The organism is Streptomyces sp. NPDC043176 (assembly GCF_056436715.1).
Genome location: NZ_JBWKCA010000022.1, coordinates 1 through 115343, shown reverse-complemented (window position 1 = coordinate 115343; position 115343 = coordinate 1). Strand labels below are relative to the sequence as shown.

Here is a 115343-nt window from a genome sequence, read left to right as displayed (position 1 = left end):
TGTCCGCTCCGGACTACGCGGGCGTGGTGGACCTGCTCGCCCGCGTCCGGGACACGGTCGAGCTGGTCATCGACGCAGACTGAGAACGAGCGTCACGAGCGGCACCACCCTCTCGTGACACCCGGCCGCCCCGCCGACCGGCCGACACGGGATCGCCTCGTCCACCAAGGGTGGGCGAGGCGATCGGTCGTTCGAGCCGCGTGGGGCCGCGTCCCGTCGTTCACGCGGAACCGACGGTGGGTCTGCGACCGTGGTCGGGTGTCGAAGAGGGGGCGTGGCGGATGACCGGCCGGTCGGCGGGTGTGGTGGTACGGGGATGGCTCGGCGTGCTGGCGGGCCTCGCGGCGACGGGGCTCGCGCTGCTGGGGGTGGCGTTCGCGGGGGAGACGGGGCCGAGAGCGGTCGACTCGCGGGTCCGGGCGGCGCTGGGCGCGAGGGGGGAGCCGTGGTGGGACGTCGCGCACGCCGTGGACTTCCTGGGGGAGCCGGTCGGGGCGACGGTCCTCGTGGCGGCGGCGGTCGTGGGATGTCTGCTGCTGCGGCTGCCCCGGTCGGCGGTGTTCGTCGTGCTGGCCGTGGGGGCGAGCGTGGCGGCGGCGCGGGGTCTGAAGGTCGTGGTGGGGCGGACGATCCACGGGGCGGAGAACCTGTCGTTCCCCAGCGGGCACACCGCGTTCATGACCGCGTTCGCGCTGGTGGTGGCGCTGGTGGTGAGCGGCCGGCTCGGCCTGGGGAGGACGGCCGGCACGTCACTGGTGGTCATCGCGGGGCTGGTCGGCGGCGCGGTCATGGGGTGGGCGCAGGTCACCCTGAGCGCGCACTATCCGACCGATGTGGTGGGCGGCTGGTGCACCGCGATGGCGGTGGTGCCCGCGGTCGGACGGGTGCTCGACAGGGCGTCCGGCGCCCGCAGGTGACGGTACGTCAGGCCCGGCGGCGGAAGACCGGTTTCACCGGGCGGCCGGTGAGCCAGGGGGTGGGGCCGCCGGCGTCGAGGGCCTTGCGGTAGACGGCGCAGGCCTGGGCGACGACGTCGACGGTGTGGTCGATGTCGGCGTCGGTGAGGGCGCTGCTGACGACGAAGGAGGGGGCGAGGACGCCGCCCGCGAGGAGGTGGCGGAGGAAGAGGGTGCGGTACTCCTGCGAGGGCTGCCCGTGCTCGTCGAGGGTGGCGAAGACCAGGTTGCTGGCCCGGCCGCGGACGACGAGGTGGTCGGCGACGCCCAGGGAGGCGGCGGCCTCGCGGACGCCGGCGGCGAGACGGTCGCCGAGGACGTGGAGGCGGGCGGTGACGCCCTCCTCGGTGTAGACGGTCTGGACGGCCATCGCGGCGGCGAGGGAGTGGGTCTCCGCGCCGTGGGTGGTGGAGAGCAGGAAGACCCGGTCGGCGGAGTGGCGCAGGCCGCCGAGTTCCATGAGCTCGCGGCGGCCGGCGAGGGCGGAGACGGCGAAGCCGTTGCCGAGGGCCTTGCCGAAGGTCGAGAGGTCGGGGACGACGCCGTACAGGCCCTGGGCGCCCGCCTCGGACCAGCGGAAGCCGGTGATCATCTCGTCGAAGACCAGGACGCAGCCGTGCCGGTCGGCGAGCGCGCGCAGGCCGGCGAGGTAGCCGGGCGGGGGCTCGGTGTGGGTGGCCGGTTCGAGGATGAGACAGGCGACCTCGTCCGCGTACCGGGTGAGGAGTTCCTCGGTGGCGGCGAGGTCTCCGTACGGGAAGGTCAGTGTGAGGCCGTCGGTCTCCTCGGGGATGCCGGCGGACATCGGGGTGGTGCCGATGAACCAGTCGTCGGTGGAGAAGAAGGGGTGGTCGGCGCAGAGGGCCACGCGGGAGCGGCCGGTGGCGGCGCGGGCGAGGCGGACGGCGGCGGTGGTGGCGTCGGAGCCGTTCTTCGCGAACTTCACCATGTCGGCGGTCGGCACGGTGGCGAGGAAGCGCTCGGCGGCCTCGACCTCGAGGACGGACGGCCGGACGAAGTTGCTGCCCCGGTCAAGTTCCCGGCGCACCGCCTCGATCACCCGGGGGTGGGCGTGGCCGAGGCTGACCGAGCGCAGGCCGGAGCCGTACTCGACGTAGCGGTTGCCGTCGAGGTCCCAGACGTGGGCGCCCCGGCCGTGGCTGATGACCGGTGCCAGGTGCTCGGGGTACTGGTCGTCGCCCTTGGCGTAGGTGTGGGCGCCGCCGGGGATCAGGGCGTGGAGGCGCTCGTTGGCCTCGCGGGACCGGGGGAGGAGAGCGGCGGGGTCGGTGCCCGCGGTTTCTTCGGTGCCCGCGGTGTCTTCGGTGGGTGCGGTGGTCACGCCTGCCTCAGCTCGCCTTCTGCTTCAGGGCTTCGGCGAGGCTCGGGGCCTGCCGGTCGCGCGGGGACATGGAGGTGACCGGCAGCGGCCAGGGGATGGCGAGTTCGGGGTCGTCGAAGGCGATGGTCACGTCCTCGGACGGGTCGTGGGGCCGGTCGATGCGGTACGACACGTCGGTGGTCGCGGTGAGGGCCTGGAAGCCGTGGGCGCACCCCGCCGGGATGTAGAGGGCGGCCTGCGTCTCGTCGGACAGCTCGAAGTGCGCCTGGTTGCGGTACGTGGGCGAGTCGGCGCGCAGGTCCACGACGACGTCGAAGATCCGGCCGTACGAGCAGCGCACCAGTTTCGCCTCGCCGGCGCCGGAGCGCAGGTGGAGGCCGCGCAGGACGCCGCCGAGGGAGCGGGAGACGCTGTCCTGGACGAAGGCGTCGGGGTCGAGGCCCACCGAGCGGAAGACGTCGGCGTCGAAGGTGCGGGAGAAGAAGCCGCGTTCGTCGGCGTACGGCGTCGGCTCGAAGAGGTACGCGCCGGCGATGGCCGGGACTTCGGTCGCTTTCATGGGGCCTTCCGTGAGGTGGGTACGCGGGTGGGGCGGGCCGCCGGGAACAGCGCGGCCGTCAGAGTGCCGAGGTGGTGGTCGAGCTCCCGGACGGCGTCCCGGTTCCGCTCGGCGAGGGTCCGCCGCAGCCCGGCCGCGTCCTGTTCGAGAGAGCGGAACTGGGCGAGCAGCCGGTCGGCGTCGACCTCGCGCGCCGGGTGGCAGTACGCGCCGAGGCCCATCCGGGCCATGAGCGTGTCGCTCTTCGCCGCGTAGCTGAGGGCGAGGGTCGGTGTGCCGACCTTCAGGGCGCAGATCAGGTTGTGGTACCGGGTGGCGACGACGGTGTCGGCGGCCGCCATCTCCTTCATGAGGTCGGCCAGGGAGGCCGTTTCGGCGGCGGTGACCAGCGGCGAGTCCACCGCGTCGAGGATCGCCGCGACCACGGTCGCGTCGGCCTCGTCGCCGGTGAGCAGCCGGACGGGCCTGCCGTCCTCGGCGAGGGCGCGGACGAAGCGGGTGGTGCCGTCGAGGTAGCGGCGGTGGATCTCCTCGGCGCGGGCCCGGTCGTCGTCGCCGCCGTGGAAGTCCATCACGCCGACGCAGACCGGTCCCGGCGTGCCGGAGGCCGTGCCGGAGTGCGGGCCCGCCGGTGGTGTCGGCAGGGCGAACGCGAGGTCCGGGTGGACCTCGTCGCGCGAGGTGTCCACGCCCATCGCCCGCATCGCGGCGCGGGACGGCTCGTCGCGATACGAGCGGTGGGCGGCGAGCCGGGCCGACCAGCGCACCAGGGCGCGGGTCGGACGGCTGCCGATCGCGGCGGCGCCGACGCCGACCAGCGCGACCCGGGTGCCGGTCAGCCGGCCGCTCGCGCAGAGCAGGAACAGGGAGTACGGGAACCCCCAGGGCCGCAGGGGCAGCGTGGCCTCCAGGACGCCCATGCCCGGGACGATCACGACGTCGTGCCGGCGCACCCAGGAGGCGGTGCGGAAGACGTCGACGAGCTTGCCCAGGCCCTTCGCCGCGATCGCGCTCGCCCTCGACGCGGTCCGGTACTCCCCCCGGTTCCAGTGCAGCCGCGTCGCGGGGATCCCGTACCGCGCCGTCACGACCTCGGGTCCGCCGCACAGGGCGTCGACGACCGCCTCCGGGTGGCGGGAGCGGAGGTGGCCGAGGACGGCTTCGAGGGAGCCGTCGTTGCCGAGGTTGCCGGAGCCGAGCAGCCCGAACACCCCGACGCGCACCGGGGTCAGGCCGGCGGACGTCATGCCTGCTTCCGCCCCTCGCGGCCGGCCACGAGGGCGTCGACGGAGACGGTGAGCTTGTCCGGATCGACCGGGGCGCGGTCCTCGACCCGCTCGCCGGCGCCGGGGCGGGCCCGGCTGGCGGCCCATTCGACCAGGTGGCGGTAGCACTCCCGCCGGTCGGCGGCGGACAGCGGCGCCCGCCGGATCGCCGCGACGAAGCCCCAGACGTACTCGGCGAGCAGCCGGGGGGTCGGGTGCAGCGCCCCCGCCCGGCGCGGGTCCAGGTTGACGCACCGGGAGCGCTTGGAGGGGTTGGCGCGCTCGGCGCGGGTGGGGTGGTCGCGGCGGAAGTACAGCAGCTCCGGCACCTGGTGGAAGGGGCCGTTCAGGCCGATCTCGGCGACGAACGTGCGGTCCGCGTGGTGGTAGCTGTCGTGCGGCCTCACCCGGCGCAGCACGTCGGCGCGCATCACCCCGTAGAAGTCGTCGCCGCCGGGCTCGAACAGCATGCTTCGGAAGCGTTCGGGCGCGTGCGGGGAGGCGGTGGCGAGCCCGTACTCGTACGGGACCTTCACCTGGCCGTCGCCGTCGATGACCGCCTGGTCGGCGTGGGCCAGGATCACGTCCGGCCGCTCGTCCAGCGCCTCCACGCAGCGCCGCAGCAGGTCCCGGGCGTACAGGTCGTCGTGCGAGGCCCACTTGAACAGCTCGCCGCGGCACCGGGTGAACACGTAGTTGTGGTTCGGCGCGGCGCCGATGTTGCGGGGCAGCCGGATGTACCGGATGCGGGAGTCCCGCGCGGCGTACTCCCGGGAGATGTCCTGGGTCCCGTCGGTGGACGCGTTGTCCGAGATGACCAGCTCGAAGTCCTCGTAGGTCTGGCCGAGCAGGGCGTCCAGCGATTCGGCGAGGTACTCCTCGCCGTTGTACACGGGCAGGCCGATGCTCAACCGGGGATGGGCGGTCATGACGTCCTCGCTTCGGGAGTGGAGTTCAGGTGGTGCTCGCGCAGGGCGGAGCGCAGCTGCAGCCACCACAGGGCCGAGCCGCAGAGGGTCGCCGCGGCGACGCCCCAGGCCGAGCCGACGGTGCCGCCGGCGACCGCCCCGCCAAGACCGCCGCCCACGTAGCAGGCGGAGGCGGACAGTTGGGCGCGCAGGCTGCGCCGGGCCGCGCCGAGCGCGCGCAGCCCGGCCGCCGCGCCGGTGCCGAGACCGGCGCCCGCGACGCCCAGGGTGACCGGCACGATGAGGGCCGAGGCGGCGCCCCAGACGCCGCCGAGTACGAACGCACCGGCCCGGTCGGGCACCAGCAGCAGCGCCCCGCCCCACAGCAGGGCGGCGGCGGCCTGACCGCCGCCCAGCAGCAGGCAGAAGGCGCGCAGCCGGTGCGGGGCCCGCTTCAGGACCCGCGCCGCCTCGGCGACGGTGACCAGCGACAGCCCCATCAGGACGGCGAGGAACGGGCCGAGGAGCAGCTCGGCGCCGCGGACCGTGCCCACCGCGCCGACCCCGACGATCGCGCCGAGCCCGTACGCGCGCAGCTGCCCCGCGCCGCTGTTGCCGACGTTCTCGACCAGGTACCGGTAGCCGAGGTCCCGGTGCTCGCGCAGCCAGGTGCGCGTTCCGGCCGGCCGGGGCCGGATGCCGGACTGGAGGCAGCCGTACGCGGCGGCCACCGTGGCCGATCCGCCCCAGGCGAGCAGGAAGGCGGCCACGCTGCCCACGCGGGCCGCCACCACGAGGGCCGGGACGAGCGCGACGCCCCAGACGACGTCGTTGACGAAGGCCTTGCGCCCGGCGCCGGCGGCGAAGAAGGCGAACCGCCAGGCGTCCTGGAGCAGCAGTCCGGGCAGGACGACGCCGAGGCAGGCGAGCGCGGCCCCGACATCGCCGCCGAGACCGAGCCCGGCCAGCAGGGACACCACGCCGAGGGCGCCGCCGACGGCGAGCGCGGTGCCCGACGAACGGACCACCGCCTCCCGCCAGGACGCCTCCCGCACACCGCTGAAGCGGACCACCAGCGGGTCGGTGGCCAGCCCGCGGGCGACGTTCAGGACCACCCCGTACGTCACCCACGCCAGGCTGAACACGCCGAACGCGGTGACCCCCAGCGAGCGCGCCACGTAGATGCCCACCGCGAAGTTGGTCATGCTGGAGGCCGCCTGGTCGGCCAGCCCCCAGGACAACCTGCCGACGAGGGCCCGCCGGGCGGAGCGGGCCGGCGCCGTCGTCTTCTTCCCTTCGGTGGTCATCGGCTTCATGCCTTGATCAGCCCGGCGTCGCGCAGGGCGTCGGCCGCGGTGGCGACGGTGTCGAAGGGCAGCCCGGACCGCTCGGCGACGTCGAGCAGACCGTGCTCGCCGTCGGAGAGGCTGAGCACCCAGAGCATGGCCATCTGGGCCTGCTTGGTGTCGCTGCGGCCGCCGAGCGCGTCGTACAACCCCCTCCGTCCCAGCTGGGGTTCGCCGTAGGGGCTGAGGTTGACGTACGTCCGGTTGCGGTCGAGGACGGAGAAGGCCTCGGCGCAGAGGGCCAGGGTGTCCTCCAGCGCCCCGGGGGTGACGAGGTCCGGGTTGTCCGCCGAGGTGTGGTACTCGGGGTACCCGGCGTACGGGGTCCGGCTGAGGGAGCCCACGCCCAGATCGAATCCGGGCGAGCAGAACTGCCGCTCGTCGTAGCCGTACGGGGTGAACTCGTCGATGCGGTGCGGGCGTTCGGTGGCGGCGAGGACGTGCCGCATCACGCGGTCGATCTCCGCGTCGCCGCGCCTGCTCCGCTTGTACGTCAGCTGCCCGGGGTCGCCCGCGCAGGCCAGCACGAGACCGTGCTTGACCCGCTCGATCCGCTCCGCGTTCCTGGCCAACCAGGTGATCGCCCCGATGGTGCCCGGCGCGAACAGGAACCGGTAGGTGTAGTAGGGCGTCCGCTCCGCCAGCGCCCGGGCCAGGAACACCGCGACCGCGACGCCGGCCATGTTGTCGTTGGCCAGCGACGGGTGGCAGACGTGGCAGGAGACGATCACCTCGTCGGGGACCTGCCCGGGGACCACGTGCTCGGCGTAGGTGAGGTGGCCGTCGGCGAGCGTGGAGTCGATCCGTACCTCGTACTCGCCGTCCGGGAGCGCGTCCAGGGTGTCCTGGGCCAGGCAGAACCCCCACTCCGGCTTGTAGTAGCTGGTGCGGTACGGCACCCAGGACGGCTGGTCGGGCAGGGTGTGGAGGTGTCCGCGCAGCTCGTCCAGCGACATGGTCGCCGACACGGGGACGCTGTAGCCCAGCACGTGCAGGCTGGACGCGGCGAAGTCGACGACCCGCCTGCCGCCGGCGTCGGCGACGTACGCGTCGCGGATGTTCCACTCCTGCGGCACCGTCCAGTCGAGCACCTGCGTCCCGGTCGGCACCTCGTGCACGGTCAGCGGGATGTACTCGTCGACGATGCCCAGGGTGGCCCGCACGCCGTCGCCGGTGATGCTCCGGCACAGCGGGTACAGCCGCTCCACCAGGGCGTGCATCTCCTCGCCGGCGGTCATCGGCGCCACCGCAGGGTGTCGTCGACGGCGCCGGTGCCGGACGCCGCGCGCAGCACGGCCAAGCGGGTGAAGCGCCGCTCGAAGTCCTCGCCGGTGAGCCCGTACTTCCGGTAGGCGTCGGCGAGTTCGAGCGCTCCCCGCTTCACCGACCACTCGCAGTCGAAGCCGGGGATCGCGGCGCGGAACCGGGAGAAGTCCACCCGGTACGACCGCGGGTCGGCGCCGTTCTCGCCGGTGATCCGCACCCGCGAGCCGTCCACGGCCTCGGCGACCTGCCCGGCGATCTCGGCGACCGTGACGTTGTTGGCCTCGCTGCCGATGTTGAACGCCCGGTCGTGGACCGAATCCCGCGGCGCGACCAGCGCGGCCGCGAAGGCCCGCGCGATGTCGGCGGCGTGCACCAGCGGGCGCCAGGGCGTGCCGTCGGAGAGGACGAGGACCTCGCCGGACAGCAGGGCGTGGCCCACCAGGTTGTTCAGCACGATGTCGGCGCGCAGCCGGGGCGAGTAGCCGAAGGCGGTGGCGTTGCGCATGTAGACGGGACTGAAGTCGTCGTCGGACAGTTCGTGCAGGTCGTCCTCCACCCGCACCTTCGACTCCGCGTACGGGGTCACCGGGCGCAGCGGGGCGTCCTCGGCCACCAGGTCGTCGCCGCCGGCGGCGCCGTACACCGAGCACGTCGACGCGTACAGGAAGCGCCGCACCCCGGCCTCGCGGGCCAGCCGGGCGAGCCGCACCGAGGCGTGGTGGTTGATGTCGTAGGTGAGGTCCGGCGCCAGGGACCCCAGCGGGTCGTTGGACAGCGCGGCCAGGTGGATCACGGCGTCCACCCCGGCCACGTGCTCGGCCGTGACGTCCCGCAGGTCCACCCGGTGCCCCCGCGGGTCCGCGGGCACCGGGCCGAGGACGCAGTCGGCGAACAGGCCGGCGTCGAGGCCGACGACCTCGTGTCCGGCGGCCGTGAGGACGGGAGCCATCACGGTGCCCAGGTAGCCCTGGTGTCCGGTGAGCAGTACGCGCAAGGTTCATTCCCCCAGGTCGAGAGTGAGTTTGGTGACGGCGAAGGCCTCGGCGTAGCGCGCGTGGCATTCGATGCCGCGGATCCGGGCGAGGCCGAGGAAGGCCTCCCGGTCGTACCAGGGACGGTGCCGCTGCGAGGGGTAGTGCTCCTGCAGCAGCCGCACCTTCTGTTCGGCGGTCTCCGGCGACAGCGGCTGGTACGCCGTCGGGCGGCCGAGGTCGCCGTCCCACTTGACGATCTCGTAGCCGAGCACCAGGTGGTCGCGGAACGCGGTGGTCATCAGCTTCGCCAGGCCGCGGTGGTCCTGGTGGGCGTCCTCGGTGCGCGGGGCGAGCACGAGATCGGGCTCGGTCCGCCCGCGCAGCTCCTCGACGGCGGACTTGGCCTCCTCCCAGTGCGCCGGCAGCCGGCCGTCCGGCAGCTTGTGCACGGTCAGCCGCAGGTCGGCACCCGGACAGAAGGCGGCGAGCGCGGCCCGCTCCTCGTCCTCGCGCTCGCCGCCACCGCCGGAGAGGACGAGTGCGTCGACCCGCAGGCCCGGCCGGGCACCGCACAGCGTGAGCAGCGTGCCGCCCGCGCCGATGGCGATGTCGTCGCAGTGGGCGCCCACCGCGACGATCCGTTCCAGGGGCCGCCCGGCCCCGAGCCGGATCACGCGCGCGCCCCGGCGTTCGCCCCGGCGCCGTCCCGCTCCCACACGGCCCACGGACGGTCGCCCACGGCGTAGGCGGCGTCGAGCGCGGCCCGCTCCTTGACGGTGTCGGTCGGCTTCCAGAAGCCGCGGTGCCGGTGTGCCACGAGCCGGCCTTCCTTGGCCAGGCCGGCGCAGCCGTCGGCGACCAGGTCGCCGTTCTCCGGTATGTGGTCGAAGACCTCCTGGCGGAGCACGAAGTAGCCGCCGTTCTCCCACAGCGGCAGGTCGCTCACCGCGGTGATGCCCCCCACCAGGCCGTCCTCGCCCAGGTCCACGCAGTGGAACGAGGACTGCGGCGGCACGACCATCATCGACGCACCGGCGTCGCGCCGGGAGAACCGCTCGATCATCTCGTCCAGCGGGGCGTCGGTGAGCACGTCGGCGTAGTTGGCGAGGAACATCTCGTCGCCGTCCAGGTGGTGCCGCACCCGGCGCAACCGCTCCCCGATCGGCGACTCCATGCCGGTCTGCGCGAACGTGATGGTCCAGTCCGAGATGTCGGTGGACAGCAGCTCGGTCCTCCCGCCGCGGAGCACGAAGTCGTTGGACGCCGTCTCCTCGTAGTTGAGGAAGAAGTTCTTGATGTGGTCGGCCCCGTAGCCGAGGCACAGGACGAACTCCGTGTGCCCGAAGTGCGCGTAGTAGCGCATGACGTGCCAGATCAGCGGCCGCGGCCCGACCATCGCCATCGGCTTGGGCACGTCGTCGGAGGCTCCGCTGCGCATCCGCATCCCGTAACCGCCGCAGAACAGGACGACCTTCATGACGTCACCTCGACAATGCTCAGTTCCGGGATGGGGAAGACGAGCCGACCGCCCCACTCGTGCACGAAGGACAGCTGCTCGGTCAGCTCGGCCCGCAGGTTCCAGGGGAGGACGAGGACGTAGTCCGGCCTGTCTGCGGCGATCCGCTCGGGAGACAGGATCGGGATGCGCGTGCCGGGGGTGAACCTGCCGTGCTTGTAGGGGTTGCGGTCGACCGTGTACGCGAGGAGGTCGGGCCGGATCCCGCAGTGGTTGAGCAGGGTGTTGCCCTTGCCCGGGGCGCCGTAGCCGACGACCGTCTCGCCGCGCTCGGCCGCGTCGATGAGGAACCGCAGCAGGTCCCGGCGCACCTTGGCGACCCGCGCGGAGAACTCGGCGTACCCGGCCAGCTCCTGCAGCCCGGCGGCCTTCTCCCGGTCCAGGACCTCGGCCACCCGCTCCGACGGCTCGCCGGCCACCTCGGCCGGCCGGGCCCACAGCCGGATGGAGCCGCCGTGGGTGGGCAGCAACTCGACGTCCACCAGGGCGAGTCCGCCACTGGCCAGCGCCCGGATCGCGGACGCGACCGTGTAGTACTGGAAGTGCTCGTGGTAGATCGTGTCGTACTGGTTCTCCTCGATGAGGGTCAGCAGGTGCTGCACCTCGATGGAGACCCAGCCGTCGTCGGCGACCAGGGCGCGCAGCCCCTGGGTGAACCCGACCACGTCCGGGATGTGCGCGTACACGTTGTTCGCCACGACCAGGTCCGCCGGGCCGTGTTCGGCGCGGACGGCCGAGCCGGTGTCCGGGCTGAGGAACTCCGTGAGCGTGGGCACCCCGGCGTCCCGCGCGGCGGCGCCGACGTTCACCGACGGCTCGATGCCGAGGCAGCGGATCCCCCGCTCCACCACGTGCTTCAGCAGGTACCCGTCGTTGCTGGCGACCTCGACCACGAACGCGTCGGCGCCGAGACCCACGCGTTCCGCGGCGCCGGCGACGAACGCGCGCGCGTGCTCCACCCACGAGGTCGAGAACGACGAGAAGTACGCGTACTCCTGGAACGTCTCCTCCGGCGTGATCAGCGGAGGGATCTGCGCGAGCCAGCAGTCGGTGCAGACCCGCAGGTGCAGCGGGTACGCGGGCTCCGCCAGGTCCAGCTGGTCGGCGGCGAGAAAGCTCTCGCACGGTGGCGTCGCCCCCAGATCGACGACGCTCGCGAGCGCCGCCGAGCCGCAGAGTCGGCAACGTGTCATTTACTGCCCCCCATCGATTCCGACCGCACCGCGATCGCGGTGCGGTACTCCTCCACCAGGCGCTCCAGCCCGACGGCCGGGCTGAAGTGCCCCTCGTACCGCCGCCGGGCCGCTCGCCCCATCTCCTGGTTGCGGACCGGATCCGCCGCGACCCGGCGCAGGCAGGCCGCCAGCGAGGCGGCCTCGCCCGGCCGGTGCAGCAGCCCGGTCACCCCTTCCTCGACGAGCTCGACGAAGGCGCCGTGACCGGCGGCGACGGCCGGCACCCCGGCCGCCATCGCCTCCGCGACCACCAGGCCGAACGTCTCCAGGGACATCGAGGGAGCCACCACGGCGACCGACCGGGCGACGGCCCGCCGGCACTGCTCCGGGTCGTACAGGCCGACGTACCGCACGTCGTCCCGGCCCGCCGCCCAGGAGGTCACCTCGGGCGCCAGCGGCCCCGCGCCGGCGAGCACGAGCGGTACGCCCACGCCGCCGTCCGCCGCGAGCTCGTCCCACGCGGCCATGAGGAGCCGCACGCCCTTGGTGTCCGCGAGCCGGCCGAGGAAGAGGACGTGCTCACCCGCGCCCGTACGGACGGTGTCCGGGTCGGGCACGAAGTTGTGCTTCACCGCCAGCCGTTCGCCCGGCATGCCGGACCGCACCAGGACGTCGCGCTGGGCGGCGGAGATGCAGAAGAACCGATCCACACCGGACCACCACCGCCGCCGGTTCACCGACAGGCCGGCTGCCACCGGAACCGTGGCGAGCCGCGAGTTCCGGTAGCAGCCGTGCCGGACGGCGGGCAGCGGCAGGGCCGACCCGACGCACTCCGTGCACGGCCGGCCGTCCCGGTGCAGGGTGCCGGGCGGGCAGACCTGCGTGTAGTTGTGCAGGGTGGCGACGACGGGCACGCCGACGTCGGCGCAGGCGGCGAGCACCGCGGGGGAGAGCAGCGGGAAGACGTTGTGGACGTGCACCACGTCCGGCCGGTCGGCGCGGAGCCTGGCGGCGAGCTCCGTACGCACCGCCGGGTTCCACGGCACGAGGAGCGGCACCGCCACCTTGCCGAGCAGGGACCGGCCGGCGATGTCGTCGCTGCGCCGCTCGAACAGCTCGACCCGGTGGCCGGCCGCGCGCAGCAGCCCCACCTCCTCGTCCACCACCCTGTTCTCCCCGCTCGGCTGCGCCGAGGAGTAGCGGTTGTGCACCACAAGGACATGCATCGCTCAGGTCACCTCCTGGCCCATCGGGGGACACGTCGTGGGGAAACTTCGACCGCCGGCAGGGGCGCGGCCGGGGCCGCGGCGGGCGGCACCAGCAGCGAGGCGGCCAGGGTCAGATGCAGCAGGTACGCCGAGGCGTCGCCGAGGCCGACCTCGGTGTACGAGGAGAGCCCGCAGTAGCTGATGAGGAAGATCGCGCAGGCCCTCGACAGGGACGGCGGCCGCAGCAGCGCCACGGCGCCCAGCACGATGACGATCGCCGCCACGAGGGCGACGCCGACCAGCCCCTGCTCGTGGTAGACCGCCAGCCAGCTGTTGTCGATCGGCAGCCCGCCGAACGACTTGTCGCCCAGACCCGTGCCGAACACCGTCTCGCCGGTCGTCCGGGGCTCCGCGAGCAGGGCGTCCCACACCTTGGCCCGGCCGGTGAGGTTGGCGAAGTTCTCCTGGCTCTGCCCGCGCAGGAACCAGGCCTGCAGCGCGGAGCTGAACACCACCGCGGCCACCGTGGCGCACAGCACCGCCCAGGCGAAGAAGCGGCGGGCGGCGGCGCTGGTCAGCACGAGCGAGCCGATGGCCAGCACCAGACCGATGAGCAGGCCGAGCGTCGCCGTCCGGGTGTGGGTCAGAGCGAGCAGGGCGAGCGCCGGCACGATGATCACCGCCGCGCCCGCCCCGGTGGTCCGCCGGCCCAGGAGCAGCAGCACGGTGAGCCCGATGACGACCGCGCAGTACTGGCCGATCTGCGGCGGGGTGAGCGGCCACAGCGCGCCCACGAGCCGCCCGCCGTAGTACTCCGGCATCGCCGTGCCCGGCGCGGCGGCCAGGCCGGCCGCCACCAGGACGAGGACCGCGAAGTACAGCCGGATGTGATGGCGCACGAAGGTCAGGCCGCCGTCCCACCAGCGGCTGAGCAGCCACAGCGTGGCGACGAAGACGGCCAGCCGGGCGCAGCGGAACAGCGCGCCGAACCCGGACTCCAGGTGCACGCTGGCGATCACGCTCACCGCCACCAGCAGGGTGAGCAGGAACACGAACGCGCTGGCCCGGATGCGCAGCCGGAGGTTGACCAGGAGCGCCAGCGCGAACGCGGCGACCAGCGCGCCCATGGTGACCATCTGGATGAGGGAGCGGGGGATGGTGAAGACGGTCTTCGCCCCGGCGGAGCCGAGCGTGTTGAGGACGAGCAGCCCCCAGACCGTCCCGACGATCCTCGACGTGTGGTCGGCGGCCATCTCAACCACCCTCCCGCGCGCGGAAGGTGCTGCCCGCGTCCTGCCGGTACGGCGCGGCCTGCCACCGCCGGACGTCGAGTACCCGGCCCGGGTCGTGGGCGACGAACGTCCACGAGCCGACGTAGACGTTGTCGTGCCAGCGGTTGTCCTGCCCGTGCGTGACGGCCTCGGCCACCCGCCCGCCCAGGTACGGCGACCAGTCCGGCGAGGTGCCCTCGTTGGCCAGCACCGCCATCCGGTCACACCACGCCGTGCAGTCGACGACGGACTTGTCGAGGACGAAGCTGTTGTCGTGGATGTCCACCCGCCGCGTCCGCCACCGGCAGTCGGCGAGGAGCGGCGCGGCGGCGATCGCCGGCCGCGCGCAGCGGGCGGTGTCCTTCACCAGCGGCGTGCAATAGCCCGTGGAGGTGTTGGCCGGGCTGTTGCAGAACCGGTCGGCGTTCTCCCACAGGGTGATCCCGGACCAGTTGTCCTCCAGCAGGTTCCCGTGGATCTCGATCCTGTCCGTGCGGGCCCGGAGCCGCGGTTCGCCGCCGGACTCGGAGACGTACACCGTCGCGTACGGGAAGTCGTCGCCCTCGTCGGCGTACCGGCGGCCCTCGACCCAGTTGTTGCGCCGGATCGTGTTGCCCCGGACGACCGCGTTGTAACTGGTCTCGTAGATCAGCGCGGCTCCGTCGTTGGCCTCCAGGACGTTGCCCTCGATGCGGAAGTCGTTGTTGTTGTTGTCGGCCCAGAGCCCGGCCCCGCGGTTGTCGTGCACCCAGTTGCCGCGGATGTCGGCGCCGTCGACGGCCCAGAACTTGACGCCGCCGGTGCAGCCGCAGCCCGGCCGCCGCCGCTCCCAGTCGTCGGTGTTGTTGCCGGTGATCTCGTTGCCCTCGACCACCAGGCCCCGGATGGAGTCGCCGGTCTTGTAGGCGTTCATCCCGTACTGCCCGTTGCGGCGCAGGCAGCTGGCGCGGACCCGCTGGCGGGCCCCGGCCATCAGCCCGGCGCCGGAGTTGTCCTGGATCGTGGCGTGCTCGATCACCCACCCGTCGGCCATGTCGTGGTTCACCACGCCCTCGTCGTGCGGCGCGACGAAACCCCGCACGGTCAGGTGACGGATGGCGACGCCGACGGCGGTGCCGCCGAACGCGTACTGGTTGGTCCTCCGGCCGTCGAGCACGGCGCCGGGCGCGCCGAGGTAGCGGTTCCCCTCCTTCGGCACGACCTGGGCGTACTCGTCCGGTTCGAGCAGGTGCCTGCCCGGCCGCAGCCAGAACGTGGTGCCCGGGGGGCTGCTCTCGGTCTTCGCGGCCAGGTCGCCGACCACCGAGGGATCGACCGTCACCGCGCCCGCCGGCGCCTTCGCCGGCCCGGCCGCGGGCGCGTCGCACACCCGGGCCACGGACGTGGCCGGCGCGGCGGCCGGCTTCGGCCGCGCGGCCGGCGCGCCGTCGCAGCCGGCCGCCGCCAGCAGGGCCAGCGCCAGCGGTGCCGCCGGCAGCACCCGCCGCCACCTGATCCCCAAGCGTCCCCCCACTAGCCGTGGAACCTGAGCACGGTCGTGAACCCCTCGGCGCCGTCGCTGAAACCGGTGCCGACGAGGGTGGTGGCGGGCTCCTTGCGCCCGAAACCGGCCGAGTACCAGCCGAGCGGCGGGTCGCTCTCGCCGCGATGGGCCCGCCAGGACAGCCGCCCGGGCAGGTCGAGCGCCGCGGAGCGCTCCTCGCCGTCGCGGGTCCAGGTCAGCACCGCACGATCCCCCACCAGATCGGCGGCGATCGCCGGACCGAGGTGGAACGCCAGCTGCACCTCCCGGCGCGGGCCGCTCACCTCGTCGACCACCCTCAGCTCCCGGCTCCCGGCCGTCAGCTCCACCCGTCGGCGGTGCACCGAGGGCCGGTACCCGTCGTGCTCGGCGGACCAGCGGGCCGTCCCCCCGTCGGAGGAGCCGGACGCGTCCGCGACCAGGACGCGGGTGCGGGCGTGCCGGGTCCACAGGAACGGGCCCCCGGAGACGGACTGGTCGGTGCCGTCCAGGCGCAGCGTGTTGTGGCCGAGCGTCGACCGGAAGTACTGCCGCCACTCGGGCTGCCCGTGGTAGCAGAACGTCCCCGGGTCGGCGAGCACGTCGACCCCGTCGTGCCGGACCTCCACCGACAGCGCGTCCGCGTGCGCGTGCGCGGCGATGGACAGGAAGCCGTGCGGACCGGCGTCGCAGCGGCACCAGATCCCGTCCGGGCCGCGCAGGATGGTCATGCCCGCGTCGGCGAAGTGCGCCGGCCGGCTCGCCGGACGGGCCACGGAACGACCGGCCCCGTCCTTCGCGTACGGCCGGACGAACGCGGCGAGCAGCCCGGTGCGCACGTCGGTGCCGGTCACCGCGGGCCACCAGGAGAGCCGGCCGAACACGGCGTCCCCGGTGGCGAGCAGCGAACCCCAGCGGTCGGTGCCCGCGCCGTCCACGACCAGACCGTGCCCGTCGTCCGAGTCCCCCTGGCGCGGCGGCCGCAGCCGGTCGTCCACGACGGCCGCGAGCGCGTCCGTCATCCGCAGCAGCACCAGCCGGACCGACGCGGGGACCGGCACGCCCGCCGCGTCCGCCTCGGCCAGCGCGGCCAGGCCGAGTTCGAGGACGAGCCCGTGGTACTCACTGGCCAGTTCGCGGTTGAGGCCGGAACCGAACGTGTTGCTCCGCAGATGCCGCTCCAGGGAGCTCAGCGCGTCGTCCCGCCAGCGCGCCGAGCCGGGGAACCAGCCGAACGCGCAGGCCGCGGCGAACTGTCCGGCCGCCTCGGCGATGACGTGGTTGTTCGCCGACGACCCCCGGCTCGGGAACGCGGCCAGCCAGCGCTGGTGGTGCCAGATCTGACGGAGCGCCACCGGATTGTCCTCGAACAGCCCGGCCGCGCCCGGCCAGCCGTCGAGCAGCCGGCGGACCCAGACCCAGGACAGGAGCCGGATCCCCAGCTCGATGCCGCTCGTCCAGTGCACCCCGCGCAGCGGGGCGTTGGCCGCCCACCACGACCGCAGGTGCGCGTCCACGCGCTCGGCGTACCGCTCGTCCCCGGTGACCGCGTAGGCGGCGGCGAGCACGGTCAGGTACTGGTGCCGGGACAGCTCCCAGATCTGCTTGACGTCCCCGACCGCCTCCTCGTCGCGGTAGGGCACGTCGAAGGCGTAGCCCCACGGAGCCCGCCGCCCGGTCTTCGGGTCGTACCACCAGTCCGGGTCGGCCAGGTCGTCGCGGGCCACGCCGAAGAACTCGGCGTGGCCCGCCATCAGCCGGTCCGCCTCGGCGACGAGCCGCTTCGCCGCGTCCGGGGGCAACCCGGCGATCGTCCCCGCGGGCAGTACGGCGGTGAACCGGGCGCCGGTCACGCGCGGGCAGTCCGGCCGCGCCGACCGCCACCGCCGCCTGCGCACCGCGTCGCCCACCCGGCCGCCGACCTCCCGCGGCCCCATCCGGGACAGCCGCCGCAGGTACCAGCCCGGACTCCCCGACTTCACCGTCATCGCGCCCCCGCCAGCGTCACCGGCAGGCCGCTCGCCAGGCCCGTGCGCACCGCCAGCGTGGCGGCCGTGGTGGCGACGAGGGACTCCAGCGGCACCGGCATCGGGCCGCCGGTCCGCACGGCCTTGACGAACGCGGCCAGCTCGGCGTTCTGGCCCTTGTCCCGGGCCTTCGGCAGCCGGGAACTGACCCACCGCTCGGGGCCGTACACCGAGGCGCGGACGAAGTCGTCGAGCTTCAGCACCTTGCCGTCCGCGACGAGGTCCAGCGTCTCCTTCGGGAAGGCGGACGCGCCGGTGGTGACGTAGCTGATGGTGGCGGTGGACCCGTCCGGGTACCGCAGCACGACCTGCAGGTCCTCGTTGCCGGGGGTGGTGAGCGCGTACACCGAGACCGGGTCGGCGCCGAGCAGCCAGCTCGCCGTGTCGATGAAGTGCCCGCCCTCGCCGGCGAACCGGGAGCCCTCGCTGTCCTGGCGGAGGTACCAGCTGCCGTGGTCGAGGCGGCCCGCGTTGACCAGGTAGCGCAGGCTCGCCGGACCGGTCCGGGCGCCGAACCGCCGCCTGGCCTCCTGCAGGAGCGGGGAGAACCGGCGGTTGAAGCCCACCTGCAACCGGTCGTTGCCGGACTTCTCCACCGCCGCGAGCACACCCGCCAGCTCGTCCTCGGTGAGTGCCAGCGGCTTCTCCACGAACACCGCCTTGCCGGCGAGGAGCGCCCGCCGGGTCAGCTCGGCGTGGGAGCTGTGCCGGGTGACCACGAACACCGCGTCGACGGACGGGTCGTCCAGGACGGCGTCGAGATCGGTGGTCGCCTGCGCGAAACCGAACTTGCGCCGCGCGTTCGCCGCGGACAGCGCCGTCGTGGTGACGACCGTGGACAGCTCGACGCCCTCGCGCCGCGCCAGGTGCGGCAGCAGCATCGACGTCGCGTAGTTGCCCGCGCCGACGAACGCCAGCCGCACGGGCGTCCCGGCGGCCCGGACCGGACGCCGCCCGGCCTCCACCGAGGGCACGGCCACCACCGGCGCCGCCACCTCGGCCTTCGCCCCGTCCGTCTCACCGGGGTACCGGAACAGCACGGCCACGGCCTTCAACGAGCCGTCCTTCAGCGACTGGTACGTCTCGACGGCGTCCTCGAAGTCGGCGACGTGGGACACCAGCGGCTCCACGTCGACGCTGCCGCGGGCCAGGAGGTCGAGGAAGCACGCCAGGTTGCGGCGCTCGGTCCAGCGGACGTAACCGATGGGGTAGTCCCGCCCCGCGAGTTCGTACTCCGGGTCGTAGCGCCCGGGACCGTACGAGCGGGAGAACCGGACGTCGAGCTCCTTCTCGTAGTACGCGTTCCACGGCAGGTCCAGGCGGCACTTGCCGATGTCGACGACCCGGCCGCGGTCCCGGCTCAGCTTGGCGGCCAGCTCGACCGGCTGGTTGCTCGCGCCGCCCGCCGCCAGGTACACCTGGTCCACGCCGTGCCCGCCGGTGAGTTCGGCGACCGAGGCCTCCACGGCCGCGGAGGAGGGATCGCCGCACACGTCCGCGCCCAGCCGCTCCGCGAGCTCGCAGCGCCCCGGATCGGGGTCGACGCCGACGACACGGACGCCCGAGGCGACCAGGAGCTGCACCACCAGCTGCCCGATCAGCCCGAGGCCGATCACCAGCGCCACCTCGCCGAGCTGCGGCTCGCCCTGGCGGACGCCCTGCAACGCGATCGAGCCGACCGTGCCGAAGGCCGCGTGCCGCGGCGCGACACCGTCCGGCACCGGGGTGTAGAGGTTCTTCGGCACCCAGTTCAGCTCGGCGTGCAACGCGTGCTCGTTGCCGGCGCAGGCCACGACGTCGCCGACCTTCACGTCGTCGATCCCCGCGCCGACCTGCTCGACGACCCCGCAGAGCGAGTAGCCGAGCGGCGTGTACGAGTCCAGCTTGCCCATCACCTTGCGGTACGTCGCGGGCGCCCCGTTGGTCGCGACGCTCTGCACGACCTTGGCCACCTGGTCCGGCCGGGAACGGGCCTTGCCCAGCATCGACATGCCGGCCTCGGACACCTTCATGAGCTCGGTGCCGGTGGAGATCAGCGAGTAGGCGGTCCGCACCAGCACACCGCCCGGCTTGCACCCCGGCACCGGCACGTCGAGCACCGTCAGCTCGCCGCTCTTGTAGTTCTGCACGACCTGTTTCACCGATGTCCTCTTGTCTCTACGCCGTCGAGGGGGAGTCCTGGCCGGACCCGGCGGTCGCGCCGCGGTACCAGTACTCGAGGGTCAGCACATGCCACAGATGCTTGGAGTAGTCCCGGTGTCCGGCGGCGTCCTCGGCGACCATGCGCGCCAGCGCGTCGCGGCGCAGCAGCCCGGAGCCGACCAGCACGCCGTCGTGCACCACCTCCCGCACCAGCGGCGCCAGGTCCCGGCTCATCCAGGCCCGCAGCGGGGCGCTGAACAGGCCCTTGGGCCGGTACACGATCTCCCGGGGCAGGACCGAGGCGGCCGCCTCCTTGAGGACGGCCTTGCCCTGCCGGCCGACGATCTTGCGGTCGCCGGGCACGACGAACGCCGCCTTCACCACCTCGACGTCCACGTACGGCACCCGCACCTCGGTCGACGCGGCCATGCTCGCCCGGTCCGTGTACGCGAGGTTCAGGCCCGGCAGGAACATCCGGGCGTCACCCAGGCACATGCGGTTGACGAAGTCGTCGAGCTCGTTGTCCCGGTAGACGTCCGCGTGCTCGGTCAGCACGTCGTCGACCGTGCCGGCCAGGTCCGGATCGACCAGGGCCAGCAGCTCCTCCCGGTCGTACATGGTGTAGCTGCGCCGGAACGCGGTCTCCTCCGGCAGGTCCGCGAAGGAGAGGAACCGCTTCGCGAACCGCACCGACCGGTACCCGCGGCGGGCCGAGGCGACCGGCAGCCGGTCCACGGCCCGGGACAGCCCCCGCCGCACCGGCCGCGGCACGCGCTGGTAGCGCAGCGCCAGCAGGTTCGCCAGGTGCTTGCGGTAGCCGGCGAACAGCTCGTCGGCGCCCATCCCCGAGAGCATCACCTTGACCCCGGCCTCCCGGGCCGCCGAGCAGATCAGGAACGTGTTGATCGCGGCGGGGTCGCCGATCGGCTCGTCCAGGTGGTACGTCATCCGCGGCAGCAGGTCGAGCACGTCCGGGGCGATCTCGATCTCGTGCAGGTCCACGCCGAACCGCTCGGCCACCTGCCGGGCGTAGCGCAGGTCGTCCGGCATCGCCTCGAAGCGGGCGTCCTCGGCCCGGAACCCGATCGTGTAGGCCGAGATCCCCGGCCGGTCGCGGGCCGCCAGCGCGGTCAGATAGCTGGAGTCCAGACCGCCCGAGAGGAACGTCGCCACGGGCACGTCGGCGAGCAGGTGACGCCGGGTCGACTCCGCGACGACGGCGGCCAGGTCCGGCAGCTCACCGCTCCGGGCCCGCTCCTGCCCCTCGGCGGCCACGTCCTTCAGGTTCCAGAACCGGCCGCGGTCCACCCGGCCGTCGGGCCGGCAGCGGAGCCAGCTCCCCGGCGGCAGCTTCTCCGCCTCGCGGAACGCGCACCGCGAGTCCGGCACCCAGTAGTAGAGGAGCGAGGCCACCAGCGCCGCGTGGTCCACCTCCAGCTTCCCGCCGGTCACGGCGGCGAGCGCCTTGAGCTCGGAGGCGAACACCAGCCCCCCGCCCCGCCGGAGCAGGAACAGCGGCTTGATGCCCAGCTGGTCACGCGCGAGCACCAGCTCGCCGGTCCGCTCGTCGAAGATCCCGAACGCGAACATGCCGCGCAGCCGGGGCAGGCAGTCCGTGCCCCAGCGCCGCCAGGCCTCGAGTACCACCTCGGTGTCGGAGGTGCCGCGGAACCGCACCCCGGCGGCCGCCAGTTCGGCGCGCAGCTCCGGCGCGTTGTACAGCTCGCCGTTGTACGTCAGGACGAGGCCGCCCGAGACCATCGGCTGGGCGCCCGTCTCGGACAGGTCGACGATGGACAGCCGCCGGTGCCCCAGCTGCACCTCGCCGTCACCGACGGGATGGCCGTACCGGCCCGCCGCGTCCGGACCGCGGTGGGCGAGGGTGTCGGTGAGCCGGTCGGCCACGACCTTCCCGTCCGGCCATCGGTACGTGCCTGCGATGCCACACATGTCTTACCGACCCTCCTGGTCGCTGTCCGATCCCCGTGCCGCCCACATCGGCAGCCGTTCCGCCCGCCGCCGCTCCGTCCCGTTCCGCCGGGGCGGCCTCCCGTCCCGGTCGCCCGGCGCGGCCGGTGCCCCGTCCCACAGCGTGCCGTCGGTCCGGTCACCCGGATCGGGGTCGACCAGCACCACACCGAGCACCGGGATGTGCTGGTCCGCGAGCTGCCGCGCCACCGTGTGCAGCCACGCGGCACTGCCGTGTCCGGCACGCACGACGAGCACGGTCCGCGTGCCGAGGTACCGGAGGTCCGTCCACGCCGCACCGGGCGCCACCGAGCCGACGCCGAGCAGGCGCTCCTGACGCGACACGGTCGCGGCCCGCTCGCCGCCGACAACGGCCGGGTCTCCCGGCGCCGGGCGGCGGTCCGCGAGCCGCCGGCCCGGCAGACCGTCGACGACGGTCAGCGGCCCGTCCGCCGCCAGCACCCGGGCGAGGTCCAGAGCGAGCTCGCCCGCACCGCGCTCGCAGCCCAGTTCGAGCAGCGACACCGGTTCCGCCGAGGCGCGTACGGTACGGGCCAGCGACGCGGCGAGCCGCATCCGTGCCGCCCGGGCACGTCGGCGACGCCACGGCCCGGCCGACCGGTGCGGCAGCTCCGCGACGACCGAGGCGCCGAGGTTCGCCGCGATGTCCCGGCGCAGCACGGGACGGTCCGCCACCACCGTGCCGACCGCGGCCACCGCCAGCCCGAGGACCAGCCCGAGGACCAGCCCGAGCCCCGCCTGGGTGGCGGCGGTCCTGGCCAGGGAGGGCCGCACCGGGCGCGGGGCGTCCACGATCTGCGTACCGGCGATGAGCCGGGGCGTCCCGATCCGTGCCTCCGCGGCCCGCTGGTCGAAGTCCGCGATGCGCGAGGTCAGTTCGGCCCGGCGGGCGAACAGCGACTCCAGGTCCGCCGACACCTTCGGCCCGTCCTGCGCCGACGCGCCCCCGATCGTCGTGTTGACCTGGGCGAGTTCCTCCCGCATCCGGTCGCGCTGGTCGAGCAGGGCCTTGGCCTCGGCGTCCGCGGCCTCCCGTATCCGCCGCACGTGGTCCGCGACGAACGCGTCGGCCAGCGCCCCGGCGCGCGCCACCGCCTCCGCGTCGCTCTCACCCGACACGTCGATCTGCAGCAGGTTGTTCGTCAGGCCGGTCCCCGCGTAGTCCTTCATGAAGTCCTCCGGCTTCACCGGGGACTTGAGGGCCCGCAGGGCCTGGTCGGCGATCCGCGTCGTCTGCAGCAGCGCCACATCGGTGCGGATCAGCGTCCCGGGGTCGTTCGGCTGGTCCTCCTGATGCGCGACCAGCACCTTGGTCACCGCCGTGGGCGGCGGCGGCAGCAGGACCGCGAGCGCCGCGCCGGCGAGCAGCCCGAGGAGCGCCAGGGAACCCCAGAGGCGCCGCCGCCTGCGCACCGCGACCACCAGCGCCTGCAGGTCGAGGAGCGGAGCGGCGGCGGACGGCTCCGGTGTCGTACGTGTCGTCACTCCGTGCCTCCCGCTCCGCCGCCCGCAGCGGCGAACTCCGCCGCCGCGGCGGGCCGGTGGGGCTCCGCCGACCGCGCGGCGCGCTCCGAGACCGTGCCGGCGAGGACGACGCCGACGACCTCGTGCCCGGCGTCCGCGCACGCCTCGGCGATGCCGGAGAGCTCCGCCGAGGTCCAGCTGCCCGCGCTGAGCACGACCAGCGCACCGGACTCGTCGCCGTGGTCCGGCACCAGCGGCTGGGACATCGACACCTCCACCACCCGCAGCGCGGCAGCGCCGCCGGCCGGATCGCCCTTGGTCTCGGAGACGAGCTGCCCGGCGGCCCGGAGCGCGATCCGGTCGCCGTCCGGGACGACCACCAGCAGCCGCCGGCCGGCCGGCAGCCGGTCCCGGAGGCGGGCGTACAGCCGCCGGTAGCGGATCCGCCGGCTGGCCTCGTCGCCGGCCGTACGCGGCGCCGGCATGTCCCACCGGGTGTCGACGCCGAGCAGCCTGCGCAGCCACGACCGCGGGCCACGGCCCTCCGCCCGGTGCGCGTGCCGCTCACCGGGCACGTCGACGGTGCCGAGGAGCACCGAGCCCAGTGCCGCGGCGATCTCGGCCTCGCCCCGCAGCCGGCGGCTCATCCGCGCCGCGGTGAGGTGGCCGACGACCGTCAGCAGGAACGACAGCACCGCCCCGCCGGCGACGAGCTGCGTCCTCGTCGGCGGCGCCTCGCCGGCCGGCCGGGCCGCCGGGCCCATGACCACCATGTTGGCCTTGTGGGACCTGCCGGACGCCGGGTCGACCTGGTCCAGCTTGTCGATGGCCTCCCGCAGCGCGGTGCGCAGCTTCTCCAGCTCGGTGCGGGTCTGCACGCTCTCCACGGTCCGCCCCGGATCGGCCGCGTCGGCCAGCTCGGTGATGCGGCGGTTGGTCTGCACGACCGACTGCCGCAGCGTCTCGAGCCGCGCCGCCGCCTCGGGGTCGGTGTCGTCGCCCACGATCCGGGTGGCGAAGCCGACGAACTGCACGGCCACCTGGTCGGCGAGCCGCTGCGCGCGCTCCGGGGTCTCGGCGGTGCCGGAGATCTTGATGATGTTCCCGTCGGCGACCTTGGCACTCACCCGTTCCCGCAGCTCGCGGCCGTCGACACCGGCCCAGCCGAGGGTGGTGGCGGCACGGTCGACCACCACCGAACTGGTCGCGATCTCCGCCTGCGTCAGCAGCTCGCGCTCCTCCCACGCGCCCGGCAGCAGCACCGATGCCGACGTCGTGTAGCGCGGGGGAAGCAGCTGCGAGGTGCCGTAGCCGACGAGCGCGCCCACCAGGACGAGGAGGGTGAGGAGCCGTCGGCGCCGACGGATGATCCGCCCGATCGTGACCAGGCGTATGGTGTCATCGCTCAACGACGAGGCCTCGTCCCTGCCTCGTCCGGGTCGGCCGCCGCGGCGCGGTCACGGCAGGCGGCGGCGTAGGCGGCGAGCAGTGACCGCTGGGAGTTCCGCCAGGAGAGCGGCCCGCTGATCCGCTCCCGGCCGATCTCGCCCATCCGGGCCCGCTGCTCCGGATCGTCGAGGAGCAGTGCGATGAGCTTGGCGAACTCGGCCTCGTCGTTGGCGGGCGCGTACACGGCGGCGTCGCCGGCGGAGACCCGCGCCTCCCGGAGGTCGAACGACACGATGGGCCGGCCCATCACCATGTACTCGAGGACCTTGTTCATCGTCGACACGTCGTTGAGCGGGTTGTGCGGGTCGGGGGAGAGGCACACGTCCGCCGTGGACAGGTAGCGCACCAGATCGGCGTCCGGAACGCGCCCGGTGAACTGCACCTGGTCCGAGAGGCCGAGCCGCCGGGACAGCTCCACCATCGCGTCGAAGGTGTCGCCGCCGCCGACGAACACCGCGTGCCAGTCGCTCCGTCCGACCTCGTCGCGCAGCTTCGCCAGCGCCCGCAGCGCGTAGTCGACGCCGTCCTGCGGGCCCATGACACCGAGGTAGCACAGCAGATGGGGCTTGCCGCGCTTCAACTCCGGCTCGGGAGGCACCGGGTGGAACCGCTCGATGTCGGGCGCGCTGCGCACCACGAACACGTCCTCGGGCCGTCGGCCGCCCCGGCGCACCGCGACGTCCCGGTAGCTCTCGTTCGTGGCGAGCACGACGTCCGCGGCCCGGTAGGTCCGCCGCTCCAGCGCGCACACGGCGCGGTAGAGCAGGTCCTCGCCGCGGTCGAACCGGGAGAGGTACAGCTCGGGCACCAGGTCGTGCTGGTCGAAGACGAACCGCGCCCCCTGCCGCTTCATCCGGAGCGCCGGCAGGAACAGCAGGTCCGGCGGGTTGCAGGCGTGCACCACGTCGACCGGGCCGACCTTCCGGGCCAGCCGGAGGGTGTGCCACAACGCCGAGCCGTACTCCCGCAGATAGCCGGCCGGACCTCCGGTGGCCGCGCGCAACGGGTAGCGGTGGATCCGCACCCCGTCGATCTCGACCTCCGACTCCGTGTCCCGCTTGCTGCCCTTCGGACAGATGACGTGGACCTCCCAGCCCGCGTCGCGCAGCGTCGTGCATTCCTGCCACACCCGCCGGTCGAACGGCACCGACAGGTTCTCCACCAGGATCAGCGCGCGCCGGCCGGGCCGGTCACCACTGGTCTCTTCACCAAGCAAGGCCCACGTACCCAGGTTCGGCCCGGCGCGCGTCCGCGTCGGGGAGATGGATGAGATCGATGATCACCGGGCCGTCCCCGTGGGGCAGCGCCGACAGCACGGCCGGATCCCTGGTCCCCACCAGGCACACCTCGGCGTGCTCGAGCACGTCGTCGACGGAGTCGGCGAGCAGCTGCGCGAGGTGCGGCAGCCGCGTCTCGATGTACTCGCGGTTCGCGCCGATCAGCCGGGACAGGCTCACGTTGGCGTCGTGGATCCGCAGGTCGTACCCCTTGCCGAACAGCCTCTCCGCCAGCTCGACGAGCGGACTCTCGCGGAGGTCGTCGGTGCCGGGTTTGAAGGACAGCCCGAACAGGCCCACCCGGCGCTTGCCGGTGCGCTCGACCAGCTCCACCGCGCGCTGGAGGTGGTCGGCGTTGGAGGCCAGCACGTGGGCGAGGATCGGCACCGAGACGTCGGCCCGCTGTGCCGCGTGCACCAGGCTGCGCAGGTCCTTGGGCAGGCAGGAGCCGCCGAAGGCGAAGCCGGGCCGCAGATAGGCGGGGCTGATGTTCAGCTTGCGGTCGGCCAGGAAGACGTCCATCACCTGGTGCGAGTCCACGCCGAGCGCCTGGCAGACGGCGCCCAGCTCGTTCGCGAAGCCGATCTTGAGACCGTGGAACGCGTTGTCCGCGTACTTGATCGCCTCGGCCGTCGGGACCGGTACCCGGAACACCTCGCCGGGCAGGCCCTCGTACAACGAGGCCACCACGTCGCCGCTGCCCGCGTCGAGCTCGCCGATGACCGTCTTGGGCGGGTCGAAGAAGTCCCGCACGCTCGTGCCCTCGCGCAGGAACTCCGGGTTGACCGCCACCCCGACGTCCACCCCGGCCGTGCCGCCGACGAACTTCTCCAGGATCGGCACCAGCAGGTTCAGGCAGGTGCCCGGGAGCATGGTGCTGCGGAACACGACGGTGTGCCGCCCGCCGCGCTCGGCCAGTGCGGAGCCGATCTCCTCGGTCACCCGCTCCAGGTACGTGGTGCACAGGCTGCCGTTGGGCTCCGACGGCGTGCCCACGCAGATCAGCGACACCTCGCTGTCCATGATCGCCTCACGGACGTCGTCGGTGGCGCGTAAGGCCCCGCTCCGCACGACCTCGGCGACGAGCTCGCCGATCCCCTCCTCGACCACCGGGGCCTTGCCGTCGTTGACCAGGTCGACCTTCACCCGGTTGACGTCCACCCCGATGACCTCGTGGCCCATGCTGGCCAGGCACGCGGCCGACACGCAGCCCACGTAGCCGAGCCCGAAAACGCTGACCTTCATGCCCCGTTCCTCCCCCCGGGCAGGCCCTCACGGCCTGCCGTCCACGAGCCGGCCCCACCACGAACTCCGCGCATCAGTAGGCCCCCTGCCCGTACAGCACGGCGCGGAGCGTCTTCCACAGGATCACCGTGTCCAACGCGAGCGACCAGTCCTCCACGTACCGCAGGTCGAGCCGGACGGCCTCCTCCCACGGCAGGTCGCTGCGTCCGCTGATCTGCCACAGGCCGGTGAGGCCGGGCTTGACGAGCAGCCGCCGCCGGATGTCCGGGCCGTAGGCGGCGCACTCCTCCGGTAACGGAGGCCGGGGGCCCACGAGCGACATCGATCCGGTCAGGACGTTGAAGAGCTGCGGGAGCTCGTCGATCGAGTACCGGCGCAGCACCGCACCCACCCGGGTCACCCGCGGGTCCCGGCGGAGCTTGAACAGCAGGCCCGCGCCCTCGTTGCGGTCGGCCAGCTCGGCCCGCGCGCGGTCGGCCCCGGCGACCATGGTGCGGAACTTGAGGATGGTGAACTCGCGGCCGTCCTTGCCGACCCGGCGCTGGCGGTAGACCGCCCCGCCCCGGCTCTCGGCCATCACGAGCAGCGCGACGACGACCATCAGCGGCGCGAACAGCAGCAGCAGGACCGCCGCGCCCAGCCGGTCGACGACCCCCTTGACCGCCCGGCGGCCTCCGGTGAAGGCCGGCATGCTGACCCGCAGCAGCGGGATCCCGAGCACCGCGTCGACGTGCAGCCGCGGGCCGGCCACCTCCATCAGCACCGGGGCCACGACCATCTCGGCGTCGCTGCCCTCCAGGTTCCAGGCCAGCCGCTGCAGCCGGTGGGGCGACCAGTGCGGGTCCGGCGTGATCGCGACGACGCGGTAGCCGTCGCGGCGGATGTGGTTGGCGACGTCCGTCAGACGGCCGACGACCGGCACTCCGTCCAGCTGGTCGCCGTCGGGCCCGAGGCCTTCCTCCGTGCACACCGCGTCCACCCGCCACCCGAGGTGCGGGAACTTCCGCGTCCGGCTGATCAGGTCGCGCACGGTGGCCGGGCTCCCGGCGGCGAGCACCGGCCGCAGGCAGCGTCCCTCTTTGCGCTGCTTGTGCAGCCAGAGGCGCAGCAGGTAGCGCGTCGTCATGGTGACGATCGCGATCGCCGGGATGGCGACGAAGATCCAGAGTTTGATGTTGCGCGAGGTCAGGGCTATGCCGCCGAGGGCCAGCACCACGGTGGCCATGAAGAGGGAGCGTCCCAGCCTGCGGAACTCCTCGGCGCCCTGGCCGAGTACGGCCGGTGCCCACGCCCGGCTCACCGCCAGCATCGCCAGCACCAGCAGCTGGGTGCCGAACGCGAGTATGCCCCACTTCTCGTGCCAGTTGGCCGCGTCCCGCGCCCCGAAGAACTCGCCGATCGCCGCCACGACGAACGCGGTGGCCACGGTGTCGCTGACGATGACCGTACGGCGGTAGCGCTGCTCCCAGTCGCTCGCGCCCCGGCTGATCTCCCCGTCCGCCAGACGCCCGCGCGCCGACGGAAGCGGGCTGACTACTCCCCCTTGCCGCACAGAACCCCCCAGGTCCCCAGTGGTTCGACGTGTTCGCCCCACACGGCTCCCCGCCCGGAAGGCCCCCGCCTCCCGCGTACGGAAAAACCGTCTATCGCAGACTCGATGGAACAATTCGCCCGAACGACGGCAGAGTTGCCCGCCCTGCCGGACTCTCGAAAGTGCACGGGCCCGTCGAATTCCCCGGGCGCTCCCCACGCCCGAGGCCCCCTCGCGGGCTCAGGAATCGATCACCCCTACGTCTGGCGCAGGGGGTGCGACTGCCGGTTCTCCGTAGTGCCGGACGTAAAGATCATTTTGGTCGCCTCGTGTCCGATCAGCTGAAGCATGGTCAATCTAGAGCATGGAAAGGAGGTTGGAGAGGGGGTGTGTGTAATTTGTGCGTAAGGTTTGAGACTTGATCCCCAGGCCTGTCGTGGCCTGGTTGAAGTGCCAAGTAACTGGTATGGAAACAGGGCTTGTTGGCGATCACTGAAGATCGCGTTCCGCATTCCTCGCGCAGTCGATGACAGCGCTTGCAGGCCGCCGTTGCGGGCCCGAGGGGCACTCCGGCGTCGCGATGCGCGGATCGCCGCCCCCCGCGCGCGTCCCTTTCGGCGGCCGCGCGGGCCCGACCGGAAACCGACGCCATCGGCACGCGGTCGAGGGTCGCACGACCGGCCGATGTGACCAGCGTCACGTCGCCCGCCCGTGATGTCCGCGGGGGCGGATCCGCTGGATCATCCGGCGAATCCCGCCGCTCCGACGGGGAAGGGTGGTCAGCGATGGACCGCGAGTGCGTGGCGTTGTGCGCGGCCGACATGGGCCGGCACGCGTCCGAGTTCGTCGACGGGGTGGCCGCGCGGGGAAGGCTGCCGCTCGACTACTCGGCGGGGAGCCTGCGGCTGGTGGACCGCCTGATCGACGGCCTGCGCAGGGGCGGGGCGGGCCGCGAGCAGGTCGCCGGGCCGCTGACGGGACTCGGGGCGTACGTCGGAGAGGTCCTGGTGCGGGAGGTCGGGGCGGTCTGGGTGGACCTGCCGCCGGGCCACATGCTGCGGTCCGTCTTCGCCCACCCCGTCGGGGTGAGGACCCCGGACGGCCGGGTGTGGAACCCCCTCGGCCGTACCGTGAACCGCTTCGAGATAGGCCCCGGCGAGTCGCTCCAGACGTACTTCCTCACCCTGCACGGGTGGCGGTCGCCCCGCAGTCGCCGCGGCCCGGTCCGCAGACCCGGGAAAGCTCCTGGGCAGCGCTGACGGTTCGACAGGGTGTTCGCACAGGTCTGTTGATCGTCTGACAGGATGTACGCCCTACGGCTCCACGGCGAGGCCCGGAGTCCGCATGCGTACGGTTCGTGAAGAGGGTCGGGTGGGCGAGGGAACGGAGAGCGCGCCCACCGCGGCACACGGCGGGGATCGCGACGCGGAGCCCGGTGCGACCCGCGGCGCGGCTCGCGACGCGGAGCTCGGCGCGGCCGTCGAACGGGCCCGGCTCGGCGACGAGGACGCCTTCGCGCGGGCCTACCGGATCGTCCACCCCGGGCTCCTCGGGTACCTGCGGGGCATCGTCGGCGAGGACGCCGAGGACGTCGCCTCCGAGGCCTGGCTGGAGATAGCCCGGGACCTCGGCAGGTTCCGCGGCGACGGCGCGGGCTTCCGCGGCTGGACCGCGACCATCGCCCGCCACCGGGCCCTCGACCACCTCCGGCGCGTACGGTCGCGGCCCCGCCCCACCGGGATCGAGCAGGACGTCCTCGACCTCCCCGCCCCGGACGACGCGGCGGGCGAGGCCCTCGACGCCCTGTCGACGCGGCACGCGCTGGCCCTCGTCGCCGGACTGCCCCGCGACCAGGCCGAGGCCGTACTCCTGCGGGTCGTCGTCGGCCTCGACGGACCGACCGCCGCCCGGGTCCTCGGAAAACGTCCCGGTGCGGTACGGTCCGCCGCACACAGGGGATTGAGGCGTCTGGCGAAACAACTCAAAGGGAGAGGGAGGTGACGGATGTCCGACGACCAGGCGTACGACGCGCTGCAGCGGTCCCTGCGGGCCGCGCCCAGCGGCCCCGCCACCCCCACCGGTGACCCCGCCCGCCCCGCCCCCTCCGCCCCTGCCTCTGGCGGACGCGGCGCGCGGAGCGGCGCCCCGGCGACCGGCGGCGCCGCGAACCCGACCGGAGGCGACGTGCCGGGCGGCACCTCGGCCCCGAGCGGCACCTCGGCCCCGAGCGGCGCTCCGGCCCCCAGCGGCTCCGCGGCGCCGACGGGAGACGACGTGCCGGGCGGCGCCTCGGCGACGAGTGACACCCCGGCCCCGAGCGGCTCCGTGGCGCCGACGGGAGACGGCGTGTCGAGCTGCGCCCCGGCGACCGGCGGCGCCGCGAACCAGATCGGAGACGGCGTGTCGAGCCGCGCCCCGAAGCCCGGCGGCGCCGGGGCCCCGACCGGGGACGACGTGCCGGGCCGCGCCCCGGCCCCCAGTGGTGTCCCGCCCGCGAGCGGTGTCCCGGCCCCCAGCGAGGACCCGATGGCGCGGGCCGCGGCGGCCGAGGCGGACGCCCTGGCCGCGTTCCGGGCCGCCCGCGACGCGGGCCTGCATGCCTCCCGGGAGACGCGCCGCCGCGACGACTGGACCCCGGCCGCTGGCCGGCGGCGTTCGAGGCGGCCCCTCAAGACGGCCGTGGCCGCGCTGTTCGCCAGCGCCACGCTGGGGGGCGTGGCGGTCGCCGGCGGCGGCCTCGGCGACCTGCCCGGCAGCCACGCCCCGAGTTCCGAACCGCGTCCCGCCGGCGTCCTGCCCGTCCCGACGCGTGTTCCCGGCAAAACCGGATCGACGCCGCCCCGGCCGCCGGAGACCAGCACCCCCATCTACCCGGAGGGTCACCACGGGCCGCTCGCCGACGGCTACCGCGAGGCCCTCTGCCACGCCTTCGAGAAGGACGGCAAGCAGGGTCCGGGCCAGGGCCAGGGGCAGGGGCAGGGGCAGGGTCCAGGGAAGGGCAAGGGCAAGGGCGGCGGCGAGACCCCGCCGTCGGCCGCCTGGCAGCGGCTGGTGGACGCGGCCGGCGGCGAGGACCGTGTGACCGCCTACTGCGGCCACGATCAGCGGCTCGGCCAGAGCCCTTCCGCCGGCACCCGGCCGAAGGACGTCACCGGTCGGGGCGGTTCGCCGGCCGACCCGGGCAACTCCCCGAACGGGCGGGCGGCGACCGGTCCCGGGGGCCCCGCGGCCCGTACGGCGCCGCCCGCCCCGCGCAACGGGTGAGCCGCGTTGGCCCCGCGCAACGGGTGAGCCGCGTTGGCCACGCGCCACGGGCGAGCCGCGTCGGCCACGCGCAACGGGTGAGTCCGCGCCGGCCGCGCGCGCCGCTTCGGTGGGGGACCCCGCAACGGCCCCCGTTCACACCCCCATGAGCAGCAGTGAGGCCCACAGGGCGACGGTCGAGGCGAGCAGGGCGGCGGGGACGGTCAGGAGGCCGAGGCGGGTGAACTCGCCGAGGGACACGGGGTGTCCGTGATCGTGGGCGACGCGGCGCCAGAGGAGGGTGGCGAGGGAACCGGCATAGGTGAGGTTGGGGCCGATGTTCACGCCGAGCAGCACCGCGAGCACCGGGCCAGGACCGGAGGCCGCCGCCAGGGGGACCAGGGCCAGGGTGGCGGGCAGGTTGTTGATCAGGTTGGCGAGGAACGCGGCGAGCACGGCCGTGCCGAGCAGGGCGGGCAGCGAGGTGCCGTCGGGCAGGACGTGGGCGAGAGCCGAGCCGAGGCCGTTGTCGACGACCGCCCGGACGACGACGCCGAGCCCCAGGACGAACGCGAGGAACGGCAGCGACGCCGAGCGGACGAGCGCGCGAGCGGTCGTACGGCGGTGGGCCAGGGCGTGTACGGCCAGGACGGCGGCTCCCGCGGCCGCCGCCCACGCGGGGTCCAGGCCGGTGGCCGACGCCGCGCCGAATCCGGCGAGCGTCCCTGCCACGGTGCACAGCGCGAAGAGGGGGAACGGGGCGGGCGCCGAAGGGCCGGCCGGAGCGGTGGGCGCGGCGAGGTCGCGGGCGAAGAAGCGCCGGAAGACGACGTACTCGACCGCGATGGCCGCGAGCCAGGGGAGCAGCATCAGCAGCGCGAACCGGGTGAAGCCGACACCGGCGGCCGTGAAGGCGAGCAGGTTGGTCAGGTTCGAGACCGGCAGCAGCAGCGAGGCCGTGTTGGACAGGTGCGCGCTCGCGTACACATGAGGCCCGGGGCGGGCTCCCATCCGGGCGGTGGTCGCGAAGACCACCGGGGTCAGCAGGACGACGGTCGCGTCCAGGCTCAGCACGGCGGTGATCAGCGAGGCGAGTGCGAAGACGGCCCCGAGCAGCCGCCGGGGACGGCTGCGTGCCCGGCGCGCCATCCATGCGCCGCATGCGCGGAAGAGCCCTTCGTCGTCGCAGAGCCTGGCGAGGACGAGCACCGCCGCCAGGAAGCCGATCACCGGTCCGAGGCGCTCCGCCTCCTCGCGTACCGCCGCGGGCGTGACCGCGCCCACGGCAAGGACGGCCCCGGCGGCGGGCACCGCGAACGCCGCCTCGGGCAGGCGGAAGGGGCGGACGACGGCGCAGACCAGCACCACGACCAGGGCGAGTACGGACACGGACGCGACGAGCATGCGTTCGATGATCCAGGTCGGTCGCGGCGCCGGAACTTCGGGGGTGCCCGCGCGGCCGGGGCTGACCCCGTGTCAGAAGGGAGTGCTCCCGGACCCCTTGTGGCCTCCGCGTTCATCAATAAAATGTCACACACCATACAAGGGAGTCCATTCATGGCCCACGAGCAAGCCTCCGTGACCCGCGCCCACCCCTGGCACGGGATCATGGTCGCCACCGCCCTCCCCCTGCGCGGCGACGGCTCCGTCGACTACGACGCCTACGCCGAGCACGTGGCCTGGCTGATCGCCAACGGCTGTGACGGGGTCGTCCCGAACGGCTCGCTGGGCGAGTACCAGACCCTCACCGACGAGGAGCGCGCCCAGGTCGTGCGGACGGCCGTCGCGGCGGCGGGTGACGGGGCGCGGGTCATGCCGGGTGTCGCCGCCTACGGCAGTGCGGAGTCGCGGCGCTGGGCCGAGCAGGCCGCCGAGGCCGGCGCCGGATCGGTCCTCCTGCTGCCGCCCAACGCCTACCGCGCCGACGAGCCGGCGGTACGCGCGCACTACGCCGAGGTCGCCGGGGCCGGGATCCCGATCGTCGCGTACAACAACCCGATCGACACCAAGGTCGACCTCACGCCCGCGCTCCTGGCGGACCTGTACGCCGACGGCAGCATCGTCGCCGTCAAGGAGTTCAGCGGCGACGTCCGCCGGGCCTACGAGATCGCCGAACTCGCCCCCGAGCTCGACCTGCTGATCGGTGCGGACGACGTCCTTCTGGAACTGGCCCTGGCCGGCGCCGTCGGCTGGATCGCCGGCTACCCCAACGCCCTCCCGCGCAGCTGCGCCGAGCTGTACCGCGCCGCCGTCGCCGGCGACCTCGCCACCGCCGCGCCGCTGTACAAGTCCCTGCACTCCCTGCTGCGCTGGGACTCCAAGACGGAGTTCGTCCAGGCCATCAAGCTCTCCATGGACCTCGTCGGCCGCCACGGCGGCCCGACCCGCCCGCCCCGCCACCCCCTCACGCCGGAGCAGGAGGCGATCGTCCGCGCGGCCACCGAGAAGGCGATCGCGGAGGGGCACGCGTAGGGGCCGACGCGGGGCGGACGCATCGCCCGCACGCCGGGGCCGGACGCCCCCGCACCGGCCGCACCGGGCGCCCCCCCCGCACCGATCGCCGACCGCACCGATCGCCGACCGCACCGATCGCCGACCGCACCGACCGCCGGCCACCGGCCCGTACGTCCGCACCCGCCCGTCTCCGTTCGGCAGTCCGTCCGGCAGTCCGTCCGGCCGCCCATCCAGCGGCCTGTCGACCAGCCCGACCATCAGCCCGTCCATCACCCGTCCACCCACCGTTCGCCCGAAGGGGACGACCCCATGCGTACGCGTCATGTCTTCCACGCCGTCGACTCACACACCGAGGGCATGCCCACGCGTGTGATCACCGGTGGTGTCGGGGTCATCCCCGGGGCCACCATGGCCGAGCGCCGGCTGCACTTCATCGAGCACCTGGACCACCTGCGGACCCTGCTGATGTACGAGCCCCGCGGCCACGCGGCGATGAGCGGCGCGATACTCCAGCCGCCCACCCGCCCCGACGCCGACTACGGCGTGCTGTACATCGAGGTCTCCGGACTGCTGCCGATGTGCGGCCACGGCACCATCGGCGTCGCGACCGTCCTGGTCGAGACGGGCATGGTCCCGGTGACCGAACCCGTCACCACCGTCCGCCTGGACACCCCCGCCGGCCTCGTCAGCGTCGACGTCCACGTCGAGGACGGCGCCGCCACGGCGGTCACCTTCACCAACGTGCCCGCCTTCAGCGTCGGCCTCGACCTCAAGGCCGACGTCCCCGGCCACGGGACCGTCACCTACGACCTGGCCTACGGCGGCAACTTCTACGCCTTCGTCGACCTCGACGCCCTCGGCCTGCCCTTCGACCGCGCCCGGAAGGACGACCTCCTCGCCGCCGGCCTGGCCATCATGGACGCGATCAACGCCTCACCCGACCGGCCCGTCCACCCCACCCGCCCCGAGATCGCCGGACTCAAACACGTCTACCTCGCCGCCCCCGGCTCCGACGCCACCCGCTCCCGCCACGCGATGGCCATCCACCCCGGCTGGTTCGACCGCTCGCCCTGCGGCACCGGCACCAGCGCCCGCATGGCCCAACTCCATGCCCGCGGCCTCCTCGCCCCCCACACCGACTTCGTCAACGAGTCCTTCATCGGCACCGAGTTCACCGGCCGCATCACCGGCCACACCGACGTCGGCGGCCTGCCCGCCGTCATCCCCACCGTCACCGGCCGCGCCTGGATCACCGGCACCGCCCAGTACCACCTCGACCCGCGCGACCCCTTCCCGGCGGGGTTCCTGCTCTGACCCCGGCCGGGGAAACGTGACATTGTACGATGCTCCTCCGTGACTTCTCGGAGGACGCACGATGGGTGACCTGAAACAGTACGGTCTCGTCAGGGCGCAGGAACGACTGCGCGACCAGGTCGGGCACGCCCTCCGCGCCGCCCTGATCGCCGGCGAACTGCGCCCCGGCCAGGTCTATTCGGCCCCCGGGCTCGCGGCCGACCTCGGCGTCTCCGCGACCCCGGTCCGCGAGGCGATGCTCGACCTGGCCCGGGAGGGCCTCGTCGAGCCCGTGCGCAACAAGGGGTTCCGGATCACCGAGGTCAGCGAGCGGGACCTCGACCAGTACACCGAACTGCGCACCCTCATCGAGGTCCCCACGGTCGGCCGCATCGCGGAGACGGCCGAGCGGGAGCAGCTGGAAGCGCTCCGTCCGATCGCCGAGGAGATCGTCTCCTGCGCCCGGCGGCACGACCTGATCGGCTATCTGGAGGCGGACCGCCGCTTCCACCTCGCGCTGCTCGCCCTCTCCGGCAACGAGCGCCTCGTCGAGACCGTCGGCGACCTGCGCAAGCGCTCCCGCCTGTACGGCCTGACCGGCCTGGACGAGGCGGGCAAGCTGGTCTCCTCCGCCGAGGAGCACCTCGAACTCCTGGACCTGATGCTCGCCGGTGACGTACCCGCCGTCGAGGCCTGCATGCGCCGTCACCTCGGCCACGTGCGCTCGCTCTGGGCCGACGCCCGCGACGAACCGGTCGGCAGGAAGGCCGCCGGCTAGGGCCTGTCTGACGATTCCCGCCGGGTCCGGACCGCCCGGCGCGACCGGCCTCGGCCGCTCGGGGCGGACGGCGCTGCTTTCCGGGCAGCCCCCAGGCCGCCCCGGCGCGGGGGCGTGGTCGTCAACTCGGCTTGAAATCAGGCCAGTCGAGGCTCTGGACAGCTTCGGGCAGAACTATATGCTATGGCCATGTATCCTGCCGCCCCGACGCCCGCGAACGCCGCCGGCGCCGTCTCCGTGCCCCCTCCCGCGACCGCAGGCCGGCTCGCCTCCGTCGGGTCCTCGCCGGTACGGGAGATCCTCGCGCTCACCGCGCGGCCGGAGGTGATCTCCTTCGCCGGTGGCCTGCCCGCCCCCGAACTGTTCGACGTCGCGGGGATCAGGGCCGCGTACGACAGGGTCCTCGCGGAGAACCCGCGGCAGGCGCTCCAGTACTCGACGACCGAGGGCGACCCCGAGCTGCGGACGGCCGTCGCCGCCCGGCTCACCGCGCGGGGACTGGCCACCGACGCCGACGACCTGCTCGTCACCACCGGCTCGCAGCAGGCCCTCACGCTCCTCACCGCCGCCCTCGTCGAGCCGGGCGCCGTCGTGCTCGTCGAGGACCCCTGCTACCTCGCGGCCCTGCAGACCTTCGGCTTCGCCGGCGCCCGGGTCGTCCCCGTGCCCACCGACGACCAGGGCATCGTGCCGGCCGCCCTGGACGAGATCGCGGCCCGCGAGAAGCCCACCCTCCTCTACGTCATCCCGACCTTCCAGAACCCGACGGGCCGCACCCTGCCCGCCGAGCGCCGCGCCGCCGTGGCCGAGGCCGCCGCGCGGCACGGGTTCTGGATCGTCGAGGACGACCCGTACGGCGAACTGCGGTACGACGGCGAGCGCGTCCCGTGGATCGTCTCCGACCCCGCGGCCGCCGACCGCACCGTCCTCCTCGGCTCCTTCTCCAAGGTCATGGCCCCCGGCCTCCGGCTCGGCTACCTCCGCGCCCCCGCCGGGCTCCGCCGCACCTGCGTGATCGCCAAGCAGGCCGCCGACCTGCACACCTCGACCGTCGACCAGGCCGCCGCCGCCCGCTATCTGCGCGACAGCGACCTCGACGCGCACGTCGCCGTGATGCGGGACGCCTACCGTGAGCGCCGCGACGCCATGCTCGAAGGCCTCCCGGCCGCGCTGCCCGAGGGCGCCCGATGGAACCGCCCCGAGGGCGGCATGTTCGTCTGGGTGACCCTGCCCGAGGGATACGACGCCACCGCCCTCCTGAAGACCGCGATCGGCCACGAGGTGGCGTACGTGCCGGGTGCGCCGTTCTTCTGCGGCGAGCCGGATCCGGGCTCGATGCGCCTGTCGTTCACGACCCACTCGGCGGACGAGATCAGGGACGGCCTGCGCCGGCTGGCCAAGAGCTTCGTCTGAGGGGCGATCCCGGCGGTTGACGCCCCGGGTTGACGATCCGGAACGTCGGCGAGGGGGCGTCCGCCGGGGATCGGCGCGCGGCTTCGCGGGGAGTCCTCGGACTCCCCGCGGGGAGTCCGAGGGGGCCGCCTCCACAGGACTCGTCGGTGGCGTTCCGCGCTCCTCGCGGCGTGGGCCGACCGGGTGACTTCCGGTCGGCGCAGGCCACGGCCCGGTCACGACCTCGTGTCGTTGTTGGGCCGAACGGGTGAGGGGCGGGAGGATGTGTCCATGAGTAGGTACGAGAGGTACGACGTCACCGACGAGCAGTGGGAGGGCCTGGCGCAGGTCGTGCCCCTGCGCGGACGTGACGAATGGCCGTCCAGGGTCGATCACCGCACGATCCCCGAGCAGTACGAGTCCGCCGAACAGCGCCGCATGGTGGTGCTCCGGGTGCAGGTGTTCGCCGACGCCCGCGAGGTCGCCGAGTACCTCATCGCCCAGATCCCGGTGCTCCTCGATCTGACGAGCGCCGACACCGAGGTCGCCAAGCGGATCCTCGACTTCAGCAGCGGTGTCGTCTTCGGCCTCGGCAGCGGGATGCACCGCGTCGACCGCAACGTCTTCCTCCTCGCCCCGGCGGGCACGGAGGTCGAGGGCGCGGAGGGCGAGGACGACGAGGAGGTCGTGGGCGGCCGGACCGCCGGCGTCCCCCGATCGTAGGAAGGTCATCTCGCCGTAACGGTTCGTCAGGGAACGGTCTGCGTACGGTCCGGGCATGGACCTCACCGGCGGCTCCACGCTCGCCCGCACGCCAGACGCACGCCCCACCGACCTCGCCCCCGCGGGTGACGAGCCCTCGCCGGCACGCACGCCCGGCCCCCGTACGCCGGGGCCCCGTACCTCCGGGGCCGGCGCGTCCGGGGCCGGGCGGATCGCCGCCCGGCCGGCGGTCACCGAGCTGCGCCTCTCGGCGTTCGCCGGCCACCGCGGAGCCGCGCACGCGCTCGGGCCGGTCACCCTCTTCACCGGCCCCAGCGGCAGCGGGAAGTCGACCGCGCTGCGGGCGTACGAGGCACTGGCCAGGCTCGGTGCGGGCGACCCGCTCGACGAGGTGTTCGCCGACGCCGCCGACTGCGTCCCCGAGCGGGCCCGGCCCGACGCCCAGGGCCGGCGCGGCTTCCGGATCGGCTGCACGGTCGACGGGCCGGCCGGCCCCGTCCACCTGGACCTCGCCGTCCAGGCCGAGCCCCGGCTGCGGATCGTCGGCGAACGGCTCACCGGCCGGGGCCGCACCCTGCTGGCCACCGCCCTGCGCGACCCGGGCCGCAGCACCGTCCAGGCCGCGTGGCACACGGCCGGCGCCACACCCGTCACCCGCGCCCCGCTCCCCGACGACCTGCTCGGTACGGCCCTGCTGCCGCTGCGCGTGGCGGGCAAGACCCCCGGGCAGTTGGAGGTCCTGGCTGCCGCCGAGCAGGTGGTCATCGGGCTGATGTCGGCCTTCGCCTGCGATCCGCGGCCCGAGCGGATGCGGGCGCCCGTGCCCCCGGGCGAGGGGCGCCTCCGCCGCGGCTGCGGCAACCTCGCCGAGGTCCTGCACCGCACGCACACCGACTGCCCGCGCCGGCACCTCCGCCTCGCGGCCGTCGCGGGAGCGGGCTGCGCGGGCCCCGTCACCGGTCTCGGCGTGCAGGAACTTCCCGAGGGCACGGTACGGGCGTTCCTCGAACGAGGCGACCGGCCCGCGACCCCGCTCGGCCGGCTCGGCGACGGCGAACTGCGCTATCTGGCGCTCGCGCTCACCCTGCTCACCGGCCCGGGCGTGCTGGCCATGGACCGGCTCGCCGAGGTCCCCGACGCCATGCAGGGCCTCACGCTGCTCGCCGACGGCCTGGACCGCGGACTCGACGACCGTCAACTGGGCGAACTGCTCCGGCTCGCGGTGGGCATCGCCGCCGACGGACACATCCGGGTCGCCGGAACGGTCGGGGAACGAGCGGCGGGGGAGGCCCGACGGGCATCGGGGGTGACGGTGGTAGACCTGACCGGGTGACGAACAACCATGACGTGGCGGGACTTCAGCGCAGGCTGGCCGAGTTCTCGGCCGCCCGCGACTGGCAGCCGTACCACACGCCCAAGAACCTGGTGGCGGCGCTCAGCGTCGAAGCGGCCGAACTCCTGGAGATCTTCCAGTGGCTGACGCCGGAGCAGGCGGAGCGGGTGATGGACGATCCCGAATCGGCACACCGCGTCGCCGACGAGGTGGCCGATGTGCTCGCCTATCTCCTCCAGTTCTGCGAGGTGCTCGGAGTCGATCCCCTGGAGGCGCTCGCGGCCAAGATCGATCGGAACGAAGTCCGCTTTCCCGTCCGACGGCGGGGTGATGCCGGCGAAGATCGTCACTCTTCGGAGTGATCGGCTTTTCCTCGTCGAGCCTCCTGTCCACAGATTTCCGAATTCCCCTGGTGACAAGGCTCAGGCGGCCTCACTCTGGGTAGTGGAATGAGTGGGCAGTAAGTCGTACGAACGGGGGCGGCGTTGATGGACGCGGAGCGACTCGTCACGCTCGGCCGGCGCGCGCTGGCGGAGAGCGGGACGGCACAGCACATCGTGGCGGAGGCCTGGCAGGCCCAGGCGCTCGCCCAGGCGATAGGGAGTCACCTCGCCCTCTGCGGGCCGATGGAACTGCGGGGCGACGCACGGGGGCTGAGCGAGATCGGGGAGTACCCGATGTGGGGCGCCGGCGGGCCGCGGGCGGCCCAGCTGACCGAAGTGGCGGACCCGCGCGGGGCGTTGACCGCGCTGGGGGCCTTACTCGGGGAAGTGGGGATCGCGCTGGTCGGGGTCGCCTGCGCCACCGACGAGGAGGGGCTCTACTGGCAGTGCATCGAGGCCATCGACGCCGCCGACGAGTCGAGCGACCGGGTGCGCGGGATGCTCCGGCGCCTCGCCGTACGGGACGGGGAGCGGGCCCGCCCGCCCGACCCCGCCCGAGGTCGCGCGGGCCCCGGACGGGGCCCGACGTGAACGGCGTCCGGCGAGCGGCCGGGGGCGGCGCGGAAGCGGCGCGGTGGCTAGCGGAACGACGGGCCGTCACCGGGCCGGTCGGTGCCGCCCTGGTCCTGGGATCCGTGGCGGCCGGCCTGGTGGGTCCGGTCGTCGTGGCCGTGCTGGTCGCTCAGGAGGTGTTGGTCGCTCAGGATGTGCTGGTCGGTCCGGGCGGACCGGTCGGTCAGGGCGTGCTGGTCGGTCCGGGCGGACTGGCCCGAGCGGTGGGGCCGGTCGTCGTGGCCGTGCTGATCGGGCTCGTGGCGGTCGGCGGAGGACTGGAGGTCGGCGTCCAGCTGGGAGAGGTCGGCGGAGAGGGCCGCCATGAGCTCCTCCATCTGCTGGAGCAGGCCCTTGGGGGCGCCGGGGGCCTTCTGCTCGGGTACGGACTGCGGTTCCGGCTGCTCGGGAACGGCCCGCTCCGGCGCGGCTTCCTGGGACATGGCGGCCTCCTCGACCCGGACCCCACCGCCGAGGACGGGGCCACGAGAGAGAGCGACGCACCGGCAGCGGCCGCCGGCACGAGGGCCGGGCGGTCCGGCTCCGCCCGAGCCAACGACGGGCGCCCGGCCCCGGTCACTGGCCAGGGCGGACGCGGCCCGCCCGGGGACCGGATATTCACCCGGCCGTGCCGGAGCGGACGACGGGCTGACGGACAGGTTGACACGCACCCGAAGGTGCAGGATGGAGGTATGGATCTCCGCATCTTCACCGAACCCCAGCAGGGCGCCGACTACGACACCCTCCTCCGCGTGGCCCGGGCCACCGAGGACCTCGGCTTCGACGCCTTCTTCCGCTCCGACCACTACCTCAGCATGGGGTCCGGCGACGGTCTGCCGGGGCCGACGGACGCCTGGATCACCCTGGCGGGCCTGGCCCGGGAGACGCGGCGGATCAGGCTCGGCACGCTGATGACGGCCGGCACGTTCCGGCTTCCCGGGGTCCTCGCCATCCAGGTCGCCCAGGTCGACCGGATGTCGGGCGGCCGGATCGAACTCGGCCTCGGGGCGGGCTGGTTCGAGGAGGAGCACACGGCGTACGGCATTCCGTTCCCGAAGGAGAAGTTCGGCCGCCTCGAGGAGCAGCTGGCGATCGTCACCGGCCTGTGGGCGACCGAGGTCGGCAAGACCTTCAGCCACGAAGGAGAGTTCTACCGGCTCACCGACTCTCCCGCCCTGCCCAAGCCCGTCCAGGACAGGATCCCGGTGCTGATCGGCGGGCACGGCGCGAGCCGCACACCACGGCTGGCCGCGCGGTACGCGGACGAGTTCAACATCCCGTTCGCCTCCCTGGCGGAGACCGAGCTGCAGTTCGGCCGGGTCCGGGCCGCCGCGGAGGCGGCCGGGCGGGCGGCGGACGACCTGGTGTACTCCAACGCGCTGGTCGTCTGCGTCGGCAAGGACGACGCCGAGGTGGCCCGTCGCGCCGCCGCGATCGGCCGTGACGTGGACGAGCTCAAGGCGAACGGTCTGGCGGGCTCGCCCGCCGAGGTCGTCGACAAGCTCGGCCGCTACGCGGCGGTCGGCTCCTCGCGGGTCTACCTCCAGGTCCTGGACCTGGACGACCTGGACCACCTGGAGCTGATCTCCGCGCAGGTCCAGGCGCAGCTGGGCTGAGGGGCGGGCGATCCGATGAAGCCGCTCCGCACGCTCGCCGAGGCCCTCCGAGCGGGGACGGCCGTCCTCGACGGCGGCCTGTCCAACCAGCTGGAGGCGCAGGGCTGCGACCTCTCGGACGCGCTCTGGTCCGCTCGGCTCCTCGCCGACGGCCCCGAGCAGATCGAGGCCGCTCACGCGGCGTACGTACGGGCCGGGGCCCGGGTGCTCATCACGTCGAGCTACCAGGCCACCTTCGAGGGCTTCGCCCGGCGGGGCGTGGGCCGCGAGGCGGCGGCGGCCCTGATGGCCCGGAGCGTGGAGCTCGCGCGGGCCGCGGCGGAGCGGGTCGGGGAGGAGGTCTGGGTCGCCGCGTCCGTCGGGCCCTACGGCGCGATGCTCGCGGACGGGAGCGAGTACCGGGGGCGGTACGGGCTGTCCGTGCGGGAGCTGGCGGCCTTCCACCGGCCGAGGATCGAGGCCCTCGCGGCGGCGGGCCCCGACGTGCTGGCGCTCGAGACCGTCCCGGACGTGGACGAGGCGGAGGCCCTGCTGAGGGCGGCCGAGGGGTGCGGGCTGCCGGTGTGGCTCTCGTACACGGTCGACGGCGGCCGCACCCGGGCCGGGCAGGAGCTGGCGGAGGCCTTCGCGGTCGCCGCCGGCAACGACCAGGTCGTGGCCGTCGGGGTGAACTGCTGCGACCCGGCCGGGGCGGGTGACGCCGTGGCGCTCGCCGCGGACGTGACCGGAGGGCCGGCCGTGGTCTACCCCAACAGCGGCGAGCGCTGGGACGCCCGGGCGCGCGGCTGGCGGGGCGACCTCGCCTTCGACCCGGCCGCCTCCGCCGCCTGGGCCGCGGCCGGCGCCCGCCTCATCGGCGGCTGCTGCCGGGTGGGCCCGTCCACGATCGAGGCCCTCGCGGCGACGCTGTCGGGGGAAGCCGGGGACGCGGGCAGTTCCTGAAGCACTGGGGTGCCGGGGCGCCGGGGCGCCGGGGCGCCGGGGCGCCGGGGTGTCGGGAGAGTCGGGGATGGCCAGGGGTTGCGGGCTGGCCAGGGGTTGCGGGCTGGCCAGGGGTTGCGGGCTGGCCAGGGGTTGTGGGCTGGCCGGGGGCTGCGTTGTGGCCGGGGGTGCCGGGGGTGGCGGGAGGTCCGGGGCGGCAGGGGTCGGGGAGGGGGCGGGGGGAGGGGGCGGGTGGAGAGGGAGCCGCGGGGAGCCGTGGGGCGGGCACGGAAAATGCCTGGTCGGCGGGGGGACGGGCGAACCATACTCGGAAGTGTGTTCCTGACGATCAGTACGACCGGCAACCAGGAGCGACCCGCGACCGATCTCGGCTTTCTGCTGCACAAGCATCCCGAGCGGGCGCAGGCGTTCTCGACCTCGCACGGCACCGCGCACGTCCTCTACCCCGAGGCGAGCGCCGAGCGGTGCACGGCTGCACTTCTCCTGGAGGTGGACCCCGTGGCGCTGGTGCGCCGCGGCAAGGGCAAGGGCCGGGGCGGCGCCCCGGACTCCGTGCTCGCGCAGTACGTGAACGACCGGCCCTACGCGGCGTCCTCGCTGCTCGCCGTCGCGCTCGCCAAGGTGTTCAAGTCGGCGCTGCACGGCGTCTGCCAGGCGATGCCCGAGCGGGCGGCCGCGCCGCTGCCGCTGCGCATCGAGGTTCCCGCGCTCCCCGCGCGGGGCGGCGCCGGTCTGGTGCGGGCGCTGTTCGAGCCGCTGGGCTGGGAGACGGTCGAGGCCGAACCGGTCGTCCTGGACGCGGAGTTCCCCGAGTGGGGCGACTCCCGGTACGTGCGCCTGGCCCTGGAGGGCGAGCTGCGGCTCGCGGATGCCCTCAACCACCTGTACGTGCTGTTGCCCGTGCTGGACGACGCGAAGCACTACTGGGTCGCGCCGGACGAGGTCGACAAGCTGCTGCGCGCCGGTGACGGCTGGCTGGCCGGGCACCCCGAGCGCCGGCTGATCACCGCCCGGTACCTCTCGCGACGTTGGGGCCTGGCCCGTGAGGCGACGGAGCGGCTCGAGCTGGTGCGGCTGGCCGAGGCCGAGGGGATGGACGTCGAGGAGGTCGACAACGCCGTCGACGAGACGACCGACACGGAGGAGCGGCCGGTGCCGCTCGCCGAGCGGCGCCGCGAGGCGATCCTCGCCGCGCTGGACGCCGCCGGAGCGACCCGTGTGCTCGACCTGGGCTGCGGGCAGGGGCAGTTGGTACAGGCCCTGCTGAAGGACGTCCGCTACACCGAGATCGTCGGCGTCGACGTGTCCGTCCGGGCCCTGACCGTCGCCGCGCGCCGACTGCGGCTGGACCGGATGGGGGAGCGGCAGGCCGCCCGCGTGAAGCTGGTGCAGGGCTCGCTCGCGTACACCGACAAGCGGCTGACCGGCTACGACGCCGCCGTGCTCAGCGAGGTGATCGAGCACCTGGACCTGCCGAGGCTGCCGGCCCTGGAGTACGCGGTGTTCGGTTCGGCGCGGCCGCGCACGGTCCTGGTGACCACGCCGAACGTCGAGTACAACGTGCGCTGGGAGTCGCTCCCGGCCGGGCACGTCCGGCACGGTGACCACCGCTTCGAATGGACCCGCGAGGAGTTCCGGAGCTGGGCGGCCGAGGTGGCCCGGCAGTACGGGTACGGCGTCGGGTTCACCCCCGTCGGCCCCGACGACCCCGAGGTCGGACCGCCCACCCAGATGGCCGTCTTCACCCGCGACGACGCCGCCCCGCCGGTTGCCACCGTGCCGGTCGTCACCCGGACCGAGGCGACCTCACCGGTCGTCACCCGGACCGAGGCCGCCGCGCCGGTCGCCACCCGCACCGGGGCCGTCCCGGCGGCGCACGCCCCGGCCGGCTCCGCCCTCACCGACGAGACCTTGAAGGAGGTCACGGCATGACCCGCACGCTGCCCGTCACGGACCTTTCCCTCGTCGTGCTCGTCGGCGCCACGGGGTCCGGCAAGTCCACGTTCGCGCGACGGCACTTCAAGCCGACCGAGGTCGTCTCGTCCGACTTCTGCCGGGGCCTCGTCGCCGACGACGAGAACGACCAGTCCGCGAGCAAGGACGCCTTCGACGTCCTCCACTACATCGTGGGCAAGCGCCTGGAGGCGGGGCGGCTGACCGTCGTCGACGCCACCAACGTGCAGCAGGAGGCCCGGCGCCAGCTGGTGCGGCTGGCCAGGTCGCACGACGTGCTGCCGATCGCGATCGTCCTCGATCTGCCCGAGGACGTGTGCCGCGACCGGAACGCCGGGCGCCCCGACCGGGCGGACATGCCCGCGCACGTCATCCAGCGCCACCGGCGTGAGCTGCGCCGCTCGCTGCGGGGTCTGGAGCGCGAGGGCTTCCGCAAGGTCCACGTCCTGCGTTCGGTGGAGGAGGTGGAGGAGGCCGGTGTCGTCCTGGAGCGCCGCTTCAACGACCTGCGCCACCTCACCGGCCCCTTCGACGTCATCGGCGACATCCACGGCTGCCGCTCCGAGCTGGAGACCCTGCTCGGCAAGCTGGGGTACGTCGACGGCCACCACCCCGAAGGGCGTACGGCCGTCTTCGTCGGCGACCTCGTCGACCGGGGGCCCGACTCGCCCGGCGTCCTGCGCCGCGTGATGGGCATGGTCGCCTCGGGCGACGCGCTGTGCGTGCCCGGAAACCACGAGAACAAGCTGGGCCGCTGGCTGAAGGGGCGGAAGGTCCAGGAGACGCACGGACTGGCCGAGACCATCGAGCAGCTGGCGGGCGAGACCGACGAGTTCCGGGCCCAGGTCGCGGAGTTCATCGACGGACTGGTCAGCCACTACGTGCTCGACGGCGGCGACCTGGTCGTCTGTCACGCGGGTCTGCCGGAGAAGTACCACGGCCGTACGTCGGGCCGGGTCCGTTCCCACGCGCTGTACGGGGACACCACCGGGGAGACCGACGAGTTCGGGCTGCCCGTGCGCTACCCGTGGGCGGAGGACTACCGGGGCCGCGCCGCGGTCGTGTACGGGCACACGCCCGTGCCGAACACCTCCTGGGTCAACAACACGATCTGCCTCGACACCGGGGCCGTCTTCGGCGGGAAGATGACCGCGCTGCGCTGGCCGGAGCGCGAGCTCGTCGACGTACCGGCCGAGCGCGTCTGGTACGAGCCGGCCCGGCCGCTCGCCACCGACGCGCCCGGCGGCCACCAGGGGCGCCCCCTGGACCTGGCCGACGTGCACGGCCGGCGGATCGTGGAGACCCGGCACCTCGGCAACGTGGCCGTACGGGAGGAGAACGCGGCGGCGGCCCTGGAGGTCATGAGCCGTTTCGCGGTCGACCCGCGGCTGCTCGCCTACCTGCCGCCGACGATGGCGCCGACCGCCACCTCGCGCACCGACGGGTACCTGGAGCACCCGGCCGAGGCCTTCGCCCAGTACCGGGCGGACGGCGTCGAGCGGGTCGTGTGCGAGGAGAAGCACATGGGCTCCCGGGCCGTGGCCCTGGTCTGCCGCGACGAGGAGGCGGCCCGGGAGCGCTTCGGCGTCACCGGGGTGACCGGCGCGCTGCACACCCGTACCGGACGGCCCTTCTTCGACGACGCCGCCGTCACCGAGGAGGTGCTCGGCCGGCTGCGGACCGCGATCGGCGCCGCCGGGCTGTGGGACGAGCTCGACACGGACTGGCTGCTGCTCGACGGCGAGCTGATGCCGTGGTCGCTCAAGTCGGCCGGGCTGCTGCGCGCGCAGTACGCGGCGGTCGGCGCGGCGTCCGGCGCCGCCCTCCCGGGGGCGATCGGCGCCCTGGAGCGGGCGGTGGGACGCGGGGTCGACGGGATCGACGGGCTGCTCGCCCGGCAGCGGGAGCGGGCCGTGGACGCGGCGGCGTTCACGGAGGCGTACCGCAGGTACTGCTGGCCGACCGAGGGCCTGGACGGGGTGCGCTTCGCGCCCTTCCAGCTCCTGGCGGGGCGCGGCCGTTCGCTGGCCGCCGTCCCGCACGACGAGCAGCTCGCCTGGATCGACCGGCTCGTGGAGCACGATCCGACGGGGCTTCTCCAGGTCACCCGCAGGCTCGTCGTCGACACCGGCGACGAGGTCTCGGTCCGGGCCGGCACCGACTGGTGGCTGGAGCTGACGGCCGCCGGCGGCGAGGGCATGGTCGTGAAGCCGCTCGCGGCGCTCGTCCGCGACCCCAAGGGCCGGCTCGGCCAGCCGGGCGTCAAGGTGCGCGGCCGGGAGTACCTGCGGATCATCTACGGCCCCGAGTACACCCGGCCGGAGAACCTGGAGCGGCTGCGCCAGCGCTTCCTCGGTCACAAGCGGTCGCTGGCGCTGCGCGAGTACGCCCTCGGCCTGGAGGCGCTCGACCGGCTCGCGGGCGGTGAGCCGCTCTGGCGGGTCCACGAGGCCGTCTTCGCGGTCCTCGCGCTCGAATCGGAGCCGGTCGACCCGAGGCTCTGACGCGGCCGCCGCGACGGGCGGGCCGAGGAGAAGGTTCCGGGGCGGCTTCGCGAAGCCTTCACGAGGGTTCAGCGAAGCCGCCGCTCGGCCGCCGACGGGGGGCGCAGGGGTGCCGGGGACGGCGCTCCCCTGCGCCCCTCGTGCTCGTTGACGCGTTTCTTCCGCACCCTTTAGCGTTCTTCACCCCATCATGTGACAGGGCGTCAACTCTGTTACCGAGATGGCCACATGGGGTGGGAACAAGTGCACGAAAGAAGCCGGTCGACCACCGGCGAGTGGTCTTCCCCGGAAGGTCACGCGGACGGTACGGGGGTGAGTGGGTCATGAGTCTCTTCGGCCAGGACCGCTCCTTCCTCCACGCTCCGCCCGCGGCCGACCGGCGGACCCTGCTCGCCGCAGGCGCCCGGCGCGTCCACGGCCCCGGGGAGGTGGTGATCCGCGAACGCGACACCAGCGCCCACGTCCTCGCGCTGCTCTCCGGCGACCGGTTCCGGCGCTTCCCCGCCGCCCGGCCGCACACCACCTCGCCGATCATGTGCCGGCTCGCCACCCGGCTCCGCAGCGCCGACGTCGAACGCCGGTCGCTCGCCTCCGGGACCGTCCTCCAGCACCTCGCGGCCCGGCTCGTCGAACCGCCCGAGCGCGCGGGCCGGCGCGCCGACGCCGGCACGGTGCTCGAACTCCCGCTGCCCCGGCACGACCTGGCCGCGACCACCGGAGCCATCCGGAAGGCGGTGGCCAAGGCCCTGCGCCTGCTGCGGGAGCAGGACGTCGTCCGCACCGCGAACCGCACCGCCGTCGTCATCGACACGCGGGTCCCGGTGCTGCTCGCCGAGGGGCGTGCGCGCCCCGGTGCGGAACGGGCGGACGAATCTCCGCCGGATGGGTGAACGGCCACATCGCCGGCCGCGGAAGGCGACCAGTCCGGACACGGGCCACCGACGAGGAACCGAACGGCACCGAGCGGAACCGAGCGGGAGCCGAACGGCACCGAGCGGAACCGAGCGGGAACCGAGCGGCAGCCCAGCACCACGGCATCAAAGCGACACCAGGCCTCACACAGGGAGTCCGAGTGAGCAGTGCGGGAGCGAACGGAGTTGCGGGCGGGATCCACCGGTTCGTCGTCTTCGGCGCCATCTGCGGTTCCGGGGCGATGGGCACGGCGGAGAAGGAACTGCACCGGGCCGCGATGTACGCCGCCTTCGACGAGGCGTACAGCTCCGTCGGAGTCGAGCCGGGCACCTTCCACCAGGAGGACCGGGGCGACGGCATCCTCGCGGCCCTGCGCCCCGACGTGCCGCCGACCCTCATGGTCGGCCGGTGGATCGACACCCTCTACGAGAGCCTGCGCGAGCACAACACGGGCCGGAGTGGGCGGCTGCGGCTGCGGATCGGCATGAACGCGGGACTCGTGGTCCAGGACCGGCACGGGCCGGCCGGCCGGGCGGTCGACCTCGCCGCCCGGCTCTGCGACAGCGCCCCGGCCAAGCGGCTCATGGCCGAGGCGCCCGAGGTCGACCTGCTCGTGGTGACCTCCGACTGGCTGTACGAGAACGTGGTCGCCCTCGGCGGTCGTTACGTGGAACCGGGCCACTACCGGCAGGTCCCCGTCCGGTCCGAGGAGAGCGAAGAGACCGCCTGGTTCCACGTGCCGCGCAGGACCGCGCCGCCGCTCGCCGACGAGGGGGAGACGGTGCCCGAGGGGGAGACGGTGCCCGAGGGAGAGCTGAGGCTCAAGGGGGAGCGGGCACCGGCCGGGGGTGCACGGACCGGCGTTGGGCCGTCGCGGGGGGACGGCCCAACGCCCCGTACCGGGAGCGGGAGCCGTACGCACCACGTCGGGGGAGACCTGCTCGACGTCCACGGCAACACCGTCCACGGCAATATCGTTCACGGCGATCTCACGGGCGTCCGCAAGACCGCGCGGGCGGGTGAGCCGGAGTGAGCGATCAGGACGGCCGCGGCCCCGACCGCCGCGGAGTCGACCGCCAGGGACCCGACGGGCGGGCACGGCAGCGGTACGAGGAGCAGGGCGGGCGCGCCGGGGGCGGGCGGGGACGGGAGGGGGACGCCGACTCCCCGGGACGGCCGCGGGGCCCGCTGCTGCGGGAGTACGCGCCCCCGTACCGTCGCCGCAGCGGCCGGATCGCCGCGGTGCTTCTCTACCGCAACGGCGGCCACCGCGTGGTCTGGCCGGACCGCAAGGAGGACGTCGACAAGCCCCTCATCGGCTCCCCGTACACCGTCTTCGAGGTGCAGCTGGGGCGCAACGTGACGGAGTCCAGGTTCCGACTGCCCGCCGCCGGCGACGGGGTGTTCTTCGAGGCGGTCGCCCGGATCCAGTGGACGGTGACCGACCCTCACCTCGTCGTCCAGGAGCAGGTCGAGGACGTCGCCGAGCTGCTCCACGCCGAGCTGCTCGACGGGCTCCGCCGGCTCTCCCGGAGGTTCCGGATCACCGACGCCCAGCGTGCCGACGAGGCCGTGCGCGAGGCACTGGGCACCGGCCGCCTCAGCCTCGGCAGGGACATCGGTCTGCGGACCCGGATCCACGTCTTCATCGACCTGGAGGAGTCCGTCAAGGCCGAGGTCCGCCGCCGCGACCGGATCGACATCACCATGGAGGCCGACGCGCGCGAGGCAGAGGCGGAGCGCCGCAAGGACGCGGCCGAGCGCGCGATGATCGCCGACCGCGCCCGGGAGATCGAGGCCCTCTTCCGGCGCGGCGACCTCACCCGGATCGCCCACCACATGGCGGCCCACCCCGAGAAGCAGTGGGAGATACGCAACCAGCTCCAGCAGGAACGGCGCCAAGGGCAGGAGGACTGCCTCGCGGTCCTCACCCGGCTCCTGGACACCGGGGTCCTCGAACGCCACGACATCGGCGAGCAGATGCACCAGGTGCTGATGTACCTGCGCTCCGGACCGGCACCATCGGCATCACCGACCGCGTCCCCGCCCCCTCCGGCAGCGTGGGTCCGCGCTCCCCGCGCCGTCGAGGAGCACCGTCCCGAACCCGGCCGCCCGGACCGGGACGACGACCCGCCGACCACGGCGGGTGACCGCGAGCGGGGCGACGACCCGCCCCGCGCCCGGGTCTACGACCCGACCCGCGTCGAGTCGGGCTCGGACCGCGAACTCGACCGGGGCGACCGGGACTGGGACCGCGGCCACGACCGGTACGAGCGCTATGACCGCTACGACCGCGACGACCCCTACGACCGCGAGCGCCCCGACCGCGACCGCCCCGACCGCGGCCGCGGCTCCTCCCGGGCCGCCCGTCCCGCCCGGCCCAGCGCCGACTTCGACGACTGGGACGACGGGTGACGACCCCGGACGGCACCCCGGCCCGTACGCCCGACGGCTCCCGCGGCGCCTCGGGGCAGGCCCGGCGCCGGGGAGCCGACCCGGCCCCACGTGACCGTCCCGGACCGGCCGGCGGCGGCCCGGCCTGATCCGAAAGGCAGGCCGTGGCCGCCCGGCTCCGTCAGGATGGGCCCATGGGATTCCATGTCGACTCCGAGACCGGGCGGCTGCGCCGCGTCATCCTGCATCGGCCCGATCTGGAGCTGAAGCGGCTCACCCCGTCCAACAAGGACGCCCTTCTCTTCGACGACGTGCTCTGGGTGCGGCGCGCCCGGCAGGAGCACGACGGCTTCGCCGACGTGCTGCGCGACCGGGGGGTGGTGGTGCACCTCTTCGGGGACCTGCTGAGCGAGGCCCTGGACGTGCCGGCCGCCCGCGCCCTGGTCCTGGACCGGGTCTTCGACGAGAAGGCGTACGGGCCGCTGGCCGCGGATCACCTGAGGTCGGCGTTCGACTCGCTGGACGCCGTCGCGCTCTGCGAGGCGCTCGTCGGCGGGATGACGAAGCGGGAGTTCCTGGCGGCGCACCGGGAGCCGACTTCGGTCCGTTTCCACGCGCTCGACCTGGACGACTTCGTGCTCGGTCCGCTGCCGAACCACCTCTTCACCCGGGACACCTCGGCCTGGATCTACGACGGCGTCTCCATCAACGCGATGCGGTGGCCGGCCCGGCAGCGCGAGACGGTGCACTTCGAGGCGATCTACAAGCACCATCCGCTGTTCACGGGCCCGGAGGCGGGGTCCTTCCACCACTGGTCGGAGGGGCAGGCCGACTACCCGTCGACGATCGAGGGCGGCGACGTCCTGGTCATCGGCAACGGCGCCGTCCTCATCGGGATGAGCGAGCGCACCACGCCGCAGGCGGTGGAGATGCTGGCCAGGGGCATGTTCGCGGCCGGTTCGGCGCGCACGATCGTCGCGCTCGACATGCCGAAGCGGCGGGCGTTCATGCACCTGGACACGGTGATGACGATGGTCGACCAGGACACGTTCACCCAGTACGCGGGGCTCGGCATGCTCCGCTCGTACACGATCGAACCGGGCGACGCGGGCCATCCCCTGCGGGTGACGGACCATCCGCCGGAGCGGATGCACAGCGCCATCGCGGCGGCCCTCGGCCTCCAGGAGATCCGGGTCCTCACGGCGACCCAGGACGTGCACGCGGCCGAGCGCGAGCAGTGGGACGACGGGTGCAACGTGCTGGCGGTGGAGCCCGGCGTGGTCGTGGCGTACGAGCGCAACGTCACGACCAACACGCATCTGCGCAAGCAGGGCATCGAGGTGATCGAGATCCCCGGCAGCGAGCTGGGCCGGGGGAGGGGCGGCCCGCGCTGTATGAGCTGCCCGGTGGAGCGGGAGGCCGCCTGAGGGGCGCACGGGAGAGGTGACCGGAGGGGGCTGTATAGAAATGCTGATGCTCGTATAGACTTCCAGGGTCCCGACGGTCGTCCCCTCGTCGTCCCCCGACCCGTACCCCAGGAGCGCGTCCCATGGCCACAGACCTCATCGGCCGCCACTTCCTCAAGGAGCTGGACTTCACCGCCGAGGAGTTCCGCGCCCTGATCGCGCTCTCCGCCGAGCTCAAGGCCGCCAAGAAGGCGGGCACCGAGGTCCAGCGGCTGCGCGGCAGGAACATCGCGCTGATCTTCGAGAAGACCTCGACCCGCACCCGCTGCGCCTTCGAGGTCGCCGCCGCGGACCAGGGCGCCTCCACGACCTACCTGGACCCGTCGGGTTCGCAGATCGGCCACAAGGAGTCGGTCCGGGACACCGCCCGGGTCCTCGGCCGGATGTTCGACGGCATCGAGTACCGGGGCGACAGCCAGGCGGCGGTCGAGGAGCTCGCGGCCTACGCGGGAGTCCCCGTCTTCAACGGGCTCACCGACGACTGGCACCCCACCCAGATGCTCGCCGACGTGCTCACCATGACCGAGCACACGGCCAAGCCGCTCGACGGGATCACCTTCGCCTACCTCGGCGACGCCCGCTTCAACATGGGCAACTCCTACCTGGTCACCGGCGCCCTGCTCGGCATGGACGTGCGGATCGTCGCCCCCCGGGCGTACTGGCCGGCCGAGGAGGTCGTCGCCGCCGCCCGCAAGCTCGCCGAGACCAGCGGCGCCGTGATCACGCTCACCGAGGACGTGGCGGAGGGCGTCGGGGGTGCCGACTTCGTCGCCACCGACGTCTGGGTCTCCATGGGCGAGCCCAAGGAGGTCTGGGACGAGCGGATCGCCGCCCTCTCCCCGTACGCCGTGACCATGGACGTGCTGCGCGCCACCGGGAACCCGGACGTCAGGTTCCTGCACTGCCTGCCGGCCTTCCACGACCTGGGCACGGCCGTCGGCCGGGACATCCACGCCCGGCACGGCCTGACCGAGCTCGAGGTCTCCGACGAGGTCTTCGAGTCGGCCCACTCGGTCGTCTTCGACGAGGCCGAGAACCGGATGCACACGATCAAGGCGGTCCTCGTCGCGACGCTGGCCGGTCCGGCGGGGGAGTAGCTTCTCGCCCGGCCGAGCCCGGCCGAGCTCGACCGGGCCCGACCGGGCTCGGCCGGGGAGGGGCGCCGCGCGCGGCCCGTCACGGCTTCCGGCGCCGGCCCTGGGCCGGGATCCCCGGGAGCGTGAACCAGACCGCCTTGCCGTGCGCGGTCGGCCGGTGGCCGCAGTCGCTGCTGAGCGCGCGGATCAGGAGGAGGCCGCGGCCGTGCTCCTGCCAGGGGTCGACCTCCATGACGGGGTCGGGGCAGGTGAGGCGGCCGGGCCGGGCGGGTTCGGAGTCGTGGACCTCGATCTGGCACCCGCCGGGCGCCGAGAGCAGCTCCACGACCAGCTCGATGGGGCCCTGCCCGGCGGTGTGCTCGACCGCGTTGGCGACGAGCTCGGCCGTGAGCAGCTCGGCCGTGTCGCCGCAGGGGCGGTCGGCTGCCTCCGGGCCGATGTCGTCGAGCGCGGTGCGGATCAGGGTGCGGGCCAGCGGCACAGCGGCGGTGGTGTGCGGCAGCCGGACGCGCCAGGAGGTGACGGACCGGGCCGGGGCGGGGGCGGTGGCGCCGGAACCAGCGGCTCCGGGGTCGGGGATCTCCGGTCCGGTGGCGCAGGCGTCGATGCCTTCGGATCCGGCGGCTTCGTGTCCGGCGGCTCCGGGGTCGGGGGTCTCCGGTCCGGCGGCTCCGGATCCGGGGGTCTCCGGTCCGGTGGCGCCGGGGCCGGTGGCTTCGGGCATGGGCAGGCTCCCTTCACCGAGTGGGCGGTGGGCGAGTGGGGTGGAGGCATCCCGAGACGTCCTGGTTTCAACCTTAGAAGGTGCAAGATCCGCCCCCCAGGGCACCCCTTCCTCCCCGCCGGGGACTTCGGTCACGACCGTCCAGGGACCTTGTGAGGGCTTCACTCACAGCTCCTTTATCGCGTACTCGTGACGATAGTCACAGTACGGTGATACCCTCCGAACGGAGGAAGGAGGCCGTTCCGTATGAGCCCCTTTACCGGCTCCGCGCCCCGGACGCCCCACTGGAAGCACCTGCGCCTCGACATCGACCGGGGCGTCGCCACCGTGACCCTCGCCCGCCCGGCCAAACTCAACGCCCTCACCTTCGGGGCCTACGCCGACCTGCGCGACCTGCTCGCCGAGCTCTCCCGCGAGCGGACCGTCCGCGCCCTCGTCCTCGCCGGCGAGGGCAGGGGCTTCTGCTCGGGCGGCGACGTCGACGAGATCATCGGCGCCACCCTCTCGCTCGACACCGCCGCGCTCCTCGACTTCAACCGGATGACCGGCCAGGTCGTGCGGGCACTGCGCGAATGCCCCTTCCCGGTCGTCGCCGCCCTGCACGGCGTCGCCGCCGGCGCCGGCGCCGTCCTCGCCCTCGCCGCCGACTTCCGGATCGCCGACCCCACCACCCGCTTCGCCTTCCTCTTCACCCGGGTCGGCCTCTCCGGCGGGGACATGGGCGCGGCCTACCTGCTGCCCCGGGTCGTCGGCCTCGGCCACGCCACCCGGCTCCTCATGCTCGGCGAACCCGTCCACGCCGCCGAGGCCGAGCGCATCGGCCTGCTCAGCGAACTGACCGAGGAAGGCGCCGCCGACGCCCGCGCCGCCGACCTCGCCCGCCGCCTCGCCGACGGCCCCGCACTCGCCCTCGCCCAGACCAAGGCCCTGCTCACCGCCGAGCTCGACATGCCCCTCGCCGCCTCCGTCGAACTCGACGCGTCCACCCAGGCCCTCCTCATGCACGGCGAGGACTACGCCGAGTTCCACGCCGCCTTCACCGCCAAGCGCCCCCCGAAATGGCAGGGCCGGTAGCCATGGCCGCCACCCCGGACCCGCCCCGCCCGAGCGTCCCGGCATCCGCTCCGCCGCCCTCCCGCATCGCCGTCGTCGGAGGCGGCCCCGGCGGGCTCTACGCCGCCGCCCTCCTCAAGCGGCTCGACCCGGACCGCGAGGTCACCGTCTGGGAGCGGAACGAGCCCTCGGACACCTTCGGCTTCGGCGTGGTCCTCTCCGACGAGACGCTCGGGGGCATCAGGGACGCCGACCCGGCCGTGTACGAGGCGCTGCGCCGGGAGCTGGTCCGCTGGGACGACATCGACGTCGTGCACCGGGGCCACCGCACCACCTCCACCGGCCACGGCTTCGCCGCGCTCGGCCGGCGGCGGCTCCTGGAACTGCTCCACGTCCGCTGCGCCGAACTCGGCGTACGCCTCCGCTTCCGCACCGAGGCACCGCCCGCCGACGAGCTCGCCGCCACCCACGACCTGGTCGTCGCCGCCGACGGCGTGCACAGCCGCACCCGCGAGGCCCACGCCGCGCACTTCAGGCCCCGTATCACCCCGCACCGCTGCCGGTACATCTGGCTCGCCGCCGACTTCCCCTTCGACGCCTTCCGGTTCGAGATCGCCGAGACCGAGCACGGCGTGATGCAGATGCACGCCTACCCCTATGCGACCGACTCCTCCACCGTCATCGTCGAGATGCGCGAGGAGGTGTGGCGCGCCGCCGGGTTCCACGAGCTCGACGAGGCCGAGTCCACCGCCCGCTGCGCCAAGATCTTCGCCGAGGCGCTCGGCGGCCGGGAACTGCGCGCCCACAACTCCGCCTGGACCGCCTTCCGCACCGTCGTCAACGAGCGCTGGTCGTACGGCAACACCGTCCTCATCGGCGACGCCGCCCACACCGCGCACTTCTCCATCGGATCCGGCACCAAGCTGGCCGTCGAGGACGCCCTCGCCCTCGCCACCGCCATCGGCGAACACCCCGGCCTGGCCGAGGCGCTGACCGCGTACGAGAGCGGTCGCCGCCCCGTCGTCGAGTCCACCCAGCGCGCGGCGGCCGCCAGCCTCCGCTGGTTCGAGGAGCTCGCCGACCACGTCGACCGGCCGCCCCGCCGCTTCGCCTTCGACCTGCTCACCCGCAGCCGCCGCGTCACCCACGCCAACCTGCGGCTGCGCGACCCGGCCTTCACCGACACGGTCGAACGCGACTTCGGCTGCCCGCCCGGCACCCCGCCCATGTTCACGCCCTTCCGCCTGCGCGGGCTGACGCTGCGCAACCGGATCGTCGTCTCGCCCATGGACCTGTACGTCGCCGAGGACGGCGTACCCGGCGACTTCCACCTCGTCCACCTGGGCGCCAGGGCCCTCGGAGGCGCCGGACTCGTCATGACCGAGATGGTGTGCGTGAGCCCCGAGGGCCGCATCACCCCGGGCTGCTCCGGGCTCTGGGCCGACGAGCAGGCCGACGCCTGGAGCCGGATCACCGCCTTCGCGCACGCCCAGGCGCCCGGCACGGCGATCGGCGTCCAGCTCGGCCACTCCGGCCGCAAGGGCTCCACGCGCCGCATGTGGGAGGGCATCGACCAGCCCCTGCCCGAGGGCAACTGGCCGCTCGTCGCCGCCTCCCCCCTCCCGTACCGGGCCGGCGTCAACCAGACCCCCCGCGCCCTCGACCGCGCCGGACTCGCCGCCGTACGCGAGGAGTTCGCGGCCGCCGCCCGCCGGGCCGCCCGCTGCGACTTCGACCTCCTCGAACTCCACTGCGCCCACGGCTACCTGCTCTCCGGCTTCCTCTCCCCGCTCACCAACCACCGCACCGACGCCTACGGCGGAAGCCTCGACGCCCGGCTGCGCTTCCCGCTGGAGGTCTTCGACGCCGTACGGGAGGTGTGGCCCGACGACCGCCCGATGACCGTCCGCGTCTCGGCCACCGACTGGGCCGAGGGCGGGACGACCGCCGAGGACGCCGTCGCGATCGCCCGCGCCTTCGCCGCCCACGGCGCCGACGCCATCGACGTCTCCACCGGCCAGGTCGTCCCCGACGAGACGCCCGCCTACGGCCGCTCCTACCAGACCCCCTACGCCGACCGCATACGCGCCGCCACCGGCGTGCCCGTCGTCGCCGTCGGCGCCATCTCCTCCTGGGACGACGTCAACTCCCTCCTCCTGGCGGGCCGCGCCGACCTCTGCGCCCTCGCCCGCCCCCACCTCTACGACCCGCACTGGACCCTCCACGCCGCCGCCGAGCAGGGCTACGAAGGTCCGGCCGCGCCCTGGCCCGCCCCCTACCGCGCCGGCAGCCGCCGACCCCCCACGGGCCGCCGCGACTGAAACCCGCCCGGCGCCCCTGGACGCCCGCGTATGCCGGTGCGACGCGGGAGCATGGCGTGGGCACCACCGCTCCCCTTGAATGAGGACATGACAGAAAACAGGGGTGGGAAGGGTGCCGGGGCGGTCCTCGGCACGGCGACGGCGGCGACCGGACTCCTCGCGGGGGTGTGGTTCGCGTACGTCTGCTCGGTGATGCCGGCGCTGGCGCGGAGCGACGACCGCGTCTACGTCCAGGTGATGCGCGACATCAACGACGTCATCCAGAACCCGGCCTTCTTCACCGTGTTCCTCGGCGCCCCGCTCCTGGCGGCGGTGGCCGCCTGGCAGCACCGCGCCGGCCGCGCCCGCGCCTGGACGCTCGCCGCCCTCGTCCTCGCCGTCGCGGTCTTCCTCGTCACCTCCGCCGCGAACGTCCCCCTCAACGACGCCCTCGCCTCGGCCCAGGACCCGACGGCCGCCCGCGCCGCCTTCGCGGGCCCCTGGGTCGCCTGGAACGCCGTCCGAGCCGTCCTGACGACAGCGGGGTTCGCCTGTCTCCTCCGCGCGCTGGCCGTACGGAGCCGAGACCGGAACCCGAGCGGTGCAGGGGCGGGCACGCTCCGGCAGATGCACACCTAGGGAGCGACCACCGGCCGCACGAAGTCCGCGCCCCGGTCGCGCAGCAGCTCGTGCAGGGCGGCGAAGACCTCGGCCGAGCGGCGGCCGGGCCAGTCGTCCGGCAGCAGCTCGGCGGGGAGGACGGGGTCGGCGTACGGCAGGCGGCGCCAGGAGTCCAGGGCGAGCAGGTAGTCCCGGTAGGCGTCCTCGGCGCCGCCGGGCTCCGTCCGCCAGGCCCGCAGCACCGGCTCGTGGGCGGCGAGGAACTCCTCGTGGAGGCCGGCGATGGCCGGCAGGTCCCACCAGCGGGCCACCGCGTCGGCCGTCGCCGCGTAGCCCAGGTGGTCGCCCCGGAAGAGGTCCACGTACGGGGAGAGCTCCAGCCGCTCCAGGGCGTTGCGGGTCTCGTCGTACAGCCGCGCGGGCGCGACCCACACCCCCGGCGCCGCCGTGCCGAAGCCCAGCCGGGCGAGCCGGGAGCGCAGCAGGTGGCGCTTGTGCCGCTCGGCCTCCGGCACCGAGAAGACCGCCAGGACCCAGCCCTCGGACAGCTTCGGTTCGGTGCGGGCGTAGATCCGGCGGTCACCGTCGTCCAGGAGCCGCCGGGCGTCGTCCGACAGGGCGTATCCCGCCGCGCCGTCCGCCGTCCGGCCCGGCAGCAGCAGCCCGCGCCGCTTCAGCCGTGACACCGAGGAACGCACCGAGGGCGCGTCCACCCCGACCACGGCCAGCAGCCGGATGAGCCCGGCCACCGGCATCGGCGAACCGTCGGGCCCCCGGCCGTAGGCGCCGTAGAGGGAGACGATCAGGGAACGGGGAGTGTGCTGCTCGGCCACGTGATCACTTTAGGGGTTGTCCCGCCGATGGGACCCGCCTCGCGGCGTCCGGCACCGGAGGGGATCTTCCGACGGTCCCGCGCGGTCCGCCCAGGTCCGGCCCACGTGGGGCCCGGGGCCTCCCCGGTTCCGGCCGGGATCCCGCCCGGGTCTGCCCGGGTCGGCCCGGATCCCGCTCGGGTCCGGCCCGGCGCTGTCGGGGCCGCCCTCACTCCTTCTCCTCCTCCCGGAGCCGGAAGCGCTGGAGCTTGCCCGTCGCCGTGCGGGGCAGCGCGTCCAGGAAGACGATCTCCCGGGGCGTCTTGTACGGGGCGAGGCGGGCGCGGACGAAGGCCCGCAGGGCGGCGGCGGTGCCCGCGTCGCGCGGCACCCCGTCCCGTACCACCGTGTACGCCACGACGACCTGGCCGCGCAGCTCGTCGGGACGGCCCACCACCGCCGTCTCCACCACGTCCGGGTGGTCGAGGAGGGCCTCCTCGACCTGGGGCCCGGCGATGTTGTACCCGGCCGAGATGATCATGTCGTCGGCGCGCGAGACGTAGCGGAAGTAGCCGTCGGGCTCACGGACGTACGTGTCCCCCGTCAGGTTCCAGCCGTCCCGCACGTACTCGGCCTGACGCGGGTCGGCCAGGTAGCGGCAGCCCACCGGGCCGCGCACCGCGAGCAGCCCCTCGGTGCCGTCCGGGACGCCCCGGCCGTCCCGGTCCACGACCCTGGCCTGCCAGCCGGGCACCGGGCGGCCGGTGGTGCCCGGGCGGATGTCGCCGTCGGCGGCGGCGATGAAGATGTGCAGCAGCTCGGTCGCGCCGATGCCGTTGATCAGGCGCAGGCCCGTCCGCGCGTACCAGGCCTTCCACGTCGCCTCCGGCAGGTTCTCGCCGGCGGAGACGCAGCGACGCAGCGAGCTCACGTCCGGGGCGGTGCCGTCGGTCAGCTCGCCGAGCATCACGCGGTACGCCGTCGGGGCCGTGAAGAGCACCGAGACGCGGTTCCGCTCGATCGCCGCGAGCAGCTGCTTGGGGCCGGCCTGGGGGAGCAGGACCGCGCTCGCCCCGGCGCGCAGCGGGAAGACGACGAGCCCGCCGAGGCCGAAGGTGAAGGCGAGTGGCGGGGAGCCCCCGAAGACGTCGTCGGGCAGCGGGCGCAGGACGCGCGCGGAGAAGGTGTCGGCGACGGCGAGGACGTCCCGGTGGAAGTGCACGCAGCCCTTGGGGCGCCCGGTCGTGCCGGAGGTGAAGGCGATGAGGGCGACGTCGTCGGCGGCCGTCGCCACCGCCTCGTACGGGCCGGGGCGGCGGTCCGCGAGCGCCAGCAGGTCGTCCGGGTCGTCCCCGCCGAACGGGGTGACGCGGAGGCCGGGGATCCCGGCCCGGAGGAGTTCGTCGAGGGCGTGGACGTCGCACAGGGCGTGGGTGCAGCGGGCCGCGTCCGCCATCACGGCCAGTTCGGGGGCCCGCTGCTGGGCCAGGACGGTGACGGCGACGGCGCCCGCCTTCATCACGGCGAGCCAGCAGGCCGCCAGCCAGGGGGTGGTGGGGCCGCGCAGCAGGACCCGGTTGCCGGGCCTGACCTTCAGGTCGGAGGTGAGGACGTGGGCGATCCGGTCGACCCGGTCCCTGAGCTCTCCGTAGCTCCAGACCCCGCCCTCGCCGTCGTGGAAGGCCGGCCGGTCCGCGCCGAATCGTTCCACCGTGCGGTCGAGGAGTTCCCTCCCGCAGTTGAGCCGGTCGGGGTACGCGAGCTCCGGGAGGTCGAAGAGGAGACGCGGCCACCGGTCCGGCGGCGGCAGCCGATCTCGGGTGAAGGTGTCGAGGTGGGCCGAGGGTGTCAGCTCCATGAGTCCGTCCCCCTGTCGTGGTGGGGTCGCTCAACGCCACACGAGCGTATCGTGTTGGTGACGGCAGTCAACGGTCCGCGACAAGGAAGCCGGACGGCATGCGCCCGCCCCCGCCGGACGGTGCGGGAACGGAAGCGCCGCACGGCACAGGGACGAAGGCGCCCGAGGGCGTCAGGGAGGGCCCACATGCCCGCATTCTCGCTCGAACCGGAACAGACCACCTGGTGTGCGGAGCTCCGTACCCTCGCCGCCGAACGCCTGAAGCCCCTCGCGGAGAGGGGCGAACCCGGCCGGGTCAACCGCCCCCTCGTCGCCGCCCTCGGCGACCTCGGCCTCCTCGCCCGCCTCTTCGACGCGGGCGCCCTCGAACTGTGCCTCCTGCGCGAATCCCTCGCCCGCACCTGCACCGAGGCCGAGACCGCCCTCGCCCTCCAGGGCCTCGGCAGCCACCCCGTCGCCGCCTTCGGCACCCCCGCCCAGCGCGACCGCTGGCTCCCCGAGGTCACCGCGGGCCGGGCCGTCGCCGCCTTCGCCCTGTCGGAACCCGGCGCCGGTTCCGACGCCGCCGCCCTCGCCCTCGACGCCGTCCCCGACGGACGCGGCGGCTGGCACCTGCACGGCGAGAAACGGTGGATCTCCAACGCCCCCGAGGCCGACTTCGCCACCGTCTTCGCCCGTACCACCCCCGGCGCCGGCGCCCGTGGCGTCACCGCCTTCCTCGTCCCCGCCGACCGCCCGGGACTCGGCGGCGAACCCCTCGACATGCTCGCCCCGCACGCCCTCGGAACCCTCACCTTCGACGGCGTCCCCGTCGGCCCCGAGGACCTCCTCGGCGCACCCGACCAGGGCTTCCGGGTCGCCATGAACACCCTCAACCTCTTCCGGCCCAGCGTCGGCGCCTTCGCCGTCGGCATGGCCCAGGCCGCCCTCGACGCCGCCCTCGCCCACACCGCCGCCCGCCCCGCCTTCGGCGGTGTCCTCGCCGACCTCCAGGCCGTCTCGCACCGCATCGCCGACATGGCCACCCGCACCGAGGCCGCCCGCCTCCTCGTGTACGCCGCGGCCGCCGCGTACGACGCCGGCGACCCCGACGTGCCCCGCCGCTCCGCCATGGCCAAACTCCTCGCCACCGAGACCGCCCAGTACGTCGTCGACTCCGCCGTCCAGCTGCACGGCGCCGCCGCCCTCCAGCGCGGCCACCTCCTCGAACACCTCTACCGCGAGGTCCGGGCCCCCCGGATCTACGAGGGCGCCACCGAGGTCCAGCGCACCATCATCGCCAAGGAGCTGTACGCGACCCACGCCACCGCCCGCCCCACGGCACCGCACGCAGCCGGCCCCCACGCCACCGCCCGCCCCACCGCGCCGCACCCGCCGGAGCCGGTCGCGAGTGACCCGTACGCACGCGAGCAGGAGGTCCCGTCCGCATGAGCCTGCACCGGCACAACCCCGCCGAACTCGCCCCGCCCGCCGGGTTCACCCACGCCGTCACCGCCACCGGCACCCGGCTGGTCTTCCTCGCCGGGCAGACCGCCCTCGACACCGAGGGCAAGGTGGTGGGGGAGACCCTCCCCGAGCAGTTCACCACCGCCCTCGGCAATCTGCTCACAGCCCTGCGGCACGCCGGCGGCACCCCGGCCGACCTCGCGCGCGTCACCGTCTACACCACCGACGTCGACGACTACCGCGCCCACGCCCACGAACTCGGCCGCGTGTGGCGCCGGTTGGCGGGCCGCGACTACCCCGCGATGGCGGTCATCGGAGTCGTACGCCTCTGGGACGAGCAGGCGCGGGTGGAACTGGACGGCTTCGCCGTCCTGGACGAGCCGGCCCCCGCTTGATCAACTGGTCACCCGTGCGGGCCGGGCTTAGTGTCGAAAGGTGGACTGACCGGCCCACGGCTCACTCACCAGGCGAGTACCCGAGGCTCCCCAATGAGTACACCCAAGCCGACGACACCGGCACCGACCGCCACTTCCGGGAAGGGCGGTGACGGCAAGGGCATCGCCCTGTTCGTGATCGCGTCCTGCCAGCTGATGGTGGTCCTCGACATCACGATCGTGAACATCGCGCTCCCGCACATCCAGAGCGCCCTGGACTTCTCCACGACCAGCCTGTCCTGGGTCGTCAACGCCTACACCCTCACCTTCGGCGGCCTGTTGCTCCTCGGCGGCCGCGCCGGCGACATCCTGGGCAGGCGACGGGTCTTCATCTTCGGCGTGCTGCTCTTCGGACTCGCCTCCCTCTTCTGCGGACTCGCGCAGAGCGAGTGGCAACTCCTGGCGGCCCGGGCCCTCCAGGGCGTCGGCGGCGCCATCGCCTCGCCGACCTCCCTGTCCCTCATCACCACCACCTTCGACGAAGGCCCGGAACGCAACAGGGCCTTCGGCGTCTTCGCGGGCGTCTCGGCCGGCGGCGGCGCGATCGGCCTGGTGGCCGGCGGCATGCTCGTCCAATGGCTCGACTGGCGCTGGATCTTCTTCGTCAACGTCCCGATCGCCGTGGTCATCGCGCTGCTCACGCCCCGCCACGTCAAGGAGTCCGAGCGGCACCCCGGTCACTTCGACCTCGCCGGCGCGCTCACCTCGACCCTCGGCATGGTGGCCCTGGTGTACGGATTCATCCGGGCCGCGCAGGAAGGCTGGAGCGACCCCTACACGATCGGCTCCTTCGTCGCCGCCGTCGTCCTCCTGGCGGCGTTCATCCTGATCGAGCGGCGCTCCCAACAGCCCATCACACCGCTGCACATGTTCGCCGACCGCAACCGCTCGGGCACCTACGTCATCATGCTCTGCCTGGCGGCGGCCATCTTCGGGATGTTCTTCTTCCTCACCCTGTTCGTGCAGCAGGTGCTCGGCTTCAGCCCCCTGGCGACCGGCCTCGCGTTCCTGCCGGTCAGCGCCATCATCGGGGTCGGCGCCGGCCTCACGTCCAACCTGCTGCCCCGCTACGGCCCCAAACCCTTCATGGTGACCGGCTCGGTGCTCGCAGCGGTCGGCCTCTCCTGGCTGACGCTCACCGACGTGAACTCGACCTACCTGGGCAGCATCCTCGGCCCGATCCTCGTCTTCGGCCTCGGCATGGGCCTGATGTTCGTCTCCCTCACCATCATGGCCCTGTCCAACGTCGAGCCCCAGGAATCCGGCGCCGCCTCCGGCCTCCTCAACGCCATGCAGCAGGTGGGCGGTTCGCTCGGCCTCTCCATCCTCGTCACCGTCTTCGGCACCGCCAGCCGCAACGAGGCCGACGTCCAGGTCCCGGCCTTCCTCTCCCAGGCCGGCCCCCTCGAGAAGGCCCGCTTCGCCGAGACCGGCCAACTCCCCCCTCCCTACGCCGACCAGGTCCTCACCTCCGGCGTCTCCGCGGGCTTCGTCACCGCCGCCGTCTTCGCCGTCGTCGGCGCCCTCGTCGCCCTCTTCGTCATCCAGGTCCGCGCCTCCGACATCGAGCGCCTCAAGGGCGGCATGGGCCCCCCGGGCATGGGCTGACCCCGCGACCCGCGGCGGGACGAACGACGACCGAGGCGAAGCCGACCGGCTTCGCCTCGGTCGTCACCGACGGCGGACGCCGCCGCCGGGCGCACCGGGTGGGGGTGCCGGGTGGGGGCGCGGGCGGAGGGGCCGGGAAATCGGCCGACAGAAGACGTTTTTATGCCTATATGTTCTCTTTATGTGGGTATGAGCCGGTGAGCAAGCGCCCTATCTCCTCAGGAGGCAGTCATGGCGTCAACGCACCGCGCACCCATCGACGAACATCCCGATCTCGTGGAACTGCGCGCACGGCACGACCGGGCCGCCGCGACTCCGCGCGCCCAGATGATCGAGGCACTCGCCCTGATCACCGGCCTCTACCTCGCGGCGTCCCCGTGGATCGCCGGTTTCAACGGCTTCACCACCCTGGCCGTCACCAACCTCATCGCCGGAATCGCCTACATGCTTCTCCTCGGAGGCCTGGGCAACTCCTACGAGCGAACGCACTCCATGGCCTGGGCGGCAGCCGCCATCGGCATCTGGACCTGCGTCGCCCCGTGGGTCGTCGCCGGTGATGTCGCCCATACCCGCTCGATCACCAGCAACCTGATCACCGGTGCCGTCGCCACCCTCCTCGCCCTCGCGGCCGCCTCCGCCGCCCGTGACCGCGAGCCCCGGCGTACCGGTAAGGGCCCCTCGGTCGGAGGCGGTCGCCCCATGTCCTAGACGGACGATGACCGACTGCCGCCCGCGCCGCCAGGAGCCCTCTCCTGGCGGCCTGCTCGTGGGCGTCTCGTGGGCGTGACGGGGTGCACCCGGCGCGCGTGGCCCCGTGGCCCACGCCCGCCGTATGGATGGTCCTCGTGGTGAAGGCGAAGAAATCCGCAGGTCGGCGCCCGTGTGCCGAAACGACGGGTGTGCGGACCGCGTGTTACGGCGTTTGTCCGGCGATGATCCGCCTAGGGTAATTCTGCCCGTCTGCGTCCCCTTCGTCCCTCACGGAGTTCTCATGGTCACCTCCACGGAGCCACCCACCCTCGTGCCGGTGAGGAAGAGAGGCCGGGGACGTGTCGTCGTGGACTGGCTGACGACGACGGACCACAAGAAGATCGGGCATCTCTACCTCATCACGTCGTTCGTGTTCTTCCTGCTCGGCGGGGTGATGGCCCTCCTGATCCGCGCGGAGCTGGCGCGGCCCGGCCTGCAGATCCTCTCGCCCGAGCAGTACAACCAGACGTTCACGCTGCACGGCACGGTGATGCTGCTGCTCTTCGCGACGCCGACCTTCGCCGGCTTCGCCAACGCGATCATGCCCCTGCAGATCGGCTCGCCCGACGTCGCCTTCCCGCGGCTGAACATGTTCTCCTACTGGCTGTTCCTGTGCGGCGGCCTGATCGCCTTCGCGGGAGTGTTCACCAGCCAGGGCACCGCCGACTTCGGCTGGACCGCCTACACCCCGCTCAGCGGCGGGGAGCGCACCCCGTACGTCGGCGCCGACATGTGGATCATGGGTCTCGCGCTCGGTGGCTTCGGGACGATCCTGGGCGCGGTCAACTTCATCACCACGATCATCTGCATGCGCGCCCCGGGGATGACGATGTTCCGGATGCCGATCTTCACCTGGAACGTGCTGCTGACGTCGGTGCTGGTGCTGTTCGCGTTCCCCGTGCTGGCGGCGGCGCTGTTCGCGCTGGAGGCGGACCGGCAGTTCGGGGCGCACATCTACGATCCGCAGAACGGCGGAGCGCTGCTGTGGCAGCACCTGTTCTGGTTCTTCGGGCATCCCGAGGTCTACATCATCGCGCTGCCGTTCTTCGGGATCGTCACCGAGATCCTGCCCGTCTTCTCCCGCAAACCGATCTTCGGTTACGTGGGCCTCGTCGGCGCCACGATCGCGATCGCCGGCCTGTCGGTCACCGTCTGGGCACACCACATGTTCGCCACCGGAGCGGTGCTGCTGCCGTTCTTCTCCTTCATGACCTTCCTCATCGCCGTGCCCACGGGGGTGAAGTTCTTCAACTGGATCGGCACCATGTGGAAGGGGTCCATCTCCTTCGAGACGCCGATGCTGTGGTCGATCGGCTTCCTGGTGACGTTCCTGTTCGGCGGGCTGACCGGCATCATCCTCGCCTCGCCGCCCATGGACTTCCAGGTCACCGACAGCTACTTCGTCGTCGCCCACTTCCACTACGTCGTCTTCGGCACGGTCGTCTTCGCGATGTTCGCCGGGTTCTACTTCTGGTGGCCGAAGATGACCGGCACGATGCTCGACGAACGCCTCGGCAAGATGCACTTCTGGACGCTGTTCATCGGGTTCCACATGACCTTCCTCGTCCAGCACTGGCTGGGCGCCGAGGGCATGCCGCGCCGCTACGCCGACTACCTGCAGGCCGACGGCTTCACCGCCCTCAACTCCTTCTCCTCCATCGGGGCCTTCCTCCTGGGCATGTCCACCCTGCCGTTCCTCTACAACGTCTGGAAGACCGCCAAGACCGCCCCTCGCGTCACCGTCGACGACCCCTGGGGCTTCGGCCGCTCCCTCGAATGGGCCACGTCGTGTCCCCCGCCCCGCCACAACTTCCTCACCCTGCCGAAGATCCGCTCCGAGTCCCCCGCCTTCGACCTGAACTACCCCGGCCTGGCGGCCCTCGACCACGGCCGGACGCACAAGCGGGACGTCATCGACGACCCCGGCGCCGCGCAGAGCCCCGAGGGGGGCCGGTAAGCATGGCCATGCCCGGCCGTCGGGAGCCGCACGGCTCCGCGGGCCACGAGGGCGACGGCGGCGAGGCCCCGGGTCCGGCCGGGTCCGGCGCGCTCCCTCCCCGCGCCGTCACCGAGGAGGCGTCCGCCGGCATCGCCCGGCTGGAGGGCTACCTGCTCGCGCAGCGTGCCAGGACCGAGGCCGCCGAGGCCGGCATCGCCTTCGCCCGCCGGTTCCCCTGGCTGGGGCCGCGAGAGGAGGCGGAGGTGGCCCGCGTGTTCGAGCAGGAGCACCTGGCCCTTCGGTGCCGGATGCTCCGGGCCACCGCGGCGCGAGCGGACGAACTGCGCGGGGAGTACGGCCACCGTTACGCATCCCTGCGCCGGCGTCTGGTCGCCACGTTCCTCGGCCTGGCCGGCGGTATGGCCGTCGTGGTGGGGGTGGTGGCGCGGGCCGCCGGTTAGTCAGGTGCGGTGCCTGCGGTCCAGCCACCACAGCAGCATGGAGGCACCGCTCAGGACGATCAGTGCGCTGCCGGCGAGGAGGGCGAGCATGTGGTCCGCCGTGTGCACGGCGGTGTTCTGGGTGTCGAGGACGAACGGCGAGACGAGCAGCCACAGGCCCGCCAGGCCCACGACTGCGTCGGACCACAGACCTCCGCCGCGGTAGATGCGCGAGCCGGCGGTGAACGCGACGACCAGCCCGACCAGGAACTCGTTCACCTGCGCGTCTTTCGGCCCGAGCTGCGTGGCCATCGGCATCAGCAGCAGCACCACCGATACCGCCAGCATCAGCAGGCCCAGGATCTGGTCATGTGCTCCCTGACGCAGCACATGAGGCGGATCCGCGACGCGCGGTGTCAGTCCCCGGTCGATGTGGATCACCATGGCCCCTCATCTCCTCCGGTCCGGATGGCCCATGGCGGCTACCCGCCGAAGCCCGTCCCACTCGCGCGGCGGGAACAGCGGCCGGGCGCCCCGTGCCCGTACCGCCGCCGAAGGGGGAGGCCGCCGGCGACGGCCTCCCCCTTCGGCGGCGATACGGCCGGCCGGCCGCTCAGATGTCCCGGAAGATCTCGATCTGGGCGCCGATGGAGTTGAGGCGCTCCGCGAGGTCCTCGTAGCCGCGGTTGATGACGTAGACGTTGCGGAGGACGGAGGTGCCCTCGGCGGCCATCATGGCGAGGAGGACGACCACGGCCGGGCGGAGGGCCGGCGGGCACATCATCTCGGCGGCGCGCCAGCGGGTGGGGCCCTCGACGAGGACGCGGTGGGGGTCGAGGAGCTGGAGGCGGCCGCCGAGGCGGTTGAGGTCGGTGAGGTAGATGGCGCGGTTGTCGTAGACCCAGTCGTGGATGAGGGTCTTGCCCTGGGCGGTGGCGGCGATGGCCGCGAAGAAGGGGACGTTGTCGATGTTGAGGCCCGGGAAGGGCATCGGGTGGATCTTGTCGATCGGCGCCTCCAGTTTGGAGGGGCGGACCGTGAGGTCGACGAGGCGGGTGCGGCCGTTGTCGGCGGCGTACTCGGGGGAGCGGTCGTGGTCGAGGCCCATCTCCTCCAGGACCGCGAGCTCGATCTCCATGAACTCGATGGGGACGCGCCGGATGGTCAGCTCCGACTCGGTGACGACCGCGGCGGCGACGAGGCTCATCGCCTCGACCGGGTCCTCGGAGGGGGAGTAGTCGACGTCGACGTCGATCTGCGGCACGCCGTGGACGGTCAGGGTGGTGGTGCCGATGCCGTCGACCCGTACGCCGAGCGCCTCCAGGAAGAAGCACAGGTCCTGGACCATGTAGTTGGAGGAGGCGTTGCGGATGACGGTGACGCCGTCGTGCCGGGCGGCGGCGAGCAGCGCGTTCTCGGTGACCGTGTCGCCGCGCTCGGTCAGGACGATCGGGCGGTCGGGGGCGACACGGCCGACCTGGGCGTGGTAGATGCCCTCGGTGGCGGTGACCTCCAGGCCGAAGCGGCGCAGGGCGATCATGTGCGGCTCGATCGTGCGCGTGCCGAGGTCGCAGCCACCGGCGTACGGCAGCTTGAAGCGGTCCATGCGGTGCAGCAGCGGGCCGAGGAACATGATGATGGAGCGGGTGCGGATCGCGGCCTCGGCGTCGATGGACTCCATGTCCAGCTCGGCGGGCGGCACGATCTCCAGGTCGACCCCGTCGTTGATCCAGCGGGTGCGGACGCCGATGGAGTTGAGGACCTCCAGGAGCCGGAAGACCTCCTCGATGCGGGCGACGCGGCGCAGGACGGTGCGGCCCTTGTTGAGGAGCGAGGCGCAGAGCAGCGCGACACAGGCGTTCTTGCTCGTCTTGACGTCGATGGCGCCGGAGAGCCGGCGGCGGCCGACGACGCGCAGGTGCATGGGTCCCGCGTAACCCAGGGACACGATCTCGCTGTCGAGGGCCTCGCCGATCCTGGCGATCATCTCAAGGCTGATGTTCTGGTTGCCGCGCTCGATCCGGTTGACGGCGCTCTGGCTCGTGGCCAGCGCGTCGGCGAGCTGCGTCTGTGTCCAGCCGCGGTGTTGCCGGGCGTCACGGATGAGCTTGCCGATGCGTACGAGGTAGTCGTCTGCCATGGCGTCACGTTATCTCAGATATGAGATGTGACGATCACTGGGCTGGTGCGTTCGGGTGATGGCTCGTTATGTATGTGCCGATATGGCCGGATTGGTCTAGTCGGGAAGGTCCAGTGCCGTGGGATGGCGGGGCTCGTACAGCGGAAGCTCCGTGCCGCTCGGCAGGCGCACCGCCGCCAGCAGTCCCCACCCCTGGTCGGTGATGGCCCGTGAGATCTCCGCACCCCGGTCCTCCAGTGTGGTGAGGGTGCGCGTGAGGTCCTCGCACATCAGGTAGACCTCGTGCTTCGGCTCGCCCTCCGTCGGGTGCACCGCGACCTCGGCGGGCGGCAGCCTGAAGACGAGCCAGCCGCCTCCGGCGTCCACGTGCCCGAAGCCGACGACGTCCTTGAGGAAGGCCCGGTCGGCCTCGGCGTCCCGGGTGTAGAGAATCACGTGCGCGCCACTGAACATGGATCGATCGTCGGCCGGGGGCCCGGCCGGGGCCATCGGACCGCATCCGTTCGGGGGCGGCGGCGGGCCTCCCCGGGGATCCGCAGCATGCCAGGCATGACCGTGCGGCGGTGATGTACTAGAGTTATCTCGACATCGAGATATCTGCCGAGGCGCACCGCTGCCGCCAACTTGGTAAGGGTTCCCTAACTAAGCCTTACCTTAGCGGATCGACGACGCGTACGTGGCGGCAGGATGTGGTGGAACGCGCACATATATGAAGGAGACTGTCGTGTCGGCGAACAGCTTCGACGCCCGCAGCACGCTGCGCGTGGGCGACGAGTCGTACGAGATCTTCAAGCTGGACAAGGTCGAGGGCTCCGCGCGCCTCCCTTACAGCCTGAAGGTTCTCCTGGAGAACCTGCTCCGCACCGAGGACGGCGCGAACATCACCGCCGACCACATCCGGGCGCTCGGCGAATGGGACTCCCAGGCCCAGCCGAACCAGGAGATCCAGTTCACGCCGGCGCGCGTGATCATGCAGGACTTCACCGGTGTCCCCTGTGTCGTCGACCTCGCCACCATGCGTGAGGCCGTCGCGGCGCTCGGCGGCGACCCGGCGAAGGTCAACCCGCTCTCCCCGGCCGAGATGGTCATCGACCACTCCGTCATCGCCGACAAGTTCGGCACGAACTCCGCCTTCGCGGAGAACGTCGAGCTGGAGTACGGCCGCAACAAGGAGCGCTACCAGTTCCTGCGCTGGGGCCAGACCGCCTTCGACGACTTCAAGGTCGTCCCGCCGGGCACCGGCATCGTCCACCAGGTGAACATCGAGCACCTGGCCCGCACCGTCATGGTCCGCAACGGCCAGGCGTACCCCGACACCCTCGTCGGCACCGACTCGCACACCACCATGGTCAACGGCCTGGGCGTGCTGGGCTGGGGCGTCGGCGGCATCGAGGCCGAGGCCGCGATGCTCGGCCAGCCGGTCTCCATGCTCATCCCGCGCGTCGTCGGCTTCAAGCTGACCGGCGAGCTGCCGGCCGGCACCACCGCCACCGACCTGGTCCTCACGATCACCGAGATGCTGCGCAAGCACGGCGTCGTCGGCAAGTTCGTCGAGTTCTACGGCGAGGGCGTCGCCGCCACCTCGCTCGCCAACCGCGCCACCATCGGCAACATGTCGCCGGAGTTCGGCTCCACCGCCGCGGTCTTCCCGATCGACGGCGAGACCCTGAACTACCTCAAGCTCACCGGCCGCTCCGAGCAGCAGGTCGCGCTCGTCGAGGCGTACGCCAAGGAGCAGGGCCTCTGGCTCGACCCGGCCGCCGAGCCCGACTTCTCCGAGAAGCTGGAGCTCGACCTCTCCACGGTCGTCCCCTCCATCGCCGGCCCGAAGCGCCCGCAGGACCGCATCATCCTCGCGAACGCCGCCGCGCAGTTCGCCCAGGACGTCCGCAACTACGTCGACGAGGTGGACGAGGCGGGCAAGGAGTCCTTCCCGGCCTCCGACGCCCCGGCGAACCACCCCAACGGCGCCCCGTCGAAGCCGGTCCAGGTGACCGCCCCCGACGGCTCGACCTACGAGATCGACCACGGTGCCGTCACCGTCGCCGCGATCACGTCCTGCACCAACACGTCGAACCCGTACGTGATGGTCGCCGCCGCGCTCGTCGCGAAGAAGGCCGTGGAGAAGGGCCTGACCCGCAAGCCGTGGGTCAAGACCACCCTCGCCCCGGGCTCGAAGGTCGTCACCGACTACTTCGACAAGTCGGGCCTCACCCCGTACCTCGACAAGGTCGGCTTCAACCTCGTCGGCTACGGCTGCACCACCTGCATCGGCAACTCCGGCCCGCTGCCGGAGGAGGTCTCCAAGGCCGTCAACGAGCACGACCTGGCCGTGACCTCGGTGCTCTCGGGCAACCGCAACTTCGAGGGTCGCATCAACCCCGACGTCAAGATGAACTACCTGGCCTCCCCGCCGCTGGTCGTCGCGTACGCCATCGCGGGCTCCATGAAGGTGGACATCACCAAGGACGCCCTCGGCGTCGACCAGGACGGCAAGCCCGTCTACCTGGCCGACATCTGGCCGTCGGAGGCCGAGGTCAACGACGTCGTGGCCAACGCCATCGGCGAGGACATGTTCCGCAAGTCCTACCAGGACGTCTTCGCGGGCGACGCCCAGTGGCAGGCGCTGTCGATCCCGACCGGCAACACCTTCGAGTGGGACAACGAGTCCACCTACGTCCGCAAGCCCCCGTACTTCGAGGGCATGACGATGGAGACCACCCCGGTCACCGACATCGTCGGCGCGCGCGTCCTGGCCAAGCTGGGCGACTCGGTCACCACCGACCACATCTCCCCGGCCGGCGCCATCAAGGCCGACACCCCGGCCGGCAAGTACCTCACCGAGCACGGTGTGGAGCGTCGTGACTTCAACTCCTACGGCTCGCGCCGAGGCAACCACGAGGTCATGATCCGCGGCACCTTCGCCAACATCCGCCTGCGCAACCAGATCGCGCCGGGCACCGAGGGCGGCTTCACCCGCGACTTCACCCAGGCCGACGGCCCGGTGTCGTTCATCTACGACGCCTCGCAGAACTACCAGGCCGCCGGCACCCCGCTGGTCATCCTGGGCGGCAAGGAGTACGGCTCCGGCTCGTCCCGCGACTGGGCCGCCAAGGGCACCGCGCTCCTCGGCGTCAAGGCCGTCATCACCGAGTCGTACGAGCGCATCCACCGCTCGAACCTCATCGGCATGGGCGTCCTGCCGCTGCAGTTCCCGGCCGGCCAGTCGGCCGACTCGCTCGGCCTGACCGGTGAGGAGACCTTCTCCATCACCGGCGTCACCGAGCTGAACGAGGGCACCACGCCCAGCACGGTGAAGGTCACCACCGACACCGGCGTCGAGTTCGACGCGGTCGTCCGCATCGACACCCCCGGCGAGGCGGACTACTACCGCAACGGCGGCATCATGCAGTACGTGCTCCGCAACCTCATCCGCGGCTGACGCCACCGGATCCGGTAGCACGAAGCGGGCCCCGCTCCTCGGAAGAGGAGCGGGGCCCTTTCGGCTTTCCCGACGTGCGCGCCGCGAGGGCGCGGGAGGTCAGGAGAAGATCAGGCGGTACGTGTTCCAGCCCGTACCGATCTTCACGCGCGGCTTGAAGGCCGGGTTCGCGAGACCGGTGCCCGGGTACAGCCACAGGTAACCCGAGGAGTCGCGGGCCACCACGTCGGGCTCACCGTCGTAGTTGACGTCACCGCTGGAGACGAAGGTGTTCAGGCCGTTCCAGCCGTTGCCGGCCTTGACCCGGGGGCCGAGCGGCTTGAGGTAGTTGCCCGTGCCCGGGTACAGCCACAGGTAACCGGCGCTGTCACGGGCGAGGACGTCGTCCTTGCCGTCGCCGGTCATGTCGCCCTTGCCGGTGATCTGGTTGAAGATGCCCCAGCCGGTGCCGATCTGCGTGCGCGGGGCGAGCTTGCCGTTGCCGTACCCGAGGTACAGGTACAGGCGGCCCGCGCTGTCGCGCGCCAGCAGGTCCGGGGCGGCCGCGCCACCCAGGTTGCCGGTCGAGACGACCTTGTTGAAGACGCCCCAGCCGGAGCCGAGGGAGATGCCGTCCTGACCCCAGGCGGTGTACGACAGGCGGCCGCCGGTCACGTCCCAGGCGCCGTCGGTCTCGCCGTCGCCGTTCTGGTCGGCCATGGTCAGCTGGTTGGTGTACTGCCAGCCGCTGCCCACGTACTGACGGCCGCTGAAGCCGCCGGTGCCGTTCGGAAGGTACGCGTACATGAAGCCCGAGCCGTCCACACCGCGCAGCTCGCCGTCGGCGACGGCGGAGGCGGAGGAAGCGGCGAGGGTGCCCGCCTTCGGCGCCGCCTTCTGGACGGCCGAGGCCGAACGGGCGGGCTGGGGGGCGTCGGCCGCCACGGCGGCCGTGGTGGTGCCGACGAGGGCCGCCGTTATCGCGGCGACCGTGACACGGGACAGGGCGCCCGTGCGGTTCAGGCCAGAAGACTTGGCCACGTAGTACTCCAGTTCCGAGTGGAATAAGGCAGGTGCCGCCGCGCGTGCGCCACAAGGGGCGGAGGCGGCGGAACCTCTATGATCCAGGATCCTTCTCACGAGATCTTCACCGGGCAAGCGGTTTGTGACACAACTGTTTCGGTCCAAGACCGTATGTCCCGATTGTCGGTTAGTGTCCCACCGGTGTCCGCGGAAAGGGCGTGTCGCGACCCCGTACGGGCAACTCCGCTGCGGTGTCAAGGGTGTTGGTTCACGAATGGTTGGACGAAACGCCGCAGATCCAGCGTGCTTATCCCGCAGGTCTCAACTCGGGAAAGATGGCCGTGTAAACCTGCTTTCGATCTTGCTCCGGCGAAGGGAAGTGGACTATACCTGTCGGCGTCCAGCCAGTCGTTTCCATCGGACGACGGCCCGACGCCTGCACGACCCGGCTGCAAATGACCGCGGTGGCGGGGCCCTTCGCCTGTGGCGAGCGAGTAGTACGGGCGACCGGTACACCGCCTGAGTCCTGAATGAAGGCGAGGACTTGAGCATGGGATCCACCTCCGCACAGACCAATGAGGGCGGCTTCGGCCGCCGCGATCTGATCAAGCGCTCCGCGGCTATCGGTCTGATCTCGGTGCCGACGATGAGCTTCCTGTCCGCCTGCGCGAGCAGCGACAGCGGTGGCAACGGGAAGGTCGAGAAGGGCACGAAGTCCGAAAAGAACCCGCTCGGGGTGAACGAGGCGGCCCCGCTCGATTTCGTCCTCTTCGACGGTGGATTCGGACAGCAGTACGCCAAGGACGCGGTCAAGGTCTACGAGACCAGTTATCCGAAGGCGAAGGTCAAGTTCACCCCCACCCAGAAGATCACCACCACGCTCCAGCCGCGCTTCAACGGCGGCAACCCGCCGGACCTCATCGACAACTCCGGCGCCGAGCAGATGGACATGGGTGTCCTCGTCGGCCAGAAGCAGCTCATGGACCTCACCCCGCTGCTCGACTCGCCCTCCATCGACGACCCGAAGAAGACGGTCCGCGACACCCTGCGGCCCGGCATCGTCGAGATGGGCCAGTTCGACGGCGCTCCGGTGTGGATCATGTACTACGCCTACACGGTCTACGGCGTCTGGTACTCGCAGAAGCTCCTCGACTCGCTCGACGCGAAGTACCCGGAGACCTGGGACGAGATGCTGGCCGTCTGCGAGAAGGCCAAGAAGAAGGGCATCGCGGGCTGGACGTACGCCGGCAAGCACCCGTACTACGTCCCCTTCTCCCTCTACCCGATGATCGCGAAGGTCGGCGGCCGCGAGGTCCTGGACGCCATCGACAACCTGGAGCCGAAGGCCTGGGAGCACCCCGCGGTCAAGGCGTGCTTCGAGGCCTACTACGAGCTCGTGCGGAAGGGGTACATCCTCAAGGGCACCCCCGGCCTCGACCACATCCAGTCGCAGACCGCCTGGACCGAGGGCAAGGCGCTGTTCATCCCGAACGGCTCCTGGGTCGAGAACGAGGCGGCGAAGACCATGCCGGCCGACTTCAACCTGGCCGTCTCCGCCCCGACCGGCATCGACTCCTCCGACAAGATGCCCTTCGGCACCATCTGGGCCTCCGGCGGCGAGCCCTTCATCGTCCCGGCCAAGGCGGCGAACGCCGAGGGCGGCATGGAGCAGCTGCGCATCATGCTCAGCGAGGCCTCCTCCAAGAACTTCACCCAGTCGGTGAAGTCCCTGACCGCCCTCAACGGCGGCACCGACGGCATCGAGCTGACGCCGGGCCTGAAGTCCGGCGTGGCCGCGCTGGAGAAGGCCGGCCAGAACGTCGTCAACCCGCGCCTCCAGGACTGGTACGTCGCCCTCCAGAAGGAGAAGATCGGCGTGGCGGGCCTCGGCGAGATGATGGCCGGCCGCGCGACCCCGGCCGAGACGATCAAGAAGATCCAGAAGTACGCCGACGAGGCGGCCAAGGACTCGTCGATCAAGCACTACAAGCACCAGTGAGCAGTGCCGGGGCCCCTTCCCGCCGACCGGGAGCGGGCCCCGGCCCCTTCGCGCGCAGCACCGGCGGCGCGCCTCCGCGGGAAGATCGGGGTCGGTAGGAATGCAACACGGCAAGTACCGTTTCATCGTGGGGTTCCTGGCGGCCCCCCTGGCGCTCTACGCGCTGTTCGTCATCTGGCCCTTCATCCAGTCCATCTACTACTCGTTCACGGACTGGACCGGACTGAGCCCCGAATTCGGGATGGTCGGATTCGACAACTACAGCAGAATGCTGGACGACGAGATCTTCTGGAAATCGCTCCAGCACAGTCTGACCTTCGCGGTGGTGCTGCCGCTGGTGACCGTCGGTCTCGCGCTGTTCTTCGCCTTCATGCTCAATGTCGGCGGTCGGCGCCGCAGGGGGGCGGCGATCGCGGGTGTGCGCGGCTCGTCCTTCTATAAGATCGTCTATTTCTTCCCGCAGGTGCTGTCGATCGCGATCGTGGCGCTGCTCTTCCAGTTCGCGTACAACCCCAATAGCGGAGCCATCAATTCCGTACTGAAGGGAGTCGGTCTCGGCAGCGTGCAGCCGGACTGGCTCGGCGACCCGGATCTCGCCCTCATCTGCGTGATGGTGGTCCTCGTCTGGTCCACCGTCGGATTCTTCGTCGTCCTCTTCTCGGCCGGCATGGCGTCCATTCCGAGGGACTTCTACGAGGCCGCCCTGCTCGACGGCGCGAACCGCTTCACCACGTTCTTCAGGATCACGCTGCCGCTGCTCTGGGACACCGTGCAGTCCGGCTGGATCTACATGGGCATCCTCGCGCTCGGCGCGGAGTCCTTCGCCGTCGTCCAGATCATGACCGTCGGCCCCAACGGCGGCGGGCCCGACTACTCCACCATCGTCATGCCGCTGTACGTGTACCAGAAGGCATTCCGGGACGGTCAGGCCGCCTACGCAACGACCATCGGTGTCGCGCTCCTCCTCGTCACGCTCGCCTTCGCGGCCGTCGTGATGAAGCTGGGCCGGCGCGAGCGGCTGGAGTTCTGATGAAGACGACCGACACTGCCTCCACCGGCGTCGAGGACGCCCCCGGCTCCCCGGCCGGCCCGGGCCTCACGCTCGGCAAGACCACGGACGCCGCCCCCGCCAAGCGCTCCCGGGGCGACGGCACGGTGCTGAACGTCTTCTCGCACGGCATGCTCGTCGTCTGGGCGGTCATGGTCGTGATGCCGCTGCTCTGGGCGGTCATGACCTCGTTCAAGACCGACCGGGCGATCTTCACCTCGCCGTGGTCGCTGCCCGACAGGCTGCACTTCGAGAACTGGTCGCGCGCCTGGACCGAGGCGCACATGAGCGACTACTTCCTGAACACCCTCCTGGTGGTCGGAGGCTCGCTCGTCGGCACGCTCCTGTTCGGTTCGATGGCGGCCTACGTCCTGGCCCGCTTCGACTTCCCGGGCAACCGCTTCATCTACTTCCTCTTCATCGGCGGGATGAGCTTCCCGATCATCCTGGCGCTCGTGCCGCTGTTCTACGTCATGCAGAACATCGCGCTGCTGAACACGCTGCACGGCCTGATCCTCGTCTACATCGCGTACTCGCTGCCGTTCACCGTCTTCTTCCTCACCGCCTTCTTCCGCACCCTGCCGACCTCGGTGGCGGAGGCGGCGTTCGTGGACGGCGCCTCGCACACCCGGACCTTCTTCCAGGTGATGCTGCCGATGGCCAAGCCCGGCCTCATCAGCGTCGGCATCTTCAACTTCCTCGGCCAGTGGAACCAGTACCTGCTGCCGACCGTGCTCAACACCGAGCCGGAGCGGAAGGTGCTCTCCCAGGGACTCGTCCAGCTGGCCGTCAGCCAGGGCTACAAGGGTGACTGGTCCGGCCTCTTCGCCGGCCTGGTGATGGCCATGCTGCCCGTGCTGGCGGCGTACATCGTCTTCCAGCGGCAGGTGGTGGCCGGTCTCACCGCCGGTGCCGTGAAGTAAGTCGTGAAGTAACCCGGACCGAGGTCCCCAGGGCCCCCGGCGCACCGTGCGCCGGGGGCCCTTCGCGTCGTGTGACCCGTACCGCCCGCCACTCAAGGTCTTGACGGGGACCAAGCCGAAAGAGTCCCCTTAGGGTTCACATGTTGGAGAAAACGGTGGGAGTGAGTGAGTCGATGGAGACTCCGGGGTCGCAGACGTCTCTGCACAGGGCCAATCTCGAACGGGTCGTCCGGGCGGTGCGGATGGCCGGCTCGCTCACCCAGGCGGAGATCGCCAGGGCGACGGGCCTCTCGGCAGCCACGGTCTCCAACATCGTGCGGGAGCTGAAGGACGGCGGGACCGTCGAGGTCACGCCCACCTCCGCGGGCGGCCGCCGGGCCCGCAGCGTCTCGCTGTCCGGCGACGCCGGCATCGTGATCGGCGTGGACTTCGGGCACACCCACCTGAGGGTCGCCGTGGGCAACCTGGCCCACCAGGTCCTCGCCGAGGAGTCCGAGCCGCTCGACGTCGACGCCTCCGCCGCGGAGGGCTTCGACCGGGCGGAACAGCTGGTCAACCGCCTGATCCAGGCCACCGGCATCGGCCGGGACAAGGTGATCGGCGTCGGGCTCGGCGTGCCGGGCCCCATCGACGTCTCCTCCGGCACCCTCGGCTCGACGTCGATCCTGCCGGGGTGGAGCGGCATCAACCCGGCCGAGGAGCTCACCGGCCGGCTCGGCGTCCCCGTGCACGTCGACAACGACGCCAACCTCGGCGCGCTGGGCGAGCTGGTCTGGGGCGGCGGCCGGGGCGTCAAGGACCTGGCGTACATCAAGGTGGCCAGCGGCGTCGGCGCCGGCCTGGTGATCGACGGGCGGGTCTACCGGGGACCCGGCGGCACCGCGGGGGAGATCGGGCACATCACGCTCGACGAGTCGGGACCCGTCTGCCGCTGCGGCAACCGCGGCTGCCTGGAGACCTTCACGGCCGCCCGGTACGTCCTGCCGCTGCTCCAGCCCAGCCACGGCCCCGATCTGACGATGGAGCGGGTGGTCCAGCTGGCCCGCGAGGGCGACCCCGGCTGCCGCCGGGTGATCGCCGACGTCGGCCGGCACATCGGCAGCGGCATCGCCAACCTCTGCAATCTCCTGAACCCGAGCCGGGTGGTGCTCGGCGGCGACCTCGCGGAGGCCGGGGAGCTGGTCCTCGCGCCCATCAGGGACTCCGTCTCGCGGTACGCGATCCCCAGTGCAGCCCGGCAGCTGTCGCTGGCCCAGGGGGCCCTGGGCGGGCGCGCCGAGGTGCTCGGCGCACTCGCCCTCGTCCTGAGCGAAATGGGCGATTCGACCCTGTTGGAGAGTGCCCTGCCCGCAGCCGCTCCGGTCTCCCGCCTTGCCTTCACTTAGATAACGAACACCACCGTTGTCATCTCGTTAAGAATTTACTTCTTGACGGCAACGTTGCGGCCGAGTTGACTTCGGGACACCTCGGCCGCAACGTCGCGGCCTCGTCAGGGAGGCAACCACACATGAACGCAGTGACGCGTCGTGCCGTCATAGCAACGGCCGCGGTCTCGATGGCTCTCACGCTCGGCGCTTGCGGCAAGGCCGGCGGCGGCGACAGCGAGGACAAGGGCAGCTCGACCAAGATCGGTCTGCTCCTGCCCGAGAACAAGACCTCGCGCTACGAGGCGCTGGACAAGCCCCAGTTCGAGAAGGCCGTCAAGGCCGCCTGCTCCGACTGCGAGATCGTGTACAACAACGCGGTCTCCGACGTCGTGAAGCAGAAGCAGCAGTTCGACCAGCTGATCGCCGACGGCGTCAAGGTCATCGCCCTCGACCCGGTCGACGCCGAGAAGGCCGCGGGCTGGGTCAAGGACGCCAAGGCCAAGGGCGTCAAGGTCGTCGCGTACGACCGCGCCGTCGCCGGCGCCGACGCCTACGTCAGCCACGACAACAACAAGGTCGGCGAGCTCCAGGGCCAGGCCCTGCTGACCGCCCTCGGCGCCAAGGCCGCCACCGCCAACGTCGTGATGATCAACGGCGACGAGAAGGACCCGAACGCCGGGCTCTTCAAGAAGGGCGCCCACACCGCCCTCGACGGCAAGGTCAAGATCGCCTACGAGGCCTCCGGCGAGTGGGACCCGAAGGTCGCCGGCGAGAAGATGGCCGCCGCGATCTCCTCGGTCGGCAAGGACAAGATCGGCGCGGTGTACTCCGCCAACGACGGCATGGCCGGCGGCATCATCACCTCCCTCGAGAACGCGGGCATCAAGGGCATCCCGGTGGGTGGCCAGGACGCCGAGGTCGCGGGCATCCAGCGCATCATCGCCGGCACCCAGACCTTCACCATCTACAAGTCGCCGCTCCAGCTGGCCCCCGAGGCCGCCAAGTTCGCGGTGAACCTGCTCCAGGGCAAGGAGCTCGGCGCCCAGGGCAACACCGACGGCGTGCCGTCGACGCTCTTCGCCCCGGTCGTGGTCGACAAGACCAACATCCAGTCCACGGTGGTCCAGGACGGCATCTACAAGGCCGCCGACCTCTGCACGGCGGACCTCGCCGCCAAGTGCACCGAGCTGGGCGTCAAGTAGCCCCTGCCCCACCCCGCCGGGCTCCCCGAGGCCCGGCGCCCGGATCCCGCCGACGGGCGCGCGGAGAGCGCTCTCGGAAGCGAGTCGCCCCCGGCCGCGTACACAGGGTGAACACCCCGTGATCACCCCGCGAACGGCCGGCGCACGGCGACCGGATCCGTCCCCCCGCCCGTCCGGTCCCCGGCCGACCCAGACCCCGCTGTCGGTCCGGGGGCCGGACGAGCTCAGCCCCCCCTCGAAACTTCGGCGCTGCACCGGCGGCGCGACATGCCGCCGCCCGCGGGCGGCGAAGGAGTTGGTTCACGTGTCCCAGACGCCCGTGTTGGCGTTGCGCGGGATCTTCAAGCGGTTCGGAGCGGTTCAGGTCCTCTCCGGTGTCGATCTCGAAGTCCACGCAGGAGAGGTCGTCGCGCTCGTCGGCGACAACGGAGCGGGAAAGTCCACGCTGGTCAAGACGATCGCCGGCGTGCACCCCATCGACGAGGGCGTCATCGAGTGGGAGGGCGAGCAGGTCGAGATCCAGCGGCCGCACGACTCCCAGAACCTCGGTGTCGCGACCGTCTACCAGGACCTCGCGCTCTGCGACAACCTCGACGTCGTCGCCAACCTGTTCCTCGGCCGCGAGATCAAGAAGGGCGGCGTCCTCGACGAGGTCGCCATGGAGAAGCGGGCCAAGGACCTGCTCTCCACCCTCTCCATCCGCATCCCCAGCGTCCGCATCCCCGTCGCCGCCCTCTCCGGCGGCCAGCGGCAGGTCGTCGCCATCGCCCGCGCCCTGGTCGGCAACCCCAAGATCGTGATCCTGGACGAGCCGACCGCCGCCCTCGGCGTCGAGCAGACCGCCCAGGTCCTCGACCTGGTCGAGCGGCTGCGCGAGCAGGGCCTCGGCGTCATCCTCATCAGCCACAACATGGCCGACGTGAAGGCCGTCGCGGACACCGTCGCGGTGCTGCGCCTGGGCCGCAACAACGGCACCTTCCCGGTCGCCACCACCACGCACGAAGAGATCATCGCCGCGATCACCGGTGCCACGGACAACGCCGTGACCCGCCGCCAGGCCCGCAACGCGGAGGTAGCGAAGTGAGCAAGACCCCTTCCACCGCGAGCGACCAGGCCGCCGTGCCCGACCCCCGCAGCGAGGAGGCCCCGGCCGCCGCGGCGATCCCCGCCGTCGACCCCCGCCTCCTCGTCCGCGAGCAGGGCTTCAAGGGATACGTCGACGAGTTCAAGCGCAAGATCCGCTCCGGCGAGATCGGCTCGCTCCCGGTCGTCATCGGCCTGATCGTCATCGGCATCGTCTTCCAGGCGCTCACCGGCAACTTCATCACCTCGTACAACCTCGACCAGATCACGCTGTACGCGGTCGGCCCCGGCATCATGGCCGTCGGCATCGTCTTCGTCCTGCTGCTCGGCGAGATCGACCTCGCCGTCGGCTCCGTGGCGGGCCTGGCCGGCGCCGTCTGGGGCGTCCTCGGCACGGACATGCCGGACGGCCTCGCGATCATCCTCGGCATCCTGTCCGGCACCCTCCTGGGCGCCTTCCACGGCCTGGTCTTCGCCAAGATCGGCGTGCCCGCCTTCGTGGTCACCCTCGCCGGCTTCCTCGGCTGGGCCGGTCTCCAGACCTGGGTGATGGGCGACAAGTCCACCATCCCGACGCCGATCGGCAGCTTCGTCGGCGACCTCACGAAGTACTACTTCTCCGACGTCGCCGCCGCCTACGGCCTCGCCGTGGTCGTCGTCGCCGCCTTCTACCTGGCCCAGCTGCGCGACGCCCGCCGCCGCAAGGCCGCCGAGCTGCCGCACCGCCCGCAGAGCGAGATCATCCTGCGCACCGCCGTCCTGGCGGTCCTGGTCCTCGTCGCCGCCTACGGCTTCAACCAGGAGCAGGGCCTCCCGCTCTCCTTGGTGATCTTCCTGCTGATCCTGCTCGTCACCGACTTCGTGCTCCGCCGCACCACCTACGGCCGCCAGGTCTTCGCGGTCGGCGGCGGCATCGAGGCCGCGCGCCGCGCCGGCATCAACGTGTCGTGGATCCGGATCTCGGTGTTCATGATCTCCGGCACCATGGGCGCCGTCGGCGGCCTGTTCCTCGCCTCCGCGACCGGCGGCGCCGACCGCTCCCTCGGCGGCGGCAACCAGCTCATGATGTGCATCGCCGCCGCGGTCATCGGCGGTACGTCCCTGTTCGGCGGACGCGGCAAGGTCTGGTCGGCACTGCTGGGCATCCTGGTCATCCAGTCGATCGTCCAGGGCCTCAACCAGATGAACCTGTCCTCGAACGCGATCCAGTACATGATCACCGGCGCCGTCCTGCTCATCGCCGTCATCATCGACTCGGTCTCCCGCAAGACGCAGAAGACGGCGGGACGCGCCTAGCGACCTGTCCGGTGGATCCGGGGCCGGACCGGCCCCGGGGACCCCCACCCGCGCGCGTAACGCCCGCCACACCGCCCGGCGCCGTGAAACCGGCGCCGGGCACTGCTGCGTCCGGAGCAGTGCCCGGGCGCGCACGGAGCCGTACAGGTCAGCGGGATGTCGGCCGTGCGGGTGATGCCTCACCCCCCGGCCCGATGCCCACGATCCAAGACGGAACATTAGACTCGACAAATCGGCAAGCTCGACCAGCTCAAAGCAAGGAGGAACGGGTGGCTCTGCTGACCCGTATCAGGGGACCGCGAGATCTGGACCGGCTCTCCCCGGAACAGCTGGACCAGCTGGCCGACGAGATCAGGTCGTTCCTCGTGGACGCCGTCTCCAAGACCGGCGGGCACCTCGGCCCCAACCTCGGTGTGGTCGAGCTGACCATCGCACTGCACCGGGTGTTCGACTCCCCGAAGGACAAGGTCCTCTGGGACACCGGCCACCAGAGCTACGTCCACAAGCTCCTCACCGGACGCCAGGACTTCTCGAAGCTCAAGATGAAGGGCGGCCTCTCGGGCTACCCCTCGCAGGCCGAGTCCGAGCACGACGTCATCGAGAACTCGCACGCCTCCACGGTCCTCGGCTGGGCCGACGGCCTCGCCAAGGCGAACGAGGTCCTGAAGAAGGACGACCACGTCGTCGCCGTCATCGGCGACGGGGCCCTCACGGGCGGCATGGCCTGGGAGGCGCTGAACAACATCGCCGCCGCCAAGGACCGCCCGCTCGTCATCGTCGTCAACGACAACGAGCGCTCCTACGCGCCCACCATCGGCGGCCTCGCCAACCACCTGGCGACCCTGCGCACCACCGACGGCTACGAGCGCTTCCTCGCCCGCGGCAAGGACATCCTGGAGCGCACCCCCGTCGTCGGGAAGCCGCTCTACGAGACCCTGCACGGCGCCAAGAAGGGCCTCAAGGACTTCATCGCCCCGCAGGGCATGTTCGAGGACCTCGGCCTCAAGTACGTCGGCCCCATCGACGGCCACGACATCGAGGCCCTGGAGTCCGCCCTCACGCGCGCCAAGCGCTTCGGCGGCCCGGTCATCGTCCACTGCCTCACCGAGAAGGGCCGCGGCTACCAGCCCGCCCTCCAGGACGAGGCCGACCGCTTCCACGCCGTCGGCAAGATCCACCCCGACACCGGGCTGCCGATCTCCTCGTCCGGCGCCGACTGGACCGGCGTCTTCGCCGACGAGATGGTCGCGCTCGGCAAGGAGCGCGCCGACATCGTCGCCATCACCGCGGCGATGCTCCAGCCCGTCGGCCTCGACAAGTTCGCCAAGGCCTTCCCGGACCGGGTCTTCGACGTCGGCATCGCCGAGCAGCACGCCGCGGTCTCCGCCGCCGGCCTGGCCACCGGCGGCCTGCACCCGGTCTTCGCGGTCTACGCGACCTTCCTCAACCGCGCCTTCGACCAGGTCCTGATGGACGTGGCCCTGCACAAGTGCGGCGTCACCTTCGTCCTGGACCGGGCCGGCGTCACCGGCACCGACGGCGCCTCCCACAACGGCATGTGGGACATGTCGATCCTCCAGGTCGTGCCCGGCCTGCGGCTCGCCGCGCCGCGCGACGCCGACCAGGTCCGCGCCCAGCTCCGCGAGGCCGTCGAGGTCACCGACGCCCCGACGGTGGTCCGGTTCTCCAAGGGCGCGGTCGGCCCGGCCGTCCCCGCCCTGCGCCGCGTCGGCGGCATGGACGTGCTCCGCGAGCCCGGTACGGACCGGCCGGACGTCCTGCTGGTCTCCGTGGGCGCCCTCGCTCCCATGTGCCTGGAGATCGCCAACCTCCTCGACCGGCACGGCATCTCCACCACCGTCGTCGACCCCCGATGGGTCAAGCCGGTCGACGAGGCCCTCGCCCCGCTCGCCGAGCAGCACCGCGTGGTGGTCACCGTCGAGGACAACAGCCGCGTCGGCGGTGTCGGCTCGGCCGTCGCCCAGGCGCTGCGCGACGCCGGCGTCGACGTGCCGCTGCGTGACTTCGGCATCCCGCCGCGCTTCCTCGACCACGCCTCGCGCGGCGAGGTGATGGCCGAGATCGGGCTGACCGCCCCGGACATCGCCCGTCAGGTCACCGGTCTGGTCTCCCGGCTCGACGGCCGTTTCGAGTCCAGCACGCAGGCCGTGGAGCCCGCCCGCGACTGACGTCCACCGTCACCCGTCGTCACCCTGGGGCCGGTCGGATCACTCTTCGGAGTGCCGACCGGCCCTTTCGCGTGCATTCTGACCACAGGACGGGCAGCACCATGCCAGGGAGGTACGACCGTGAGTACGGACCAGCAGCCACGCGCGAACTCCGGCATGTTCCGGACCAAATCGGTCGAGCAGTCGATCCGCGACACCGAGGAACCGGAGCACGCCCTCAAGAAATCCCTGTCGGCCTGGGACCTGACCGTCTTCGGCGTCGGCGTCATCATCGGCACGGGCATCTTCGTGCTGACCGGCAAGGTCGCCAAGGAGAACGCGGGCCCGGCCACCGCGCTCGCCTTCGTCGCGGCCGGCATCGTCTGTGCCCTCGCCGCCCTGTGCTACGCCGAGTTCGCCTCGACGGTGCCGGTGGCCGGATCGGCGTACACCTTCGCGTACGCCTCGATCGGCGAGCTGCCGGCCTGGATCATCGGCTGGGACCTCGTCCTGGAGTTCGCCCTCGGTACGGCGGTGGTCGCCGTCGGCTGGTCCGGCTACGTCCGGTCGCTGATGGACAACATCGGCTGGCACCTACCGGCCTCGCTCGAAGGCCCGGACGTGCGGGGCGGCACCTTCGACATCCTGGCCTTCCTGCTCGTCCTGGTGCTGACCGTGGTCCTCGTCCTGGGCATGAAGCTGTCCGCCCGGATCACCGCGGTCGTCGTGGCCATCAAGGTCACCGTGGTCATGATCGTGATCGTCGCCGGACTGTTCTTCATCGTCGGCGACAACTACAAGCCGTTCATCCCGCCGGCCGTGACCCCCGAGGGCGGCGGCTCGAACTGGGACTCCCCGCTCGTCCAGCTGATCTTCGGCTACGAGCCGACGAACTTCGGCGTCATGGGCATCTTCACCGCCGCCTCGGTCGTCTTCTTCGCCTTCATCGGCTTCGACGTGGTGGCCACCGCGGCCGAGGAGACCAAGCTGCCGCAGCGCGACATGCCCCGGGGCATCCTCGGCTCGCTCCTCATCTGCACCGTGCTCTACGTCGCCGTGGCGCTGGTCGTCACCGGAATGCAGCACTACACCGAGCTCTCCGTCAGCGCCCCGCTCGCCGACGCCTTCAAGGCCGCCGGGCATCCCTTCTACGCGGGCGTGATCAGCTTCGGCGCCGCCGTCGGCCTCACGACCGTGTGTCTGATCCTGCTCCTCGGCCAGACCCGCGTCTTCTTCGCGATGAGCCGTGACGGCCTGCTGCCCCGCTTCTTCTCCGTCACGCACCCCCGCTTCAAGACGCCGTACCGGCCGACGATCCTGCTCGGCGTGATCATCGCGATCGTCGCCGGCTTCACCAGCATCAACGAGCTCGCGACCCTGGTGAACATCGGCACCCTCTTCGCCTTCGTCGTCGTCGCGATCGGCGTCATCGTGCTCCGCCGCTCCCGCCCCGACCTGCCGCGCGCCTTCCGCACCCCGTGGGTGCCGGCGCTGCCGATCCTCTCCATCGCCGCCTCGGTCTGGCTGATGCTCAACCTGCCGGGCGAGACCTGGTTCCGGTTCGCCGTGTGGATGGCGATCGGCCTCGTCGTGTACTTCCTGTACGGGCGCGGTCACAGCCGGCTCGGACGGACGGGCCCGGACGCGAAGTACTGAGCGGGAGATGCCGCAGGCGCGGAAGGGACCGTTCGGGAGGGCGACTACAGTCGGCTCGTACCCGAACTCCTTCCGACGACCGGAGTGCTGGATCCCCTCATGGCGAATCGATCCCAGGCCCCCGCTGCCCCCTCCCACGGCTCCTCCGCCGCCCCCGTTCTCCAGGGCGCCTGGCTGACCAGAGGGGGCGAGGGCCGGTTCAGCGCCTACCTGCCACGGGACGGCGAGGTGGTGCGCTGGACCGAGGAGCCCGACGGCCGCTGGAGCGGCCCCGTCTCGCTCGGCGGCGACGGACTGACGTCCTTCCTCGCCGTCGGGCAGGGAGCGGACCACTACGTCCACCTCGTCGGCCTGCGGCCCACGGCCGGGGGAGAGGGACACGTCGAGCTGGTGCACAGCGTCCAGTTCCAGACCGGCCGTCCGGCCGCGCCCTGGCGCCCGATCGGGCACTCCAACGGCAAGGGGCCGTGGACCGGCAACCCGGCCGTCGCCGTGGACGCCGAGGGTCGCGCGTACGCCTTCGTCCGCAACGGGGGCGGCGGGCTCAGCGTGCGGGCGCAGAAGGACGCCGGCGGCTGGCACCCCTGGTGGGACCTGCACGGCTGGGGCACCGACCCCTCCCCGGTCGCCGTCTGCAACGGCGAGGGGCGCGTCGAGCTCCTCACGGCCACCGACAAGGGCCTCCTGCGCTACGTCCAGGAGGAGCCGGGCGCCCGCCCGGTCCGCAAGGACGTCCTGCCCGCCGAGGTCACCTTCGGCACCCTCGCGGCCACCACGGGCCCCTCCGGGCACGCGACGCTGTTCTACGTCGACAAGGCGGACCAGGTCCGTGCCTGGTCGCCGGGCCGCGACCTGGAGCCCACCGTCCTCGGCGAGGCGGCCGGCACCGGAAGGCTCGCCGCCACCTGCTGTCTCGTCGACGGCGTCGAGTCCACCGTCCTCGCCCGCCGGTCCGAGGACGGCCGGCTCCTCCTCGCGGCCTACCCGGGCGAGCGGGAGTCCGAGGGCATCCGCTGGTCGGAGCACGGGGAGCCGAAGGAACCGCTCGACACCGTCCTCACCCGCGGGCTCGACGGACGCCTGGTCGCGATGGCCCTGTCCGGCGGCTCGCTGATCACCACCCGCCAGAGCGCGGCGGCCGGTCTGCAGCTGGAGGGTTGGCGCTCCATAGGGTGACCGCCCCCGCCGCATACGGGAACGGCCCCGGCACCTGGAGAAGGTGCCGGGGCCGTACGCGTACGCCCTGGGTGTTACGCCGGGACGCTCGCCACGCCCTGCGCGAGGAAGGGCTTGCCGTTGACGCGCTCGGAGACGCCCTCACGGTCCAGGTACGGCGTGATGCCGCCCAGGTGGAAGGGCCAGCCGGCGCCGGTGATCAGGCAGAGGTCGATGTCCTGCGCCTCGGCGACGACACCCTCCTCCAGCATCAGGCCGATCTCCTGCGCCACCGCGTCCAGGACGCGGTCGCGGACCTGCTCCTCGGTCAGGACGGAGTCGCCCTGGACGAGGAGGGCGGCGACCTCGGGGTCGAGCTCCGGCTTGAAGCCGTTCTCGGCGTTGTAGACGTAGAAGCCCCGCTTGCCGGCCTCGACGACGCGCTTGAGGTTCGGCGAGACGGTGAAGCGCTCCGGGAAGGAGCGGTTCAGGGTCTCGGAGACGTGCAGACCGATGGCCGGGCCCACGAGCTCCAGGAGCACCAGCGGCGACATCGGCAGACCGAGCGGCTCGATGGCCTTCTCGGCCGTCTCGACCGGGGTGCCCTCGTCGATGACGTTCTGGATCTCGCCCATGAAGCGGGTCAGGATGCGGTTCACGACGAACGCCGGGGCGTCCTTGGTGAGGACCGCGGTCTTCTTCAGCTTCTTGGCGACACCGAACGCGGTGGCCAGCGAGGCGTCGTCCGTCTTCTCGCCGCGGACGATCTCCAGGAGCGGGAGGATCGCGACCGGGTTGAAGAAGTGGAAGCCGACCACGCGCTCCGGGTGCCGGAGCTCGGAGGCCATCTCCGAGACGGACAGCGAGGAGGTGTTGGTGGCGAGGATCGCGTGCGCCGGGGCGACCGCCTCGACCTCCGCGAACACCTTCTGCTTGACGGACATCTCCTCGAACACGGCCTCGATGATGAAGTCCGCGTCCGCGAAGCCCGCCGCCTTGTCCAGGACACCGGAGACCAGGCCCTTGAGGCGGTTGGCCTTGTCCTGGTTGATGCGGCCCTTGCCGAGCAGCTTCTCGATCTCGGCGTGGACGTAGCCCACGCCCTTGTCGACGCGCTCCTGGTCGATGTCGGTCAGGACGACCGGCACCTCCAGGCGGCGCAGGAAGAGCAGGGCGAGCTGGGAGGCCATCAGACCGGCGCCGACGACACCGACCTTGGTGACCGGGCGGGCCAGCGACTTGTCCGGGGCGCCGGCGGGACGCTTGCCGCGCTTCTGCACCAGGTTGAAGGCGTAGATGCCGGAGCGCAGCTCGCCGCCCATGATCAGGTCCGCGAGGGCCTGGTCCTCGGCGTCGAAGCCCTTCTGCAGGTCCCCGTCCTTGGCGGCCTCGATGATCTCCAGGGCGCGGTAGGCGGCCGGGGCGGCGCCGTGCACCTTGGAGTCGGCGATGGCGCGGCCCTTGGCGACGGCCTGGTCCCAGGCCTCGCCGCGGTCGACCTCGGGGCGCTCGACGGTTACGGAGCCGTTCAGGACGGAGGCCGTCCAGATCAGCGACTGCTCCAGGAAGTCCGCGCCCTCGAAGAGGGCGTCGGCGATGCCCAGCTCGAAGACCTGCTTGCCCTTGAGCTGGCGGTTCTGGTTCAGCGAGTTCTCGATGATGACCGAGACGGCCTTCTCGGCGCCGATCAGGTTCGGCAGGATGGCGCAGCCGCCCCAGCCGGGAACCAGGCCGAGGAAGACCTCGGGCAGCGAGAACGCCGGCAGCGCCTTCGAGACGGTGCGGTAGGTGCAGTGCAGACCGACCTCGACGCCACCGCCCATGGCCGCGCCGTTGTAGTACGCGAACGTCGGGACGGCGAGCGCGGACAGACGCTTGAAGACGTCGTGGCCGCCCTTGCCGATGGCGAGCGCCTCGTCGTGCTTCTTCAGCAGCTCGACGCCCTTGAGGTCGGCGCCGACGGCGAAGATGAACGGCTTGCCGGTGAGGCCGACGCCGGTGATCTCACCGTTCGCGGCCTCGGCCTCGACCTGGTCGATCGCCGCGTTCAGGTTGGCCAGCGACTGCGGGCCGAAGGTGGTCGGCTTGGTGTGGTCGAAGCCGTTGTCCAGCGTGATGAGGGCGAACCGGCCCGCACCCGCGGGCAGCTCGAAGTGCCGTACGTGGGCGCTCGTGACGACCTCGTCGGGGAAGAGCTCCGCGGCGCCCTTCAGAAGCTCGGCGGTGGTGCTCACTTGCCCTCCCAGTGGGGGTTTTCCCAGATGACCGTGGCGCCCATGCCGAAGCCGACGCACATCGTGTTGAGGCCGTAGCGGACCTGCGGGTTCTCCTCGAACTGGCGGGCCAGCTGTGTCATCAGCCGGACGCCGGAGGAGGCCAGCGGGTGACCGTAGGCGATGGCGCCGCCGTACTGGTTCACGCGGGCGTCGTCGTCGGCGATGCCGTAGTGCTCCAGGAAGGCGAGGACCTGGACCGCGAAGGCCTCGTTGACCTCGAAGAGGCCGATGTCCTCGATGGACAGGCCGGCCTGGGCGAGGGCCTTCTCGGTCGCGGGGATCGGGCCGTAGCCCATGACCTCGGGCTCGACGCCGGCGAAGGCGTAGGAGACGAGGCGCATCTTGACCGGGAGGTCGTTCTCCCGGGCGAAGTCCTCGGAGGCGATGATCGAGGCGGTGGCGCCGTCGTTCAGGCCGGCCGCGTTGCCCGCGGTGACGTTGCCGTGGACGCGGAACGGCGTCTTCAGGTTCGCCAGCGACTCCAGGGTGGTGCCCGGGCGCATCGGCTCGTCGGCGGTGACCAGGCCCCAGCCGGTCTCACCGGTGGAGGCGTCGGTGCGGCGCACCGAGATCGGCACCAGGTCCTGCTGGATCTTGCCGTCGGCGTACGCCTTGGCGGCCTTCTCCTGCGAGCGCACGGCGTACTCGTCGGCGCGCTGCTTGGTGATGCTCGGGTAGCGGTCGTGCAGGTTCTCGGCGGTCATGCCCATGAACAGGGCGGACTCGTCGACGAGCTTCTCCGACACGAAACGCGGGTTCGGGTCGACGCCCTCGCCCATGGGGTGGCGGCCCATGTGCTCGACACCACCGGCGATGACGGCGTCGTACGCGCCGAAGGCGATCGAACCGGCGACGCTGGTGACGGCCGTGAGGGCGCCGGCGCACATGCGGTCGATGGAGTAGCCCGGCACCGACTGCGGCAGCCCGGCGAGGATGCCCGCCGTGCGGCCGAGGGTCAGGCCCTGGTCGCCGATCTGCGTGGTCGCGGCGATGGCGACCTCGTCGATCTTCGTCGGGTCGAGGCCGGGGTTGCGGCGCAGCAGCTCCCGGATGGCCTTGACGACGAGGTCGTCGGCGCGGGTCTCGTGGTAGATGCCCTTCGGGCCCGCCTTGCCGAACGGGGTGCGGACGCCGTCGACGAAGACGACGTCCCTGACGGTACGAGGCACGATGGCTCTCCTCCAGGGTGCGGGATGGCACTGCTGCGGCACACGCCTAAGCGCGCGCTTGCTCCGCCCATGCTACTTGTGGGTAACCAGGCTGCCCAGCCCCTGGGGCCCAAGCGGCGAAGGTCACATTCCGAGGATGCCACCAGGCCGGCCGCGCGCCCCCCGCGTACGCCCGTCTGTTCGGACGGTCCCGCTACCCGATGGCCCAGCGCGGCGGCCGCGTCGCGGCGTGGCCGCCCGTCGGCGGGCGGAGGCTGGCACCGGCCGCGGCACGAGGCCGCGGCCCCTGCCCACGGAAAGGACTCCTATGGCCATCGTCACCACCGACCACCAAGTCCCCCACATCTCCACCGTCCCCGCGAACGCCGGCGAGCCGGTCAAGCTCTTCGTACGGGAGCGGCGCGACACCTCCGGCAGCGGGCCGCGCACACCGGTCCTCATGCTCCACGGCCGGAGCGTGCCGGTGCTGGCCGGCTGCGACCTCCGGCACGAGTCGTACAGCTGGGCCGAGGCGCTGGCGAAAGCCGGCTACGACGTCTTCCTGATGGACCTCCAGGGCTCGGGCCGCTCCCCGCGCCCCAAGATGGACGACCCCCACAACGTCAACCCGGCCCAGCAGCCCCTGCTGACGCCGAGGCCGCCGGGGTTCGTGCCGGGCCCGCCGACCTACCCGTTCCAGCTGACCAACTCGAACAGCGACCGGGACGAACTGAACACCGTCGTGGAGTTCATCCGCGCAGAGTGCCAGGTGGACAAGGTCGCCTTCATCGGCTGGTCCGCCGCCGCGTTCACCATGGGGCCGTACGCGGTCAACAACCCGGGGAAGGTGTCGAGCCTGTTCCTGCTGGCGCCGATCTTCCCGCCCCTGGGCACGTCGAACCCGCCGGCCACGCTGCCGCTGCCCGGCTTCCCCATGTTCGTCGGCGGGAAGACGGGATTCGACGCGGGATGGGCCGCGGAGGCGCCCTGTGAGGGTCAGCGCGCACCCGGCATCGTCGACGTGGCCTGGAACGCGATCATGGAGAACGACCCGATCGGCAGCACCTGGGGACCCCCGACGGGGCTCAACCGCATCAGGAACTTCGTCCGGTGGGGATGGAACAGCACCACCGCGGCGCAGGGCGGAGTGCTCGGCGGCGACGTGCCCGTCCTGATGGTGTACGGGGAGCACGACCGCCAGGTGAACACGTCACCGCCCAACCCGAATCCGGAACTCGACTTCTCCGTCCCCGCGCTCTACGAGGCCGTCACGGGCTCCCACAAGCTGATGGTCAAGCTGGCCTGCGCGGGGCACTCGGTGGTGTGGGAGATGCAGCACAAGAACGTGCACAACCTCTCGAAGCACTGGCTCAAGCACCTCAAGGTCGACGGCAAGACCAACGGCGTCTTCGACATGGACACCGACGGCAACCTCAGCCCCGCCCCGTAGTACGGCTAAACCCCCAGCCCCGCCCCGTAGTACGGCGAAGCACTCAGCCCCGCCCCGCGGTACGCCGAAGCCCCCGGCCGCACACCGGCCGGGGACTTCACGAGCAGGGCTACGCGGTCGCCGTCAGCGCCTTCACGAGGAGCGGGGTCACCAGCTCGACCTGCCACTGCCGGGCGCCGTATCCCGCCAGAGCGGCGGCCACGCCCGAAGCGTCGGCCGGGGCCGGCGGCTCCCAGCAGACCCGCCGCACCGTGTCCGGGGTGATCAGGTTCTCCTGCGGCAGGTTCAGCTCCTCGGCGAGGGCCGAGACCGCCGTGCGGGCCGCCGAGAGGCGGGCCGCGGCGGCCGGGTCCTTGTCGGCCCAGGCGCGCGGCGGGGGCGGGCCCGCGATCTGCTGGCCGGGCTGGGGCAGCTCGCTCTCCGGCAGCGCGCGGGCGCGGTCGACGGCGGCCTGCCACTGCTCCAGCTGGCGCCGGCCCATCCGGTTGCCGAAGCCGGGCAGCGCGGTGAGCGCGGCCACGTTCACCGGCACCGAGAGCGCCGCCTCGACGATGGCCGCGTCGCTCAGGACCTTGCCGGGGGAGACGTCACGGCGCTGGGCGACCTTGTCACGGGCCGTCCACAGTTCCCGTACGACCGCCATCTGGCGGCGGCGGCGCACCTTGTGCATGCCGGAGGTCCGGCGCCACGGGTCCTTGCGCGGCGGGGCGGGCGGGGCGGAGGCGATGGCGTCGAACTCCTGGAGGGCCCACTCCAGCTTGCCCTGCCGGTCGAGCTCCTTCTCCAGCGCGTCGCGCAGGTCGACGAGGAGTTCGACGTCGAGGGCCGCGTACCGCAGCCACGGCTCGGGCAGCGGGCGGGTGGACCAGTCCACGGCGGAGTGGCCCTTCTCCAGGGCGTAGCCGAGGACGGACTCGACCATCGCGCCGAGGCCGACCCGCGGGAAGCCCGCGAGCCGTCCGGCCAGCTCGGTGTCGAAGAGGGAGGTGGGGAGCATGCCTATGTCACGCAGGCACGGGAGGTCCTGGGTGGCGGCGTGCAGGATCCACTCGGTGCCCGCCAGCGCCTCGCCGAGCCCCGACAGGTCGGGACAGCCGACGGGGTCGACGAGCGCGGTGCCCGCGCCTTCGCGGCGGAGCTGGACGAGGTAGGCGCGCTGTCCGTAGCGGTAGCCGGAGGCGCGCTCGGCGTCGACCGCCACCGGGCCGGTTCCGGCGGCGAAGGCGGCGATCACCTCGGCGAGGGCGTCCTCGGTCTCGACGACGGGCGGGATCCCCTCGCGGGGCTCCAGCAACGGGATCGGAAGCCCATTCGCAGGGACATCGTCGTCCGGGGGGCCGCCCCCGGTGGTGCGCAGTGCTGTGTCTGCTGCGGTCTCTTGGGCGTCGGTCACCTGTCAAGGGTATCGGTGAACGGCAAGCGCCTGTCGACGGAACGTTCCGTCGACAGGCGCCGGCTTCCTGTCCACCACCGTCAGTGGATGATCCCGGTCCGGAGGGCCACCGCGACCATGCCGGCGCGGTCGCCGGTGCCCAGCTTGCGGGCGATGCGGGCGAGGTGGCTCTTCACGGTGAGGGCGGAGAGGCCCATGGACACGCCGATCGCCTTGTTCGACTGGCCCTCCGCGACGAGCCGGAGCACCTCGACCTCACGGCCGGAGAGCTCGCGGTAGCCGCCCGGGTGGCTCGGGGCACCCGGGGGGCGGCGGTGGCCGAGCCGCGAGGCCGCGGCGCCGATGGGGGCGGCGCCGGGCCGGGTCGGGTGACCGATGTTGGTCCGGGTGCCGGTGACGACGTAGCCCTTCACGCCGCCCGCCAGGGCGTTGCGCACGGCGCCGATGTCGTCGGCGGCGGACAGGGCGAGGCCGTTGGGCCAGCCCGCGGCGCGGGTCTCGGACAGCAGCGTCAGGCCGCTGCCGTCGGGCAGATGGACGTCGGCAACGCAGATGTCGCGTGGGTTGCCGACGCGGGGACGCGCCTCCGCGATGGACGAAGCCTCGATCACGTCGCGTACTCCGAGGGCCCACAGGTGGCGGGTCACGGTGGAGCGGACGCGCGGGTCGGCCACGACGACCATGGCCGTCGGCTTGTTCGGGCGGTAGGCGACCAGGCTTGCGGGCTGCTCGAGGAGAACGGACACCAGGCCTCCTGGGGGGAAGGGTGCGGGACGGAGCCGGCTCGGGGAGAAGCCGGGGGTGAACCCGTGCTGTGAAGGGGTCACTGACTCCTTCGGCAGGTGGGCCGCCCGCCTTTAGGGAAAGATCACGATTTGGTGAGTAACAATTAGGGCAATTCGGACGCGTGATCGATCATCCTACGAGCGGACACCGCCCCGTCACCCCCACGGGGGAGGACCGGGGCACCCTTCCGAAGGGCCCCCGGCCCCGCGAAGCCGCCCCCTCAGACCTGCTGCGGGCCCCGCCGCTGGGGCAGCGAGACGACCCCCGCGCCCGTCACCGTCCCCGCGCCCGGATCGGCCGGCGCGGGCGGCAGTCCCGCGATCTGGCACAGCAGATCGCACCAGGCCGCCAGGTGCGCCGCCGTGTCCGGCACCCCCGCCGGACCCTCGTGCGGCGTCCAGGACGCCCTGATCTCGATCTGGGTCGCCGGCCTGCGGTCCGCGAGCCCGCCGAAGTAGTGCGAGCCCGCCATGGTCACGGTCCCGCTCGCCTCCCCGTACGCGAGCCCCCGCGCCTCCAGCGCCCCGGTCAGCCAGGACCAGCACACCTCCGGCAGCAGCGGGTCCGCCGCCATCTCCGGCTCCAGCTCCGCCCGGACCAGCGTCACCAGCCGGAACGTGCCCTTCCAGGCCTCGTGGCCGTCCGGGTCGTGCAGCAGCACGAGCCGCCCGTCCGCGAGGTCCTCCTCGCCGTCGACGACGGCGGCCTCCACCGCGTACGCGTGAGGGGCCAGGCGCTGCGGGGGCCTGGTCTGCTCGATCTCGATCTCGGACCGCAGCCGCGCCGAGCGCAACGCCTCCACCGCCCGCCGGAACGCGGGTGGCACCGGGTTCGCCTCCGTACTGTCCGCCGTTTCGTCCGTCCCTCGATCGCCGTCGGAATGATCGGAAAAATGTCCCTGAGCCGCAGCCATGCGGGGAAGAGTAGGCGGAACGGGGCCTCCGCGCAGGGAGGGACACCCGGCCCGGACGAGCGGCTTCCCGCCACATGCGAAGATTCTGGGCGTGAGTGCCATGGACAGCCCGCAGGGCCAGCAGACGAAGCACCAGTCGCGGACGCACGACTCCGCGTTCCTCAAGGCATGCCGGCGCGAGCCCGTGCCGCACACGCCCGTCTGGTTCATGCGGCAGGCCGGGCGCTCCCTCCCCGAGTACCTGAAGGTCCGCGAGGGCATCCCCATGCTCGAGTCGTGCATGCGGCCCGAACTGGTCACCGAGATCACCCTCCAGCCGGTCCGCCGCCACAAGGTCGACGCCGCGATCTACTTCAGCGACATCGTCGTCCCCCTGAAGGCCATCGGACTGGACCTCGACATCAAGCCCGGTGTCGGACCCGTCGTCGCCGACCCGATCCGCACCCGCGCCGACCTCGACCGGCTGCGCGACCTCACGCCCGAGGACGTCCACTACGTCACCGAGGCCATCGGCATGCTCACCGCCGAGCTGGGCGACACCCCGCTCATCGGCTTCGCCGGCGCGCCGTTCACCCTCGCGAGCTACCTCGTCGAGGGCGGCCCCTCGCGCAGCCACGAGCGGACCAAGGCGATGATGTACGGCGACCCGCAGCTCTGGGCCGACCTCCTCGACCGCCTCGCCGAGATCACCTCGGCCTTCCTCAAGGTCCAGATCGAGGCCGGCGCCTCCGCCGTGCAGCTCTTCGACTCCTGGGTCGGCGCCCTCGCCCCCGCCGACTACCGCCGCTCGGTGATGCCGGCCTCCGTGAAGGTCTTCGACGCGGTCGCCGGATACGGCGTGCCGCGCATCCACTTCGGCGTCGGCACGGGCGAGCTCCTCGGCCTCATGGGCGAGGCCGGCGCGGACGTCGTCGGCGTCGACTGGCGCGTCCCGCTCGACGAGGCCGCCCGCCGCGTCGGCCCCGGCAAGGCGCTCCAGGGCAACCTGGACCCCGCCGTCCTCTTCGCCTCGCGCGAGGTGGTCGAGGCCAAGACGGACGAGGTCCTCGCCGCCGCCGAGGGCCTGGAGGGCCACGTCTTCAACCTCGGCCACGGCGTCATGCCGTCGATGGACCCCGACGCCCTCACCCGCCTCGTCGAGTACGTGCACACCCGGACGGCCGTCTGACCGGTCCGGCGCACACACGACGGCGACGGCCGCCGGGGGAGGCCCCGGCGGCCGTCGCCGTTCCCGCTCAGCCCGCCGCGCGGACCGCCGCCGTCGCCTTGCGGGCCGCGACCAGGACCGGGTCCCACACGGGCGAGAACGGCGGTGCGTACCCCAGGTCCAGAGCCGTCATCGACTCCACCGTCATTCCCGCCGTCAGCGCCACCGCCGCGATGTCCACCCGCTTCGCCGCGCCCTCCCGGCCCACGATCTGCACCCCGAGCAGCCGGCCCGTGCGCCGCTCGGCCAGCATCTTCACCGTCATCGGCGCCGCCCCCGGGTAGTAGCCCGCGCGGCTGGTCGACTCGATCGTCACCGTCACGTACCGCAGCCCCACCTCCCGCGCGTCCTTCTCCCGCAGGCCCGTCCGGGCGATCTCCAGGTCGCAGACCTTCGACACCGCCGTCCCCACCACCCCGGGGAAGGTCGCGTAGTCGCCGCCCACGTTCGTCCCGATGACCTGGCCGTGCTTGTTCGCGTGGGTCCCCAGCGGCACGTACCGCTCGCGGCCCGAGACGAGGTCGAGGACCTCCACGCAGTCACCCCCCGCCCAGATGTTCCGGTGGCCGCGCACCCGCATCGCCAGATCGGTGAGGAGCCCGCCGGAGGTGCCGAGGGGCAGCCCCGCCGCCCGCGCCAGCGAGGTCTCCGGCACCACGCCCATGCCCAGGACCACCACGTCCGCCGGGTACTCGGCCGCGTCCGTGGCCACCGCCCGCACCCGGCCGTCGTCACCGGTCAGGACCTTGGTCACCTCCGCGGAGGCGACCGTCCTGATCCCGAGCCCGTCCATCGCGCGGTGCACCAGCCGGCCCATGTCGGGGTCGAGGGTGGCCATCGGCTGCTCGCCCCGGGTCAGCACCGTCACCTCGTAGCCCCGGGCGAGCAGCGCCTCGGCCATCTCCACACCGATGTAGCCGGCGCCGACCACCACCGCGCGCCGCCCCGGCGTCCGCTCCAGCGTGTCGAGCAGCGCCCGGCCGTCGTCCAGGGTCTGCACCCCGTGCACGCCGGGCGCGTCGATCCCCGGCAGCGGCGGCCGTGACGGGCGGGCCCCGGTGGCGATCACCAGCTTGTCGAAGCCCGTCCAGGACTCCGTCCCCGACTCCAGGTCGCGGTGCAGGACCCGCTGTCCCGGCACGTCGAGCGCCGTCACCTCGGTCCGCATCCGCAGGTCGATGTCCCGGGCCCGGTGCTCCTCGGGGGAGCGGGCGATCAGCTCCGCCGCCGCGCCGACGTCACCGCCGACCCAGTACGGGATCCCACAGGCCGAGTACGAGGAGAAATGACCGCGCTCGAACGCGACGATCTCCAACTCCCCGGCGGACCTGAGCCTGCGCGCCTGCGACGCGGCGGACATGCCCGCCGCGTCGCCACCGATGACCACCAGTCGTTCGCTCATGGAACAGAAGCTACTTCCCGGGGTCCTCCGCGGACCCGGCGGCCCGGGCCACCCCGGCCGCGTTCCGCTCCCCGGCGGCCGCGTCCCCCTCCACCCGCGGCACCGGAACCGGCGCGGGACGCCGGCCGGCACGGGCGGCGAGCCGGGGGCGGAGCAGCCGGCGCCAGACGACGAACACGATCAGCGCCGCCGCGAGCCAGGGCGCGAGCGCGGCCAGGACGACGCCGATCCAGGCCACCGCGCCGACCAGCGCGTTCCAGCCGCCGCTCAGGGCGTCACCGAAGCCCGGGCGGCCCTCCTCGGGCCCGGCCGACGGCTTCGCCCTCTCCATCAGTTCGAGGGTGATCGTCGCCAGCGTCGTCCGGTCCTTCAGCGAGGCCTGCTGGGCGAGGAGCGACTCCAGGTCCGCCTGGCGGCGGCTCAGCTCGCCCTCCAGGGTCACGACGTCGGTCAGCCGCTCCGCCCGCTGCATCAGCGCCCGCACCCGCGCCACGCTCGCCCGCTGGGTGGCGATGCGGCTCTCCACGTCCACCACCTGGTCGGTGACGTCCTTGGCGTCGGCCTTGCGGGCGAGGAGCCTGCCCGCGCCCGCCAGCTCGGCCAGGACGGAGTCGTACCGCTCCTGCGGCACGCGCAGCACGACCCGCGAGGTGACGTACGCGTCGTCGACCCGCTCCGTCGTCTCGTTCTCCACCCGTCCGCCCGCGCCCGCGGTCACCCGCCGGGCCGTGGCCAGCGCCTTCGTCACGTCCGCCACCTCCACGGACAGCGAGGCGGTACGGATGACGTGCTGCGGCGCGGGCGCGGGCGCCCCGGGCTTCGCGGCGCCCGAGTAACCGTCGGCACCCTCCTTGCCGGTGCCGGCCGCCGACTCGTCGGCGGCGCCCCGGCCCGCGTCCGCCGCGGCGTCGGCGCGCGCCCCCGACTTCGCGTCCCCCCGATCGGCCGAGTCCGAGCCCGCCCCGGCGCCACAGCCGGTCAGCACGAGCGAGGCCGCGAACAGTGCCGCCGCGACCGTCCTCGTCCGTCCCGCCGTCCCCGCCCGTCCCGTCGTCCGCGCTCTCGCCGTCGTCCGTACGCTCCGCATGAGTCCCCCCGAGGGTGATGGGTGAATGTCGCCGGTTGGACGTACGGACGGGCGGTACGGGTTGCCGTCCCGCGGTAGCGATGCGGTCACGGTCCGGCCTCGGAACGGGCGCGGCGGACCGCGCCCGGGCCCCCGCCGCCGCCAGACGGACGGCGGTCGGGGAGAGACGGGCGATTTGAGAGAGTGGTCCCATGAACGCGGACACCACGGGACCCCATGTCGTCGTCGCCGGAGGCGGTATCGCCGGACTCGCGGCCGCCCACCGGCTGGCCCTCGCCGGCCACCGGGTGACCCTCCTCGAAGCGGGCGCCCGGGTCGGCGGCAAGCTCCTCGCCGGAGAGATCGCGGGCGCGCCCGTGGACCTCGGCGCCGAGTCGCTGCTCGCCCGCCGCCCCGAGGCGGTCGCCCTCGCCCGCGCCGTCGGCCTCGGCGACCGGCTCCGGGCCCCCGGTACCACCACCGCGTCCGTCTGGTCCCGCGGCGAGCTGATCCCCATGCCCAAGGGCCACGTGATGGGCGTCCCCGGCGACGCCCGCGCGGTCGAGGGACTCGTCTCCCCGGCCGGCCTGGCCCGGATCGACCGCGACGCGGAACTGCCCCCGACCGAGATCGGCGAGGACATCGCCATCGGCGCGTACGTCGCCGAGCGCATGGGCCACGAGGTCGTCGACCGGCTCGTCGAGCCCCTCCTCGGCGGCGTGTACGCCGGTGACGCCCACCGCATCTCGATGAAGGCCGCCGTCCCCGCCCTCTTCGAGGCCGCGCGCGTCCACCCCACCCTCACCGCCGCCGTCCGCGCCGTCCAGCAGGCCGGCGCGGCCGTCCCCGCCGACGCGGCGGGCGCCGCCACCGGCCTCGGCGGTGCCGCCTTCGTCGGGCTCGACGGCGGCATCGGCACCCTCCCCGCCGCGGTCGCCGCCGCGATCCGCGCCGCCGGCGGCGAGATCCTCACCGGCACCCCCGTGACCGCGCTGCTCCGCTCCGGCGCCACCGGCTGGCAGGTCGTGACCCGCGACCGGACGTTCGACGCCGACGCCGTCGTCCTCGCCACCCCCGCCGGCGCCGCGGCCGGTCTCCTCGGCGGCCACGCCCCGGGCGCCGCCGCAGAGCTCGCCGGGATCGACTACGCCTCCATGGCCCTGGTCACCCTCGCCTTCCGCCGCTCCGACGTGCCCGCCCTGCCGGGCTCCGGCTTCCTCGTACCGCCCGTCGACGGCCACACCGTCAAGGCCTCCACCTTCTCCAGCCAGAAGTGGAACTGGGTCACCGACTCGGCCCCCGACCTGTTCGTGCTGCGCACCTCCGTCGGCCGCCACGGCGAGGAGGAGCAGGTCCAGCGCGAGGACACCGACCTCGTGGCCGCCTCCCTGAAGGACCTCGCCGCCGCCACCGGGCTCGCCGCCCGTCCCGTCGCCACCACCGTCACCCGGTGGACCGGCGGCCTGCCCCAGTACCCGGTCGGCCACCTGGCCCGCGTCGCCCGCGTCCGCGAGGCGCTCGCCGCCCTCCCCGGACTGCGCGTCGCGGGAGCCGCGTACGACGGCGTCGGCATCCCCGCCTGCGTCGCCTCGGCCCACCGGGCGGCGGACGAGGTCGCGGAGGAGATCATCGCCACGTCGAAAAGGACCGACCCCGGTGCGGGGCACTCCTCGTGACGGGCGAGAATAGGCGTATGAGTGCGCCCGAAAAGATCCCGAACGCCGGTAAGAAGGCGAAGGACCTCAACGAGGTCATCCGCTACACCCTGTGGTCTGTCTTCAAGCTGCGCGACGTTCTGCCCGAGGACCGCGCCGGCTACGCCGACGAGGTCCAGGAGCTGTTCGACCAGCTCGCCGCCAAGGACATCACGATCCGCGGCACGTACGACCTCTCCGGTCTGCGCGCCGACGCCGACGTGATGATCTGGTGGCACGCCGAGACGAGCGACGAGCTCCAGGAGGCGTACAGCCTCTTCCGCCGCACCAAGCTGGGCCGCGCTCTGGAGCCGGTCTGGTCGAACATGGCGCTGCACCGCCCCGCCGAGTTCAACAAGTCGCACATCCCGGCCTTCCTGGCCGACGAGACCCCCCGCGACTACGTCTCGGTGTATCCCTTCGTGCGCTCCTACGACTGGTACCTGCTGCCGGACGAGGACCGTCGCCGCATGCTCGCCGACCACGGCAAGATGGCCCGCGGCTACCCCGACGTCCGCGCCAACACCGTCGCCTCCTTCTCGCTCGGCGACTACGAGTGGATCCTCGCCTTCGAGGCCGACGAGCTGCACCGCATCGTCGACCTCATGCGCCACCTGCGCGCCTCCGAGGCCCGGATGCACGTCCGCGAAGAGGTCCCCTTCTACACCGGTCGCCGCAAGAGCGTCGCCGACCTGGTGGCGGGCCTGGCCTGACGGCCGTACGAACCCGGTGGCGGCCCGGCTCCAGGCCGGGCGCGCCACCCACCGACCCGGAAGGTCAGACGGCAGGCGGACCACACGTGCCTGCCGCTCCAGCGACACCGGGTCCGGCTCCGGGTGCGGCGCGCATGACGCGCGCCGCACCGGCGTCATTTCCGGGGCCCTTCGCCGGCCCCCCTCATGACCGGCCCTCTCGCGGATGTCCTTGCTACGGCCGTCGCCGGGTGTCCTGTCCCCGGAAGGCCGCGCGGAGCTCCGGCTCCAGGACGGCGGGGCCGCGCGTCGCCAGGGCGGCGAGCGGATCGGCGGCGGAGAGGCCCGAGAGCAGCCGCTGCCCGGCCGGTGAGGCCCAGCGCGTGTACGGGTACCGCTCGACCAGGCCGATCAGCAGGCAGAGCCCCGACGCCAGCAGCGGCAGCGTGAACGCGGCGACCACCAGGGCCCGGTCGGCGGCCGGGACGAGCAGAGCCGCGGCCGTCCCGAGCACCAGGCTCAGCAGGAAGCCCGCCTTCACCGCCCGCAGCCCCTCCGCGACCTCCCGGCGGCCCGCCACCGGCACCGCGAGCCCCCGGCCGACGAGACCGTCCTCGATGCGGCGCACCGAAGCGTCGGCGGCGACCACCGGACGCACGGAGGGGATGGGGCACTGCCCCGCGGGCCCGATGGCTCCGAGCACCGCGCGTTCCAGCTCGTCACGGCCCGGGGCGCCCGCGTCCACCACCGTCGCCCAGCCGGTGTGGGCGAGCAGCAGCCGCCGCCCCCGGTGCATCGACACCAGGGTCAGGTCGGTGACCCGGAGCGGACCGCCGGCCAGGTACGCGGCCTCGTGGAGGGTGAGTTCCGGGTCGGCTCCGGCACCCGGGTCCCCGGGGTCGGGCAGGGCCACGGCGAGCGTCGCGCGGCAGACCCGCGCGCAGCCGACCCCCGCCACGACACAGGCCACCAGGAGCAGGGGAACCCAGATCATGTCCGAGTTCTACGGGACGGCGGGCGCGTCCGCCACTCGAATGGCCGCGTCCGCCGTGTGCCCGAGCGGTCAGCCGCTGGAGCTGGAACACGAACTCCCGCTGGAACTCGAACACGAACTCCCGCTGGAGCTGGAGCACGAACTCCCGCTGGAGCTCGAACAAGAGCTGCCGCTGGAACCGGAACACGAACTGCCGCCCGAACCGCCGCCACAGCCGGAGCCGCCGCCCCCCGAGCAGGACCCGGACGAGCAGGACCCCGCGGAGCACGAGCTGCCGCCTCCTCCGCCGCCGCAGGAGCTGTTGTCCGCGCACCACGTGGTGGCCACCGCGAAGGCCGCCGCGTCCGACGAGGAGAACGAGGACGAGGACGAACGGTGCCCCCGGCCGCGGCGCCGCGGCTGCCCGTAAACCCGCGCGGCCGCGAGGAGTTGCTCGCGCAGCACCGGGTCGGGCAGCGCCCGCAGCCCGTGCAGCGCCACCAGGAGCCCGGCGTCCGCGAGATGACCGTGCCCGCGCCCGTAGGCCGACAGGGACCGGAGCCCGGCCGAGGTGATCGGCTTCGCCGAGAGCGCCCCGCACACGAGGGCCGTGACCCCGCACCCGAAGAGCAGCGGCAGCGTCTTCACGAAGAACGGCACCGACACGTCCGGGGACGTGGCGAAGTCCACGATCGTCAGGACCGCCGTGACCGGGAAGAGCAGGAACGCCGAGAAGCCCAGCACCCCGCACCACCGCAGGGTCGAACGGCGTGTCGCAGGGTCCACGATCAGCCCGCGCCCCGCGAGCCCGTCGCCGATCTCCTGCACCGCCGGGTGCCGCATCACGGCCATCCGCAGGTGGTGCAGCGCGCCGTGCGGAGCGGCGGCGTGCTCCTGGAGCACCGCGCGCTCCACCGGGTCGTACGCGGTGGACCGGACGACGGCCACGATGCCGGGGCCGCCGATGACGAGCCTGCCGTCCGCCTGGAGCGCGGCGAGCGCCGTGTCGACGACCCGGGCGGGTCCGCCGTTCAGGAAGGCCGCCTCGTACCGGTCGTGCACCGGCCCGCCGGAGCCGCCGCGCGACCGGACGACCCGCGTGACCAGCAGCGCGATGCCGGCGATCCCGGCCGCGTAGAGGACGAGGAGCAGAAGGTCCATGGTCATCTCCGTACGAGTGCGTGTCGGGCCGCCCGGACCAGCCGGGTCGCACGGCCGGGCGGCCGGCTGCCGGAACGGTCCTGCCACCACTCCGTGAGTCTCTGCCGCGCCTCCGCGTCCTCCGGACGGCCGGCGAGCAGCAGGTGCTCGGCGAAATCGAGCGCGTCCCGGCGGTAGCCACCGCTCATCGGCCGCGACCTGGCGTACGACAGGAACGCCGGCCGGAACCCCTTACCCAGGATCTCCGGCAGCTCCGGCGCCACCTTCGCCACCACACCGGCCCGCTTCGCCGCCAGGGCCCGGCTCTGCACCCCGATCCTCCGGCTGTCGAACCCCTCGGGCACCGGCGTCCCGGCCACCAGCGCCGACAGCAGCGAGGCCTGCGCCAGGCCGAGGCGCTGCCGGGCGTCACCACGCGGGGCGGGAACGGGAGCGGGTCCGGCGGGTGCCCCGACCGGGGCGGTGCTCGGCATCGGGCCGCCCGAGGCGCGGGCGCCGGCGCCGATGAGCAGCGGCGGCCGGGAGGCCGAGCCGGCGGGCGGGCGTGCGGGCACCGGCGGACGGGCGCCGTGCCGGTGGGCGGTGCCCACCCGTTCCGCCCCGGCGGAACGGGTGCCCACCGCCGTGCGGGCCCGGATCACGTTCAACTCCTCCGCGAGCTCCCCGGCCGGAGGGAAGTCGTCGTCACGCTCCAGCAGCACCCCCGGCGGGGACACCCGGGACGCGAGGTCCCCCAGGATGTCCAGGACCGCCCCCGGCACGGGATGCGCGTGGGTGTCGTGCCAGACCCCGTCCCGCTCGACACCGCCCGCCACGTGGACGTACGCGATGGCCTCGACCGGAAGCTCGGACAGGGCCTTCGCCGGGTCCTCGCCGCGGTTGACGTGGTTGGTGTGCAGGTTGGCGACGTCGACGAGCAGCCGGACCCCGGTGCGCTCGACGAGCTCCGCGAGGAACTGTCCCTCCGTCATCTCCTCGCCGGGCCAGGAGATGAGGGCCGCGATGTTCTCCAGGGCGAGCGGCACCGGAAGCGCGTCCTGCGCGATCCGGACGTTCTCGCAGAGCACGTCGAGCGCGTCGCGGGTCCGTGGCACCGGCAGCAGGTGGCCCGCTTCGAGCTGCGGCGTCGCGGTGAGCGGCCCCCCGGCCCGCACGAAGGCGATGTGCTCCGAGACGAGCGGCGCGCCGAGGGCCACCGCCTTCTCCCCGAGCGCGGCGAGCCGTGCCGGGTCCGGCCGGTCCGCGCCGCCGAGCCCCAGCGAGACGCCGTGCGGGACGACCGTCACGCCGCGCGCCCGCAGCCGGGCCAGCGAGTCGGGCAGGTGGTCGGCGCAGATGTTCTCCGCGACCACCTCGACCCAGTCGACGCCGGGCAGCGCCTCCACCGCCCCCGCGATCTCGGGACGCCAGCCGATGCCGATGCCGAGTTCCCTCATGTCCCCCTCCTTCGGTCCTCAGTCCCCCCGGTGATGACCCGGGCGGTGACGTTCGAACCCCACGAGGGGGACGTTCAGAGCTTCATTTGAGGTTCGGGAACGCGGACACCACCGTGCACGAGCCCGGCGCGATCTCCGTGAAGCCCGCGTCCCGGACCACCGGCAGCCCGCCGGCCGTCAGTTCGGCCCAGTCCGCGGCCGTCGCCGTCCGGACCGCGAGCGGGAAACCGGCCTCCTGCCACGCGGTGCGCCGGTCCTGCGACATCGCCCACCAGAGCAGCTGCGCGCCGTGCCCGGCCTGCGCCATCGTCTTGCCTGCCGACATGTCGAGCTCCGGGTTGAGCCAGAGCACCGCCGCCCCGTCCGGCACGGGGCCGGGCGCGGCCGGGTCGTCGAGGTCCGTGCCCGACACCTGGAGCTTGGCCAGCTCCTTGGGCCAGCCGTCGAGCGGGACCGGCGGGAAGACCCGTACCTCCGCCTCCGCGCCGTCGACCGTGATCCCCGGCAGCGCGGCCGCCTTCCGCCACTCGGCACCGCGCGCCCGGCGCACCACCTTGCGGATGCGGGCGTCCTGCCAGTCGGCGACGGCCTGTGCCCACTCGCCCTCGCCGAGGGAACGGTCGTCGGTCAGGATCTCCAGGACGGCCCGCGCGGCGGTCTCCAGCGCGTCGGTACGGGACGGCGGCGCGTCCTTCTCGATGCGGACCACCAGGGGGAGGACGAACTGGGGTTTCTCGTCGCGGAGATCGGTCTCGTTGCTGCTCACCCGGCAAGTCTGCCACTGCCGTGACGAGTGATTCTTGTGGGAATCATCGCTTCCGGGCCAGGATGCCCCTCATGAAGAGCGATCTTTTCGCCGGCGAACACCTCGCCGAGACGGCCGGCTTTCCGGGGATGACCCTCCAGAACGCCAAGTCGGTCAAGTACACCGTCAACGGTGAGATGCACGCCCGCCAGGGTTCGATGATCGCCTTCCGCGGCGACCTCCAGTTCGAGCGCAAGGGCCAGGGCATCGGCGGCCTCCTCAAGCGGGCCGTCACCGGCGAGGGCCTCGCGCTGATGGCCGTACGAGGGCAGGGCGAGGCCTGGTTCGCCCACGAGGCGCAGAACTGCTTCATCGTCGAGATCGAGCAGGGCGAGGCCTTCACCGTCAACGGCCGCAACGTGCTGTGCTTCGACGCGACCCTCCACTACGACATCAAGACCGTGAAGGGCGCCGGCATGACCGGCGGCGGCCTCTTCAACTCCGTCTTCTCCGGCTACGGCAAGATCGCCCTCATGTGCGAGGGCAGCCCCATCGTCATCCCCGTCACCCCGCAGGCCCCCGTCTTCGTCGACACCGACGCGGTCGTCGGCTGGAGCGAGCAGCTCCACACCTCCCTCCACCGCTCCCAGTCGCTCGGCTCGATGCTCCGCGGCGGCTCGGGCGAGGCGGTCCAGCTCAAGTTGGAGGGCCAGGGCTTCGTCGTGGTCCGGCCCAGCGAACTCACCCCGCAGAAGAACTCGTCCAGCTGAGACGGCGGGGAGCCGAGGGAGTCGAGGAGCGGGTGCCGGAGTGGACACGGGGATGAGGCTGGAGCGGGTCGGGCGGCGGCACGGTCCGCGCGGACCGTGGGTTCTGCGCGAGGTCGACCTCGCGCTCCCCGCCGCAGGCCTCGTCCGGATCGTCGGTGCCAACGGAACCGGCAAGTCCACGCTCCTCCGGCTCCTGGCCGGCATCGACGCCCCCACCGAGGGCCGCGTCATCGGGCGCCCCGCCCGCACCGCGTACGTCCCCGAGCGCTTCCCGGCGGCCCTGCCGTTCACGGCCGCCGACTACCTCGCGCACCTCGGCCGCGTCCAGGGCCTCGGCCGCGCGGCCGCCCGGACCCGCGCGGCGGCGTGGCTGGAACGTTTCGGCGCCGCCGGCCACGCCCGTACCCCCCTGGCCGAACTCTCCAAGGGCACCAGCCAGAAGGTCGCCGTCGCCCAGGCCCTCCTCGCCGAACCCGCCCTCCTCGTCCTCGACGAGGCCTGGACCGGGCTCGACACCGGCGCGCGCGCCGAGCTGGACACCGCCGTCCGTGAACGCCTCACGGCTGGCGCGACCGTCGTCTTCGTCGACCACGACCCGCGGCGGCTCGCGGGGGAGGCGGACGCGCTCCACGCCGTCGAGGCGAACCGGGTACGCCCGGTACGCGGAACGGCGGCGGCCCCCGTCCGCCGCCTCGTCCGCATCACCGCCTCCGGCGGCCGACCGCTCCCGGCCCGGCTCCCGGGCGACCCGGCCGCCGAACCCGCACCCGGCCACGACGGGCGGGCCGCACGCCGACCGCCGTTCGACCCGGGCACCCACCGCACGCCCGGCCACGACGGGCACGTCACGCACCCGGCCGCTCCGGGCGCCCTCGTCCTCACCGTCGACGCGGCGCGGTCCGACGCCCTCCTCGGCGCGCTGCTCGCGGAGGGCTGGCACATCGACCACCTCGAAAGCGAAGGCGTACGGGTATGACGGCGCTCCTGCGCTACCAGTCGGGCCTGCTGCTGCGCTCACAGCGCTGGCTGGCGCCGCTCCTCCTGTACGTGGCCGTCGTCGGCGTCGGCGTACGCGCCGGGGAACCCGTGCTCGGCGCCCTCGGCCTCACCGCCGCCGCCCTGCTGCCCGTCGCGGCCTGGTCGGTACGGATCTGCGTCACCCAGGAGCCGCTCGCCGCCCGCAACGTCGTCGCGGCCGCGGCGGGGCGGGGCCGCGCCCATCTCGCGGCGCTGCTCACCGGGGCCGCCTGGCCGGCGCTCGCCGGCATCGTGGCCGTCCTCGTGGTGACGGGGCTGAGCGACCGGCGGGGCGTCACCGTGCCCGCCGCCGTGTCCACCGGCGTCCTCGGCGCGCTCACCTGCGCCCTGACGGGCGCGGCCGTCGGCGCGCTGTCCTCCCGCCCTTTCCTGCCCGCCCCCGGCTGGTCCCTCACCGCACTGGTCCTGGGCTGCCTCCTGGCCCTGGTCACCACCGGCTCCCCCGCGAAGCACGCCATGACCGCCCTCGTCACCGGCGCCCGGACCGCCACCGCCCACCCGCCCGCCCTGGCCTGTGCGGGCGCCCTCGTCCTCGCGGCGGCCGCGGCGGCTCTCTCCAGCCGTGCCACGGCCCGCCTGGAGTGAACCCCGCGGCCGTCGGGCCCGACGGTTCGTCGTCGTCACCGGCTCACCGGCTCATGAGCTCGGAGACCTTCACGAAGCGGTATCCGCGGGCACGGAGTTCGGGGACGATGCGGCGGATGGCCCGCTCGGTGACGGGGGCGGCGCTGCGGGTGCAGTGCATGACGACGAGCGAGCCGGGGTGGACCTCGTCGAGGACCTGCTCGGCGACGGCGTCGGGGTCCTTGGCGAAGGCGTCGCCGCTGACGACGTCCCACTGGACGGCGGTGACACCGGTGGGGCCGAGCGCGCGGAGCGAGGCGTCGTCGTAGCAGCCGCCGGGAAAGCGGAAGTAGGGGACGACGTTCACGGCCCCGGCGTCGCGGAAGGCGTCGAACGCCCGCTGGACGTCGCTCGCCATGTCGGGCCCGGAGACCGTCGGCAGCCCGTAGCAGGGCGAGGCGAAGGCGTAGTGGCTGTAGGAGTGGTTCGCGATCTCGAAGCGCGGATCCCCGCCGATCGACTTCGCCTGCTCCGGGTACTCCTCCGCCCAGCGGCCCGTCATGAACACGGTGGCGTCCACCTTCAGCCGCCGCAGCGTCGCGATCAGCTCCGGATTGTCGAACCGTTCGCCCCGTGCCGCCCTCGGCCCCTGGTCGGCCGTCATGTCCGCGTCGAAGGTGAGCGCGACGACCTTCTCCGCCCCCTTCGCCCGCCGCGTGTACACGGGCGTGACCCCCCCGGGCCCCGGCGCCATGGTCGGCGGCGCGGTGGGCACGCGCGCGGGCTTGGGCCCGGCCGCCGCCGCACTCGCCCTGGGCGACGCGCTCCGCGACACGTCCGGGGCCTCCGCCCGGTGCGTCGGCCTCTCCGTGGCACCCCCGCCACAGCCGACGAGGGCGGCACTCAGAACTCCGAGCGCCGCCAACTTTCGTACAGAAATGTTCACGATCGGAAGTTATCCGATCAAAGTCTCTAACGCTCGCGACTCGACAGCAGCCCCCGAGTCCACGTACTGAGCCGACGCGCCCTCGCCCGCGGGTGCGCGGCCCGGTCCGCACGGGACGGCAGGACCGGTCACCCGCCGGCTTCGCTCACGTCCCCAGCAGTTTCCGGCGGCACCGGTCCACGTCGAAGTCACCCGGGGGGTAGGACGGGTCCAGGGCTTCCAGGTGTTCGAGGAGGAGTTTGCTGATCGCCCAGTTGCGGTACCACTTGCGGTCGGCGGGGACGACGTACCAGGGGGCGGTGTCCGTGGTGCAGCGTTCGAGGGCGAGGGCGTAGGCGTTCTGGTAGGCGGGCCAGAGGGCGCGTTCGTCGATGTCGCCGGGGGCGAACTTCCAGTGCTTGTCGGGGTTGTCCAGGCGTTCGAGGAGGCGGTCGCGCTGTTCCTCGTAGGAGAGGTGGAGGAAGACCTTGACGACGGTGACGCCGTCGTCGGCGAGCGAGGCCTCGAAGCGGTTGATCTCGTCGTAGCGGAGGTCGAGCCGGGGGCGGGGGACGAGGTCGCGGACGCGGGCGATGAGGACGTCCTCGTAGTGGGAGCGGTCGAAGATGCCGATCTCGCCGGGGAGCGGGAGGGCCTTCATGACGCGCCAGAGGAACGGGTGGCTCTGCTCCTCGGGGGTGGGGGCCTTGAAGGCGTGGATGCGGCAGCCGGACGGGTTGAAGAGGCCGATGACGTGCTTGACGGTGCCGCCCTTGCCGCTGGTGTCCATGCCCTGGAGCACGAGGAGGAGACGGCGGCGGTCGCCGGCGGTGCTGGAGGCGTAGAGGCGTTCCTGGAGGGAGGCGAGCCGCGGGGCGAGGGCGGCGGTCGCGGCGAGGCCGGCGGCCTTGTCGGTGGGGCCCGCCGGGGTGGCCGAGGCGTCGTAGGAGCCGAGGTCGATCCGCTCGCCCCCGGGGACGCGGAGCACGTCGCGCAGGACCGGTTCCCGGGGCCCGCGCGGCCCGGACCTGCTCTTCCCGCCGTTTTTCTTCGCCATCTCGTGCCCCTCACGCCGCGCTGTTCGTCCTTCCCCGATCCTGCGACGGAACTCCGGCGGCCGCACGCGCACGGGGCGCGGCCGCCGGGAACCGGGTCGGGTCAGTGCCAGGGGCCGGTGACCGCGAAGGTCGTGCCGGGGGTGTAGCAGTTGACGTACATGGTGCTTCGGTCGGGGGAGAAGGTGACGCCCGCGAACTCGCCCCATTCCGGGGCTTCCGGGGTGCCGATGTTCTGGGCGCCCCGGGCGAGGGCGTAGACGTCGCCGTGGCGGGTCACGCCGAAGACGTGCTGGGCGCCGTCGCCGTCCTCGCAGACCATGAGCCCGCCGGTGGGGGCGAGACAGATGTTGTCGGGGGACTCGCCGGGGAGCCGGAGGTCGGTGTCGGGGCCGAAGACGACGACGAGGGTGAGACGGCGTCTGCGGGGCTCGTACTTCCAGACCTGGCCGAAGTGGGTGGCGGCGGAGCCGTCCTTGAGGCGGGCGAAGGAGGAGACGAAGTAGACGGCGCGGCCGCCCCAGTAGCAGCCTTCGAGTTTCTGGGCGTGGGTGATGCCCTTCGGGCCGAAGTCCTGGAAGCGGATGGGCGTCTCGGTGGCGAGGGGGTCCGGTACGGGGACCCATTCGACGCCGTCGAAGCGGGCGCCGGCCTCCTGGACGGCGGAGAGGTCGTGGACGCCGGGGACGCGCATGGCCTCCAGGGCGCCGCCGGCGCGCAGGGAACCGGTGCCGCCGAGCGGCTTGTGCGGGAGGAAGCGGTAGAAGAGGCCGAAGGGACGGTCGAAGGCGTCCTCGGTCTCGTAGACGATGCCGTGTTCCGGGTCGACGGCGATCGCCTCGTGCTGGAAGCGGCCCATGGCGGTGAGGGGGACGGCCCCGGTGCGGCGGGGGTCGGCGCCGTCGACCTCGAAGATGAAGCCATGGTCCTTGGTGTAGCCGTTGGTCCCGGCCCGGTCCTCGGTCTCCTCGCAGGTCAGCCAGGTGTTCCAGGGGGTGGGGCCGCCGGCGCAGTTGACGGCGGTGCCGGCGATGGCGACGCGTTCGCCGAGGACGTTGTTGCGGCCGTCGAGTTCCAGGGCCGTACAGCCGCCCTTGGCGGCGGGGTCGTACGTGAGGCCGGGGACGGTCGGGACGCCGATCTTCCCGGTGACGCGGTTCTCGTGGTTGCGGACGAGGTGCACGCGGCCCCGGCGGCCGGGGAAGGCGCCCATGCCGTCGTGGTTGCCGGGGACCCGTCCTTCGCCGGAACGGAGCGGGTCGCCCTGCCGGGAGAGGACCTTGTAGCGGAAGCCGGCCGGCAGGTCGAGGAGCCCGGCCGGGTCGGGGACGAGGGGGCCGTAGCCGCCCCGGTTCCCCGCGGCGGCCGCGCTGCCGGCGAACAGTTCGGAGAGGGCGCCGGTGAAGGCGATCCCGGCGACGGACGCGCCGGTGCGGGAAAGGATCTGACGTCGCGTTGCGGACATGAGGCAACAACCCACTTCCTGTTGGCGGACAGACAGGTGGTGTGTGACGTGTGACCCGCATGTGTGTATCACGCACTGTCGTGACGCGTGAACCATGCGGGCCACAACTGCCTCGTGTGGCGCGTCTTCTGACCGGAGGTCAGATCAGGTCGGCGTCCAGGGTGATCGTCGTGCCGGTGAGCGCCTGGCTGACCGGGCAGTTCTTCTTCGCGTCCTCGGCGAGCGCCTTGAACTGGTCCGCGTCCAGGCCGGGGACCTCGCCGCGCACGGTCAGGTGGACGCCGGTGATCCCCTGGCCCGGCTGGAAGGTGACGTCGGCCTTGGTCTCCAGGCGGGTCGGCGCGTTGCCGGCCTTGGCCAGGCCGTTGGAGAAGGCCATGGAGAAGCAGGAGGAGTGCGCGGCGGCGATGAGCTCCTCGGGGCTCGTCTTGCCGTTCGGCTCCTCGGTGCGCGCGGGCCAGGAGACGTCGTACGAGCCGAGACCGGAGGAGTCGAGGGTGACGACGCCGGAACCCTTGAGGAGGTCGCCCTGCCAGACGGTGTGGGCGTGACGCACGGTGGCCATGGTGGATCCCTTTCGATCGGGTACGGCCCCCAAGCTACTGCGCGACGAGCCCCTTCGCGTCGCGGGCGAGCGCGGTGAGCCGGGATATCGCCCGGAAGTACTTCTTGCGGTAGCCGCCGTTCAGCATCTCGTCGCTGAAGAGCCTGTCGAAGGGGAGTCCGGAGGCGAGGACGGGTATCTCGCGGTCGTAGAGCCGGTCGGCGAGGACGACCAGGCGCAGCGCGGTCGACTGGTCGGGGACCGGCTGGACGTCGGTGAGGCAGACGGCGGTGAGGTCGCCGGTGAGCGCGCCGTACCGGCTCGGGTGAACCTTGGCCAGGTGTTCGAGCAGGTGCGGGAAGTCGTCGAGTGAGGCGCCGGGCGTCGCGTACGCGGTCTCGGTGACGACCTGGTCGGTGTACGGGGCCGGGGCTTCGGGCAGGCCGCGGTGGCGGTAGTCCTCGCCGTCGATCCGCAGCGGCATGAAGTGGGCGGAGAGGCCCTGGATCTCGCGGAGGAAGTCGGCGGCGGCGAAGCGGCCCTCGCCGAGCTTGCCGGGGAGCGTGTTGGAGGTGGCGGCGAGCGCCACGCCCGCCTCCACGAGCTTGGCGAGGAGGCTGGAGACGAGGACGGTGTCGCCCGGGTCGTCCAGCTCGAACTCGTCGATGCAGAGGAGGCGGTGCCCGCCGAGGGTCTTCACGGTCTGCTGGAAGCCGAGGGCGCCGACGAGGTTGGTCAGCTCGACGAAGGTGCCGAAAGCTTTCAGCGAGGGCTCCGCGGGGGTCGCGTGCCAGAGGGAGGCGAGCAGGTGGGTCTTGCCGACGCCGTATCCGCCGTCCAGGTAGACCCCGCGCGGGCCGGTGGGCGCGGCCGGCTTCCTGGCGAACCAGCGGCGCTTGCCGGCGCCGGAGGCGTGCGCTCCGCCCAGCCCCTCGGCGAAGGAGCTCAGTGCCTTGACGGCGTCCGCCTGGCTGGGCTGGTTCGGGTCCGGGAGGTACGTGTCGAAGCGTACGGAGTCGAACCGCGGCGGCGGCACCATCTCCGCGACGAGACGGTCGGCGGGGACGTGGGGCTCTCGGGAGCAGAGCGAGAGCGGGGCCGCCTCGGAGGAAGCGGCTTCGGTGAGGGCGCGGGTCGACACAGTTCCCCACTGTAATCGTCATGTCAGACTGCGAGGATGCGACGACTGCTCCCTGTGACGGACATGACAGCCGCCGAGACCGCCGCCGGTCCCGCCGTTGAGGGCGCCGGCGAGTGGTCGTTCGACGAGCTCGCCGACGCCTACGCGTACCCGGCGGGTGACGGTGTGTGGCTGCGGGCCAACATGGTCTCCTCGCTCGACGGCGCCGGCCAGCACGACGGGCGCTCCCAGCCGCTCTCCTCGGACACCGACATGCGGATCTTCGGCACCCTGCGGGGCCTCGCCGACGTGATCGTCGTGGGAGCGGAGACCGTACGCCTGGAGGGCTACCGCCCGGCCAGGGCGCGGGAGGTCTTCGCCGCCCGCCGGGCCGCCGCGGGGCAGGGCGAGGCTCCCGTGATCGCCGTCGTCAGCGCCTCCCTCGACCTCGACTTCTCGCTCCCCCTCTTCACCTCGCCGCTGGTGCCGACGCTGATCCTGACCGGGGCCGCGGCCCCCGCCGACCGGGTCGCCGCGGCCCGGGAGGCGGGCGCCGAGGTGCTGGTCGCGGGCGACGGGGCCGGGGTCGAGCCGGCCCGCGCGGTGGCGGCGCTGGCGGCGCGCGGCCTGCGCCGGCAGCTGACCGAGGGCGGGCCGAGGCTGCTCGGGCAGTTCGTGGCGGCGGGAGTCCTCGACGAGCTGTGCCTGACGGTCTCGCCGACCATGACGGCGGGGGGCGCCCAGCGGATCGCCGGAGGCCCCTCGGTGGCCGTCCCGACACGCTTCCAGGTGGCTTCCGTGCTGGAGCAGGACGGCTTCCTCTTCACCCGCTACCTTCGGATCTGACAATCGGCGGAATTTGTCGTTCCGCTTAGTGTCCGCTGGGCACACTTACTGTCGCAGACCCCGTGCGGGCACGGGGAAGGATGGTTTCCGCAGAAGGGCTCCTGAGGTGTTCACAAGCGTTCTGATGATCGAGAAGCCCCTGACGTCCGTCGACGTGGAATTCGTCACCACCCTGCACGGCGACGAGGGCGTGTCCTTCATCGTCCTCATGCAGCCGCGTGGTGACCAGGCCGATGTACTGCTGCGCGCCATCGACGACGTCGCCATGGGCGAACTGAAGGAAGCGACCCGAGAGGGCGAGGAACCGGAGGGCAGGGCGGCCAGGGTCCCGGCCGAGCAGGCCCTGGAGGTGTCGCTCCAGGCCCTGAGAGACGCAGGCTGTGAAGCGGTCGGCCAGGTCGTCGAGGACCACCCGCTCACCAAGATGAAGGCGGTGGTCGAGGAGGCGGCGGCCGACGAGGTGATCGTGCTCACCGCACCCCACTACGTGGAGGAGTTCTTCCACCGGGACTGGGCCTCCCGGGCCCGCCACAAGGTCGGCGTACCCGTCCTTAAGCTCTTCGCCCACAGCGACTGACCGCCCCGGCCGTGGGCGCGCCCCCGGGCGGGGGGGCGGGCCCCGCCCGGCCCCCCCGCCGGGGGGGGGGGGGGGCGGCCCTTATGGGGGGCCCTCCCGGGTGGGGGGGGACACAACGGCACCAG

The 115343-nt window shown here is 72.8% G+C and carries 97 protein-coding genes (1 of these 97 running past the window's edge); 51 read left to right on the top strand and 46 right to left on the bottom strand.

All coding sequences use genetic code 11. The features are described 5' to 3' along the window. Positions 1-83, top strand: the 3' end of a protein-coding gene (locus tag AC067A_RS29610) for an ATP-grasp domain-containing protein (protein WP_479245587.1). 1162 nt of this gene lie to the left of the window's left edge; the window shows 83 of its 1245 coding nt (coding positions 1163-1245); its start codon lies beyond the left edge, outside the window; its stop codon occupies positions 81-83. Positions 84-281: 198 nt separating this feature from the next. Continuing rightward, on the top strand, positions 282-917 hold the full coding sequence (locus AC067A_RS29605) for a phosphatase PAP2 family protein (RefSeq protein WP_479245585.1): 636 nt from the start codon (positions 282-284) through the stop codon (positions 915-917). A 7-nt stretch (positions 918-924) separates the two neighbouring features. On the opposite strand, the gene AC067A_RS29600 is transcribed toward AC067A_RS29605, so the two are convergent. From AC067A_RS29600 to AC067A_RS29500, 21 genes are all read right to left on the bottom strand, one after another. Next, on the bottom strand, positions 925-2190 hold the full coding sequence (locus tag AC067A_RS29600; RefSeq protein WP_479245639.1) for a glutamate-1-semialdehyde 2,1-aminomutase: 1266 nt from the start codon (positions 2188-2190) through the stop codon (positions 925-927). A gap of 115 nt (positions 2191-2305) precedes the next feature. Then, a complete protein-coding gene (rfbC, locus tag AC067A_RS29595) occupies positions 2306-2857 on the bottom strand; it encodes a dTDP-4-dehydrorhamnose 3,5-epimerase (protein WP_479245583.1) in 552 nt (183 codons plus the stop codon). Then, complete coding sequence (locus AC067A_RS29590) at positions 2854-4104, bottom strand: polysaccharide pyruvyl transferase family protein (RefSeq protein ID WP_479245581.1); 1251 nt, start codon at positions 4102-4104, stop codon at positions 2854-2856. Before AC067A_RS29590 ends, rfbC begins: the two co-directional genes overlap by 4 nt. Beyond that, positions 4101-5051 carry a glycosyltransferase family 2 protein gene (locus AC067A_RS29585; protein ID WP_479245580.1) on the bottom strand — a complete coding sequence of 317 codons (951 nt, stop codon included), beginning with the start codon at positions 5049-5051 and terminating at the stop codon, positions 4101-4103. The genes AC067A_RS29590 and AC067A_RS29585 overlap by 4 nt, the downstream gene beginning before the upstream one ends. Beyond that, positions 5048-6337 carry a hypothetical protein gene (locus AC067A_RS29580; protein ID WP_479245578.1) on the bottom strand — a complete coding sequence of 430 codons (1290 nt, stop codon included), beginning with the start codon at positions 6335-6337 and terminating at the stop codon, positions 5048-5050. The genes AC067A_RS29585 and AC067A_RS29580 overlap by 4 nt, the downstream gene beginning before the upstream one ends. A 5-nt stretch (positions 6338-6342) precedes the next feature. Further along, positions 6343-7614, bottom strand: a complete 1272-nt coding sequence (locus AC067A_RS29575) for a DUF4910 domain-containing protein (protein ID WP_479245576.1) — start codon at positions 7612-7614, stop codon at positions 6343-6345. Next, complete coding sequence (locus AC067A_RS29570; RefSeq protein WP_479245574.1) at positions 7611-8636, bottom strand: NAD-dependent epimerase/dehydratase family protein; 1026 nt, start codon at positions 8634-8636, stop codon at positions 7611-7613. The genes AC067A_RS29575 and AC067A_RS29570 overlap by 4 nt, the downstream gene beginning before the upstream one ends. Before the next feature lie 3 nt (positions 8637-8639). Then, positions 8640-9290, bottom strand: a complete 651-nt coding sequence (locus tag AC067A_RS29565) for a PIG-L deacetylase family protein (RefSeq protein ID WP_479245572.1) — start codon at positions 9288-9290, stop codon at positions 8640-8642. Next, complete coding sequence (locus AC067A_RS29560; RefSeq protein WP_479245570.1) at positions 9287-10093, bottom strand: glycosyltransferase family protein; 807 nt, start codon at positions 10091-10093, stop codon at positions 9287-9289. The genes AC067A_RS29565 and AC067A_RS29560 overlap by 4 nt, the downstream gene beginning before the upstream one ends. After that, positions 10090-11325: a class I SAM-dependent methyltransferase gene (locus AC067A_RS29555; protein ID WP_479245568.1), complete on the bottom strand. Its 1236-nt coding sequence runs from the start codon at positions 11323-11325 to the stop codon at positions 10090-10092. The genes AC067A_RS29560 and AC067A_RS29555 overlap by 4 nt, the downstream gene beginning before the upstream one ends. Further along, positions 11322-12533 (bottom strand): glycosyltransferase, encoded by a 1212-nt coding sequence (locus AC067A_RS29550; protein WP_479245566.1) that lies wholly within the window; start codon positions 12531-12533, stop codon positions 11322-11324. The genes AC067A_RS29555 and AC067A_RS29550 overlap by 4 nt, the downstream gene beginning before the upstream one ends. 8 nt (positions 12534-12541) lie before the next feature. Beyond that, positions 12542-13768, bottom strand: coding sequence for an O-antigen ligase domain-containing protein (locus AC067A_RS29545; protein WP_479245564.1), 1227 nt, complete (start codon positions 13766-13768; stop codon positions 12542-12544). 1 nt (position 13769) lies between these two features. Beyond that, positions 13770-15287: a right-handed parallel beta-helix repeat-containing protein gene (locus tag AC067A_RS29540; protein WP_479245562.1), complete on the bottom strand. Its 1518-nt coding sequence runs from the start codon at positions 15285-15287 to the stop codon at positions 13770-13772. Positions 15288-15298: 11 nt separating this feature from the next. Further along, positions 15299-17275, bottom strand: a complete 1977-nt coding sequence (locus AC067A_RS29535) for an alginate lyase family protein (protein WP_479245561.1) — start codon at positions 17273-17275, stop codon at positions 15299-15301. Next, on the bottom strand, positions 17272-19455 hold the full coding sequence (locus AC067A_RS29530) for a bi-domain-containing oxidoreductase (RefSeq protein WP_479245559.1): 2184 nt from the start codon (positions 19453-19455) through the stop codon (positions 17272-17274). Before AC067A_RS29530 ends, AC067A_RS29535 begins: the two co-directional genes overlap by 4 nt. 16 nt (positions 19456-19471) lie before the next feature. Then, positions 19472-21406 (bottom strand): asparagine synthase (glutamine-hydrolyzing), encoded by a 1935-nt coding sequence (asnB, locus tag AC067A_RS29525; protein WP_479245557.1) that lies wholly within the window; start codon positions 21404-21406, stop codon positions 19472-19474. 3 nt (positions 21407-21409) lie between these two features. Next, positions 21410-22930, bottom strand: coding sequence for a Wzz/FepE/Etk N-terminal domain-containing protein (locus AC067A_RS29520; RefSeq protein WP_479245555.1), 1521 nt, complete (start codon positions 22928-22930; stop codon positions 21410-21412). Further along, the gene (locus tag AC067A_RS29515) at positions 22927-24318 is read right to left on the bottom strand and encodes a Wzz/FepE/Etk N-terminal domain-containing protein (RefSeq protein WP_479245553.1); all 1392 of its coding nucleotides are present in this window, start codon (positions 24316-24318) and stop codon (positions 22927-22929) included. Before AC067A_RS29515 ends, AC067A_RS29520 begins: the two co-directional genes overlap by 4 nt. Next, positions 24315-25574 (bottom strand): glycosyltransferase family 4 protein, encoded by a 1260-nt coding sequence (locus AC067A_RS29510; protein WP_479245551.1) that lies wholly within the window; start codon positions 25572-25574, stop codon positions 24315-24317. The genes AC067A_RS29515 and AC067A_RS29510 overlap by 4 nt, the downstream gene beginning before the upstream one ends. Next, positions 25564-26880, bottom strand: coding sequence for a nucleotide sugar dehydrogenase (locus tag AC067A_RS29505; protein WP_479245550.1), 1317 nt, complete (start codon positions 26878-26880; stop codon positions 25564-25566). Before AC067A_RS29505 ends, AC067A_RS29510 begins: the two co-directional genes overlap by 11 nt. Positions 26881-26953: 73 nt before the next feature. Continuing rightward, the gene (locus AC067A_RS29500; RefSeq protein WP_479245549.1) at positions 26954-28432 is read right to left on the bottom strand and encodes a sugar transferase; all 1479 of its coding nucleotides are present in this window, start codon (positions 28430-28432) and stop codon (positions 26954-26956) included. A 764-nt stretch (positions 28433-29196) separates the two neighbouring features. On the opposite strand from AC067A_RS29500, the gene AC067A_RS29495 reads away from it, so the two are divergent. The 3 genes from AC067A_RS29495 to AC067A_RS29485 all read left to right on the top strand — a co-directional run bounded on the left by AC067A_RS29495 (position 29197) and on the right by AC067A_RS29485 (position 31675). Continuing rightward, on the top strand, positions 29197-29670 hold the full coding sequence (locus AC067A_RS29495) for a hypothetical protein (RefSeq protein ID WP_479245548.1): 474 nt from the start codon (positions 29197-29199) through the stop codon (positions 29668-29670). A gap of 112 nt (positions 29671-29782) precedes the next feature. Continuing rightward, positions 29783-30412 (top strand): RNA polymerase sigma factor, encoded by a 630-nt coding sequence (locus AC067A_RS29490; RefSeq protein WP_479245546.1) that lies wholly within the window; start codon positions 29783-29785, stop codon positions 30410-30412. A gap of 3 nt (positions 30413-30415) precedes the next feature. Then, on the top strand, positions 30416-31675 hold the full coding sequence (locus AC067A_RS29485; RefSeq protein ID WP_479245545.1) for a hypothetical protein: 1260 nt from the start codon (positions 30416-30418) through the stop codon (positions 31673-31675). A 135-nt stretch (positions 31676-31810) separates the two neighbouring features. Here AC067A_RS29485 and AC067A_RS29480 read toward each other — a convergent pair whose 3' ends face one another. Further along, complete coding sequence (locus AC067A_RS29480; protein WP_479245637.1) at positions 31811-33070, bottom strand: SLC13 family permease; 1260 nt, start codon at positions 33068-33070, stop codon at positions 31811-31813. Positions 33071-33211: 141 nt separating this feature from the next. Between AC067A_RS29480 and AC067A_RS29475 the strand changes: the two genes are divergently transcribed. From AC067A_RS29475 to AC067A_RS29440, 8 genes are all read left to right on the top strand, one after another. Further along, positions 33212-34126, top strand: coding sequence for a dihydrodipicolinate synthase family protein (locus AC067A_RS29475; RefSeq protein ID WP_479245543.1), 915 nt, complete (start codon positions 33212-33214; stop codon positions 34124-34126). A 291-nt stretch (positions 34127-34417) separates the two neighbouring features. Then, a complete protein-coding gene (locus AC067A_RS29470; RefSeq protein WP_479245541.1) occupies positions 34418-35422 on the top strand; it encodes a proline racemase family protein in 1005 nt (334 codons plus the stop codon). Between the two features lie 61 nt (positions 35423-35483). Continuing rightward, a complete protein-coding gene (locus tag AC067A_RS29465) occupies positions 35484-36179 on the top strand; it encodes a GntR family transcriptional regulator (RefSeq protein ID WP_479245540.1) in 696 nt (231 codons plus the stop codon). A 189-nt stretch (positions 36180-36368) separates the two neighbouring features. Continuing rightward, on the top strand, positions 36369-37592 hold the full coding sequence (locus tag AC067A_RS29460) for an aminotransferase-like domain-containing protein (RefSeq protein WP_479245539.1): 1224 nt from the start codon (positions 36369-36371) through the stop codon (positions 37590-37592). A gap of 270 nt (positions 37593-37862) precedes the next feature. Further along, the gene (locus tag AC067A_RS29455; protein ID WP_017237889.1) at positions 37863-38294 is read left to right on the top strand and encodes a cell division protein SepF; all 432 of its coding nucleotides are present in this window, start codon (positions 37863-37865) and stop codon (positions 38292-38294) included. A gap of 55 nt (positions 38295-38349) precedes the next feature. Then, complete coding sequence (locus AC067A_RS29450; protein ID WP_479245538.1) at positions 38350-39627, top strand: AAA family ATPase; 1278 nt, start codon at positions 38350-38352, stop codon at positions 39625-39627. After that, positions 39624-39989, top strand: a complete 366-nt coding sequence (locus AC067A_RS29445; RefSeq protein ID WP_479245537.1) for a nucleotide pyrophosphohydrolase — start codon at positions 39624-39626, stop codon at positions 39987-39989. The genes AC067A_RS29450 and AC067A_RS29445 overlap by 4 nt, the downstream gene beginning before the upstream one ends. Positions 39990-40115: 126 nt before the next feature. Next, positions 40116-40601 (top strand): DUF6099 family protein, encoded by a 486-nt coding sequence (locus tag AC067A_RS29440; RefSeq protein ID WP_479245536.1) that lies wholly within the window; start codon positions 40116-40118, stop codon positions 40599-40601. A gap of 47 nt (positions 40602-40648) precedes the next feature. Here AC067A_RS29440 and AC067A_RS29435 read toward each other — a convergent pair whose 3' ends face one another. Continuing rightward, a complete protein-coding gene (locus AC067A_RS29435) occupies positions 40649-41065 on the bottom strand; it encodes a hypothetical protein (RefSeq protein WP_479245645.1) in 417 nt (138 codons plus the stop codon). 249 nt (positions 41066-41314) lie between these two features. Between AC067A_RS29435 and AC067A_RS29430 the strand changes: the two genes are divergently transcribed. The 9 genes from AC067A_RS29430 (at position 41315) to argF (ending at position 53506) form a co-directional block, all read left to right on the top strand. Further along, entirely contained in the window at positions 41315-42238 is a 924-nt protein-coding gene (locus AC067A_RS29430) for an LLM class F420-dependent oxidoreductase (protein WP_479245534.1), read from the top strand. A gap of 15 nt (positions 42239-42253) precedes the next feature. Beyond that, positions 42254-43180, top strand: coding sequence for a homocysteine S-methyltransferase (mmuM, locus tag AC067A_RS29425; RefSeq protein WP_479245532.1), 927 nt, complete (start codon positions 42254-42256; stop codon positions 43178-43180). Between the two features lie 315 nt (positions 43181-43495). After that, positions 43496-45112, top strand: coding sequence for a 3' terminal RNA ribose 2'-O-methyltransferase Hen1 (locus AC067A_RS29420; protein WP_479245531.1), 1617 nt, complete (start codon positions 43496-43498; stop codon positions 45110-45112). Then, on the top strand, positions 45109-47637 hold the full coding sequence (locus AC067A_RS29415) for a polynucleotide kinase-phosphatase (RefSeq protein ID WP_479245530.1): 2529 nt from the start codon (positions 45109-45111) through the stop codon (positions 47635-47637). Before AC067A_RS29420 ends, AC067A_RS29415 begins: the two co-directional genes overlap by 4 nt. A 323-nt stretch (positions 47638-47960) precedes the next feature. Beyond that, positions 47961-48527 carry a helix-turn-helix domain-containing protein gene (locus AC067A_RS29410; RefSeq protein ID WP_479245528.1) on the top strand — a complete coding sequence of 189 codons (567 nt, stop codon included), beginning with the start codon at positions 47961-47963 and terminating at the stop codon, positions 48525-48527. A 182-nt stretch (positions 48528-48709) separates the two neighbouring features. Next, positions 48710-49582: a nucleotidyl cyclase domain-containing protein gene (locus tag AC067A_RS29405; protein ID WP_479245526.1), complete on the top strand. Its 873-nt coding sequence runs from the start codon at positions 48710-48712 to the stop codon at positions 49580-49582. Next, positions 49579-50964, top strand: coding sequence for a hypothetical protein (locus tag AC067A_RS29400; RefSeq protein WP_479245525.1), 1386 nt, complete (start codon positions 49579-49581; stop codon positions 50962-50964). Before AC067A_RS29405 ends, AC067A_RS29400 begins: the two co-directional genes overlap by 4 nt. 173 nt (positions 50965-51137) lie before the next feature. Next, complete coding sequence (locus tag AC067A_RS29395) at positions 51138-52370, top strand: arginine deiminase (RefSeq protein WP_479245524.1); 1233 nt, start codon at positions 51138-51140, stop codon at positions 52368-52370. 122 nt (positions 52371-52492) lie between these two features. After that, positions 52493-53506, top strand: coding sequence for an ornithine carbamoyltransferase (gene argF / locus AC067A_RS29390; protein WP_479245522.1), 1014 nt, complete (start codon positions 52493-52495; stop codon positions 53504-53506). A 79-nt stretch (positions 53507-53585) separates the two neighbouring features. Here the strand turns inward: argF and AC067A_RS29385 are convergent, their stop codons facing one another. Continuing rightward, positions 53586-54086 (bottom strand): ATP-binding protein, encoded by a 501-nt coding sequence (locus AC067A_RS29385; RefSeq protein ID WP_479245635.1) that lies wholly within the window; start codon positions 54084-54086, stop codon positions 53586-53588. A gap of 390 nt (positions 54087-54476) precedes the next feature. Between AC067A_RS29385 and AC067A_RS29380 the strand changes: the two genes are divergently transcribed. From AC067A_RS29380 to AC067A_RS29370, 3 genes are all read left to right on the top strand, one after another. After that, positions 54477-55304 (top strand): enoyl-CoA hydratase family protein, encoded by an 828-nt coding sequence (locus AC067A_RS29380; RefSeq protein ID WP_479245520.1) that lies wholly within the window; start codon positions 54477-54479, stop codon positions 55302-55304. 2 nt (positions 55305-55306) lie between these two features. After that, positions 55307-57604, top strand: coding sequence for a bifunctional salicylyl-CoA 5-hydroxylase/oxidoreductase (locus AC067A_RS29375; protein ID WP_479245518.1), 2298 nt, complete (start codon positions 55307-55309; stop codon positions 57602-57604). A gap of 87 nt (positions 57605-57691) precedes the next feature. Then, positions 57692-58222, top strand: a complete 531-nt coding sequence (locus AC067A_RS29370) for an anthrone oxygenase family protein (RefSeq protein ID WP_479245516.1) — start codon at positions 57692-57694, stop codon at positions 58220-58222. On the opposite strand, the gene AC067A_RS29365 is transcribed toward AC067A_RS29370, so the two are convergent. Further along, entirely contained in the window at positions 58219-59037 is an 819-nt protein-coding gene (locus AC067A_RS29365) for a PaaX family transcriptional regulator (protein WP_479245514.1), read from the bottom strand. The genes AC067A_RS29370 and AC067A_RS29365 overlap by 4 nt on opposite strands. A 208-nt stretch (positions 59038-59245) precedes the next feature. Then, positions 59246-60874 (bottom strand): AMP-binding protein, encoded by a 1629-nt coding sequence (locus AC067A_RS29360; RefSeq protein WP_479245513.1) that lies wholly within the window; start codon positions 60872-60874, stop codon positions 59246-59248. 186 nt (positions 60875-61060) lie between these two features. On the opposite strand from AC067A_RS29360, the gene AC067A_RS29355 reads away from it, so the two are divergent. From AC067A_RS29355 to AC067A_RS29330, 6 genes are all read left to right on the top strand, one after another. Beyond that, complete coding sequence (locus AC067A_RS29355; protein ID WP_479245512.1) at positions 61061-62305, top strand: acyl-CoA dehydrogenase family protein; 1245 nt, start codon at positions 61061-61063, stop codon at positions 62303-62305. Beyond that, a complete protein-coding gene (locus AC067A_RS29350; RefSeq protein WP_479245510.1) occupies positions 62302-62715 on the top strand; it encodes a RidA family protein in 414 nt (137 codons plus the stop codon). The genes AC067A_RS29355 and AC067A_RS29350 overlap by 4 nt, the downstream gene beginning before the upstream one ends. A gap of 93 nt (positions 62716-62808) precedes the next feature. Then, positions 62809-64362 carry an MFS transporter gene (locus AC067A_RS29345; protein ID WP_479245509.1) on the top strand — a complete coding sequence of 518 codons (1554 nt, stop codon included), beginning with the start codon at positions 62809-62811 and terminating at the stop codon, positions 64360-64362. 231 nt (positions 64363-64593) lie between these two features. Then, complete coding sequence (locus AC067A_RS29340) at positions 64594-65070, top strand: SPW repeat protein (RefSeq protein ID WP_479245507.1); 477 nt, start codon at positions 64594-64596, stop codon at positions 65068-65070. Between the two features lie 283 nt (positions 65071-65353). Further along, positions 65354-67069: an aa3-type cytochrome oxidase subunit I gene (gene ctaD, locus AC067A_RS29335; RefSeq protein WP_479245506.1), complete on the top strand. Its 1716-nt coding sequence runs from the start codon at positions 65354-65356 to the stop codon at positions 67067-67069. A gap of 2 nt (positions 67070-67071) precedes the next feature. Beyond that, positions 67072-67512, top strand: a complete 441-nt coding sequence (locus tag AC067A_RS29330; RefSeq protein WP_479245504.1) for a hypothetical protein — start codon at positions 67072-67074, stop codon at positions 67510-67512. Here the strand turns inward: AC067A_RS29330 and AC067A_RS29325 are convergent, their stop codons facing one another. The 3 genes from AC067A_RS29325 to AC067A_RS29315 all read right to left on the bottom strand — a co-directional run bounded on the left by AC067A_RS29325 (position 67513) and on the right by AC067A_RS29315 (position 70084). Then, positions 67513-67935 (bottom strand): SPW repeat domain-containing protein, encoded by a 423-nt coding sequence (locus tag AC067A_RS29325; protein WP_479245503.1) that lies wholly within the window; start codon positions 67933-67935, stop codon positions 67513-67515. A gap of 169 nt (positions 67936-68104) precedes the next feature. After that, positions 68105-69631 carry a helix-turn-helix domain-containing protein gene (locus AC067A_RS29320; RefSeq protein WP_479245501.1) on the bottom strand — a complete coding sequence of 509 codons (1527 nt, stop codon included), beginning with the start codon at positions 69629-69631 and terminating at the stop codon, positions 68105-68107. A 96-nt stretch (positions 69632-69727) separates the two neighbouring features. Beyond that, on the bottom strand, positions 69728-70084 hold the full coding sequence (locus tag AC067A_RS29315; RefSeq protein ID WP_479245499.1) for a VOC family protein: 357 nt from the start codon (positions 70082-70084) through the stop codon (positions 69728-69730). Between the two features lie 271 nt (positions 70085-70355). Between AC067A_RS29315 and acnA the strand changes: the two genes are divergently transcribed. Continuing rightward, entirely contained in the window at positions 70356-73073 is a 2718-nt protein-coding gene (gene acnA / locus AC067A_RS29310) for an aconitate hydratase AcnA (protein WP_479245498.1), read from the top strand. 99 nt (positions 73074-73172) lie between these two features. Here acnA and AC067A_RS29305 read toward each other — a convergent pair whose 3' ends face one another. Continuing rightward, positions 73173-74093 carry an FG-GAP repeat domain-containing protein gene (locus AC067A_RS29305; protein ID WP_479245496.1) on the bottom strand — a complete coding sequence of 307 codons (921 nt, stop codon included), beginning with the start codon at positions 74091-74093 and terminating at the stop codon, positions 73173-73175. 532 nt (positions 74094-74625) lie between these two features. On the opposite strand from AC067A_RS29305, the gene ngcE reads away from it, so the two are divergent. The 10 genes from ngcE (at position 74626) to AC067A_RS29255 (ending at position 87993) form a co-directional block, all read left to right on the top strand. Next, positions 74626-76074, top strand: coding sequence for an N-acetylglucosamine/diacetylchitobiose ABC transporter substrate-binding protein (gene ngcE / locus AC067A_RS29300; RefSeq protein ID WP_479245495.1), 1449 nt, complete (start codon positions 74626-74628; stop codon positions 76072-76074). Positions 76075-76174: 100 nt separating this feature from the next. Continuing rightward, positions 76175-77104, top strand: a complete 930-nt coding sequence (locus AC067A_RS29295; RefSeq protein ID WP_479245493.1) for a carbohydrate ABC transporter permease — start codon at positions 76175-76177, stop codon at positions 77102-77104. Beyond that, positions 77104-78045 carry a carbohydrate ABC transporter permease gene (locus AC067A_RS29290; protein ID WP_479245492.1) on the top strand — a complete coding sequence of 314 codons (942 nt, stop codon included), beginning with the start codon at positions 77104-77106 and terminating at the stop codon, positions 78043-78045. The genes AC067A_RS29295 and AC067A_RS29290 overlap by 1 nt, the downstream gene beginning before the upstream one ends. A 173-nt stretch (positions 78046-78218) precedes the next feature. Further along, positions 78219-79430 carry an ROK family transcriptional regulator gene (locus tag AC067A_RS29285; RefSeq protein WP_479245491.1) on the top strand — a complete coding sequence of 404 codons (1212 nt, stop codon included), beginning with the start codon at positions 78219-78221 and terminating at the stop codon, positions 79428-79430. 122 nt (positions 79431-79552) lie between these two features. After that, entirely contained in the window at positions 79553-80614 is a 1062-nt protein-coding gene (locus AC067A_RS29280) for a sugar ABC transporter substrate-binding protein (RefSeq protein ID WP_479245490.1), read from the top strand. 295 nt (positions 80615-80909) lie between these two features. Then, entirely contained in the window at positions 80910-81698 is a 789-nt protein-coding gene (locus AC067A_RS29275) for an ATP-binding cassette domain-containing protein (protein WP_181924844.1), read from the top strand. Then, positions 81695-82993, top strand: coding sequence for a sugar ABC transporter permease (locus AC067A_RS29270; protein WP_479245489.1), 1299 nt, complete (start codon positions 81695-81697; stop codon positions 82991-82993). Before AC067A_RS29275 ends, AC067A_RS29270 begins: the two co-directional genes overlap by 4 nt. Before the next feature lie 269 nt (positions 82994-83262). Next, a complete protein-coding gene (dxs, locus tag AC067A_RS29265; protein WP_479245488.1) occupies positions 83263-85182 on the top strand; it encodes a 1-deoxy-D-xylulose-5-phosphate synthase in 1920 nt (639 codons plus the stop codon). A gap of 156 nt (positions 85183-85338) precedes the next feature. Next, positions 85339-86817 (top strand): amino acid permease, encoded by a 1479-nt coding sequence (locus AC067A_RS29260; protein WP_479245633.1) that lies wholly within the window; start codon positions 85339-85341, stop codon positions 86815-86817. A gap of 99 nt (positions 86818-86916) precedes the next feature. After that, entirely contained in the window at positions 86917-87993 is a 1077-nt protein-coding gene (locus AC067A_RS29255; RefSeq protein WP_479245487.1) for a PLL family lectin, read from the top strand. Positions 87994-88067: 74 nt separating this feature from the next. On the opposite strand, the gene AC067A_RS29250 is transcribed toward AC067A_RS29255, so the two are convergent. Together AC067A_RS29250 and AC067A_RS29245 are read right to left on the bottom strand one after the other, a co-directional pair. Continuing rightward, the gene (locus AC067A_RS29250) at positions 88068-90206 is read right to left on the bottom strand and encodes a 3-hydroxyacyl-CoA dehydrogenase NAD-binding domain-containing protein (protein ID WP_479245486.1); all 2139 of its coding nucleotides are present in this window, start codon (positions 90204-90206) and stop codon (positions 88068-88070) included. Beyond that, positions 90203-91417, bottom strand: a complete 1215-nt coding sequence (locus AC067A_RS29245; RefSeq protein ID WP_479245485.1) for a thiolase family protein — start codon at positions 91415-91417, stop codon at positions 90203-90205. Before AC067A_RS29245 ends, AC067A_RS29250 begins: the two co-directional genes overlap by 4 nt. A gap of 307 nt (positions 91418-91724) precedes the next feature. Between AC067A_RS29245 and AC067A_RS29240 the strand changes: the two genes are divergently transcribed. Then, positions 91725-92846 carry an alpha/beta fold hydrolase gene (locus tag AC067A_RS29240; protein WP_479245484.1) on the top strand — a complete coding sequence of 374 codons (1122 nt, stop codon included), beginning with the start codon at positions 91725-91727 and terminating at the stop codon, positions 92844-92846. Positions 92847-92955: 109 nt separating this feature from the next. On the opposite strand, the gene AC067A_RS29235 is transcribed toward AC067A_RS29240, so the two are convergent. The 3 genes from AC067A_RS29235 to AC067A_RS29225 form a co-directional block, all read right to left on the bottom strand. After that, the gene (locus AC067A_RS29235) at positions 92956-94239 is read right to left on the bottom strand and encodes a ribonuclease D (protein ID WP_479245483.1); all 1284 of its coding nucleotides are present in this window, start codon (positions 94237-94239) and stop codon (positions 92956-92958) included. 80 nt (positions 94240-94319) lie between these two features. After that, a complete protein-coding gene (locus tag AC067A_RS29230) occupies positions 94320-94985 on the bottom strand; it encodes a LuxR C-terminal-related transcriptional regulator (protein WP_250917434.1) in 666 nt (221 codons plus the stop codon). A 260-nt stretch (positions 94986-95245) separates the two neighbouring features. Continuing rightward, on the bottom strand, positions 95246-95938 hold the full coding sequence (locus AC067A_RS29225; protein ID WP_479245482.1) for a DUF3000 domain-containing protein: 693 nt from the start codon (positions 95936-95938) through the stop codon (positions 95246-95248). 91 nt (positions 95939-96029) lie between these two features. Here AC067A_RS29225 and hemE point away from each other — a divergent pair, with 91 nt between their 5' ends. Continuing rightward, positions 96030-97106, top strand: coding sequence for a uroporphyrinogen decarboxylase (hemE, locus tag AC067A_RS29220; RefSeq protein ID WP_479245481.1), 1077 nt, complete (start codon positions 96030-96032; stop codon positions 97104-97106). Between the two features lie 67 nt (positions 97107-97173). Here hemE and AC067A_RS29215 read toward each other — a convergent pair whose 3' ends face one another. Beyond that, positions 97174-98547: an FAD-dependent oxidoreductase gene (locus AC067A_RS29215; RefSeq protein WP_479245480.1), complete on the bottom strand. Its 1374-nt coding sequence runs from the start codon at positions 98545-98547 to the stop codon at positions 97174-97176. 10 nt (positions 98548-98557) lie between these two features. Then, a complete protein-coding gene (locus AC067A_RS29210; RefSeq protein ID WP_479245479.1) occupies positions 98558-99634 on the bottom strand; it encodes a DUF4349 domain-containing protein in 1077 nt (358 codons plus the stop codon). A 191-nt stretch (positions 99635-99825) separates the two neighbouring features. On the opposite strand from AC067A_RS29210, the gene hemG reads away from it, so the two are divergent. Both hemG and hemQ read left to right on the top strand, forming a co-directional pair. Further along, complete coding sequence (hemG, locus tag AC067A_RS29205) at positions 99826-101289, top strand: protoporphyrinogen oxidase (protein WP_479245478.1); 1464 nt, start codon at positions 99826-99828, stop codon at positions 101287-101289. 17 nt (positions 101290-101306) lie between these two features. Then, positions 101307-102020: a hydrogen peroxide-dependent heme synthase gene (gene hemQ / locus AC067A_RS29200; protein ID WP_033207967.1), complete on the top strand. Its 714-nt coding sequence runs from the start codon at positions 101307-101309 to the stop codon at positions 102018-102020. A gap of 214 nt (positions 102021-102234) precedes the next feature. Here hemQ and AC067A_RS29195 read toward each other — a convergent pair whose 3' ends face one another. From AC067A_RS29195 to AC067A_RS29180, 4 genes are all read right to left on the bottom strand, one after another. Beyond that, positions 102235-102993, bottom strand: coding sequence for a TIGR04222 domain-containing membrane protein (locus AC067A_RS29195; RefSeq protein WP_479245477.1), 759 nt, complete (start codon positions 102991-102993; stop codon positions 102235-102237). Positions 102994-103062: 69 nt separating this feature from the next. Next, positions 103063-104133 carry a TIGR04222 domain-containing membrane protein gene (locus AC067A_RS29190; protein WP_479245476.1) on the bottom strand — a complete coding sequence of 357 codons (1071 nt, stop codon included), beginning with the start codon at positions 104131-104133 and terminating at the stop codon, positions 103063-103065. Positions 104134-104135: 2 nt separating this feature from the next. Continuing rightward, complete coding sequence (locus AC067A_RS29185) at positions 104136-105569, bottom strand: MbnB/TglH/ChrH family RiPP precursor modification enzyme (RefSeq protein ID WP_479245475.1); 1434 nt, start codon at positions 105567-105569, stop codon at positions 104136-104138. A gap of 82 nt (positions 105570-105651) precedes the next feature. After that, a complete protein-coding gene (locus tag AC067A_RS29180; RefSeq protein WP_479245474.1) occupies positions 105652-106335 on the bottom strand; it encodes an aminoacyl-tRNA hydrolase in 684 nt (227 codons plus the stop codon). A gap of 71 nt (positions 106336-106406) precedes the next feature. On the opposite strand from AC067A_RS29180, the gene AC067A_RS29175 reads away from it, so the two are divergent. Genes AC067A_RS29175 through AC067A_RS29165 form a run of 3 tightly spaced genes read left to right on the top strand, consistent with a single transcriptional unit; the run spans position 106407 to position 108707 of the window. Continuing rightward, positions 106407-107084: an AIM24 family protein gene (locus AC067A_RS29175; RefSeq protein ID WP_479245473.1), complete on the top strand. Its 678-nt coding sequence runs from the start codon at positions 106407-106409 to the stop codon at positions 107082-107084. A gap of 52 nt (positions 107085-107136) precedes the next feature. Continuing rightward, positions 107137-108060, top strand: a complete 924-nt coding sequence (locus tag AC067A_RS29170; protein WP_479245631.1) for an ABC transporter ATP-binding protein — start codon at positions 107137-107139, stop codon at positions 108058-108060. After that, positions 108057-108707, top strand: coding sequence for an ABC transporter (locus tag AC067A_RS29165; protein ID WP_479245472.1), 651 nt, complete (start codon positions 108057-108059; stop codon positions 108705-108707). Before AC067A_RS29170 ends, AC067A_RS29165 begins: the two co-directional genes overlap by 4 nt. Positions 108708-108750: 43 nt before the next feature. Here AC067A_RS29165 and AC067A_RS29160 read toward each other — a convergent pair whose 3' ends face one another. The 5 genes from AC067A_RS29160 to zapE all read right to left on the bottom strand — a co-directional run bounded on the left by AC067A_RS29160 (position 108751) and on the right by zapE (position 113816). Continuing rightward, positions 108751-109611, bottom strand: coding sequence for a polysaccharide deacetylase family protein (locus AC067A_RS29160; RefSeq protein ID WP_479245629.1), 861 nt, complete (start codon positions 109609-109611; stop codon positions 108751-108753). A gap of 166 nt (positions 109612-109777) precedes the next feature. Further along, the gene (locus AC067A_RS29155) at positions 109778-110668 is read right to left on the bottom strand and encodes a PPK2 family polyphosphate kinase (protein WP_479245471.1); all 891 of its coding nucleotides are present in this window, start codon (positions 110666-110668) and stop codon (positions 109778-109780) included. A gap of 101 nt (positions 110669-110769) precedes the next feature. After that, positions 110770-112131 carry an alkaline phosphatase PhoX gene (locus tag AC067A_RS29150; protein ID WP_479245470.1) on the bottom strand — a complete coding sequence of 454 codons (1362 nt, stop codon included), beginning with the start codon at positions 112129-112131 and terminating at the stop codon, positions 110770-110772. A gap of 139 nt (positions 112132-112270) precedes the next feature. Then, complete coding sequence (locus tag AC067A_RS29145) at positions 112271-112696, bottom strand: OsmC family protein (protein WP_479245469.1); 426 nt, start codon at positions 112694-112696, stop codon at positions 112271-112273. A 34-nt stretch (positions 112697-112730) separates the two neighbouring features. After that, positions 112731-113816: a cell division protein ZapE gene (zapE, locus tag AC067A_RS29140; protein ID WP_479245468.1), complete on the bottom strand. Its 1086-nt coding sequence runs from the start codon at positions 113814-113816 to the stop codon at positions 112731-112733. A gap of 36 nt (positions 113817-113852) precedes the next feature. Here zapE and AC067A_RS29135 point away from each other — a divergent pair, with 36 nt between their 5' ends. Further along, positions 113853-114641 carry a pyrimidine reductase family protein gene (locus tag AC067A_RS29135; protein ID WP_479245467.1) on the top strand — a complete coding sequence of 263 codons (789 nt, stop codon included), beginning with the start codon at positions 113853-113855 and terminating at the stop codon, positions 114639-114641. A gap of 106 nt (positions 114642-114747) precedes the next feature. Beyond that, the gene (locus tag AC067A_RS29130; RefSeq protein ID WP_479245466.1) at positions 114748-115218 is read left to right on the top strand and encodes an indole-3-glycerol phosphate synthase; all 471 of its coding nucleotides are present in this window, start codon (positions 114748-114750) and stop codon (positions 115216-115218) included. Positions 115219-115343: the final 125 nt, after the last annotated feature.

Bases quoted from the DNA above. Each gene is read 5' to 3' on its own strand.
- AC067A_RS29605 (WP_479245585.1), top strand. From the start codon at position 282: ATGACCGGCCGGTCGGCGGGTGTGGTGGTACGGGGATGGCTCGGCGTG.
- rfbC (WP_479245583.1), bottom strand. From the start codon at position 2,857: ATGAAAGCGACCGAAGTCCCGGCCATCGCCGGCGCGTACCTCTTCGAG.
- AC067A_RS29590 (WP_479245581.1), bottom strand. From the start codon at position 4,104: ATGACGTCCGCCGGCCTGACCCCGGTGCGCGTCGGGGTGTTCGGGCTG.
- AC067A_RS29585 (WP_479245580.1), bottom strand. From the start codon at position 5,051: ATGACCGCCCATCCCCGGTTGAGCATCGGCCTGCCCGTGTACAACGGC.
- AC067A_RS29580 (WP_479245578.1), bottom strand. From the start codon at position 6,337: ATGACCACCGAAGGGAAGAAGACGACGGCGCCGGCCCGCTCCGCCCGG.
- AC067A_RS29575 (WP_479245576.1), bottom strand. From the start codon at position 7,614: ATGACCGCCGGCGAGGAGATGCACGCCCTGGTGGAGCGGCTGTACCCG.
- AC067A_RS29560 (WP_479245570.1), bottom strand. From the start codon at position 10,093: ATGAAGGTCGTCCTGTTCTGCGGCGGTTACGGGATGCGGATGCGCAGC.
- AC067A_RS29555 (WP_479245568.1), bottom strand. From the start codon at position 11,325: ATGACACGTTGCCGACTCTGCGGCTCGGCGGCGCTCGCGAGCGTCGTC.
- AC067A_RS29550 (WP_479245566.1), bottom strand. From the start codon at position 12,533: ATGCATGTCCTTGTGGTGCACAACCGCTACTCCTCGGCGCAGCCGAGC.
- AC067A_RS29545 (WP_479245564.1), bottom strand. From the start codon at position 13,768: ATGGCCGCCGACCACACGTCGAGGATCGTCGGGACGGTCTGGGGGCTG.
- AC067A_RS29535 (WP_479245561.1), bottom strand. From the start codon at position 17,275: ATGACGGTGAAGTCGGGGAGTCCGGGCTGGTACCTGCGGCGGCTGTCC.
- asnB (WP_479245557.1), bottom strand. From the start codon at position 21,406: ATGTGTGGCATCGCAGGCACGTACCGATGGCCGGACGGGAAGGTCGTG.
- AC067A_RS29505 (WP_479245550.1), bottom strand. From the start codon at position 26,880: ATGAAGGTCAGCGTTTTCGGGCTCGGCTACGTGGGCTGCGTGTCGGCC.
- AC067A_RS29495 (WP_479245548.1), top strand. From the start codon at position 29,197: ATGGACCGCGAGTGCGTGGCGTTGTGCGCGGCCGACATGGGCCGGCAC.
- AC067A_RS29485 (WP_479245545.1), top strand. From the start codon at position 30,416: ATGTCCGACGACCAGGCGTACGACGCGCTGCAGCGGTCCCTGCGGGCC.
- AC067A_RS29475 (WP_479245543.1), top strand. From the start codon at position 33,212: ATGGCCCACGAGCAAGCCTCCGTGACCCGCGCCCACCCCTGGCACGGG.
- AC067A_RS29470 (WP_479245541.1), top strand. From the start codon at position 34,418: ATGCGTACGCGTCATGTCTTCCACGCCGTCGACTCACACACCGAGGGC.
- AC067A_RS29465 (WP_479245540.1), top strand. From the start codon at position 35,484: ATGGGTGACCTGAAACAGTACGGTCTCGTCAGGGCGCAGGAACGACTG.
- AC067A_RS29460 (WP_479245539.1), top strand. From the start codon at position 36,369: ATGTATCCTGCCGCCCCGACGCCCGCGAACGCCGCCGGCGCCGTCTCC.
- AC067A_RS29455 (WP_017237889.1), top strand. From the start codon at position 37,863: ATGAGTAGGTACGAGAGGTACGACGTCACCGACGAGCAGTGGGAGGGC.
- AC067A_RS29450 (WP_479245538.1), top strand. From the start codon at position 38,350: ATGGACCTCACCGGCGGCTCCACGCTCGCCCGCACGCCAGACGCACGC.
- AC067A_RS29440 (WP_479245536.1), top strand. From the start codon at position 40,116: ATGGACGCGGAGCGACTCGTCACGCTCGGCCGGCGCGCGCTGGCGGAG.
- AC067A_RS29435 (WP_479245645.1), bottom strand. From the start codon at position 41,065: ATGTCCCAGGAAGCCGCGCCGGAGCGGGCCGTTCCCGAGCAGCCGGAA.
- AC067A_RS29430 (WP_479245534.1), top strand. From the start codon at position 41,315: ATGGATCTCCGCATCTTCACCGAACCCCAGCAGGGCGCCGACTACGAC.
- mmuM (WP_479245532.1), top strand. From the start codon at position 42,254: ATGAAGCCGCTCCGCACGCTCGCCGAGGCCCTCCGAGCGGGGACGGCC.
- AC067A_RS29415 (WP_479245530.1), top strand. From the start codon at position 45,109: ATGACCCGCACGCTGCCCGTCACGGACCTTTCCCTCGTCGTGCTCGTC.
- AC067A_RS29410 (WP_479245528.1), top strand. From the start codon at position 47,961: ATGAGTCTCTTCGGCCAGGACCGCTCCTTCCTCCACGCTCCGCCCGCG.
- AC067A_RS29395 (WP_479245524.1), top strand. From the start codon at position 51,138: ATGGGATTCCATGTCGACTCCGAGACCGGGCGGCTGCGCCGCGTCATC.
- argF (WP_479245522.1), top strand. From the start codon at position 52,493: ATGGCCACAGACCTCATCGGCCGCCACTTCCTCAAGGAGCTGGACTTC.
- AC067A_RS29380 (WP_479245520.1), top strand. From the start codon at position 54,477: ATGAGCCCCTTTACCGGCTCCGCGCCCCGGACGCCCCACTGGAAGCAC.
- AC067A_RS29375 (WP_479245518.1), top strand. From the start codon at position 55,307: ATGGCCGCCACCCCGGACCCGCCCCGCCCGAGCGTCCCGGCATCCGCT.
- AC067A_RS29370 (WP_479245516.1), top strand. From the start codon at position 57,692: ATGACAGAAAACAGGGGTGGGAAGGGTGCCGGGGCGGTCCTCGGCACG.
- AC067A_RS29360 (WP_479245513.1), bottom strand. From the start codon at position 60,874: ATGGAGCTGACACCCTCGGCCCACCTCGACACCTTCACCCGAGATCGG.
- AC067A_RS29355 (WP_479245512.1), top strand. From the start codon at position 61,061: ATGCCCGCATTCTCGCTCGAACCGGAACAGACCACCTGGTGTGCGGAG.
- AC067A_RS29350 (WP_479245510.1), top strand. From the start codon at position 62,302: ATGAGCCTGCACCGGCACAACCCCGCCGAACTCGCCCCGCCCGCCGGG.
- AC067A_RS29345 (WP_479245509.1), top strand. From the start codon at position 62,809: ATGAGTACACCCAAGCCGACGACACCGGCACCGACCGCCACTTCCGGG.
- AC067A_RS29340 (WP_479245507.1), top strand. From the start codon at position 64,594: ATGGCGTCAACGCACCGCGCACCCATCGACGAACATCCCGATCTCGTG.
- ctaD (WP_479245506.1), top strand. From the start codon at position 65,354: ATGGTCACCTCCACGGAGCCACCCACCCTCGTGCCGGTGAGGAAGAGA.
- AC067A_RS29330 (WP_479245504.1), top strand. From the start codon at position 67,072: ATGGCCATGCCCGGCCGTCGGGAGCCGCACGGCTCCGCGGGCCACGAG.
- AC067A_RS29325 (WP_479245503.1), bottom strand. From the start codon at position 67,935: ATGGTGATCCACATCGACCGGGGACTGACACCGCGCGTCGCGGATCCG.
- AC067A_RS29320 (WP_479245501.1), bottom strand. From the start codon at position 69,631: ATGGCAGACGACTACCTCGTACGCATCGGCAAGCTCATCCGTGACGCC.
- AC067A_RS29315 (WP_479245499.1), bottom strand. From the start codon at position 70,084: ATGTTCAGTGGCGCGCACGTGATTCTCTACACCCGGGACGCCGAGGCC.
- ngcE (WP_479245495.1), top strand. From the start codon at position 74,626: ATGGGATCCACCTCCGCACAGACCAATGAGGGCGGCTTCGGCCGCCGC.
- AC067A_RS29295 (WP_479245493.1), top strand. From the start codon at position 76,175: ATGCAACACGGCAAGTACCGTTTCATCGTGGGGTTCCTGGCGGCCCCC.
- AC067A_RS29290 (WP_479245492.1), top strand. From the start codon at position 77,104: ATGAAGACGACCGACACTGCCTCCACCGGCGTCGAGGACGCCCCCGGC.
- AC067A_RS29285 (WP_479245491.1), top strand. From the start codon at position 78,219: ATGGAGACTCCGGGGTCGCAGACGTCTCTGCACAGGGCCAATCTCGAA.
- AC067A_RS29280 (WP_479245490.1), top strand. From the start codon at position 79,553: ATGAACGCAGTGACGCGTCGTGCCGTCATAGCAACGGCCGCGGTCTCG.
- AC067A_RS29260 (WP_479245633.1), top strand. From the start codon at position 85,339: ATGTTCCGGACCAAATCGGTCGAGCAGTCGATCCGCGACACCGAGGAA.
- AC067A_RS29255 (WP_479245487.1), top strand. From the start codon at position 86,917: ATGGCGAATCGATCCCAGGCCCCCGCTGCCCCCTCCCACGGCTCCTCC.
- AC067A_RS29240 (WP_479245484.1), top strand. From the start codon at position 91,725: ATGGCCATCGTCACCACCGACCACCAAGTCCCCCACATCTCCACCGTC.
- AC067A_RS29225 (WP_479245482.1), bottom strand. From the start codon at position 95,938: ATGGCTGCGGCTCAGGGACATTTTTCCGATCATTCCGACGGCGATCGA.
- AC067A_RS29215 (WP_479245480.1), bottom strand. From the start codon at position 98,547: ATGAGCGAACGACTGGTGGTCATCGGTGGCGACGCGGCGGGCATGTCC.
- AC067A_RS29210 (WP_479245479.1), bottom strand. From the start codon at position 99,634: ATGCGGAGCGTACGGACGACGGCGAGAGCGCGGACGACGGGACGGGCG.
- hemG (WP_479245478.1), top strand. From the start codon at position 99,826: ATGAACGCGGACACCACGGGACCCCATGTCGTCGTCGCCGGAGGCGGT.
- hemQ (WP_033207967.1), top strand. From the start codon at position 101,307: ATGAGTGCGCCCGAAAAGATCCCGAACGCCGGTAAGAAGGCGAAGGAC.
- AC067A_RS29195 (WP_479245477.1), bottom strand. From the start codon at position 102,993: ATGATCTGGGTTCCCCTGCTCCTGGTGGCCTGTGTCGTGGCGGGGGTC.
- AC067A_RS29190 (WP_479245476.1), bottom strand. From the start codon at position 104,133: ATGGACCTTCTGCTCCTCGTCCTCTACGCGGCCGGGATCGCCGGCATC.
- AC067A_RS29185 (WP_479245475.1), bottom strand. From the start codon at position 105,569: ATGAGGGAACTCGGCATCGGCATCGGCTGGCGTCCCGAGATCGCGGGG.
- AC067A_RS29175 (WP_479245473.1), top strand. From the start codon at position 106,407: ATGAAGAGCGATCTTTTCGCCGGCGAACACCTCGCCGAGACGGCCGGC.
- AC067A_RS29170 (WP_479245631.1), top strand. From the start codon at position 107,137: ATGAGGCTGGAGCGGGTCGGGCGGCGGCACGGTCCGCGCGGACCGTGG.
- AC067A_RS29165 (WP_479245472.1), top strand. From the start codon at position 108,057: ATGACGGCGCTCCTGCGCTACCAGTCGGGCCTGCTGCTGCGCTCACAG.
- AC067A_RS29155 (WP_479245471.1), bottom strand. From the start codon at position 110,668: ATGGCGAAGAAAAACGGCGGGAAGAGCAGGTCCGGGCCGCGCGGGCCC.
- AC067A_RS29150 (WP_479245470.1), bottom strand. From the start codon at position 112,131: ATGTCCGCAACGCGACGTCAGATCCTTTCCCGCACCGGCGCGTCCGTC.
- AC067A_RS29145 (WP_479245469.1), bottom strand. From the start codon at position 112,696: ATGGCCACCGTGCGTCACGCCCACACCGTCTGGCAGGGCGACCTCCTC.
- AC067A_RS29135 (WP_479245467.1), top strand. From the start codon at position 113,853: ATGCGACGACTGCTCCCTGTGACGGACATGACAGCCGCCGAGACCGCC.